The 115,343-nt window shown below is 52.4% G+C and carries 106 protein-coding genes, 2 tRNA genes and 1 other RNA gene (2 of these 109 cut by a window edge); 40 read left to right on the top strand and 69 right to left on the bottom strand.

Annotated features, from left to right (window positions below; translation table 11 throughout):
• Nucleotides 1-348, bottom strand: the 5' end (the start) of a protein-coding gene (locus QWY20_RS00785) for a LysR family transcriptional regulator (RefSeq protein WP_330127133.1). It extends 546 nt beyond the left edge of the window; 348 of the gene's 894 nt are visible here — the first part of the coding sequence; its start codon is at nucleotides 346-348; its stop codon lies off the left edge, out of view.
• A gap of 97 nt (nucleotides 349-445) precedes the next feature.
• Between QWY20_RS00785 and QWY20_RS00780 the strand changes: the two genes are divergently transcribed.
• On the top strand, nucleotides 446-763 hold the full coding sequence (locus QWY20_RS00780) for a DMT family transporter (protein ID WP_330088155.1): 318 nt from the start codon (nucleotides 446-448) through the stop codon (nucleotides 761-763).
• 120 nt (nucleotides 764-883) lie between these two features.
• On the opposite strand, the gene QWY20_RS00775 is transcribed toward QWY20_RS00780, so the two are convergent.
• Nucleotides 884-1,165, bottom strand: coding sequence for a hypothetical protein (locus tag QWY20_RS00775; RefSeq protein ID WP_330127132.1), 282 nt, complete (start codon nucleotides 1,163-1,165; stop codon nucleotides 884-886).
• 404 nt (nucleotides 1,166-1,569) lie between these two features.
• Between QWY20_RS00775 and QWY20_RS00770 the strand changes: the two genes are divergently transcribed.
• Nucleotides 1,570-2,448: an ABC transporter substrate-binding protein gene (locus tag QWY20_RS00770; protein ID WP_330127131.1), complete on the top strand. Its 879-nt coding sequence runs from the start codon at nucleotides 1,570-1,572 to the stop codon at nucleotides 2,446-2,448.
• Between the two features lie 10 nt (nucleotides 2,449-2,458).
• Here the strand turns inward: QWY20_RS00770 and QWY20_RS00765 are convergent, their stop codons facing one another.
• From QWY20_RS00765 to QWY20_RS00735, 7 genes are all read right to left on the bottom strand, one after another.
• On the bottom strand, nucleotides 2,459-3,211 hold the full coding sequence (locus QWY20_RS00765; protein ID WP_330127130.1) for a DUF3307 domain-containing protein: 753 nt from the start codon (nucleotides 3,209-3,211) through the stop codon (nucleotides 2,459-2,461).
• Nucleotides 3,208-3,870: a hypothetical protein gene (locus QWY20_RS00760; RefSeq protein WP_330127129.1), complete on the bottom strand. Its 663-nt coding sequence runs from the start codon at nucleotides 3,868-3,870 to the stop codon at nucleotides 3,208-3,210. Before QWY20_RS00760 ends, QWY20_RS00765 begins: the two co-directional genes overlap by 4 nt.
• 135 nt (nucleotides 3,871-4,005) lie before the next feature.
• Nucleotides 4,006-5,328: a DEAD/DEAH box helicase gene (locus QWY20_RS00755; protein WP_330127128.1), complete on the bottom strand. Its 1,323-nt coding sequence runs from the start codon at nucleotides 5,326-5,328 to the stop codon at nucleotides 4,006-4,008.
• Between the two features lie 43 nt (nucleotides 5,329-5,371).
• Entirely contained in the window at nucleotides 5,372-5,701 is a 330-nt protein-coding gene (locus QWY20_RS00750; RefSeq protein WP_330127127.1) for a DUF6172 family protein, read from the bottom strand.
• Nucleotides 5,702-5,905: 204 nt separating this feature from the next.
• Nucleotides 5,906-8,950, bottom strand: a complete 3,045-nt coding sequence (locus QWY20_RS00745) for an efflux RND transporter permease subunit (RefSeq protein ID WP_330127126.1) — start codon at nucleotides 8,948-8,950, stop codon at nucleotides 5,906-5,908.
• A 13-nt stretch (nucleotides 8,951-8,963) separates the two neighbouring features.
• Complete coding sequence (locus QWY20_RS00740; RefSeq protein WP_330127125.1) at nucleotides 8,964-10,028, bottom strand: efflux RND transporter periplasmic adaptor subunit; 1,065 nt, start codon at nucleotides 10,026-10,028, stop codon at nucleotides 8,964-8,966.
• Nucleotides 10,025-10,570 (bottom strand): TetR/AcrR family transcriptional regulator, encoded by a 546-nt coding sequence (locus QWY20_RS00735; protein ID WP_330127124.1) that lies wholly within the window; start codon nucleotides 10,568-10,570, stop codon nucleotides 10,025-10,027. The genes QWY20_RS00740 and QWY20_RS00735 overlap by 4 nt, the downstream gene beginning before the upstream one ends.
• Nucleotides 10,571-10,813: 243 nt before the next feature.
• Between QWY20_RS00735 and QWY20_RS00730 the strand changes: the two genes are divergently transcribed.
• Together QWY20_RS00730 and QWY20_RS00725 are read left to right on the top strand one after the other, a co-directional pair.
• On the top strand, nucleotides 10,814-11,551 hold the full coding sequence (locus QWY20_RS00730) for a substrate-binding periplasmic protein (RefSeq protein WP_330127123.1): 738 nt from the start codon (nucleotides 10,814-10,816) through the stop codon (nucleotides 11,549-11,551).
• Between the two features lie 166 nt (nucleotides 11,552-11,717).
• The gene (locus tag QWY20_RS00725; protein WP_330127122.1) at nucleotides 11,718-13,052 is read left to right on the top strand and encodes a serine hydrolase domain-containing protein; all 1,335 of its coding nucleotides are present in this window, start codon (nucleotides 11,718-11,720) and stop codon (nucleotides 13,050-13,052) included.
• Nucleotides 13,053-13,112: 60 nt separating this feature from the next.
• On the opposite strand, the gene QWY20_RS00720 is transcribed toward QWY20_RS00725, so the two are convergent.
• The 5 genes from QWY20_RS00720 to QWY20_RS00700 form a co-directional block, all read right to left on the bottom strand.
• Nucleotides 13,113-13,640: a cytochrome b gene (locus tag QWY20_RS00720; RefSeq protein WP_305945657.1), complete on the bottom strand. Its 528-nt coding sequence runs from the start codon at nucleotides 13,638-13,640 to the stop codon at nucleotides 13,113-13,115.
• Nucleotides 13,633-14,628, bottom strand: coding sequence for a catalase family peroxidase (locus tag QWY20_RS00715; protein WP_330127121.1), 996 nt, complete (start codon nucleotides 14,626-14,628; stop codon nucleotides 13,633-13,635). Before QWY20_RS00715 ends, QWY20_RS00720 begins: the two co-directional genes overlap by 8 nt.
• A gap of 303 nt (nucleotides 14,629-14,931) precedes the next feature.
• Nucleotides 14,932-15,291, bottom strand: a complete 360-nt coding sequence (locus QWY20_RS00710; protein ID WP_330127120.1) for a hypothetical protein — start codon at nucleotides 15,289-15,291, stop codon at nucleotides 14,932-14,934.
• A gap of 161 nt (nucleotides 15,292-15,452) precedes the next feature.
• Nucleotides 15,453-16,616, bottom strand: coding sequence for an MFS transporter (locus QWY20_RS00705; RefSeq protein WP_330127329.1), 1,164 nt, complete (start codon nucleotides 16,614-16,616; stop codon nucleotides 15,453-15,455).
• A 239-nt stretch (nucleotides 16,617-16,855) separates the two neighbouring features.
• Nucleotides 16,856-17,494 (bottom strand): NAD(P)-dependent oxidoreductase, encoded by a 639-nt coding sequence (locus tag QWY20_RS00700; protein WP_330127119.1) that lies wholly within the window; start codon nucleotides 17,492-17,494, stop codon nucleotides 16,856-16,858.
• Nucleotides 17,495-17,614: 120 nt separating this feature from the next.
• On the opposite strand from QWY20_RS00700, the gene QWY20_RS00695 reads away from it, so the two are divergent.
• The 4 genes from QWY20_RS00695 (at nucleotide 17,615) to QWY20_RS00680 (ending at nucleotide 21,188) form a co-directional block, all read left to right on the top strand.
• Nucleotides 17,615-18,526 (top strand): LysR family transcriptional regulator, encoded by a 912-nt coding sequence (locus QWY20_RS00695; RefSeq protein ID WP_330127118.1) that lies wholly within the window; start codon nucleotides 17,615-17,617, stop codon nucleotides 18,524-18,526.
• A 101-nt stretch (nucleotides 18,527-18,627) separates the two neighbouring features.
• Nucleotides 18,628-19,794, top strand: coding sequence for a MerR family transcriptional regulator (locus tag QWY20_RS00690; RefSeq protein ID WP_330127117.1), 1,167 nt, complete (start codon nucleotides 18,628-18,630; stop codon nucleotides 19,792-19,794).
• A gap of 319 nt (nucleotides 19,795-20,113) precedes the next feature.
• Nucleotides 20,114-21,001 (top strand): SDH family Clp fold serine proteinase, encoded by an 888-nt coding sequence (locus QWY20_RS00685; protein WP_330127116.1) that lies wholly within the window; start codon nucleotides 20,114-20,116, stop codon nucleotides 20,999-21,001.
• A gap of 13 nt (nucleotides 21,002-21,014) precedes the next feature.
• A complete protein-coding gene (locus QWY20_RS00680; RefSeq protein WP_330127115.1) occupies nucleotides 21,015-21,188 on the top strand; it encodes a hypothetical protein in 174 nt (57 codons plus the stop codon).
• Between the two features lie 131 nt (nucleotides 21,189-21,319).
• Here the strand turns inward: QWY20_RS00680 and QWY20_RS00675 are convergent, their stop codons facing one another.
• From QWY20_RS00675 to QWY20_RS00660, 4 genes are all read right to left on the bottom strand, one after another.
• Nucleotides 21,320-23,515, bottom strand: coding sequence for a DEAD/DEAH box helicase (locus QWY20_RS00675; RefSeq protein WP_330127114.1), 2,196 nt, complete (start codon nucleotides 23,513-23,515; stop codon nucleotides 21,320-21,322).
• Nucleotides 23,512-24,819, bottom strand: coding sequence for an ATP-binding protein (locus QWY20_RS00670; RefSeq protein WP_330127113.1), 1,308 nt, complete (start codon nucleotides 24,817-24,819; stop codon nucleotides 23,512-23,514). Before QWY20_RS00670 ends, QWY20_RS00675 begins: the two co-directional genes overlap by 4 nt.
• A 3-nt stretch (nucleotides 24,820-24,822) precedes the next feature.
• Nucleotides 24,823-27,108 carry a tellurite resistance TerB family protein gene (locus QWY20_RS00665; RefSeq protein WP_330127112.1) on the bottom strand — a complete coding sequence of 762 codons (2,286 nt, stop codon included), beginning with the start codon at nucleotides 27,106-27,108 and terminating at the stop codon, nucleotides 24,823-24,825.
• A 286-nt stretch (nucleotides 27,109-27,394) separates the two neighbouring features.
• The gene (locus QWY20_RS00660) at nucleotides 27,395-28,210 is read right to left on the bottom strand and encodes a class I SAM-dependent methyltransferase (protein WP_330127111.1); all 816 of its coding nucleotides are present in this window, start codon (nucleotides 28,208-28,210) and stop codon (nucleotides 27,395-27,397) included.
• 185 nt (nucleotides 28,211-28,395) lie between these two features.
• Here QWY20_RS00660 and QWY20_RS00655 point away from each other — a divergent pair, with 185 nt between their 5' ends.
• A complete protein-coding gene (locus QWY20_RS00655) occupies nucleotides 28,396-28,965 on the top strand; it encodes a gamma-glutamylcyclotransferase (RefSeq protein WP_330127110.1) in 570 nt (189 codons plus the stop codon).
• 40 nt (nucleotides 28,966-29,005) lie between these two features.
• On the opposite strand, the gene QWY20_RS00650 is transcribed toward QWY20_RS00655, so the two are convergent.
• The 3 genes from QWY20_RS00650 to QWY20_RS00640 form a co-directional block, all read right to left on the bottom strand.
• Nucleotides 29,006-29,455 (bottom strand): hypothetical protein, encoded by a 450-nt coding sequence (locus QWY20_RS00650; RefSeq protein ID WP_330127109.1) that lies wholly within the window; start codon nucleotides 29,453-29,455, stop codon nucleotides 29,006-29,008.
• 2 nt (nucleotides 29,456-29,457) lie between these two features.
• Nucleotides 29,458-29,886: a hypothetical protein gene (locus QWY20_RS00645; protein WP_330127108.1), complete on the bottom strand. Its 429-nt coding sequence runs from the start codon at nucleotides 29,884-29,886 to the stop codon at nucleotides 29,458-29,460.
• A gap of 476 nt (nucleotides 29,887-30,362) precedes the next feature.
• Nucleotides 30,363-31,418 carry a peptidase M42 gene (locus QWY20_RS00640; protein WP_330127107.1) on the bottom strand — a complete coding sequence of 352 codons (1,056 nt, stop codon included), beginning with the start codon at nucleotides 31,416-31,418 and terminating at the stop codon, nucleotides 30,363-30,365.
• 313 nt (nucleotides 31,419-31,731) lie between these two features.
• On the opposite strand from QWY20_RS00640, the gene QWY20_RS00635 reads away from it, so the two are divergent.
• Nucleotides 31,732-32,253 carry a hypothetical protein gene (locus QWY20_RS00635; protein ID WP_330127106.1) on the top strand — a complete coding sequence of 174 codons (522 nt, stop codon included), beginning with the start codon at nucleotides 31,732-31,734 and terminating at the stop codon, nucleotides 32,251-32,253.
• Nucleotides 32,254-32,487: 234 nt separating this feature from the next.
• Here the strand turns inward: QWY20_RS00635 and QWY20_RS00630 are convergent, their stop codons facing one another.
• The 9 genes from QWY20_RS00630 to QWY20_RS00590 all read right to left on the bottom strand — a co-directional run bounded on the left by QWY20_RS00630 (nucleotide 32,488) and on the right by QWY20_RS00590 (nucleotide 42,827).
• Nucleotides 32,488-32,961, bottom strand: a complete 474-nt coding sequence (locus tag QWY20_RS00630) for a T6SS effector amidase Tae4 family protein (protein WP_330127105.1) — start codon at nucleotides 32,959-32,961, stop codon at nucleotides 32,488-32,490.
• A 13-nt stretch (nucleotides 32,962-32,974) separates the two neighbouring features.
• Entirely contained in the window at nucleotides 32,975-33,376 is a 402-nt protein-coding gene (locus QWY20_RS00625) for a Rap1a/Tai family immunity protein (protein WP_330127104.1), read from the bottom strand.
• Nucleotides 33,377-33,617: 241 nt separating this feature from the next.
• A complete protein-coding gene (gene gcvP / locus QWY20_RS00620) occupies nucleotides 33,618-36,512 on the bottom strand; it encodes an aminomethyl-transferring glycine dehydrogenase (protein WP_330127103.1) in 2,895 nt (964 codons plus the stop codon).
• A gap of 87 nt (nucleotides 36,513-36,599) precedes the next feature.
• Nucleotides 36,600-36,989 (bottom strand): glycine cleavage system protein GcvH, encoded by a 390-nt coding sequence (gcvH, locus tag QWY20_RS00615; protein WP_330127101.1) that lies wholly within the window; start codon nucleotides 36,987-36,989, stop codon nucleotides 36,600-36,602.
• 123 nt (nucleotides 36,990-37,112) lie between these two features.
• A complete protein-coding gene (gene gcvT / locus QWY20_RS00610) occupies nucleotides 37,113-38,207 on the bottom strand; it encodes a glycine cleavage system aminomethyltransferase GcvT (RefSeq protein ID WP_330127100.1) in 1,095 nt (364 codons plus the stop codon).
• 166 nt (nucleotides 38,208-38,373) lie between these two features.
• Nucleotides 38,374-39,603: an FAD-dependent monooxygenase gene (locus QWY20_RS00605; RefSeq protein ID WP_330127099.1), complete on the bottom strand. Its 1,230-nt coding sequence runs from the start codon at nucleotides 39,601-39,603 to the stop codon at nucleotides 38,374-38,376.
• Nucleotides 39,590-40,879: a 2-octaprenyl-6-methoxyphenyl hydroxylase gene (gene ubiH, locus QWY20_RS00600; RefSeq protein WP_330127098.1), complete on the bottom strand. Its 1,290-nt coding sequence runs from the start codon at nucleotides 40,877-40,879 to the stop codon at nucleotides 39,590-39,592. Before ubiH ends, QWY20_RS00605 begins: the two co-directional genes overlap by 14 nt.
• The gene (pepP, locus tag QWY20_RS00595) at nucleotides 40,863-42,224 is read right to left on the bottom strand and encodes a Xaa-Pro aminopeptidase (protein WP_330127097.1); all 1,362 of its coding nucleotides are present in this window, start codon (nucleotides 42,222-42,224) and stop codon (nucleotides 40,863-40,865) included. Before pepP ends, ubiH begins: the two co-directional genes overlap by 17 nt.
• 21 nt (nucleotides 42,225-42,245) lie before the next feature.
• A complete protein-coding gene (locus tag QWY20_RS00590; protein WP_330127096.1) occupies nucleotides 42,246-42,827 on the bottom strand; it encodes a UPF0149 family protein in 582 nt (193 codons plus the stop codon).
• Between the two features lie 160 nt (nucleotides 42,828-42,987).
• Here QWY20_RS00590 and ssrS point away from each other — a divergent pair.
• The 4 genes from ssrS (at nucleotide 42,988) to serA (ending at nucleotide 45,832) form a co-directional block, all read left to right on the top strand.
• Nucleotides 42,988-43,170, top strand: a non-coding RNA gene (ssrS, locus tag QWY20_RS00585) — 6S RNA.
• 38 nt (nucleotides 43,171-43,208) lie between these two features.
• Nucleotides 43,209-43,796, top strand: a complete 588-nt coding sequence (locus QWY20_RS00580) for a 5-formyltetrahydrofolate cyclo-ligase (protein ID WP_330127095.1) — start codon at nucleotides 43,209-43,211, stop codon at nucleotides 43,794-43,796.
• Between the two features lie 87 nt (nucleotides 43,797-43,883).
• Complete coding sequence (rpiA, locus tag QWY20_RS00575) at nucleotides 43,884-44,543, top strand: ribose-5-phosphate isomerase RpiA (RefSeq protein WP_330127094.1); 660 nt, start codon at nucleotides 43,884-43,886, stop codon at nucleotides 44,541-44,543.
• A gap of 62 nt (nucleotides 44,544-44,605) precedes the next feature.
• A complete protein-coding gene (serA, locus tag QWY20_RS00570; RefSeq protein ID WP_330127093.1) occupies nucleotides 44,606-45,832 on the top strand; it encodes a phosphoglycerate dehydrogenase in 1,227 nt (408 codons plus the stop codon).
• Between the two features lie 71 nt (nucleotides 45,833-45,903).
• On the opposite strand, the gene QWY20_RS00565 is transcribed toward serA, so the two are convergent.
• On the bottom strand, nucleotides 45,904-46,692 hold the full coding sequence (locus QWY20_RS00565; protein ID WP_330127092.1) for a DUF481 domain-containing protein: 789 nt from the start codon (nucleotides 46,690-46,692) through the stop codon (nucleotides 45,904-45,906).
• A gap of 164 nt (nucleotides 46,693-46,856) precedes the next feature.
• Entirely contained in the window at nucleotides 46,857-48,263 is a 1,407-nt protein-coding gene (gene gltX / locus QWY20_RS00560; protein ID WP_330127091.1) for a glutamate--tRNA ligase, read from the bottom strand.
• Nucleotides 48,264-48,463: 200 nt separating this feature from the next.
• Here gltX and QWY20_RS00555 point away from each other — a divergent pair.
• The 3 genes from QWY20_RS00555 to QWY20_RS00545 all read left to right on the top strand — a co-directional run bounded on the left by QWY20_RS00555 (nucleotide 48,464) and on the right by QWY20_RS00545 (nucleotide 50,581).
• Nucleotides 48,464-48,539: transfer RNA gene (locus QWY20_RS00555), tRNA-Val, on the top strand.
• A 30-nt stretch (nucleotides 48,540-48,569) separates the two neighbouring features.
• A tRNA-Val gene (locus QWY20_RS00550) sits at nucleotides 48,570-48,645 on the top strand.
• A 289-nt stretch (nucleotides 48,646-48,934) separates the two neighbouring features.
• Entirely contained in the window at nucleotides 48,935-50,581 is a 1,647-nt protein-coding gene (locus QWY20_RS00545) for a response regulator (protein ID WP_330127090.1), read from the top strand.
• Here QWY20_RS00545 and QWY20_RS00540 read toward each other — a convergent pair.
• From QWY20_RS00540 to QWY20_RS00495, 10 genes are all read right to left on the bottom strand, one after another.
• Nucleotides 50,578-52,443, bottom strand: a complete 1,866-nt coding sequence (locus QWY20_RS00540) for a putative bifunctional diguanylate cyclase/phosphodiesterase (RefSeq protein WP_330127089.1) — start codon at nucleotides 52,441-52,443, stop codon at nucleotides 50,578-50,580. The genes QWY20_RS00545 and QWY20_RS00540 overlap by 4 nt on opposite strands.
• A gap of 75 nt (nucleotides 52,444-52,518) precedes the next feature.
• Entirely contained in the window at nucleotides 52,519-52,998 is a 480-nt protein-coding gene (locus QWY20_RS00535) for a DUF2919 family protein (protein WP_330127088.1), read from the bottom strand.
• Nucleotides 52,998-53,330, bottom strand: coding sequence for a DUF3392 domain-containing protein (locus tag QWY20_RS00530; RefSeq protein WP_330127087.1), 333 nt, complete (start codon nucleotides 53,328-53,330; stop codon nucleotides 52,998-53,000). Before QWY20_RS00530 ends, QWY20_RS00535 begins: the two co-directional genes overlap by 1 nt.
• Nucleotides 53,330-55,363 (bottom strand): NAD-dependent DNA ligase LigA, encoded by a 2,034-nt coding sequence (gene ligA / locus QWY20_RS00525; protein ID WP_330127086.1) that lies wholly within the window; start codon nucleotides 55,361-55,363, stop codon nucleotides 53,330-53,332. Before ligA ends, QWY20_RS00530 begins: the two co-directional genes overlap by 1 nt.
• A 60-nt stretch (nucleotides 55,364-55,423) precedes the next feature.
• The gene (gene zipA / locus QWY20_RS00520) at nucleotides 55,424-56,314 is read right to left on the bottom strand and encodes a cell division protein ZipA (protein ID WP_330127085.1); all 891 of its coding nucleotides are present in this window, start codon (nucleotides 56,312-56,314) and stop codon (nucleotides 55,424-55,426) included.
• Nucleotides 56,315-56,332: 18 nt separating this feature from the next.
• The gene (gene smc, locus QWY20_RS00515; RefSeq protein WP_330127084.1) at nucleotides 56,333-59,752 is read right to left on the bottom strand and encodes a chromosome segregation protein SMC; all 3,420 of its coding nucleotides are present in this window, start codon (nucleotides 59,750-59,752) and stop codon (nucleotides 56,333-56,335) included.
• A gap of 6 nt (nucleotides 59,753-59,758) precedes the next feature.
• On the bottom strand, nucleotides 59,759-60,262 hold the full coding sequence (locus QWY20_RS00510; protein ID WP_330127083.1) for a YcgN family cysteine cluster protein: 504 nt from the start codon (nucleotides 60,260-60,262) through the stop codon (nucleotides 59,759-59,761).
• On the bottom strand, nucleotides 60,259-60,924 hold the full coding sequence (locus QWY20_RS00505; RefSeq protein WP_330127082.1) for a fumarylacetoacetate hydrolase family protein: 666 nt from the start codon (nucleotides 60,922-60,924) through the stop codon (nucleotides 60,259-60,261). Before QWY20_RS00505 ends, QWY20_RS00510 begins: the two co-directional genes overlap by 4 nt.
• Nucleotides 60,925-60,945: 21 nt before the next feature.
• Nucleotides 60,946-61,920 carry a lytic murein transglycosylase gene (locus QWY20_RS00500; protein WP_330127328.1) on the bottom strand — a complete coding sequence of 325 codons (975 nt, stop codon included), beginning with the start codon at nucleotides 61,918-61,920 and terminating at the stop codon, nucleotides 60,946-60,948.
• 50 nt (nucleotides 61,921-61,970) lie between these two features.
• Complete coding sequence (locus tag QWY20_RS00495; protein ID WP_330127081.1) at nucleotides 61,971-62,249, bottom strand: YcgL domain-containing protein; 279 nt, start codon at nucleotides 62,247-62,249, stop codon at nucleotides 61,971-61,973.
• 243 nt (nucleotides 62,250-62,492) lie between these two features.
• On the opposite strand from QWY20_RS00495, the gene minC reads away from it, so the two are divergent.
• Genes minC through minE form a run of 3 tightly spaced genes read left to right on the top strand, consistent with a single transcriptional unit; the run spans nucleotide 62,493 to nucleotide 64,292 of the window.
• Nucleotides 62,493-63,185 (top strand): septum site-determining protein MinC, encoded by a 693-nt coding sequence (gene minC / locus QWY20_RS00490; protein ID WP_330127080.1) that lies wholly within the window; start codon nucleotides 62,493-62,495, stop codon nucleotides 63,183-63,185.
• A 32-nt stretch (nucleotides 63,186-63,217) separates the two neighbouring features.
• A complete protein-coding gene (gene minD, locus QWY20_RS00485) occupies nucleotides 63,218-64,027 on the top strand; it encodes a septum site-determining protein MinD (protein WP_330127079.1) in 810 nt (269 codons plus the stop codon).
• A gap of 4 nt (nucleotides 64,028-64,031) precedes the next feature.
• Nucleotides 64,032-64,292: a cell division topological specificity factor MinE gene (gene minE / locus QWY20_RS00480; protein ID WP_091344188.1), complete on the top strand. Its 261-nt coding sequence runs from the start codon at nucleotides 64,032-64,034 to the stop codon at nucleotides 64,290-64,292.
• 76 nt (nucleotides 64,293-64,368) lie between these two features.
• Here minE and QWY20_RS00475 read toward each other — a convergent pair whose 3' ends face one another.
• The 5 genes from QWY20_RS00475 to QWY20_RS00455 all read right to left on the bottom strand — a co-directional run bounded on the left by QWY20_RS00475 (nucleotide 64,369) and on the right by QWY20_RS00455 (nucleotide 70,599).
• The gene (locus QWY20_RS00475) at nucleotides 64,369-65,754 is read right to left on the bottom strand and encodes a DUF4397 domain-containing protein (protein ID WP_330127078.1); all 1,386 of its coding nucleotides are present in this window, start codon (nucleotides 65,752-65,754) and stop codon (nucleotides 64,369-64,371) included.
• 145 nt (nucleotides 65,755-65,899) lie between these two features.
• The gene (rnd, locus tag QWY20_RS00470; RefSeq protein ID WP_330127327.1) at nucleotides 65,900-67,024 is read right to left on the bottom strand and encodes a ribonuclease D; all 1,125 of its coding nucleotides are present in this window, start codon (nucleotides 67,022-67,024) and stop codon (nucleotides 65,900-65,902) included.
• Nucleotides 67,025-67,042: 18 nt separating this feature from the next.
• Nucleotides 67,043-68,701 carry a long-chain-fatty-acid--CoA ligase FadD gene (gene fadD / locus QWY20_RS00465; protein WP_330127077.1) on the bottom strand — a complete coding sequence of 553 codons (1,659 nt, stop codon included), beginning with the start codon at nucleotides 68,699-68,701 and terminating at the stop codon, nucleotides 67,043-67,045.
• 161 nt (nucleotides 68,702-68,862) lie between these two features.
• The gene (locus QWY20_RS00460; RefSeq protein ID WP_330127076.1) at nucleotides 68,863-69,687 is read right to left on the bottom strand and encodes an alpha/beta fold hydrolase; all 825 of its coding nucleotides are present in this window, start codon (nucleotides 69,685-69,687) and stop codon (nucleotides 68,863-68,865) included.
• A 57-nt stretch (nucleotides 69,688-69,744) separates the two neighbouring features.
• On the bottom strand, nucleotides 69,745-70,599 hold the full coding sequence (locus QWY20_RS00455; protein WP_330127075.1) for a class I SAM-dependent methyltransferase: 855 nt from the start codon (nucleotides 70,597-70,599) through the stop codon (nucleotides 69,745-69,747).
• 190 nt (nucleotides 70,600-70,789) lie between these two features.
• Between QWY20_RS00455 and QWY20_RS00450 the strand changes: the two genes are divergently transcribed.
• Nucleotides 70,790-72,121 carry an alkaline phosphatase gene (locus tag QWY20_RS00450; protein WP_330127074.1) on the top strand — a complete coding sequence of 444 codons (1,332 nt, stop codon included), beginning with the start codon at nucleotides 70,790-70,792 and terminating at the stop codon, nucleotides 72,119-72,121.
• A gap of 20 nt (nucleotides 72,122-72,141) precedes the next feature.
• On the opposite strand, the gene QWY20_RS00445 is transcribed toward QWY20_RS00450, so the two are convergent.
• The 11 genes from QWY20_RS00445 to QWY20_RS00395 form a co-directional block, all read right to left on the bottom strand.
• On the bottom strand, nucleotides 72,142-72,642 hold the full coding sequence (locus QWY20_RS00445) for a chalcone isomerase family protein (RefSeq protein WP_330127073.1): 501 nt from the start codon (nucleotides 72,640-72,642) through the stop codon (nucleotides 72,142-72,144).
• Complete coding sequence (locus QWY20_RS00440) at nucleotides 72,623-73,114, bottom strand: DUF2878 family protein (protein ID WP_330127072.1); 492 nt, start codon at nucleotides 73,112-73,114, stop codon at nucleotides 72,623-72,625. Before QWY20_RS00440 ends, QWY20_RS00445 begins: the two co-directional genes overlap by 20 nt.
• Nucleotides 73,111-73,848: an SDR family NAD(P)-dependent oxidoreductase gene (locus QWY20_RS00435; RefSeq protein WP_330127071.1), complete on the bottom strand. Its 738-nt coding sequence runs from the start codon at nucleotides 73,846-73,848 to the stop codon at nucleotides 73,111-73,113. Before QWY20_RS00435 ends, QWY20_RS00440 begins: the two co-directional genes overlap by 4 nt.
• Nucleotides 73,849-73,924: 76 nt before the next feature.
• Entirely contained in the window at nucleotides 73,925-74,221 is a 297-nt protein-coding gene (locus tag QWY20_RS00430) for a hypothetical protein (protein WP_330127070.1), read from the bottom strand.
• Between the two features lie 80 nt (nucleotides 74,222-74,301).
• Nucleotides 74,302-74,985 carry a tRNA (adenosine(37)-N6)-threonylcarbamoyltransferase complex dimerization subunit type 1 TsaB gene (gene tsaB, locus QWY20_RS00425; protein WP_330127068.1) on the bottom strand — a complete coding sequence of 228 codons (684 nt, stop codon included), beginning with the start codon at nucleotides 74,983-74,985 and terminating at the stop codon, nucleotides 74,302-74,304.
• A gap of 75 nt (nucleotides 74,986-75,060) precedes the next feature.
• A complete protein-coding gene (locus QWY20_RS00420) occupies nucleotides 75,061-76,530 on the bottom strand; it encodes an OmpP1/FadL family transporter (RefSeq protein WP_330127067.1) in 1,470 nt (489 codons plus the stop codon).
• An 87-nt stretch (nucleotides 76,531-76,617) separates the two neighbouring features.
• Nucleotides 76,618-78,564: an ATP-dependent DNA helicase gene (locus QWY20_RS00415; protein WP_330127066.1), complete on the bottom strand. Its 1,947-nt coding sequence runs from the start codon at nucleotides 78,562-78,564 to the stop codon at nucleotides 76,618-76,620.
• Between the two features lie 55 nt (nucleotides 78,565-78,619).
• Nucleotides 78,620-78,862, bottom strand: coding sequence for a hypothetical protein (locus tag QWY20_RS00410; RefSeq protein ID WP_330127065.1), 243 nt, complete (start codon nucleotides 78,860-78,862; stop codon nucleotides 78,620-78,622).
• A gap of 145 nt (nucleotides 78,863-79,007) precedes the next feature.
• Nucleotides 79,008-80,216 carry a M24 family metallopeptidase gene (locus tag QWY20_RS00405; RefSeq protein ID WP_330127064.1) on the bottom strand — a complete coding sequence of 403 codons (1,209 nt, stop codon included), beginning with the start codon at nucleotides 80,214-80,216 and terminating at the stop codon, nucleotides 79,008-79,010.
• A gap of 50 nt (nucleotides 80,217-80,266) precedes the next feature.
• Complete coding sequence (locus QWY20_RS00400) at nucleotides 80,267-80,920, bottom strand: GntR family transcriptional regulator (RefSeq protein WP_330127063.1); 654 nt, start codon at nucleotides 80,918-80,920, stop codon at nucleotides 80,267-80,269.
• 57 nt (nucleotides 80,921-80,977) lie between these two features.
• Nucleotides 80,978-83,284: a DPP IV N-terminal domain-containing protein gene (locus tag QWY20_RS00395; RefSeq protein ID WP_330127062.1), complete on the bottom strand. Its 2,307-nt coding sequence runs from the start codon at nucleotides 83,282-83,284 to the stop codon at nucleotides 80,978-80,980.
• A gap of 458 nt (nucleotides 83,285-83,742) precedes the next feature.
• Here QWY20_RS00395 and hisG point away from each other — a divergent pair, with 458 nt between their 5' ends.
• From hisG to QWY20_RS00350, 9 genes are all read left to right on the top strand, one after another.
• Entirely contained in the window at nucleotides 83,743-84,651 is a 909-nt protein-coding gene (hisG, locus tag QWY20_RS00390) for an ATP phosphoribosyltransferase (protein WP_305945696.1), read from the top strand.
• Nucleotides 84,652-84,654: 3 nt separating this feature from the next.
• Entirely contained in the window at nucleotides 84,655-86,034 is a 1,380-nt protein-coding gene (hisD, locus tag QWY20_RS00385; RefSeq protein ID WP_330127061.1) for a histidinol dehydrogenase, read from the top strand.
• The gene (hisC, locus tag QWY20_RS00380; protein ID WP_330127060.1) at nucleotides 86,024-87,124 is read left to right on the top strand and encodes a histidinol-phosphate transaminase; all 1,101 of its coding nucleotides are present in this window, start codon (nucleotides 86,024-86,026) and stop codon (nucleotides 87,122-87,124) included. Before hisD ends, hisC begins: the two co-directional genes overlap by 11 nt.
• The gene (gene hisB, locus QWY20_RS00375; RefSeq protein ID WP_330127059.1) at nucleotides 87,121-88,191 is read left to right on the top strand and encodes a bifunctional histidinol-phosphatase/imidazoleglycerol-phosphate dehydratase HisB; all 1,071 of its coding nucleotides are present in this window, start codon (nucleotides 87,121-87,123) and stop codon (nucleotides 88,189-88,191) included. Before hisC ends, hisB begins: the two co-directional genes overlap by 4 nt.
• Nucleotides 88,191-88,787: an imidazole glycerol phosphate synthase subunit HisH gene (hisH, locus tag QWY20_RS00370; protein WP_330127058.1), complete on the top strand. Its 597-nt coding sequence runs from the start codon at nucleotides 88,191-88,193 to the stop codon at nucleotides 88,785-88,787. Before hisB ends, hisH begins: the two co-directional genes overlap by 1 nt.
• Nucleotides 88,784-89,521, top strand: a complete 738-nt coding sequence (hisA, locus tag QWY20_RS00365; RefSeq protein WP_330127057.1) for a 1-(5-phosphoribosyl)-5-[(5-phosphoribosylamino)methylideneamino]imidazole-4-carboxamide isomerase — start codon at nucleotides 88,784-88,786, stop codon at nucleotides 89,519-89,521. The genes hisH and hisA overlap by 4 nt, the downstream gene beginning before the upstream one ends.
• Nucleotides 89,503-90,276, top strand: a complete 774-nt coding sequence (gene hisF, locus QWY20_RS00360) for an imidazole glycerol phosphate synthase subunit HisF (RefSeq protein ID WP_330088076.1) — start codon at nucleotides 89,503-89,505, stop codon at nucleotides 90,274-90,276. The genes hisA and hisF overlap by 19 nt, the downstream gene beginning before the upstream one ends.
• 318 nt (nucleotides 90,277-90,594) lie before the next feature.
• Nucleotides 90,595-91,209, top strand: a complete 615-nt coding sequence (gene hisIE, locus QWY20_RS00355) for a bifunctional phosphoribosyl-AMP cyclohydrolase/phosphoribosyl-ATP diphosphatase HisIE (protein ID WP_330127056.1) — start codon at nucleotides 90,595-90,597, stop codon at nucleotides 91,207-91,209.
• Between the two features lie 118 nt (nucleotides 91,210-91,327).
• Complete coding sequence (locus tag QWY20_RS00350) at nucleotides 91,328-93,031, top strand: PocR ligand-binding domain-containing protein (protein ID WP_330127055.1); 1,704 nt, start codon at nucleotides 91,328-91,330, stop codon at nucleotides 93,029-93,031.
• A 19-nt stretch (nucleotides 93,032-93,050) separates the two neighbouring features.
• Here the strand turns inward: QWY20_RS00350 and QWY20_RS00345 are convergent, their stop codons facing one another.
• From QWY20_RS00345 to QWY20_RS00325, 5 genes are all read right to left on the bottom strand, one after another.
• On the bottom strand, nucleotides 93,051-93,476 hold the full coding sequence (locus tag QWY20_RS00345) for a CBS domain-containing protein (RefSeq protein WP_330127054.1): 426 nt from the start codon (nucleotides 93,474-93,476) through the stop codon (nucleotides 93,051-93,053).
• Between the two features lie 67 nt (nucleotides 93,477-93,543).
• Nucleotides 93,544-94,410 carry a DMT family transporter gene (locus QWY20_RS00340; protein ID WP_330127053.1) on the bottom strand — a complete coding sequence of 289 codons (867 nt, stop codon included), beginning with the start codon at nucleotides 94,408-94,410 and terminating at the stop codon, nucleotides 93,544-93,546.
• An 85-nt stretch (nucleotides 94,411-94,495) separates the two neighbouring features.
• Nucleotides 94,496-94,939 carry a CBS domain-containing protein gene (locus QWY20_RS00335; RefSeq protein WP_330127052.1) on the bottom strand — a complete coding sequence of 148 codons (444 nt, stop codon included), beginning with the start codon at nucleotides 94,937-94,939 and terminating at the stop codon, nucleotides 94,496-94,498.
• A 27-nt stretch (nucleotides 94,940-94,966) separates the two neighbouring features.
• A complete protein-coding gene (locus tag QWY20_RS00330) occupies nucleotides 94,967-96,091 on the bottom strand; it encodes a PilT/PilU family type 4a pilus ATPase (protein ID WP_330127051.1) in 1,125 nt (374 codons plus the stop codon).
• Between the two features lie 9 nt (nucleotides 96,092-96,100).
• Nucleotides 96,101-97,153, bottom strand: a complete 1,053-nt coding sequence (locus QWY20_RS00325; protein WP_330127050.1) for a type IV pilus twitching motility protein PilT — start codon at nucleotides 97,151-97,153, stop codon at nucleotides 96,101-96,103.
• Between the two features lie 29 nt (nucleotides 97,154-97,182).
• Here QWY20_RS00325 and QWY20_RS00320 point away from each other — a divergent pair, with 29 nt between their 5' ends.
• From QWY20_RS00320 to QWY20_RS00285, 8 genes are all read left to right on the top strand, one after another.
• Nucleotides 97,183-97,881: a YggS family pyridoxal phosphate-dependent enzyme gene (locus tag QWY20_RS00320; protein WP_330127049.1), complete on the top strand. Its 699-nt coding sequence runs from the start codon at nucleotides 97,183-97,185 to the stop codon at nucleotides 97,879-97,881.
• Nucleotides 97,874-98,689: a pyrroline-5-carboxylate reductase gene (proC, locus tag QWY20_RS00315; RefSeq protein WP_330127048.1), complete on the top strand. Its 816-nt coding sequence runs from the start codon at nucleotides 97,874-97,876 to the stop codon at nucleotides 98,687-98,689. Before QWY20_RS00320 ends, proC begins: the two co-directional genes overlap by 8 nt.
• Nucleotides 98,690-98,719: 30 nt before the next feature.
• Entirely contained in the window at nucleotides 98,720-99,262 is a 543-nt protein-coding gene (locus tag QWY20_RS00310; protein ID WP_330127047.1) for a YggT family protein, read from the top strand.
• Between the two features lie 98 nt (nucleotides 99,263-99,360).
• On the top strand, nucleotides 99,361-99,777 hold the full coding sequence (locus tag QWY20_RS00305) for a DUF4426 domain-containing protein (RefSeq protein WP_330127046.1): 417 nt from the start codon (nucleotides 99,361-99,363) through the stop codon (nucleotides 99,775-99,777).
• Between the two features lie 6 nt (nucleotides 99,778-99,783).
• Nucleotides 99,784-100,392: an RdgB/HAM1 family non-canonical purine NTP pyrophosphatase gene (rdgB, locus tag QWY20_RS00300; RefSeq protein WP_330127045.1), complete on the top strand. Its 609-nt coding sequence runs from the start codon at nucleotides 99,784-99,786 to the stop codon at nucleotides 100,390-100,392.
• Between the two features lie 2 nt (nucleotides 100,393-100,394).
• The gene (gene hemW / locus QWY20_RS00295; protein ID WP_330127326.1) at nucleotides 100,395-101,531 is read left to right on the top strand and encodes a radical SAM family heme chaperone HemW; all 1,137 of its coding nucleotides are present in this window, start codon (nucleotides 100,395-100,397) and stop codon (nucleotides 101,529-101,531) included.
• Nucleotides 101,532-101,540: 9 nt separating this feature from the next.
• Nucleotides 101,541-103,391 (top strand): DUF885 domain-containing protein, encoded by a 1,851-nt coding sequence (locus tag QWY20_RS00290; RefSeq protein ID WP_330127044.1) that lies wholly within the window; start codon nucleotides 101,541-101,543, stop codon nucleotides 103,389-103,391.
• Nucleotides 103,392-103,557: 166 nt separating this feature from the next.
• A complete protein-coding gene (locus QWY20_RS00285) occupies nucleotides 103,558-105,510 on the top strand; it encodes an SUMF1/EgtB/PvdO family nonheme iron enzyme (protein ID WP_330127043.1) in 1,953 nt (650 codons plus the stop codon).
• 27 nt (nucleotides 105,511-105,537) lie between these two features.
• On the opposite strand, the gene QWY20_RS00280 is transcribed toward QWY20_RS00285, so the two are convergent.
• The 6 genes from QWY20_RS00280 to QWY20_RS00255 form a co-directional block, all read right to left on the bottom strand.
• Nucleotides 105,538-106,299, bottom strand: coding sequence for a DUF2884 family protein (locus QWY20_RS00280; RefSeq protein WP_330127042.1), 762 nt, complete (start codon nucleotides 106,297-106,299; stop codon nucleotides 105,538-105,540).
• Between the two features lie 83 nt (nucleotides 106,300-106,382).
• The gene (locus QWY20_RS00275; RefSeq protein ID WP_330127041.1) at nucleotides 106,383-106,895 is read right to left on the bottom strand and encodes an Lcl C-terminal domain-containing protein; all 513 of its coding nucleotides are present in this window, start codon (nucleotides 106,893-106,895) and stop codon (nucleotides 106,383-106,385) included.
• A 9-nt stretch (nucleotides 106,896-106,904) separates the two neighbouring features.
• Nucleotides 106,905-108,554 (bottom strand): Lcl C-terminal domain-containing protein, encoded by a 1,650-nt coding sequence (locus QWY20_RS00270; protein WP_330127040.1) that lies wholly within the window; start codon nucleotides 108,552-108,554, stop codon nucleotides 106,905-106,907.
• A 148-nt stretch (nucleotides 108,555-108,702) separates the two neighbouring features.
• Nucleotides 108,703-110,337 carry a DUF342 domain-containing protein gene (locus QWY20_RS00265; RefSeq protein WP_330127039.1) on the bottom strand — a complete coding sequence of 545 codons (1,635 nt, stop codon included), beginning with the start codon at nucleotides 110,335-110,337 and terminating at the stop codon, nucleotides 108,703-108,705.
• Between the two features lie 139 nt (nucleotides 110,338-110,476).
• Nucleotides 110,477-110,812: a hypothetical protein gene (locus tag QWY20_RS00260; RefSeq protein ID WP_330127038.1), complete on the bottom strand. Its 336-nt coding sequence runs from the start codon at nucleotides 110,810-110,812 to the stop codon at nucleotides 110,477-110,479.
• Nucleotides 110,813-110,880: 68 nt separating this feature from the next.
• A complete protein-coding gene (locus QWY20_RS00255; RefSeq protein ID WP_330127037.1) occupies nucleotides 110,881-111,567 on the bottom strand; it encodes a DUF2982 domain-containing protein in 687 nt (228 codons plus the stop codon).
• 194 nt (nucleotides 111,568-111,761) lie between these two features.
• Between QWY20_RS00255 and QWY20_RS00250 the strand changes: the two genes are divergently transcribed.
• Both QWY20_RS00250 and QWY20_RS00245 read left to right on the top strand, forming a co-directional pair.
• On the top strand, nucleotides 111,762-112,814 hold the full coding sequence (locus QWY20_RS00250; protein ID WP_330127036.1) for an efflux RND transporter periplasmic adaptor subunit: 1,053 nt from the start codon (nucleotides 111,762-111,764) through the stop codon (nucleotides 112,812-112,814).
• Nucleotides 112,815-112,817: 3 nt separating this feature from the next.
• On the top strand, nucleotides 112,818-115,343 hold the 5' portion of the coding sequence (locus tag QWY20_RS00245; RefSeq protein WP_330127035.1) for an efflux RND transporter permease subunit. Its footprint extends 579 nt past the window's final position; only the first 2,526 of its 3,105 coding nucleotides appear in the window; the start codon lies at nucleotides 112,818-112,820; its stop codon lies off the right edge, out of view.

The following is a 115,343-nucleotide window of genomic DNA, read 5'->3' as shown; positions in this document are numbered from 1 at the left end:
CTCCTCCAGTTGTTTAAGCAGTGTAAACACCTGCGGCAACAACAAGCCATCATCCAACGCTATGGTAAAGCGGGTTTCTTGCTCTTTATCGATGGCCTGGGCGGTTTTTTCCAGCTCATCGGCCTGTTGCAGCAAGGCCCGCGCCTGACGCAGCAAACGCTCTCCGGCGGGGGTTAAACGTGGATTACGCGATGAGCGATCGAACAGCTCCAGGTTTAAATCAAGCTCCAGCGTGTTAATGCCATGACTGACTGCCGACTGTACTTTGCCGGTTTTACGGGCGCAGGCCGAAAACGACCCTTCCTCTGCCGCAATCACAAACATTCTGATCTGTTCAAGACTTAACATATGAAATTATTCGATGGTATCTAACTTTGATAAATCTAATTAGCAGATATTATAGCCGCTCTGTCAAGGGCAATAGCGCAAACAAGATGAGGACATCATGAGTTGGATTTTTTTACTGTTGGCTGGTTTTACCGAAATTGGCTGGCCGGTGGGCTTAAAAATAGCACAAAGTGGCCAGCATAAATTAACCGGCATCGCGATTGCAGTCGGCTTTATGGTGGTAAGCGGTACTCTGCTGTTTCTGGCACAGCGTACCATACCGCTTGGTACTGCCTACGCCGTCTGGACCGGCATGGGAGCAGCCGGCACCTTTTTGGTCGGGGTGTATTTCTTCGGCGATCCCACCTCGCTACTGCGTTACCTTGGGGTCATGATGATTATCAGTGGTGTAGTGGTGCTGAAGCTGGCCAGTTGAGCCAAGCGATCACAGCATAGAATGCCGGCTGGCGGGTCGGAACGTGAAACAAGATGCCGAGCCACACAGGCGGGCCCGGCAGCTTGTAACCCTTCTGCAGGGCTGTTTGAGCTGCAACAACTAACGGATCAATCTGGCCAGGCACTGGCCAAAAGCTTCGGTCTCGGCCGAGCGGTCTTGCTCAGTGCCATCAGAGATGGACATTTCACCCGACAGTTGTGGCGAACCGCTGGTTGTATCCACAATGCCCATCACCTCAAAGGTGTAGACCTGGCCTTGCGGCAACAAGCTGGCACACTGTTCAATGGTATTCATGGCTGGCTGCTGTGAAGCACCAGCAAGGTTGATAACAGCAACAACAACTCCGGCAACAATTATGGTTAACGCAATCAAAGTACGCATACATTCTCCTGTTTAATATGGCCTAATGCCCGATAGCGAGTCGACTGCTTCAGGAAGCTGAACACTCCACCACACACTACCCAGGATGTTTCTTTCCATCACCTTCGCTGCAAGCAAATTAGCCAGCTGCTACAAAAAAATCAATAATTTTTATCAGACTGTGAAGAAAGTAGCTTCCGCCTATGCGTTTACAAAGCTTCGCCGCAGCCCCCTATCATTTAGCCATCAACCCAAAGCCTGGGCGGCCGTCCCTGAAGCAGGTTCGCGTGAATAGGCATGCTAGGGTATAATTGCTGTTCTGTTGATAAGCCTTAGCCAGTGATGGTGTTGATGGCTGATGATGATTTTGTAACACAATAACGGCTTTCGAGCGCTGGGGGTTAGCAATGCCAGGAGCGATACCCATGCAGTATTTTTTAATCTCAGTGTGTGTGCTGCTCAGCCTTGTTCTGCCGGGCAAGGCAGCAGAGCGTGCGCCCGAACACGTAAGCTCACTGCATTGGGTGATTAACACCGCACCACCCTTTCATATCTTGGATGGGCCTTTTGCTGGCCAGGGCATTTGTGATGTGCTTATCAATGTCATCGATGCGCATTTAGCTGAGCTTGATAGTGAACGTCTGGTATTGCCACAATCGCGTATTCGTCAACAATTTCAACGCAAAGAAAATCAATGTTTCCCCTGCATGATTTTCCGCCCCTTACCGGGGGAAACCATTCAAAGCGAGCCCACGCACTTTTATTATCCGCACGGCATTATCACGACGTCAGCAAAAGCTGAGATGATCAAAGAGCGCCACGGCAATCCGGTTCGCCTGGCCAGTTTAATCAACGACCGAAGTTTTCGACTTGGCTATCCTGATGGGCGCCATTACCCTGCAGTTCAGCATATTTTAGACAGAGCGGAGCAAGGTGGCATCACCCTCCTTGCCCACACCGGTGAGAATGCCCCGCTGGCCATTCTGTCCATGATAAAAATGGGACGGATTGACTACACCCTTGAGTATCAAATTCTGCACAATTTTGAACTAGCCCAACAGGGTACTACTGATTTGGTGTTTTTGCCGGTTGCAGAAACCCAAGGCCAGCATGTGCTGGGCGCTGTCGGCTGCACCAATACGGAATGGGGCCAAGCGGCGATACAGCAAATAAATCGGGTACTGCCACAGGTGCGCCAGCATCCGGACTTTTTGCAGGTGTTAGAGGTTTGGTTTAATGATGAACCGGAGTCCGCCCCATACTTTGAGTTATTGCGTTCCCGTGTTTGGCAAACCACAGACTAAACCAGCAGTATCAACTCGCCAACAACTGCACCACCCCAATCCCCAGCAGCAAAGTTAGCCCCAGGCTAAGCAAAGAGCCGAGCAGGATGTATTCGGTTAAGGCCCGATCATTGGCATTGCGTAAATCGCTAAAGCGCAGCACCGATTTGGCGGCGATCACAAAACCAACCCCGCCGTATTGCCCGACTAAAATCAGTGTCAGCACCAGCACCCGTTCCATCATGCCAATCCAATGACCAGCTGTTGGCAAGCCTGAGCCGGCACCGGTCGCAGGTGTCGCAATTTGATTCAAGATAAAACCAATCACCACCGATGCCGGCTTTAATACCAGCAAATACGCCAGCACCAGCAGCAACACCTTAGGGCTAAGCATGCCAGGTAGCAAAGCCAGCAACTGTGTGATGCTGGTATCGGTTAACACCAGCCAAATCAGGCCTATCACCAGCAGGTGCAGCAGCTGATCCAGCAAAAAGTACCGAAACCCCTGCAGATAGGATTTGGCTAAATCAATCAAACAATGGCTAACCGCAATCAGCAGCGCCGAGCTTAGCAGCAGCCAGCCGCTTAGTGCCGACCAACTGAGCCAATGCCACAGCATAAGTACCGACAGGGTTAACCCAAAGTGCAACAAGCTGTGGTAATAAAGTGCAGCAGCACGCCAGTGCTGACTGGCCCGGGCCTGCACCCAGGCGGTGGGCTGAAAGAAGAAATCGGCCAGCACATGGGCTAGCAGCAGACTCAGCAATAAGCTCAGATCCGTCATAATGCCATACTCCGGCAAATATGCTGCTCACAATAAGCCAGAAATGCCTGCAGCAATTGATAATCAAAATGGCTGTTATTCAGCAGCTTGGTGACATTAGCTCTGGAGGTCCCCAGCTTTTGGGCCAAGGCCTCATGCGCCAACCCTGGATTAATCAGATGCAACAACACGGCTTCCGCCTGGCGGGCAGTCAGCTTGGCCAGCATGGCGTCGGCCAGCTGCACCGGTACGGCTAAAATGTTCTCCAGCTCGCTTTGCTGACAACGAAGTTGCAAACGCTGGGAGCCACTCAGACTATCCAGGCCGGTGCCCGATAAAGTAAAAGCCGGGCCAGTGGCACTTTTAATGTCCTGCCGTAAGTTGGTCACTGCACCGATGCCAATGCTGATTTTGCAATCCTGCCCCAGACTGAGCAGCGTTAAGCGAATACACACCGCCAATCGCACCCCATACTGAGGTTTCGCCAGCAACAGCTGGAAGGCATCGCCGCGATAAAAGCTGTAGCTGAGCGCCCAATCTTCGGCTTTCGAAGCAAACAACTGTTCTAGTTGATACAGCACGCTATCGTACCGATCGGCCTTGATGGTGCGGGATTGAACTAAATCGCCGGTTAAAACGGCATAGTTAGTTGCATAGTTTCTGGCATCGTGTGCGGACATAACTGAGCTGCATAAGTAGACTTAGCCTAAAGTGTAACCGAAAAAAGTTACAAGTAAAGAATGAAACCAAATTCAGTTACATTTGGAATTGAAACCAAAAAAAGTTACACAAAAGGCTTTCATCATTCTCGCTCTCTACTTACTGCGGCCAGCTTTAGCTTTTGCCCTGGCGTTAGCTTGTGATGAAACAGCGCCTTTCGGCTTAGCCTTGGCTTTCGAACCAGCCTTGCCTGAGCGCTCCAGGTCAATGGTGGTTTCAGATGCTTTATTGGCACGCCCGGTCAGTACTTTGCGCGAAATGCTTTTTAACAGCGAGTCGCGGGTGCTGACTTCAAAACCTGGTTTCACCATGCGCTGAATGGTAGTGCCCATTAATTTTTGAATGCGCTCCAGGCTTTGCTCTTCTTCACGGCTAACAAAGGAAATGGCATGACCCTTGGCCCCTGCCCGACCTGTACGACCGATGCGGTGCACGTAATCTTCCGGCAAATACGGCAGATGAAAGTTGACCACATAATCCAGCCCCTGAATATCCAGGCCCCGGGCAGCGACTTCGGTGGCAATCAACACCTGCAATTTGGCCGATTTAAAATCCGCCAGGGCGCGCCGCCGTGCACCCTGGCTTTTGTCGCCATGACACACCGCCGCTTCAATGCGGCGCTGCTGCAGCCCGGCTAATAAACGGTCGGCCTGTTCTTTGGTGCTGGTAAACACCAATACCTGAAACCAGTTCTGCTCGGCCAGCAGTTGTTCGAATAGCTCGATTTTGCGGCTTTCTTCCACCGGATAGACCACATGGTGGACTGTATCCGCCGCACTGTTGGTTTTAGTGACCCGGATTTGCTGGTGATTCTTCAGAATGTTATGCGACAACTCATTGACCGCCGGCGAGGTGGTGGCAGAAAACAACAAGGTTTGCCGGTTGCGGGCGGTCATTTGCAGTAGCTTCAACACATCGGTGCTAAAGCCCATATCCAGCATGCGGTCGGCTTCATCCAGCACCACAAATTCCACCTCGCTTAACATCACGTTACCAAGCGCCATATGCTCCAGCAAACGACCGGGGGTACTAATCACCATATCGGCGCCTGCCGCCAGCTTACTGGCCTGGCCGCCCATTTTGACGCCGCCGAACAGCGCGGTCACGCTCAGTGGCACAAACTGCGCGTAAGCCGTGATGGCCGTACCGATTTGTTCGGCCAACTCGCGGGTCGGCGTTAAAATAAGAGCCCTTGGACGGCGCGGCTGAGTAGCCTTTGGAGCATCCAGCATACGCTGCAGCAATGGGATGGCAAAAGCAGCCGTTTTACCGGTACCGGTTTGCGCCGTCACTTGCAAATCCTTGCCGCGACGGGCTGGCACGATGGCTTGCGCCTGCACCGGCGTCATCTCACTGTAACCGCATTCGGTCAAAGCACGTTGTAAATCTGCCGCTAAATCTAAAGATGAAAATTGCATAGGAGTTCCTCTGTAGAATAGCTACAGTTTAAAAAAGAAAAAATTAATCGCTGGCGCCATCCACATCTCTACCGGCATCGTCCTGACGTTCGCGCGGCTGGTGCTGGCAGGCTCTGGCCAGAATTTCCAGATAAAAGCCAGGCAAGTCCTGCGCCACCGCAGCATCGATGTGTTGGTTGATGTCTGACGTGAAAATTTTAGCGGCAACGTCTTCGGTGGCGCCAAAACGGCAATCAAAGGTCCAGTAGTCCATGCCGGCTGGCAGCGCCTTGCGCCGCTCCCGCTGCAGGTACTTTCTAATTTCATGCTTAATGGCATCGACCCAACGTGCTGGTTTGAGCCTGGGGTGCGTTAACGCAAATGTCTTTTTCATACCAATCCTACCCATGTGCACGGCTCAGAAAAGCTGACCGCGCTTAGAAAACGCGCATTCTACATGGAAGCGTAGAAGATAACCGCCACTATCTGCAATTTTTGACAAAACGATTGCCAACGAATAAGGGATCATGGCGTACCACCCGGGTCTGAAAAACCTTGGCCAGGCCCCGGCACGCTGCCAGGGCCTGAACGATTCGGCTTACGCCTTAGCAACACTGCGCAGATTAAACACCACCGCATAGAGTACAGGCACAGCCACCAGCGTCAGCACCGTGGCAAAAGCCAGGCCCCCCATAATGGTCACCGCCATGCTGTTAAAAAACGCATCCCACAGCAGTGGTAGCATGCCCAAAATGGTGGTGAGAGCAGCCAGGATCACCGGGCGGATCCGGCTGATGCTGGCCTGGACAATGGCTTCCATTTTGTCTGGCAGTTGCTGCAGTTGCAGATCGATTTCATCCACCAGCACAATGGCATTTTTCATCAGCATGCCCGACAAACTTAAAAAGCCCAGCAAGGACGTAAAACCAAAAGGCAGGCCGGACAACAGCAGTGCCGCCGTCACCCCGCAAATCGCCATCGGCACAATCAGCCAAATCACCAGTGGCTGCTTGAACGAGCCAAACAACAAAATGCTAATCACCAGCATCACCAAAAAGCTCAGCGGCAACTGATTGGCCAGCGATTGCTGGGCTTCGGCCGAGTCTTCGTATTCACCGCCCAAGGTTAACCGGTAGCCGGTCGGCAGCGGTACTTGCTCGAGCTGATTTTTGATCTGCCGTAGCGCCTGATCGGCGGTGACACCAAGCACCGGCTCGGCTTCCACCGTCAGGGTGCGAACCCGGTCGCGGCGGTGAATGCGGGCTTCTTCGCTGCGGGTATGCAGGCCATCAATCACCTGGGTAATGGGAATGTAACTGTTATCGACCGAACTCCAGATCATCCGATCCTGCAGGTTATCGACACTCAGCCGCTCATGCGCCGGTGGCCTCACCACAATCGGAATTTGCCGATCGGCTTCACGGTAGACCCCGCTTTGCACCCCGGTCGTGGCCAGCTCCAGCGTTTGCGCTAAATCAGTGCGATTCACCCCAGCCACCCTGGCCCGCTCTTCATTGAAATCCGGTACAATCACCAGCTCACGCTGCCGCCAGTTTTGCCGGATATCGGTAATCACGCCACTGGCCCGCATGATGCCTTCCACCTGTTGGGCATAGCGGCGCAGTTCGGCTTCATCGGCACCGGATAGCCGCACCTGCAGCTTGGCACCGGCGCCGGGACCAAACATCAGTTGCTGCAAATAGATGGTGCCTTGCGGCAACTCAGGCGGCATCTGCTCGCGCAGCCGCTGCATCAAGGGTGGAATTTCATCACGATGCCCGGTGCGTACAATCAGCTGGCCATAGGCAGGGTTGGGCAGCTCGGGCGCATAGGTCAACATAAAACGACTGGCACCACCACCGACAAAACTGCTGACGGACCTGACCTCCGGTTGCTGCAGTAAAAAATCTTCCAGGTGGCCAATATCCCGCGATGTGGCCTGGATATCCGAGCCCTGTGGCAGGTAATAATTGACGTAGAAAATCGGCGTGTTCGAGGCCGGGAAAAACACCTGCTGCACCTTGCCAAAGCCAAGTACGCTAATCAGGGTGAGTAGCACCAGTCCGCCCAGCGTCAGCCAGCGATGACGCAGTGCCCGCTGCAGCAAAGCAGCGTAGTGGCGATAAAAGCGGCCGGCATAAGGATCGGCCGAAACCCCGCTGGCCGGCTTAAACAGGTAATGCCCAAACAGCGGCGTCACGGTGACGGCCAACACCCAGCTCAGCAGCAACGAAATGCCAATCACCGCAAACAGCGAGAACAGAAACTCACCGGTGGCATCTGGCGACAAGCCAATCCCGGCAAAGGCCATAATGCCAATGACGGTAGCGCCCAGCAACGGGATTTGCGTGCGGCCGGCCGCTTCCCGGGCAGCCTGGCGCGAGCTCAGGCCACGCTGCCTATTGATCAGCATGGTTTCAGCCACCACAATGGCATTATCAACCAGCATGCCCATGGCGATGATCAGCGCCCCCAGCGAAATCCGCTCCATCTCAATGTGCCAGAGCCGCATAAAAAATACCGTACCAAGCACCGTCAGCAGCAAGGTAGCTCCCACCACCAGCCCAACCCGCCAGCCCATGGCCAGGCAGAGCACACCAATCACGATCAACACCGACAGCGCCAGATTGACGATAAAATCGTTGATGGCTTTTTCCACCACCAGATGCTGCTGGTAAATCGGCTGCAGCGTGACCCCAAGCGGGATTTGCGCCTGCAACTGCTCAAGATGCTGATCAACGGCTTTACCCACATCGACAATATTGGCATCGCTTAAGCCTGCCACCGCCAGGGTAAAAGCCGGTTTGCCGTTAAAACGAATGAGTTCGCTCGGTGTTTCCACCGCATCGCGCCGCACCTCGGCCACATCGTAGATACTGAGCTGCTCGGTCGAGCCCGGGTTGCCAATACGGACGTTTTCAATGGCCGCCACAGAATCAAGCCCAGGCTTGCTGACCAGCCGCACCCGCTTATCGCCAACCAGCACCGAGCCAGCGGAGGCCACCGCATTTTCCGATTGCAGCGTATCGACAATCACCCCTGGCGGTAACCCCAGCCCCAGCAGGCGCTCGTGCGGGATTTCAACGTAGATGGCTTCTTCCGGCTCGCCGGCGGTCTGCACTTTGGCGACCCCTGGTACCGTTAGCATTTCGCGCCGTAAAAAGCTCGCCAGCTCGCGGATCTCCCGATCGCTGAAGCCTTCAGCGGTTACCGCATAGAACATACCAAACACATCACCAAAATCATCATTCACCATCGGAGTCAGCACACCGCTGGGTAGCTCAGGTCTAATATCATTGACTTTGCGCCTGAGTTCATCCCAGATCTGCGGCATCTGGCTGCCATCGTATTTGTCCTGGATTTCGACCCTGATTTCCGACATGCCTGGCATGGACTTCGAGCTAATGCGCTTTAACTGCGACAGCTGCTGAATGGCCGACTCCATTTTTTCCGTCACTTCGCGCTCGACTTCCTCGGCGGTCGCCCCCGGGTACGGCGTCATCACAATGGCTTCTTTTAAGGTAAAGGCCGGATCTTCCAACCGGCCGATGGTGTTAAGCGCCCATAGGCCGCCCAGAAAACACAGCAACACCAACAACCAGGTGTTGATTTGCTTGTCAATGGCGTAACTGGCAATGTTCATCCGTTATCCCCGCTCAGTACGCCTGAAAGGGGCGCACCCGTTGCCCCTGCTGCAAATGCACGTGACCGGCCGATACCAGTTGATCGCCATACTGCACGCCACTTAAAATATCGACCTGCTGGCCATGGATTTGGCCAAGCTCAACCTGAACCCGCTCTACTGTCTGGCTGTCCTCAAGGTAACGCCAGACATAAAACTGTTCCGGCGTGCCGGTATCAATCGCCGACAAAGGCACCGATAAGCTGCTTTGCTGCAAGCTACGCTCGGTCACCACATTCACTGTCATCCCCGGCAACAAATTCACCCCGGCCACCGGTTGCAACGCGAAGGAAACCCGATAAGTCTGGGTGATGGCATCGGCCTCAGTAGCATGCTCGCGGTACTGCAGCACCACCCCGTCATCCAAACCTGGCAGGCGCACCGAAACCCGGTAATCGGCGCTGTCGTTCACCAGGCGCATCAGCTGCTCCGGCACATTGATATGCACCCGTAGCTCACTGATGTTCTGCACCCGCAGCACCGGCGTGCCTGCCGCCACCGTGGAATAGCGCTCAATCAACCGGCGGGTGATCAGCGCATCAAAGGGCGCTTCCAGCCGGGCGTGCTCGACATTGCGCCGGGCATTATCCAGCGCTACTTTGGCCAGATCGTAACTGGTTTGCAGCTGCTCAAAATCGGACGGCGTTAAAATGCCCTGCTCGCGCAGCGGCCTGGCTCTTTCCAGATCGCGCTGCGCCTGCTCCAGCTGTACCCTGGCTTGTTGCAACGCCAACTGGTAATCGGCAGGATCCAAAGCCGCCAACAGCTCACCGGCCGGCACCACCTGGCCTTGCTGCACCGCCAACTCCGTCACCCGGCCACCGACCTGAAATGCCAGATCAACGGTGCTGACCGCATCGACCCGGCCGACAAAACTGCGGCTGCTGTGCTGAGCATCGCCATTGACGGTCACCAGCCTTACCGTCACCGGCGTTTGCTGATCTGTATCATCCGGAGCTTTTGAGCAGCCTGTCAGCCCAAGCGAAAGCACTAGCAACAAGGTCAAAGTACCTGTTGTTTTGACGAAATAAGCTTTCATGGCATCAGCTCCTTAGCGCGGCGCTGCATGTACTGCAGCAACTGCTCTTTTTGCTGGGCAGTAAAGGGAGAAATGGACAACATGTCCTGAAACCAGAGCGCATCGCAGGCCAGCATCAGCAACACCGCTTCCGGGTTATCGCCGCTTTCGGTGTTGATATCCTGCAGCAGGAACTGACAGGCTTGCTGCACCGGGTTCAGCAAACCGGGCTGCTCGGCCGCTGCTGCCAGAATGGCCATGGCAGTATTGCCCTGCACCTGCTCGGTTAAACGGGCATGCGCCTTGATCATGGCGGTCAGTGCATTGTCACCCTGCGCCAGCAGTTGCTGCCGGCCGGCTTCGGTATCATCCACCAACTGTTGCACCATGGCGGTGATCAGCGCTTCTTTGCTGGGGAAATGGTACAGCAGACCGCCTTTGCTAAAGCCACTGACCTTGGCCACTTCATCCAGCGTAACCTTGCCCGCACCCTTTTCGGCCGCCACGCAGAGCGCCGCTTCAATGATCTGTGCTTTGGTTACCTTGGCTCGTTTGTTCATCATCCGCCCTCAAAAACCGTCTGGTTGGTACAGTAAAGCGAATAATAAACCGTCTGGTTGGTACAGTAAAGTTGTTTGCTCGATCAAAACCACTTGGTCATTGCTAGAGTCTGCATTACTATGAAACCATCACACTGCCCAGGCAGTTCAGAGCGTTATCATCAGGGTTGTAATTGGATGTACCGACTCATAGTGCCGTTGTTATTGTGTTTAAACAGTCCACCTGTTGCAGCAGAGTCTGCATCATTGCCTGTATTGCAGCTGCTTACAGAGCACAGCCCGCCGGGTGAATACCTGGATGAGGACGGACAGCTGGCTGGTGTGACCTATGAGCTGCTTAAAAACCTGGCGACAGAGCTTGATGAACCGGTGCAGTTTGAGTTAATGCCCTGGGCCCGAGCCTATACCATAGCCACCTCTCAGCCCCTGACCGCTTTGTTCGAAACCACCCGCACCCCAGCCCGTGAACCCTTATTCCAATGGGTTGGCCCGCTAAAAATTCATCGCATCGCGCTTTATGCCAGAAAAGATCGCTTTAATCTGGCAGTGCCCCCAGCCTATTGGCCGAAGCACTATATCGCCTGCGAGTACATTCAATCGGTGTACCTCGATAAGCTTAACGAGCTGGGATTTAATGAAGAGCGTAATTTATTCAAAACAGTGCAGCATGGCGACTGCTTCAATTTGTTGGCCCGAGGCCGGGTCGATATTATTTTACTCAGTGAAACGTCAGCAGCGCTCAGAACGCAAGAAGTAGCAGAGCTGGGTATTGAGCTGGTGCCGTTAAACGGCTTTATCGAAACCCGCCAGTACCTGGCGTTTAGTCGTGATGTGCCTGTTGAGCGTGTTGCGCGCTGGCAGCAGGCGCTGCTGCAAAGTTATCGGGATGGCCGCATGCGGGCTTTGTATCAATCGGTCTATCCGGAAGAAATGATTACCGCGCTGGAGCAGGAAGCAACAAAGCCGCACGAAGTAGCTAAGTGATCTGCCTCTGGAAAGCACAACGCGTTAGCCAGGAGCCTTTGGCTTTTCAACGTTTAGCTTTGAAATAATTCAAATCTGCTTCCTTGGTGACGGGGGTTTAAAGCCACTGGAGCAACAAGCTATTCACTGTTAAGCTGAATTAAGCCACATAACAAGGAGCAGTGCTATGGGTTTAGCCAGTCCGCAACGGATAGTCGCATTCCTTCTCACCGTTTTAATGGCGGCGGGTGTTTTGTCCGCTACAGCGACAGCTTCACTGAAAGAGCCATTAAATGCCGAACAATCCGATCCACGAACGCTCGGTTGGATGCAGGGTTTTCCACCGCCGGTGGAGAAACGGATCACTCAGCCCGATAGCAACTTCTTTAGTTTCCCAAAGTTACGCTGGAGCGTGTGTCACATGCGTGAGTTACTGCCTACTGCAGCCATTCCGCGCGCCATCGACCACTATGCCCCACTGCCAGAAGCACTCATTGCGTCGATTGACCAATTGCAGTTCACTCCTACAGGGACCAGCACACCCATCAGTTGGCAAGAGAGCCTGGCGGCCAATTATACCGATGGACTTTTGGTGCTCCACCGCGGCAAGGTGGTGTACGAAAGCTATCGGGGCTGTTTGGGCCCACAACAACATCATGCCGCGATGTCGATGACCAAATCCATCACCGGTTTATTGGCGGAAATGCTGATTGCACAGGGGCAGCTTGATGAGAGCGTTCTGGTCGGTCAGCTGATACCTGCACTTCAGGGTTCGGCCTTTGCCAACGCGACGGTGAGGCAGGTGATGGATATGACCACAGCGCTTCAGTACAGTGAAGATTATGCCGATCCAAATGCGGATATCTGGCAATACAGTGCTGCGGCTAACCCGCTGCCTAAGCCTGCCGATTATCAGGGGCCAGTGGGTTACTTTGAGTATCTGATGACCGTCCGGGCCGCGGGAGAGCATGGCAAGGTGTTTGGCTATAAAACCGTCAACAGTGATGTATTGGGCTGGGTACTCTCCACCGTAACCGGTAAACCCTATCACCAGTTGGTGTCTGAGCTAGTGTGGCAGCCATTGGGGATGCAACAGGATGCCTATGTGACTGTAGATGGACTCGGCACTCCATTTGCCGGTGGCGGTATCAGTGCCACCCTGCGGGATTTGGGCCGTTTGGGGCAAGCACTGCTGGATGCAACACTAGGTAAACCCGGTATCATAGCGCCAGAGCTGGCTCGCAGCATTCAGGCCGGTGGTGATCAAGCGGCCTTTGTGGCCGGTTTTAGCAGTTTAACCGGTGGCAGTTACCGCAGTATGTGGTGGGTATTTCATAATCCGCATCAGGCTTTTGCTGCCAGGGGTGTGCATGGGCAGACCATTTATATCGACCCGACCGCTGAAATGGTGATTGTGCGTTTAGCCTCGCATCCGGTTGCCAGCAACAGCGCCAATGATGCAACTTCATTACCTGCTTACCAGGCACTGGCAGAGTTTCTATTGCAGCAAAATCCAGACTGACTCTTTTCCTAAAAAGGTCACTGCACCAAGCGATGCCGTGACCTTTTCGCACGCTATGAGTTATTTTCGTACCATACTGCGAAACACTCCATCCCGCTTAATCAAGCCGTGATAGAGCGCGGCACAACTATGCACCACGATCAGCAGCACCAACAGCAGTGCTGCCCAGCCGTGAATTTCGCGGAACAAGCCGTACAGGGCTAAATCGGTATCAAGCAAGGCTGGCAGCGGCAGCCCAAACAAGCTCAGTGGCCGGCCGGCCGCGTTTTGCATTAAATAGCCGGATAGCGGCATCACAAAGAGCAACAGATAAAAGCCAAGTTGCGTGAGCTTCGCTGCCAGTTGCTGCATGTTCGGCACACTAGCAGGTAATGTTGGCGTATCTGAGCGCAGACGAATGATAAGGCGCACCACAATCGCCAGCAAGGCAATCAACCCCATGGCTTTGTGCCAGGCCAGCAGTTGCTGCTGCCAGGGCCCCAGTGACTTGACCATGGTTAAACCGGCAAATAGCAGGCTAAGCACTAACGCTGCCATCAGCCAATGCATCACCCGCATGGCAAGGGGATAAGTCTGCGGCTTATTCATTGGCACCTCCGGCAACCTGCTGCATCAAGACTTCGCGGGCCCGGCGCCGATGCGATTCGGCATAGGCGGCTGCGCGGGCGCGTAGAATCGGGTCTGCCGATGGTGCAAAGCCAGCGGGCAGCACCAGGGGATCGAAATTAAGCGCATTGCAGGCGCCCTCTTGCTGCAAACTGGCTTGCTCAATCACGATAGTACCGGCACTGAGCTGTGGGTTGCTTTCCGGCCAGGGAATAGTGGCATCGGCCGGATCATCCTTGGCAGTTGCCAGGGTAAACTGCAAGTCAAAGCGCACTGGCCCTTGCTGCAGCCGACTGAAAAACTCCTGCTGCAATGCATCTGCTGCCTCTTCGTCCGCAATAACGCCAGCATCATCCGTCAGTGGCAAGGCCGCCCAGCGCACTGCTTGCTGTTTGCCTTGCCGGTCAACCAGATAAAAAGCATTAATGCTATGGTAGCGCTCAGTGGCATAACTTTGGGTTGGCCGATAGTGGCTACGCCATTGTAAAAAATGCGCGGTTTCCGGGTGATCAGCAAAAAACTGCGGCACGGTATTGCTTTGAATGGCCAACAGCTGTTGATAAAACTTTTCCGGCGTTGCTACCGCCATCACCGGCGGTGTATTCATCGCCGTGCGCCATTGATGCACGGTATCAGGCAAAATGGTTAAAGCCAGGCTGCGCACTGGTGCGCGTAAATCAGGTGCCGTTGGGTTACTCCCGGCAATTGAAATGCGGCCAATAAAGGGGTAGCTGCCAGGTTGCAATGCTTTGGCACTGGAGTAAGCAGCCAACTCCCCGGAGGCCTGAAACTCGCCACTGATGCAAAACCCCTTGGCATGAGCGCGCCTGAAACCCGCCTGAATTGAGTCGCCTTGTTGTAAATTGACAAAATCCTGGGCACTGACCGGTGCCCGGCCACTCACAGTAACTGCATACAAAGCAGCCACTACTACGGCTCCCGCCGCAGCAGCAAACAAAACATAGCGCATAAGCATGACTTCTTTTGGTTAGACATTCGGATGGTGCTAAAGCCAATAGACCAATACGCTCTGATGGGAAAAGCGATCAGCGAGTGGCGCACTAATTTTGGCAGCCATTGCCAGATCCCTGCCGGCTGATCGGCGGTTTCTCAGGTTTTTTGCAGCAGAACCAAGTTACATCACAATCAGGAGAGCAGTTTTACGAAGTTCGGTAATGGCATGATGCTAACATTCATTTGTATTCTCATCCCCAGCGCAATCGCACGAAGCTAACCGCACTGCAGAGCTACAACTTCTGCATGTCGGAGGTGATTAAGTATGACGTGACACATAACTGATAAACTTGTTTTTGAATAACCACCATAGTACGCAGGTAACCACTGCAGCAACTAAAACAGTCTGCACAGCTTCCCAATGGTTACTGGACCAAATGGAGAAAAAAATAGCAGGGATAACCACCAAAAAAGCCCCTAACCAGTCATTACTCCTGCGCCACAAAAATGGCAGGATAAGAGCAGCATAAAAGCCGAACGGCACCCCCAGCATAAGCACCAAGTAGCTTGGGCTTTCAAAAAAACAAATCCCAAGAAAAATGGCACTGTAAATCACCAACAACCATGGTGCATAGCCAATGGTTTGAAGAAATACTTGCTTATTTACTGACTGCTTCATGTTACTACCTTAACTGAACAAAAAAGCCACTTACCGCATAGCAAGCAACTCCACCAATGGAATAGGGTAAGCCAAAAAGTTTCATCCGGATCCCAAGGCCAGAGCTTACCAGCCTGAGGCACAGCACAGTATATTTTATCTGCTGTTAGTTTTCCTGATAACTATGCCCTGCTACGGCGCATATCCGGCAGCCAGAATGCCAGTATGCCCAGCAGCGGAAACCAGGCACAGAGCTTGAAAATAAAGCCTATGCTGGTGACATCTGCCAGCATGCCAAGCACTGCCGCGGCAATGCCACTGATGCCAAACATCAAACCGTAAAACAGCCCGGAAATCATCCCTACCCTGGCCGGCATCAGTTCCTGAGCAAACACAATAATGGCCGAAAAAGCCGACGACATGACCAGACCAATCAGCACCGTTAATAGCGCCGCGCCGAATAAACTGCTGTAAGGCAGCATTAACGCCAGCGGTGCCGCGCCCAAAATCGATACCCAGATCACCCACTTGCGGCCAAACCGGTCCCCGATAGGGCCGCCAGCCAGCGTACCCACGGCGATGGCGGCCAAAAACAAAAATAAAAACAGCTGCGAGTCGGCCACCGATACTTCAAACTTTTCTATCAGGTAAAAGGTATAGAAATTACTCAGGCAGGTCATATAGACGTACTTAGAGAAAATCAGCAGCGCCAATACTCCCAATGCCTGGCGGGTTTGGCGGGCGCTTAAGCCATTGCCCTGTTTCGCGGCACTGCCAAGCCGTTGTCTGGCATTGGATTGCACCACCCAGCGGCTGACCCGCGTCAGCAGCATAATGCCAACAATGGCAAACAGGCAAAACCAGCCGATGCTGCCCTGGCCGCGCGGGATAATGATCATCGCAGCCAGCAAAGGCCCAAGCGCTGAGCCGGCATTGCCGCCCACCTGAAACATCGCCTGCGCCAAACCATAGCGCCCGCCGGAGGCCATCCGTGCAACCCGGGAGGCTTCGGGGTGAAAGGTTGAGGAGCCCAGCCCTATCATCGCCGATGCCAACAGCAGCATATCATAACGCTGGGCCAGACTAAGCAGCGCCAGCCCCAGCAGAGTAAACACCATACCAAGTGGCAGCAAAGCGGGCTTGGGGTGTTTGTCGGTGTAAAAACCCACAGCAGGTTGCAGCACAGAAGCGGTTAGCTGAAAAATCAGCGTGATCAGGCCAATCTGGGTAAAGCTGAGCGCATAATCCTGTTTTAGCATCGGATAAATGGCTGGCAATACCGCCTGGATCAGATCGTTGAGCAAGTGCACCACACTCACTGCACCAACCACCGGCACTACCATCATCGCAGGCGTAGAAATTGGCGAAGGTGTTGCTATCGGCGAGGGCGGCAAATCCACGGTTTTATCAAGGCTAGTCACAACAAAACGACCTGATGAGGAAAAACCAGCATTATATACTCAATCTCTGAGTCTATGGCGCTTGTTTTACCTCCTTTCGACTTACAACAGCCAGCCGTTGCTTGCTGTTATTTATGTCGCCATTCTGCACCCGAGAGGGTGGTTAATTTTTATCTGGCCCAATTCTAATAGGCCACACAAAAACGTTGGTTGCTATGCTGTGGCTGCTCCGCTTCGTTTAGCATCGCCACCGCATAATCGCCATTAGAAATGCGGCTGTTACCCTGACTGTCGGTCAGTAAAGCATCCAATCCCAGGCGGAAGCTTCCGGTTTTTTCGCCCGGGAAAATATCGGCTGCCGGCGATAAAAAGCTCCAGCTCAGGGTGCTCTGGCTACGTAATTGCTGCAATACCTCTGCCGCACCTTCGGCGGTAGCGCGGTATTCTGCCGGGAAATCCGGGCTATCCAGCAAACGGCTGCCATCGGGCAGGGTTAAGGTAGCCGCACCACCGACCACCAGCAAACGGCCTACTTTGGCAGTGCTTGCTGCGGTAAATACGGACTGAAATGCCTTTACATAATAGCCTTTTACATCCTGCTGGGCATGGCCGCTAAAGGCGCTGATCACCACATCTTTGCCACGCAATAACGCCGTTAAGGCTGCGGTGTCGTTTATATCCAGCCCGACCACTGTTAACCCCGCTTTGGGTTCAAGCCGCTCGGGTCGGCTTACCACTGCGATAACCTGATGGCCGCGGCTTAATGCCTCTGCCGTAATGGCCGAGCCGATAAAGCCTGATGCGCCTAAAATGACTAATTCCATACTGTGCTCCTAACGTTACTTTGTGATTCACCTTCAGTGTGCCGCTAGTATGCCCACTCGATTAACGCAGAAAAATAACCTAATATTAAAATCACTGTTTGGTTAATTAAAACAATAAGCATGGAACACGCCGATTTAAATAGCCTGCAACTGGTGCAGCAGCTTCACCTGGCCGGCAGCTTTACCGCGGCAGCCGAGCAGCTTGGCTGCAGCAAAACCACGATCAGCCTGCAGTTAAAAGCGCTGGAGCAACAATTAGGGGTGGCGTTGTTTCGGCGCACGACGCGCCAACTTAGCCTGACCCAGGCTGGCGAGCAGCTGCTGCACGACTGCCTGCCCCTGCTCGATGAGCTACAACAGGCCTTGCAACAGTTGCAAAGCAGCGACAAGGTGTTGCAAGGCAGGCTGGTGCTCAGTGCGCCGGAAGATTACAACAACCGCATTCTGGCACCGGCAGTGGTCGCGTTTATGGCGCAGCACCCGGCGTTGGAGGTAGAGTTTCGCAGCAGCGATCAGGTGAAAGATCTGATTAAAGAAGGGATAGATTTAACCATTCGCGCCGGCTGGTTAAAAGACTCCAGCCAGCAGGCCAGAAAACTCGGCAGTTTTGAGCAGTGGTTACTGGCTGCCCCGGCCTATCTGGCTCAAACCGGCATACCGCAGCACCCGGCCGAATTGGCTGATTTGCGCTTTATTGCCTTTACGCCATTACAGCAGCCCCAGCAGTGGCGCTTTAGCCAAACCGATCCAAAGAGCGGTGCGACGGTGCAGCACAGTCAGTATTTGCAGGCGCCCTTTAAAACCAGCTCGACCCAAACGGTCACCGCATTGATGCTGGCCGGAGCCGGCATCGGCATACTCCCCGACTACAGCGCCCGTGAGCTGGTCCAAAGCGGCCAATTAGTCCGGCTGCTGCCCCACTGGCGCTTAGCGCAAGGCGGTATCTATGCGGTCTATCCACCGGGCAGGTTCCGCCCGGCCCGGGTCACCGCTTTTGTCGACTTTTTGCAGCAGTATCAGCAGTTGGCTTAGTGGAACCAGGCTAACTGATGCACTTTTAAACACAGATCATCGCTTGACCCGTCTATAACTTTATAGTTTATGCTGCAATTTCTTTGGTAAAGGAACCGGCGATGTATCGAATATCTGAACTGGCCAAACTGGCCGGGCTATCGCGTACCGCTTTGTTGTATTACGAAAAGCAGGGATTGCTGCGCGCGCAACGCCAAAGCAATGGCTATCGGCTCTATAGCGAGCAAGACAGGCAGCGACTGTATTTGCTGCAACAACTGCAGGCGGGTGGCTTATCGCTAAGCGAGAGCAAAGCCTGCCTCGATGCCAAGTTAAACCAGGATTTGCTGCAGGCCCGCCTGCAGAAACTGGATCACGAAATAGCACAAAAGCAGCAGGCGCGGCATTTGCTGGCCAGCTTGTTAGGGCACTCAACGCTGCGGGCCTGGCATCAGGCCATTGACCAGGCAGCGCCGGATGCTCATTTTTCCTGGCTAAAACAGCAGGGTTTCACTGAAAAAGAAGCCCTGCGCTTAAAATGGTTATCACACGATATGAACGAACACGAACAGTATATGGCGGACTTTATGGCCGTCTATCAGGGCTTAAAGTATTGGGCGCCGGGCAGCGCAGAAGATACCTTGCGGGCACTGGCACTGCTGACACCGCCACCGGCCACCCTGCTGGAAATTGGCTGCGGCAAAGGCATCGCCACCACCCTGCTGGCTGAGCATACCACTGCAAGCATCACCGCAATCGACAACGAACCTACGGCTCTGGAGGCTTTGCAGCAGCAACTGCAAGTGCTGGGGTTCACCAAGCGGGTGACGACACTTTGTTCCAGCATGACAGAGCTGCCTTTTGCAAAACAAAGCTTTGATGCGATTTGGTCGGAAGGCTCTGCCTACATCATGGGGCTGGTGCAGGCGCTGCGCTATTGGAAGACATTTTTAAAACCTGGTGGTTACCTGGTGCTAAGCGAGCTGGTTTGGCTGACGGATACGCCAAGCCCGGAAGCGCGTGATTTCTGGCAGCAAGGCTACCCGGATATGCAAAACATCGCCACCTGCATCAAACGAATACAGGAGGCAGGATATCAACTGGTGGATCAGTTCTCACTCAGCGACCAGGCCTGGCAGAATTACTACCAGCCGCTGCAAGAGCGCATCAATGCCATGAAACCGCAGCTGCCAAATTCAAGGGCTCTGCTGGATAGCCAGCAAGAAATCAACATCTACCGCCAGTACGGCGCTGAGTTTGCTTATCAGATGTTTGTGCTGCGGGGTTAGTGCTTTGATAACCTGTCGGATCGACCAATCCTACTGCAATGGGATTAACAGGTATTCAAGCGTGAATGCTGCTGTACATCCTAATCTAGTAGGATGAATAGATTGAAAATAAACCGCCACCCTACGCAAAAAATTTTAAGCCAAAAAGCAGTCTAACCTCGATTCCAGTGTGGGGACCTACGGGCCTAAAGCACAGCAAAGAGGTTAATATTTATCTGACCCTAGTTCCATAAATCATTGTTTATATTTTGTGGCTCTGGTATTTTTAATTAATGATGTAATAGTTAGCAATCTTAAAGCCAAGCGCTAGGGTTACTTAATGAGTATAGTTAATGGCTCTGTTGAACAGTTCCTATTAGATCGTCTGGGTTACATTCAAGACCAACATTTCCCAGACTCTGACGTTATTACGTACTACGGACCTATTGAGTATTGGTCTAAAAACCTATTCCGTCAGCAGCTAGAAGCTTTCTCCCAAAGTGATAGTGGAAACAAAAAGAACTTATTAATCATACTTAATACAGGTGGCGGTTCTGCAGAAGTGGTAGAAAAAATGGTTGAGATGACCCGCCATTTCTATACTAACGTAGATTTCCTGGTTCCAGATTTAGCGATGTCTGCAGGGACTATTTGGTGCATGTCTGGAAACCGAATTTTGATGGATTACTCATCTTCGTTGGGTCCTATAGATCCTCAAGTGCAAAACAACGAGGGTAAATGGGTACCGGCACTTGGATACTTAGACAAATGCAATGAGCTTATCTCTCGTAGTGGCAACGGACAAATATTAAGTAATGCAGAACTTGTCATGCTTAACACGCTAGACCTTGCTTCATTGCGTGCGTACGAGCAGGCGCGAGATTTGTCCATTTCTTTGCTGAAGAAGTGGCTAGTAGAGTTTAAATTTCGCGATTGGAATAACCACCGAAGTTGTCCTCATAAAAGAGGTCAAGTCGTTACCGCCGATGAGAAAAGTCAACGAGCTGAAGAAATTGCGCAGATGCTTAGCGACAATAACAGGTGGCATAGTCATGGTAGAATGATTGGTATCAAAACGCTGCAAAATGACTTAAAATTAGAAATAGACGACTTCACTGGCAACACAACCTTACGCAATGACGTAAATATGCTACACGACTTTTGCAACGATTATATGTATAAAATGAACAGAATTGTATTGGTTGGTTCTAAACACAGGCTATGTTAATCAGGAGAACGCTATGAGCGAGTTAGCCAAGCAAATTGAAACTGTTGTCGAGGCGCAAAAGCAAAATAACCAAGCGCTGAGTAAACAACTAGAGTTTCTAAAGCAAGCACAGCGTGCAGGAGTTGTTAAGAAGCCCGAATATAATTTGGCGAGTAAAGTTTATTTGCAGCGTGCTGCGACATTATAAAATTACTGAATCTGCTTTAATTTAGAAGGGTGCTACGGCATCCTTTTTTATATCCAATACTCAGTAAAAAGTACCTGTGAAAACCCGCATGCAATTTGGTATGCGACTAATTGAAGAAGCGTAAACACCAGTCACGAAAAATGGGATCCTAACCAAGATTTGGCTCCTCTTAAACTGAATGCCCGAGCTCCATATCCAATAGCCAGAAGCTCATCAGGTAAAAATTCATCAAATTTATCCACTCGCTTCTCGGGGACAGACTGAGCCAACTCAGTAGCGTCAGGGAGCTCTGACTTTGCCGAATTACACAGCGCCTCCACGACGTCAGCTGCAGACGCTTTGATCACCTCAATGACTCCTGCAAAGTTACCGACTTCGAAGCCATGCATAGAGAGAAGTGCAGCAATAGTATTGACCGTTTTGTCACCCTTCCATGTCAGAATGGCTGTATTGGCACCATCTTGAATAATTGCATTCTCTCGTAAACCAGCATCGTTGAAAAAATGGGCGCCTTCTTGAAACAAAGCCCTTGCTTCTTTGTTCGCGAAATCGATTTTTTGTCCCTCGTAATGGATTCGATAATCACCCTTACAGAAAATGTTGAACATCTCTTGACGGACAATGTCATGAACTGACATCCCACTACCACCGAATCTTGGTGGTCTCCCGCCTTTGGCGTGTTCAACGTAGATGGTCTTTTTATCCGTGTCGATATCTTTTACCAGCCATCTTTTTCCTCCAAAAACAATGTGCTGGCCAACCAACACCAGTGAATCTATAGGAAGTGTACCGAGGGCTTTGCTTCCACTTACAATTCTATACTCCTCCGGCGTTTTAAATACCGCGTAAAAGGAGTAATGTCCTGTTATTCTCTCTCCTTGAACGCCCAGCACCAGCTCTCCACTCCCCAGTTGCGTGATGAGCTCTGTAGCTCCCATGTGCTTCAGCAAGGCTTTATAACTGTCTAAAGTAATATGGCGGAACGGACCCTCCCGGCAGAGCAGATTAAACAATTGAGCAGCTCTTATGCTTCCCCATTGCGCGATAACAGCTAAGATCTGATGTAATAGCGTTGAGAAGTGGTAAAGGCTTGTGTCGGCCGGCTCGAACCACTTATCGCTTATGAGCAACCTGATCATAGCCATAGACTGAATGAGCTCTAAGCGAAGCTTATCGGCGATATTTGAGTTCTTTTGGATCTCATTCTCAGCAATTAACATGCGCAACACTGATGGACCACCTCGGCGTCCTGAGCGCCCCAATCGCTGCCGGAGACTTGAAACTGAATGCGGTGCCGTCACCTGAACGACGGAATTCACTTTTCCAATATCAATACCGAGCTCAAGCGTCATGGTGCAAATCGCTGTCGTGGGGTACTGCTCTTGCTGCAGCCGCTTTTCGAGACTTTCTCTGAGATCTTTTGATAACGAGCCATGATGTGGAAAAAACTCATTCGGCACCAAATTCTGTTCACACATATCGCTCAATGTTGCGGCAATACCCTCTGTCCGAGCTCTACTGTTGGCAAAAACTAAATGATTGCCACCCCGGCAAAATTTGTACAGATCTTCGCAAATTTGATATTCAGCATCGGCCGGATTTTCCTCGGTGATCTGCCCAGGGTTTACATACCCTCTAACTTGAACCTGGATCGATGCGGAGGAAACAGAGTCTCTTACGATCTTGCAGGGTAACGACTGATTTGGACGCAGCGAAAAAGGGACCTTTTCAATATCCCCTAACGTTGCGCTGAGCGCCACTCTGGGGATCGGCACTTTTAAGCGCCCAAGCAGATGCTCCAGGCGATGCAATAACGACAATAAGTGGTTCCCGCGCTCTGAGCCTAAAAACGCATGAAACTCATCGATAACAATGTATTTTAAAGACGAAAAGGCAGACTTAACCCATCCCGCATCACGAATGAGAAGTGACTCAAGTGACTCCGGGGTAATTAATACGATCCCTGCCGGTGACGCGCGCAGCTTCCTCTTTTTACTCTGAGGACTGTCTCCATGCCAAGGAGTCACCGGTATATCGAGCAAATCAGACAAGCTTTCCAAGCGCCTGTCCTGATCGTTAATCAGCGCTTTCAATGGGCTAATATATAGGATCCCCACTCCATTTGAGTGGTCTGCAATGGCACTGATTGCCGGCAAGAAAAAAGCCTCTGTTTTTCCCGCTGCAGTGGAAGCGCTGATGAGAACATCCGTATTTGCTGACAGGATAGGCTCAATGGCTAAACACTGAATTTCCCGAAGGCTGTTCCAGCCTTGTTGGAATATCCAGCGTTGAACCCGGAAATCGAGCTTTTCATGTGCGTTTATCATAGCTTGAAGTCAGCCAGCTCTTCTTCACTGTCTTCGACATCAAGTTCAACGTCGGATGGCTTATCCTCCTCAATAGCCACGGAGGAAATCAAACCATTCCATGCAATCGAAGGGTTTTGGTCAATCACGGCGAGCATATCTAAAAAAGCCTTGATGGTATTTCTCGGCGTTCGGAAATACGCATCGCCGATCGTTTGGCTGCAGTGCTTTAAAAATGCCTTAAGCGACTCGTCTGGAACTAGGTATTTGCTCTCATCACCTTCTGCGTATACGTGTCTTAGGTTTTTTAACAGGATATACAGCTCTTCCGGAGTTAAACTCGCCAAATGCAGTGCTGGTGAAGTGTAGTCGATCATCCCAGCCTGCTTCGCAAACGTGTTTCCGGCAAGTCTGGATTGCAGCGCTTCATAGCTATAAAGGCCCTTTCTCGGATCAAGCAGGAACTCTGGTGTTCCGCCAAGTAAAAAGCCCAGATGCACGGCTGTTCCCTGTAAGCAGTCATTCAAAATGCGTAAGATCTGCTCATAGTTTGATGTACGAGCCGTGGTGTTGTTGAGCTTATAAAGGTTCACCATCTCATCCAGATTGACGAGCAATCCCGCATACCCTGCTTGGCGGACAAACAAACTCATTAATTTGAGAGAGTCATAAAACGATGCGTCAGAAATGATGGTTCTGACACCAAGGTCATTACGCGCATCGGTCTTGGTGGAATATTCGGCGCGCAGCCATTTAACGGCGTTAGCCTTTAGGGTGTCGTTATCTGTTTCATGACCGGTCCAATAGGCTTCAACAACTTTAGCAAAGTCATAGCCACCCACAAGTTCAGAGAGAGAAGCCAGTTTCTCATGAATAACAGCATTAATACTTTTACCGCTGTCACTTGCTTCCATCCTGGCTTCAGTGATGAACTTTTCCACAACGCTGGTTAGCGCATTGCCATCCTGTTTATTGCGCGTAGACATGTTTCTCATCAGCTCTGAATACAGGTTTCTTGCCTGGCCAGCAGAAGCGTGGATCCGTCTGTCAGGTGAGAGATCAGCATTCACAGTAACTAGCTTTCGCTCCAAGGCAATAGCTCTGACAACACTTAAAAAGAACGTTTTACCTGAGCCGTACTCACCGATAATCAACCTGAAAGCCGAACCTCCGTCAGAGATACGTTCAATATCTTGGATCATGGCCTTAAGTTCATTAACCCGACCAACCTGAATATGTTGGATCCCTACCTTGGGTGTTACGCCAGATTTTAGCGACTGGATAATGGCATCGCGCTCTTTTGCCCGGATTTTCTTAACCGTCATCAATTACCCCTTTAATTCTTCAACAATATCCATGTCGACGTAAATGTCGCCATTATCATCTAAAACCGGCGCATCGACTTTCTCATATGCCCAATCATTAATTTTCTCAATGGCGCCATCGACCATAAGCCCCAACTTTCCACAAAGCTCATGCAGGTCATGCCGAGGCCACATTGCTTTTTCTATTAAGGCATCAAATAAGGCCCGGTGTGCACTGTCCAAACCATCTTGATGATCGACAACTGGTGTCGTTTTTATTGGTTCTGGTTCGTCCTCAGCCGCAAAGATGTTCTCCAACATCGATTTTGCGTCACTGGTGTCACTTTCGTGCATCGCTAGGATTTCGTCGTCCAATACAAACTCTTCACTATGAGTCGGGCTGCCAGTTGATTGTCTCGAGGCGGATTTTCTTATCGTTGATAAATTATGGATATCACTTGCTACCAGGGACTTATCCAACCCGAGGGCAGAGTAAATCTTCTCTATCTGTTTAATCTCGGCTGTATCGACACTACCATCGGCCAATGCAATTGAAATGATGAATTTCTTGAGAAACTCGATTTGATGAGAGGTTAACGTCTCTATTCTGGCACTGAGTCCAGTGGTGTTGGCCGGCGTGTTTAAACGCCAGGTTAAATACGCGGATAACGAATTTTTCTCGGTTGGAGACAGCTTATCATCATGCTCAATCAACCTGCGTAATACCAATTCCTCATCATTCGCGATGGTATTATCTGCAGTTGCGACCATCGCTCCAAGTCGGAGAGCAAGCATCAACTGATGAAACGCCGGGCTTGGTTCAAAAAACTCACCATGCCCCGGAGCAAACAGAACGATGCTGCCATCAGCTTTAAATTTTGTCAGATGGAAACGTTGATCAGGTGCGATACCAAATCCGGCTTTGGTTGCCAGGTTGGTCAGAAGATCCAACTCCTTTTTGTTGATGGTCTTGGGTAATGGCATTCCTGTATGAGCCCAAAATTCTTGGACCGTAGTTAGGCCTTTATTGTTCGCAATAAGCTGTTCAGCCCATTGCTTAAATGTTTCAATAACTGGCGTGTTGGCCTCATTAACCAACTCTTTTGGCAAAAGCATTAATGCAGCGATATCTTCACGGGAGGCGTCAGCCTTACCCAAATAACGGCTATAGCTGTTTAACTCCTCAGTGCATTTCTCCGCAATAGGGATCAATTTATTTATCGGTGCCTTTAAAACGCTCGGATCCGGCAAATCATCCAGCTCTAAATTTACTGCACTGATGCCGCTACTCGCTGAGCGGTACATCAGTGATAACTTGGTTTTGTTGGGTTTAACCAGAAAGCCACTCTTAAATTTATCATTAAACCGGATCCTGAAAAGCTGTCTAAATTCGCTTTCACAGCGCCTGGCCGGGGTTTTAAGTGTATACATCAAAGTGTTTTTCAACCAATCCAATGCCAGGTCCGCATCTACCGGTTTTCCATTTGCAATCACCGTAGCCAGCTTAACTTTAAAAAACAGGCCAGAGTGTGTTTCAGGAATAGTATCAACCTTAGGCCCAACCAATGTCGGCCTGAAAAGTGCCATTAACTCCATGAAGTTTTCTGAGTAGTTTGCGAAAGAGCGACTTTCCTTGAATACGTGATTGAGGCGAAAGACTTCATCAAATATTGCAACAAACTCCTCATCTGAAACGGCTTTAGTTGTTCTATTTTCAATGATCCGTCTTTCAAGTCCATAGAAATAGATGAAGACATAACCAATTGGAGTGGATGGATCTGCGCGGTCAGATGCTAAGAAATCGAGGTAAGCGCCCCTGCAAGCCTTAGACAAAGTGGCATAACTTGGCCAGTAACCTAATGAATCATCGGTATCTAGCTCGGAACCCAGTTTTGAGGTTGCAGCTGACGATGCTCTAGTTTCATCAATTAATGACGGCTCAATCCCATAACTGGATAGCGAGTCGAGCACACCACCGAAATAGTAAAAGCCCTTAGGAATATGTCTCCCATTGATTGTAAGTTGCTCAGTTTCCGTGACCCAGCGCCCTTTCTGTTTGTTTGAAGATTTTTCGGGTTCTCTGCCAAAACTGGTTCGGATAGTGAATGTTGCAAAAGTATCATCATCGTCGTTATCGTCTGTATTCTGCTCTGACGCCACAAATGCGCTCGACCGGTTTGAGTAACCTGACTGGCTCTTATACCTAGTTGTCACTTTGTTAGAGGTTTCATTAGGGGAGTTAGTTTTAGGTTTCGCTGATACAATTTTATACAGGATGTATACGATTACTGCACCAATCAAGAATTCCATTTGCTGGTCCTTATAGTGGCCGAAAGCATTAGGTATAAGCTCAATGCGAGACTGTTTTCCCTAAGAATACATCTTTAGCATCTTTTGCTTTTCTACCAGATTTCGCCCTAAGTAGCAAAATAATACACAGCCAATCAAGGATATCGACATATATTAGTTGAAGCTGTCCTAACACAAGGTTGAATGCGTGCCCATTAATATAATCGTGGCAAACTGCTACAACCTCTTGATTTTATAAACTCTAGGGTCAGCTAAAATTAACGGGGCCCAAATCTTTCTCCCTCGCTCAAACCACAGGCTTTCTAAACCGCAACACCATCTGATTCGCCTCACCAATAGCCAGGTATTTCTCTCTATCGGTGTCCCCACCCGCTAAAGCCGGGGGCAGTGACCAGATCCCATCCGGATGATCGGCGGTATCTTTGGGGTTGTGCAGCAAATCGCTGCTGGCCTCGAAATGAAAACCAGCTTCTGCCGCCAGCTCCAGCCATAACTGTTTGGGCACATAGCCAGAGCCTTGCCAATCGGTTTCCAGCTTATCTTCTGGCAACAGCGGTGCCACCACCCCCAGAACCCCACCCGGCTTTAGTGCCTGGTAAAAACTGGCCAGGCCATGGCGCAGCGACTGCTCGCCTTCAAAGATATAAAACTGATTGCGGATAGACAGCACAACATCGGCGCTTTCAGGCGGCGCTATCGTTATATCGGCGATGGGCGCAAACTCAGTAAGGGTGACATTTTGATACACCGGATGGCTGGCCAGTTTCTTGCTGTAGTCCGTGCGAACGCTTTGCATGTAGTTGGGGTTTAACAAGGTAAAAGCATCAGAGAAATGCGCAGCGTACAGCTTGCCCTGCTCGGCCAGCAAGGGCGCCAGCACCTCGGTATACCAGCCAGCACCCGGCCATATTTCCACCACGGTGCTTTGCGGTGTCACACCAAAAAAGCGCAGGGTTTGTTCGGGTTTACGGGCATCGTCCCGCACTTTATTGGCTTCGCTGCGCACTTCGTGCTGCAGCGCCTGGCTGATATCGGCCGAGGCAATAAAGCTGGCCTGGCTGGCCAGCAACAACAGGCTTAAACGAGCAAACTTAGTGAGCATACCCAGTCCTTGTTCGGTGCATCCATTGAGGTGCATCCATAGAAAAGTATCGATCTAAGGTAACCCTGTTCGCTTGTGTTTAAAAGTGTTTTTAGCCAGCCATACAACTACCTGATCACGACCGGCGATAAAATTGTTACTATGTCAGGCACCAGCCATGATTTTGTCTGCCAGAGTGGAGCTTTATGTCGCACAACACCATAGCCCTGAACAAACAGCTACAGCCATTGGATCACCTTGATTCCGTCTGGTTGTTTGGTTATGGCTCGCTGATTTACAAGGCGGATTTTCCTTTCCTGCAGTGCAAACCCGCCTGCATTTATGGCTGGCAACGCCGTTTCTGGCAGGGCTCGCATGATCATCGTGGCACGCCACAGGCGCCGGGCCGGGTACTCACCCTGATCGAGGCTCCAGGCGCCCGCTGCGCTGGCATGGCCTATGAAGTAACACCCGATACCTTTGAGCACCTTGATCACCGTGAAAAAAACGGCTACCTGCGGGTATTTACTGAGTTGCATTGGCTGGACGAGCCAGGGCAAACGCAAGGCCTGGTGTACTTAGCCAGTGCCGATAATGAGGCTTATCTTGGCCCGGACACAGACGCCGCTATCGCCGCGCATATCGCCAGCAGCGCAGGCCCAAGTGGCCCCAACAGCGACTACCTGTTGCAACTGGCACAAGCACTGAGGGAAATGGACGAGCAGGACGAGCATGTATTTGCCATTGAGCAGCAGCTGTTAAAGCTGCTTAAATAGCTGCCCCCTCCTGTTCCGGGGGCTTAGCGTAAAGCCGGGTTCAGACTGGATCCAGACTATATGCATCGGGGCATGTCGCCACATCTGGAAAATCACTTTCATTCTCCAGAAAAACAACATGGATTTGTGCAATGAACCAAGCATCATCCAGTTGAATATACGCAAGACTAAATGTCAGCGGTTCCTTGCCTTCATCATAGCCATTAATGGACAAACAACCATGCTGACCAATCACGAGCTCCCGATGGTTGACTTTTTCAGCCATGAGTTGGTGAAATAACAGCTGACTGGTAGCCCCAGGGTTGTTTTTATAATCTTCCCCTAATAATGAAGGGCTGAAATAGCTACCTGCTATCGTTAGCACATTGTCTTTATCAACTAATGCGGTGTACTTCGCATAGGTTTGAAACAACGGCATTTGGCTATCATCTGCTGTCGCGCAACCAGAAATAGTCAGTGCGAACATCAAGCTCAATAGAATAGTCTTCACGGTTAATGCCCCATGATTCTTTGCAGCTCCATCTCATAAGCTTGATTTCTGCCTTTGAGTGCGCGTGCAGCCCGGCACAGTAATCCAGAGCAGGAGGTAATTAGCTGCTCTAAATCAAACTCACCGTTCACAGACAACCTCATGTATTCCAGGTCAAATGTTGCTCTGTAGCCTACTTTCATTTCGTCTCTGTTGGTAAAGGAGATACTGACCCGCTTAACTTTAGCTCCCACGCTATCAAGTACCGGTGAACCACTGAAAGTTAAAACACCAGCTGAGCCAGATAACGTTGCATGCCCATTTTGATCTATGGAAAGCTGGGCATTACCACTTTCAGCTATAATTTTGGCTGTCATTCCTTTATCTCTTGAGTAGGCTAACTCTAACAGCTTTGCAATGGTTACCTGTGCTTCAGTTCGGCTAAAAGCCATGCCAACCTCCTTATTCAGTTGAGAATATGCTCGTGTTCCCGGTCACTATCAGGCTAATGACTAATCAAGAGCCACAATTAGTTATTCTAAAAATCCGTTCCTCTACTTGCACAATCCGGATCAATACAGGCCAATAAATTAACATAAATAATACCCAAAATTACTCTTCCAGTAAACATAGATGGAATTTAATTATTATTAGGATTGATAGTGTAAGAGCAAGCTCAACATCCCTTTTAAGCTGTTAGCGGCGAAATATCCCTGTTGATTCGCTCACCACGTTCCTGTCAGCTCGCTTCAGATCATAGATGGCCTGCAAGTTAAGCCAGTTTTAGTGCATCCCCACCAAAATAGCGGGCCAGCCACAGTGCTTGCGCCAGAGCATTCGCACTCATATGAAGTGGCCACAGATAATCCACAATCTTAAGAGCTGCCCCCTTGGCTTTGCACTGGATTCTTTCGATAGGGTCAGAAATTCACGAAGCCAGGCCAGCCAGACGCTTAAGCAGGATCAGAAATCCCTCGCAGGATGTCAGTGACGCGGTTTCTTCCATGGTATGGTAGCCGGTCGTGGGGATCTGCAGTGTGGTACCGGTGACTGCGCCCGCTGAGGCGGCGATAATCCTGCCCATTTCGGTACTGCCAAGAGACTGAGCAGATTGCCCGGGGGCTAACAACGCATTTTTCTGCTCAATGTATTCATCCTTGAAGCTGTAACTAACCCCTGCTGCCTGGCACAAAGCGGCCAGTGTATCGGTCAGTTGCGCATCGAAACTGGCGTTGGCGTCTTTGTGTCGCAATACCAGTTGCTGGCGATCTGCCTCCTTTCTGTCCGGGTAGGGGCTGGTATCCACCACGACCAGCCGGTTGGTGGTGTTCCCAAAGCGCCGGAACCATTCCAGCAGATAGCGCCAGCTCTTCCCTGCCTCTTCCTGTGCCGTAAAAAAGGCGGTGCCCTGAAAACCTAAACTGAACAAATGCACCAAATAGGCCGCAGTGAGCACGTTATCCAGCTGACCACTGATGCTGTCAGCACCAATTCTGAGTTTGTCGGCGAAAGCCACCGGCGTACCGGCGACCAAATGGGACATTCCCTCAAGGGTGAAAATCAGGTTGTTACGCCGCTCACAGACATAACTTGAGGCAATTTTACCGCTACCGCGGTAGGCACCGGACCAGGGCTCATACGCCATCACTGGCGTAGTATCAAACCGATCCACAATTTTATTGATCAACTGCTCGGATACGGAGTTTCCCAGCAAATCGGAGCGGTTTCCTGCTACAAAAGCAGCATACTGAAATTCATCGGGACCCGTGCAGATAAGCCCGTGCCGATCAATATGCGCAGAAAACATGGTGCTGAAGGGGGCATTGCCCTGTGCGACCAGTAAGCCTTCATACCAGGTAACCTTTGCGCCGCGCTCCTCCAGTTCCCGTTGCAGCACCCTGAAAAAACTATGTTCTGCGCCCACCACACTGGGTTCGCGGATCAGTATTTTCAGCAAATCGAGCAGTTCATTTAACTCAGTCATGGTGGTATCCGGACAGAAAATTATGGTGCTATATTCAGGCCAATCGTCGCTCCATGCAAAGAAAATCTGCTTTATGGGGATTTTTTGTTCTGGCCCTAATAATTTTATCTGGCCCCATTAATTTTGCTTACAATAACTTTGCGGTAGATCTGTGCCAGAACCAGGTACTTCCTATTCTTAAAAAAGTAAAAACCATTGTGTAATTGAAGATTTGAAAAACAGTGTAAAGATAACTACGCTAAGTTCACGAAGGTGAATGGAGTCGTGTTTATACACAGATCAACCTGCCAAATAAGCGTTGAAAGGGATGCATATGGATCGCATTAAGCATATTCATAATATTACGAAACGGTTGATCTTAATGACTGCCGCAACGCTTATCATTCTCGGCGTTATTTTTGGTCTAAGCTACTTTTTCGAGTTTAGGCTTATGATGACATGGTCTGGTCTTTTGTGTGGAGTCATCGGGGGGTTCGTAAGTATACAACAAAGACTTCGGAAAGTTTCAGACCAAGAGTTAGAGCTATTAGCCGCATCATGGTTTCAGATATTATTAGTCCCAATATTTGGTGGTGTATTTGCATTAGTCCTTTATGTCATATTGTTATCTGGGATCATTTCGGGCCAACTCTTTCCTGAATTCCACTTCCCACGGCCACCTGACACAGGTACTGATAGTGCTTACATTTTCGCAGTGCTTACCGAGACTTACCCAAATTCTGGTGAGGATCTCGCTAAGTTTCTATTTTGGTCATTTGTTGCAGGATTTTCTGAGAGATTTGTGCCTCAGATTATTAGCAAAGCGACCTCTTTAGCCTCGGAAAAAAAAGAATAAAGTGAGTAATAATACATCGGTTTATTTCTATAGGCTTAGTAGTTAAGTCTAACTCTGGCACTAGCAGCGAAACCGTGTAAATATGAACTTCAACTTCAGTTTTACACAAAAGACAGCGCCTGGTTGATATCAGCCGTGGCAATAAAACTGGCCTGGCTTACCAGTAACAACAGGCTTAAACGAGCGCACTTAGTGAGCATAACCAGTCCTTGTTCACAAAGCTATTCGCTGCAACTAGCTCAACGCCCAAAAGCGGACTTCATCAGCGGTAAAATAACAGCTCCGACTGCATGTAAGGTAATCATTCGATCGATGCAACAAATCAATATGCCCGCCTGAATAACTTGGAATACGCATAAATGAAATTATGCCTTTTTTACCATAGAGTGATTGAGGGCCGGCTAAGTTAGTACTGTCAAAAGGAAATACTTCCGGTTGCCCCAATTGCCTGACTAACCAATCAGATAACCGGTTTTGTCCCGGCTCAACCCAACGCCCTTTCAGATCGCCTTGCTTAATCTGCACACGCCCTGTAACGTTCATTCCTGCTTCTAACAATGCTAAGCTCATTCTGACAGCACAGGTATTTGCCCACTCAGGTCGACCAATGAGATCATCCCAACCAAGCAACCGATAAAGCTCAGCCGTGTTAAAAGCATTGTATTTTTCATAAGCATCAGCAATAGCTTGATAGGTAATAATTGACATTAAGTATCCCTACTTATAACGACGAACATGGAAATAAAATACGAAGTTTTTTAGCCACTAACACGGCTGCATTATCACGACTGGCAACTTTCTGCTGTTCATAATCTTGCTGCAGCTCAGCCAAAAGCAGTTGATTCACTTCATGCGGTGGCAACCCTGACTTAGCAACACACCAATCATGGCTTTCTTTACTATCAATCACGCCGGCAAGGTACATATTCAGCTGATCTTGCGCAATCCCAGCTTTCGCTCGCTCTGAGAAAGATGGTGGTAATGGGGTCAGCGGTTGACCATTGGCAAGCGCCAGCAAACGATCAAAGGGTACCCTGGCATTGTCTTCTGAAGTTCCAGCCACGGTACAACTCGCCACTGTGATCAACAACAAGGGAATGGCCGTGACTAATTTGAGCTGCATAAACGGTGGCCTATGTTTGAGGTAACCAGTAGACCAGTACAGTACACGAAAAAGGGGGGTAAATAAACCTTGTTTTTACATTTTTAGTGCAATGCAACAGATAATTCAAATTTGGTAAATTCGACTGACTTTATCGAGGTTAATTGCTGGGCCCGGTGAATGAGATCACTGATACAGATTCCATTAAAAACCCCAGCACAGAGGCTGGGGTTTACTTTATGGCTTTACTGACTAGCCGGAATTAACGATAAGCCTCCGGACTTGGACAAGCGCACACCAGGTTGCGATCGCCGTAGACATCGTCGATACGGGTTACGGTTGGCCAGAACTTGTTCTCGGCGACAAAAGCGGCCGGGAAGGCGGCGACCTGGCGGTCGTAGGCGCGGTTCCAGTCGTTGCTGAACACATCCTGCATGCTGTGCGGGGCAAAGTGCAGCGGGTTGTTGTCCAGTGCCCATTCACCGGATTCTACCTTGGCAATTTCAGCACGAATGGTGGTCATGGCTTCGATGAACTTATCCAGCTCGGCTTTGCTTTCCGACTCGGTGGGTTCAATCATCAAAGTACCGGCGACCGGGAAGCTCATGGTCGGTGAGTGGTAACCAAAGTCCATCAGACGCTTGGCGATGTCCATCTCGGTGACGCCACTGGCTTCTTTCAGTGGACGAATATCAATGATGCACTCGTGCGCCACCCGGCCGTTGCTGCCGCGGTACAGTACCGGGAAGTGCGGATCCAGCTTCTTCGCCATGTAGTTGGCGCTCAGGATAGCGATTTCAGTGGCCTGCTTTAAGCCCTCGCTGCCCATCATGGCAATGTACATCCAGCTGATAGGCAAAATACCAGCGCTGCCGTAAGGCGCGGCCGAAACCGCACCGTTTTGCTCGCCGGTGCCTGGGATTTTCACCACCGGGTGATTCGGTAAAAACGGTGCCAGATGGCTTTTCACACCAATCGGGCCCATGCCAGGGCCGCCGCCGCCGTGCGGGATGCAGAAGGTTTTGTGCAGGTTCAAATGCGACACGTCCGAACCGATAAAGCCTGGTGAGGTTAACCCCACCTGAGCGTTCATATTGGCACCGTCCATATAGACCTGGCCACCGTGCGCGTGCACGATCTCGCACAGTTCACGGATGCTGGCTTCAAAAACGCCATGCGTCGACGGGTAGGTCACCATAATGGCCGCCAGCCGATCCGATACTTCCTCGGCCTTGGCTTTTAAATCGGCCATATCGATGTTGCCGGACTTGTCGCAATCGACCAGCACCACTTCAAAGTTGGCCATGGCCGCTGTCGCCGGATTAGTGCCATGGGCAGAGACCGGGATCAGACAGACATTGCGGTGGCCTTCGCCACGGCTTTCGTGGTACTTGCGAATGGCAATCATGCCAGCGTATTCGCCCTGGGCACCGGAGTTCGGCTGCATCGAGATGTTGTCGTAACCTGTGATATTGACCAGCCAGTCGCCAAGCTCGGTGATCATCTGGCCATAGCCTTGTGCCTGATCGAGTGGGCAGAACGGGTGCAGCGCGCCAAATTCCGGCCAGGTGACCGGGATCATCTCGGCAGTGGCGTTCAGCTTCATGGTGCAGGAGCCCAGAGAAATCATCGAATGGTTCAATGCCAGATCTTTGTTTTCCAGCTTTTTGATGTAACGCAGCATCTCAGTTTCTGAGTGGTACTGGTTAAACACCGGGTGCTGCAAAATTGCATCGTGACGCAGCAGACTGGCAGGAATTGAGCTAGAACCCTGTTGCACCAGCTCAGCATCCAATGCCGCCACATCCAGACCATGGTTGTCGCCCAGCACAATAGCAAAGAGTTCAGCGATATCGGCCGCTGTGGTCAGCTCGTGGAAGCTGACTGACAGGCTATCGCTCAGATCAGTGCGCAGGTTCACTTCTTTGGCCAGCGCGCGGGCAATAACGGCAGCGCGATCGGCTACTTTAAAGCTGATGGTATCGAACCAGTGGTTGTGCAGCAGCTCGACGCCTTTGGCTTTTAAACCAGCAGCAAAAATATCGGCAGAGCGGTGAATGCGCTCGGCAATGGTCTTCAGGCCTTCCGGGCCATGGTAGACGGCGTAGAACGATGCCATATTGGCCAGCAGCACCTGAGCGGTACAGATGTTGGAGTTGGCTTTCTCGCGGCGAATATGCTGCTCGCGGGTTTGCATCGCCATGCGCAGGGCGTTGTTATCAAGACGGTCTTTCGATACACCGATAATACGGCCTGGCATCGAGCGCTTGTAAGCATCGCGGGTGGCAAAGAAAGCGGCGTGTGGGCCGCCGTAGCCCATCGGCACCCCAAAACGCTGCGCCGAGCCCAGCACCACATCGGCGCCCAGCTGGCCAGGGGATTTCATCAGCACCAGCGCCATAATGTCAGTAGCAACCGCCACGATGGCCTTATTGGCCTGCAAATCGGCAATCAGAGCGCTGTCGTCACGCACTTCACCGCTGCTGCTTGGGTATTGCAGCAAGGCACCGAACACATCGTGCTTGGCAGCGTCGCTGGCCGGGCCGGTGACGATATCAAAGCCAAACATCTCGGCACGGGTTTTCACCACGTCCAAGGTTTGTGGGTGCACGTCATTGGCAATAAAGTAGCTGTTGGATTTTTTGTTTTTCGACACCCGCTTGGCCAGCGCCATGGCTTCGGCAGCGGCAGTGGCTTCATCCAGCAAGGAGGCACTGGCCAGCTCCAGGCCGGTTAAATCCAGCGTCAGATGCTGGAAGTTCAGCAGGGCTTCTAAACGGCCCTGGGCGATTTCCGGCTGATACGGCGTGTAGGCGGTGTACCAGCCCGGGTTTTCCAGCACATTGCGCAGGATCACGTTCGGCGTCAGCGTTGGGTGATAGCCCATGCCAATGTAGGATTTGAAAATTTTGTTCTTGGCAGCAACGGACTTCAGGTAAGCAAGGGCTTCGGCCTCGCTGCGGCTGTCACCAATCGCCAGTGGTTGTGGCAAACGGATATCGGCCGGAATGGTTTGCGCAATCAGCTCTTCCACCGAGCCGACATTCAGCTCGGCCAGCATAGCGGCAGTTTCATTGGCATCCGGGCCAATATGACGTTGAATGAATTCCTGGTGATTCGCAAGTTGCGACAGCGTTTTAGCAGCAGGGTTGCTCATGCTTGATGTGTCCTATAAATACAAAAATGTACAGCCTATAAAGGTAAGCCCCGAATAATACGGGGCTTACGCAGCAACAGATTGGTGTTACTCTTCGTCGATCACGTTCTGGTAGCCTTCGGCGTCCAGCAGTTCATCCAGCTCGGCCAGATCAGAGGCTTTGATTTTGAACATCCAACCATCGTGGTACGGGCTGGCGTTCACTTGCTCCGGCGCATCGGCCAGCGACTCGTTCACTTCGACCACTTCGCCAGACAGTGGCGCATAAATATCTGAAGCCGCTTTGACCGACTCGGCAACTGCACAGTCATCGCCCTGAGAAACGGTATCACCGACTTCCGGCAGCTCCACAAACACCATATCACCCAGCAGTTCCTGTGCATGCTCAGAAATGCCAACGCTGAAGATGCCGTCGCCTTCGTGACGCACCCACTCATGGGAAGAAGCGTACTTTAATTCTGTAGGGATAGAGCTCATGTTTAATTCCTTACCTGACGTTGTTCTTTTAGTCGTTTGTCCGCGTGCACAGACGGTTTCAGTTTATTGTGATACAGCAGGCAGTGGCTTGTACAGCTTTTGTACAAACAACCACCTGTTAGTTTAGATAAGTTTTTTGCCCATGCGAACAAAAGCCGGTTTTATCACCTTGACAGGCACCAGCTTGCCACGGATATCCACTTCGGCGCTGTCGCCCACACTGGCAGGAACCCGCGCCATCGCGATGCTAAAGCCCAGAGTCGGTGAAAAAGTACCGGACGTAATGATGCCTTCCCCGCCCTCAACCACCACGCGCTGACCATGGCGCAGCACGCCTTTTTGTTCCATCACCAGGCCAACCAGCTTGTCGGTGCCGGCGGCTTTTTGTTGCTCGAGCGCAGCACGGCCAATAAAGTTGCGATCGGCTGGCTCCCAAGCAATGGTCCAGCCCATGTTAGCAGCCAGTGGCGAGACCGTTTCGTCCATATCCTGGCCATACAAATTCATACCGGCTTCGAGGCGCAACGTATCACGGGCACCCAGGCCAGCCGGTTTTACCCCAGCCTCCAGCAGTTGCTGCCAGAAATCGGCGGCTTTGGCTTCCGGCATGGCAATTTCGTAACCGTCTTCACCGGTGTAACCGGTGGTGGCGATAAACAAATCACCGCTTTGCACACCAAAGAACGGCTTCATGCCTGCCACGGCTGCCTGTTGATCGGCATCCAGTAAAGTAGCTACTTTGGCCTTGGCATTGGGGCCCTGCACAGCAATCAGCGCCAGCTCCGGCCGCTCGGTAACCGTCACCTCAAACGCAGGTGCATGCTGGTTCAGCCAGGCCAAATCTTTTTCACGGGTGGCGGAGTTCACCACAATACGGAAGTAATCTTCTTGCAGGAAGTAGACAATCAGGTCGTCAATTACACCACCGGCTTCGTTCAGCATGGCGGTGTACAGGGCTTTGCCAGGCACCGTCAGCTTGGCCACATCGTTGGCCAGCAAAAAGCGCAGGAAATCACGGGTACGGGCACCGGTTAAATCGACGATGGTCATGTGCGATACATCGAACATACCGGCATCCTGGCGCACTGCATGATGCTCTTCAATCTGAGAGCCGTAGTTGATTGGCATGTGCCAACCGAAAAAATCCACCATCTTGGCACCGGCTTCCAGGTGCTTGGCGTGTAATACGGTGTGTTGTGATGCAGCTTGTTGTGACATTCGATGCTCCCAGTGCTTTGTCGCGCAGCGGCGGTATTCAGGCGGCAAAGCAATCACTTATGCAGCCAGACCGACTAAGAATGCACCGATTATAACGGATGCAGCCGGGTGCCAACAGCCCCTTTTCAATTAGATTTTATAATGCAATGATTCAAACGGCCCGGCGCTACTCAACCACACCACTGGCCCGCCTTGCATCAGGCCGGACGCATTTGGGCAGATCGCCTTGATTACCAAGGGCCAGCGCCATCATGCGTTGTTTCAGACCGCCTTGTTGATCCAGTAAGGTCATACCGACAGAGCGCAGTAATTTCGGCAGCAGGGCGCCACCGCTAAAGCCTCGTTTAAAGGCTTCCATCGCCAGGATCAGGCTCTGCGCCTCGGATTTTCGCCAGCGCTGGTAACGGGCCAGCATGCGTGGGCAATCGAATTCAAGCTGCTGCTCCAGCTGCTCTGAGATTAGTTCTGCTAATGCAGCAACATCCATCAGACCCAGGTTCATGCCCTGACCGGCCAGCGGATGAATGCTGTGCGCTGCATCGGCCACCAGCAGCACCCTGCCCTGCACCCACTGATTGGCGTAGCGCATCCGCAGCGGGATCAACTGCCGGGTGCTGGCAAGCTGCAGCGGCCCCAGCACCGATTGACTGGCAGCAGTGACTGCCCTGGCAAAGTCATCGGCAGACAATGCCTGCAGTGCCTGGGCCCGCTCGGGCGGTACACTCCAGACAATGGATACCTGTCGGCTGTCTGGCAGCGGCAATAATGCCAGTGGGCCATCCGGCCAGAAGACCTGACGGGCTGTGGCCTGATGCGGCTCGGTGCTGGTTAAGGTCGCCACCAGCGCATGGTGCTGATAATCCCAGTGCGTCAGCGGCAACTGCAGCGATTCACGGACAAAGGAGTTGGCACCATCGGCCGCCACCAGCAACCGGCTTAGCAGCAGTTCACCACTATCGAGCTGCAATGCTACATTCTGCTCGCCCTGGCTGATGCGCTGAATACTGCTGTTGAAATGACACTGCACATTCGGTGCTTGCTTAACACGCTGATACAGCTGCTGGCGAATGTGTTCGTTGTCGCAGATCCAGCCAAGGGCTGGTAATTGCTGCTCTTCGGCGGAAAAACCAATCCGGCCAAAGCTATCGGCTTGCCAGACTTCCATTTGCTGGTAAGCGGCCAGCTGTTCGCTGAGCCCCGGCCAGATCCCCAGCTGGGCAAACAGGCGCTGCGATGCCAGATTCAGCGCACTGACCCGCTGAAACTCAGCAGCGGCAGGTTCCGGAGCCGGGCCTTTTTCTACCAGCTGGATGGATAGCTTCAGCGGAGCCAGCAACAACGCCAGGGTAAGGCCGGCACTGCCAGCACCAACGATGGTGATATCACAATGCTGCATCGTTTGAGTACTCCTTCAGCTGCGCCTGCATCCGCTGCATGGCGCTGTAGCCCATGGCCTGACGGGCCAGTGGTTGTTGTAAGTCATCACACAGCAACATCCCCAGCAAGCCCAGGTTACGGCCCAGTGCCACCAGCCGGGAGCGGTTGGAAAACAGCCGCACCAGCCCATCGGTCAGGGTCATCACCTGCTGCATATCGGCCTCGCGCACCAGCTGGTACTGCCGCAGCATGGCGTAATCGCCCATAGCTGTAGGCGTTTGTTGCGCCATTTGCACCAGCTGCACCAAAGCCGCGATATCGCGCAGTGCCAGATTAAAGCCCTGACCGGCGATGGGATGCAGGCTGTGCAGACTGTTGCCAAGCAGCGCGATGCGATGACGCACCGGGCTGTCGCTGCGCCGTAGTGTTAACGGATAGCAGGCACGGGCACCGCTTTTAGTAAAAACACCGGCCCGGTAGCCAAAAGCCTGCTGGGCGGCGGCGGTAAATTCATCATCGCTCAGCTGCATCAGGCTGATAGCCTGAGCCGGACTGGTGGTCCAGACCAGTGAGTAGCGCTTATCAGGCAGTGGCAGCAGCGCTATCGGGCCATCGGCGGTAAAACGCTCATAGGCGCGCCCCTGATGCGGCTCGGCCAGCGCCAGGTTGGCAATGACTGCAGTTTGCTCGTAGTGCTCGCTGCTAAGTGCAAAGCCGGCCAGTTGCCGGGTGGGCGACAGACCGCCTTCGCACACCACCAAAAGCCTGGCAGACAGCGCTTTGCCACTGGCCAGTTGCAGCTCTACCTGCTCTTTGTGTTGGTGCAAGGATGCTATCTGTTCCGGCTGCAGCATCAGAAGTTGCTGCTTGGGCACAGTGCGCAAGCGCTGCTGCAGCAACTGGCCAAGATGCTCGACTTCGAGCACAGCCCCAAACTCGGTTAACCCAAACTGGTCGGCTTGCAGGTAGCATTTGCCGAAATGGCCTCGATCCGATACATGAATATGGCGAATGGCACAGGCTTTGGTTCCAAGCTCCGGCCAGAGTTGCCAGGCCTGTAATTGCTGCACACTGGCGGCAGCCAGCGCAATGCTGCGACTATCAAAACTGACCGAACGCTCCACCGCCGCTTGCTGCTCAATCACCGCAATGCGAAGCGTCGGCCGGGCCTGCAGCAAGGCCCAGGCCAGCGTCAGCCCCGCCATACCGCCACCAGCGATGGCGATATCGACTTTCGAACCGATATCCTGCGACACAGCTGCCTCAGGCTCTGCTGCTTTAGTCAAACTGGCCATACTGCTTTCCTGCGTCTGCTGTATCCATGGCCATTAAGGCTTCAATCTCAGCAATGGTTTTAGGCACCGCAGCAGTCAGATTGCGATGGCCTTCTGCGGTAACCAGCACATCGTCTTCAATGCGAATACCAATGCCCCACCATTTGGGATCGGTATCACTGCCTTTGGGAATGTACAGACCGGGCTCGACCGTCAGCACCATACCGGGCTCAAAGGGGCGGTTTTTCGCGCCAGGCTCTGGCACGGCGCCTTTCGGCTGGTAGGAGCCAACATCGTGCACATCCAGCCCCAGCCAATGGCCCAGACTGTGGATCATCCAGGGCTTGGCCGCTTCGGCTTCGATGAGCGCATCCAGCTCGCCCTGGAGGATCCCAAGCCGATGCAAACCTTCAGTCAGCACCCGGTAACAGGCTTGGGTGGCGACCGCGAAACTGCTGCCGGGTTTGATTTCGGCCAGCGCCGCCAACTGGGCATCCAGCACCAGTTGATAGAGTGCGGCCTGCTCCTGGCTAAAACGGCCATTCACCGGAAAGGTGCGGGTAATGTCGGTGGCATAGCCGCTCAACTCACAGCCGGCGTCTATCAGCACCAAATCGCCAGCGCGAAGCTCGGCGTTATTTTCGGTGTAATGCAAAATGCAGGCATTCTCGCCCCCGCCGACTATAGCGTTGTAGGCCGGGTGCCGGGCACCCTGCATCGCGCAGTGGTACTGAATGCAGGCTTCTAGCTGGTACTCCTGCATGCCGGGCTGACACAGCTGCATGGCGGCCTTGTGCGCGGCTGCGCTGATGCTGGCGGCCTGCTGCATCAGGCTGATTTCGTATTCATCTTTAAACAGCCGCAGCTCATTCAATAGCGGCCGTAGATTGCATTGCTGCTGAGGCGCCAGCTCGCTTTGGCGTGGCGTAGTGCGGATCTGCTGTTGGCAGGCGTTCAGCAAGTGTATCAGTGCTTCATCGTCGCCAAAACAAAACCATAGCTGCTGTTTGCCTTTCATCGCAGCTAGTAACTGCGCTTGCTGTTCGCTGATGGAGGCTGCTGCTATGCCAAATTGCAGCTCTGCTTGCTCGGGGCCAAAGCGCCGGCCCTGCCAGACTTCTTTTTCTACATCTTTATCGCGGCACAGCAGCAGCTCGCTGCACTTCCCGGCTGCATCTTTGGTTAAAATCAGTAGCGCATCAGGCTCCGGGAAACCGGTCAGATACCAAAAGTCACTGTTGCTGCGAAAGGGGTACTCGGTATCGTGGCTACGAGTCTGTTCGTGACCGGCGGCAATCACCGCGACCGAGGAGGCAGGTAACTCAGCCAGCAATCGCTGGCGACGCTCAGCCTGGGGCCTATTCATGGTTTTTCCTTTGTACGGGGATCAGTGCAACGTCTTTTTCGGCGCCGCACCTTGCTGGTACTTCAGGCCGACTTCGTGAAAGCAATTTAGCGCCAGAATACGAATATGCTCCAGCACCAGGTAGTAGGACTCTTCGTTTTCCTGCTCGGAAAAATCGCTGCTGCTGTGCACATCGAGCCGGGTGATTTCGGTCAGTTGGTCGATGGCTTCGCGGATATCCTCCGGCACCAGCGATAAATCGGTTTGCAGCACGGCAAAGCCCACCAAAAACGCCTGACACCACTCTACCACCGCTTCCAGCCGCTCGATCAGGCTGTCATCATCGCTTGGCAACAATAAGGCAAAGGCGTAATCGCTATGCTGCAATTGCTCGGCTGTTTTTTCTATCAGCTCGACGATCTGCTTTTGCACCGCGACCGGTACCGCCTGGCTGTCGTTGAGGAAATCGTACAACACCGGCAAAATTTGCTTTTGCTCGGCCTGCACCCCGGCCGATAGCAAACCGCTGACCAAACCATGCAGTTCGGCCGGAGAGGCCATCAGTTGCGATTCTTCCATCCGAGCGAGCCACTGCTCGTACGGCATAACATAAGGGGTTGGCATTTTAGGATCACCTGAAAGCATGCATGGCCTTATCCTACCACTTGAGGCAGGTGCAGGCCAAGAACCGGCAGCCGAGAAAACCAGTTCAGTTCGGACGAACTGCGCAGTATTTCGACGGGCAGCCCTTTCGTAGCTACCGCAGCCAGTGCTATACTGACGATGTTCTCTGAGCTGTTGGTGATTGGATCGACGTCCCTGAGCCGATATTCAGATTGCCTAGGGATTCACCTTGTCGCTTTTGTGCAGGCCCGGCCCGTACCGGGAAGCCTACGGTGGCATCAGACTCCCGCCTTGAACCCAGGGTTCAAGGGCTACCATCCGACACGGCAGCTTCGGAGAACATAACCCCAACTAACCTTCACAACCTCAGGGAAGCTACGGGTGTTAAGCCGCCACGAACTGCGCCAACTGATCCGCCAACGCCGGAAACAACTTAGCCCCACGCAACAACAGCAAGCCGCTCATCAGCTGGCTGAACGCTTTCGTACCCTGGCCTTTTTACCTGACTGTCAGCATATCGCACTCTATTTAAGCAACGATGGTGAACTGGATACCTGGCCACTGATCCATGCCTTGTGGCAGCTTGGTAAACAGCTGTACCTGCCGCTGCTGCATCCTGTGACCCCCTGTCATCTTATTTTTCAGCACTTTCAGGCCAATACACCGATGCGCGCCAACCGTTTTGGCATTCCAGAGCCCGACTGGAGCTGTCCGGATGTCCGCCCGGTAATTCAGCTGGATCTGATTTGCACCCCGCTGGTGGCCTTTGATGCCCTGGGTAACCGCCTGGGCATGGGCGGTGGTTTTTACGACCGCACTCTGGCGCACTACCCGGCCCGCAGCAGCGATGGCACGCCACGGTTGATCGGTCTGGCACACCACTGTCAGCAAGTCGAAGCCGTGCCGATTGAACCCTGGGACGTGCCCTTACCAGCCATTTGCACCCCGGCGCAAATTTTTCTGTCATAATGCGGCTGGAACTGCTGTTGTCTGACGCTGAGTTGGTTATAATGGCAACTTATTTTATCCATCTGTACGGCTAATCAAGGTTTTCTTATGCTCACCCAAGATGACATGAAACGCAAAGCAGCCTGGGCGGCGCTTGAATTTATTCCTCGCCATACCGTGGTGGGTGTTGGGACCGGCTCGACCGTCAATCACTTTATTGATGCTTTAGCGACCATCAAAGATGAGATCGAAGGAGCCGTTTCCAGCTCCGAACAATCCACGACAAAGCTAAAAGCCTTGGGGATCCCGGTATTGGATCTGAACGCCATCGAGAAGTTTTCGGTGTATGTGGACGGTGCCGATGAAATCAATCCGGATAAACACATGATCAAAGGTGGCGGTGCTGCACTGACCCGTGAAAAAATTGTGGCGGCAGTGGCTGAAACCTTTATCTGCATTGTCGATGAAAGCAAGCAGGTGCCTGTCCTTGGCCGCTTCCCGCTGCCAGTGGAGGTAATCCCAATGGCCAGCAGTTATGTCGCGCGGGAACTGAATAAGCTGGGCGGCCGTGCTGTGTTGCGTGCAGGTGTTACCACCGACAATGGCAATGTCATTCTGGATGTGTTCGACCTGGAAATTCATCACCCGATCCAGCTGGAAGCCCAAATTAACAACATCGTTGGGGTCGTCACCAATGGCATTTTTGCCATTCGGGCTGCCGATAAAGTTCTGGTAGGCACCCCTGAGGGTACCAAGCTGATTAAATAACAAACAAAATAATAAAAACCACTGGTCTGCGTCCACAGTCACTTTGCAACAAGAGATCAATCATGGAAAAATTTTCGCTGGCGAAAGACAAAATTAAGATTTTACTGCTGGAAGGCTTGCACCAAAGCGCCGTGCAGAGCTTTAAAAATCAGGGCTACAGCAACATCGAATACCTGAAAACGTCGTTGCCTGAAGACGAGCTGATTGAAAAAATCCGCGATGCCCATTTTGTCGGCATTCGTTCCCGTACCCAGCTCACTGAAAACGTATTGGCGGCAGCGGAGAAGCTGACGGCCATTGGCTGTTTTTGCATTGGCACCAATCAGGTGGATTTAACCGCTGCACTGGAGCGTGGTATTCCGGTCTTTAATGCGCCTTTCTCCAATACCCGTTCGGTCGCCGAGCTGGTGCTGGGTGAAATCATTATGCTGTTGCGTGGCATCCCTGCCCGCAATGCCGCCGCCCACCGTGGTGAATGGGATAAAACCGCCAGCAACTCCTATGAAGCCCGCGGCAAAACTCTGGGTATTATTGGTTATGGCCACATTGGTACCCAGCTGAGCATTATGGCCGAGCATCTGGGCATGCGGGTGCAGTTTTACGATATTGAAGACAAGCTGGTGCTGGGTAATGCCACTCAGGTGGATTTCTCTACTCTGCTAAGAACCTCGGATGTGATCAGCTTGCATGTGCCGGAAACACCACAAACCAAAAACATGATTGGCGAAGCCGAACTGGATTTGATGAAGCAAGGCGCCATTCTGATCAATGCCTCACGCGGTACTGTGGTCGATATCCCAGCGCTGGCACAGGCCCTCGAGAGTAAGAAGCTAAACGGTGCCGCCATCGATGTGTTCCCGGTCGAACCAAAAAGCAACAACGAAGAGTTCATCTCACCACTGCGTGCTTTTGACAATGTGCTGCTGACCCCGCACATTGGCGGTTCAACCCAGGAAGCGCAGGAAAACATCGGCTATGAAGTGGCTGGTAAACTGGTAAAGTACAGCGACAATGGCTCTACCCTGTCGGCGGTCAACTTCCCGGAAGTGTCACTGCCAGAGCATACCGGCCGCCATCGTTTGCTGCATATTCACAAGAACCAGCCAGGCATGCTGACCAAGATCAACGAAAGTTTTGCCCGCCATCAAATCAACATTGCTGGCCAGTACCTACAAACCAGCGCCGATATCGGGTATGTGGTGATTGATATTGACTCGGCCGATTACGAGCTGGCTCTGGCTGAACTGAAAGCCATTCCAGGAACCCTGCGGGCGCGAGTGCTGCACTAAGTCGCTTTCCTGACAGAGCTTCCAACAAAAAACCGGCATGTTAGCCGGTTTTTTGTTGGAAGCTTGGGGGTTCAGAAAGAATACACCACGGAAGCAGAGGTTTCGGTATCGGTTTTAAACCGCCCCGGATCTGGCTTGGAATCGTATTTGACGATAAAATTAAACCGCATCGACAGTCGGCCATTCAACTGAGCTGTCAGGCTGCTTCGGCTAAGTACGCTGGAGCTTTCACCATCCAGCGAGAGAATGGTTTCCAGCGCCTGACGAAAACGGGTGCCCTGATACACTTTGTACTCTAAGTTTGCTGCCGCAAACCATATCAGCCCCCCTTCACTGTCGCCATTTTGCCGACGCTGATACCCCACACCAGGGCCGGTTTCCAGGTCCAGATAGCTGGGGCTTTGATCAAACACCCGGTTGGCGTAACCGAGTGCGACAGAAGCTTGCTCACGAAAGGCACCAAAGCGATCATTTAAATAAGCTGCCCGGCCAAAACCACTTTGATTGCTGGCCGCAAATTTGTAGTTGCTCTGACCGGTTAAACCAATGCGCTGACCGGAGGTAACTCGGTTGTAGCCATCGTCATCGGCATTTCGAACCTTGCTGGTGCGGGTTAAGCCCTGCACCTGGTAACGGTTACGAAAGTAAGGGATTTCGTGCACCAGCTCGCTGTTTAATCGCACCGAAGTAGCCTTGGTATTGCCGCTGCTGTACAACAAACCCAGTTCAACATCACCACCAAGCTTGGGTTGCAGCATCGCTTGTTCAGCTTGTGTCAGATCCGTGGCTGCATAGGCCATATTGAAATAGGCACAACAAACACAGGCCGCTACTAAGGCAACATTTCGCACTGCTATCACTTAAAATCCTTGCATCGTAAAATGATGGTATTGTAAAGCTTCTAAGACAGTACGCCAACACCAGGGTTCACTGATTTGGCAACAAACCGATGAACGCCCATTTTTTTTGGCTAAAAGGTGATAGGCCGGCAAGAAAAGTACCTACCGGCCTGGATGCATCAGGCTTACTCTGCACGCTCAGCAATAAATGCCAGCGCCATAGCCAGGCGCGCTAACGTCCGCTCGCGGCCCACTAAGGCCAGGGTTACATCCAGCGATGGTGAATTACCGCCACCACTGACCGCCACCCGCAATGGCATACCAACTTTCCCCATCCCAAGTCCCAGCTCTTCTGCTGTGCTATGGATCGCCTGATGAATGGCTTCGCTGGTCCAATCGGTTAAGGCTGTCAGCTTTTGCTGCACCAATTGCAGCGCTTCTGCCGCAACCGGCCGTAGATGCTTTTTGGCTGCGGTTTCTTCAAAAGCACTGAAGTCTTCGTAGAAATAGCGGCTGACCTGGACCAGCTCTTTTAAGGTTTTCACCCGTTCGGCCTGCACTTTAATCACTTCGGTAATGGCCGGGCCTGTGCTGGTATCCAGTTGTTGATCTCGCAGATGCCAGGCCAACTCTTCTGCTACCCGCTCTGCAGGCAAGGTTTTGATGTAATGCTGGTTTAGCCAAATCAGTTTTTCGGTGTTAAACGCGGATGGCGCCCGATTGCAGTTTTTCAGATCAAACAACTCTACCAGCTCGGCTTTGCTGAATATTTCCTGATCGCCATGCGACCAGCCCAGGCGTACCAGGTAATTCAGTAATGCCTCTGGCAAGAAACCATTGTCACGGTATTGCATCACACCCACAGCGCCATGGCGCTTGGACAGACGTTTGCCATCGTCGCCCAGGATCATTGGCACATGGGCATAATGCGGGATATTTGCGCCAAGTGCCGCCAGAATATTCATCTGCCGCGGGGTATTGTTGACATGATCATCGCCACGAATCACATGGGTGATTCCCATTTTCCAGTCATCCACCACCACGGTCAGGTTGTAGGTCGGTGAGCCGTCGGTGCGGGCAATGATCAAATCATCCAGCTCTTTATTGGCGATTTCAATACGACCTTTGATCAAATCATCAATGACTACAGTGCCATCCTGCGGGTTTTTGAAGCGGATCACGTAGGGTTTATCGGTCGGATGATCGGTACGGTCACGCCACATGCCGTTGTAGCGTGGTTTTTCACCGGCTGCCATCTGTGCTTCGCGCATTTGATCCAGCTCTTCAATGCTGCAAAAACATTTATAGGCTTTGCCGGCATCCAGCAACTGCTGGATCACCTCTTTGTACAAATCGAAACGCTTGGTCTGGTAGTAAGGACCATCGTCCCAATCCAGCCCCAACCAATCCATGCCTTGCAAAATTGCATCAACCGATGCCTGGGTTGAACGTTCCAGATCGGTATCTTCAATGCGCAATATAAACTTGCCACCCATTTTTTTGCTGTATAACCAGCTGTACAACGCAGTTCGGGCACCACCAACGTGCAAATAACCGGTAGGGCTTGGAGCAAAACGGGTAACAATCGACATAAGGCATTCCTGTAGGCAACATCAAATGGCGTTATTGTAGCAAGTTTTGCTGTCAACAGCGCAGCCATTTTACCGCTCGCCAGCAGTCAATTGTGCTTTATGACAGCAAAGTGACGCTTTTTACAGCAACTGCTTCGTAATTCAAAATTTCCTGTTGACACTCAATCACCGAACTCTATAATGAGCGCCATTGATGCAGCGGATGATTAGCTCAGCTGGGAGAGCACCGCCCTTACAAGGCGGGGGTCACTGGTTCGAACCCAGTATCATCCACCATCATCAATTGTTCGATTATTTTCTCAGAGTGGATGATTAGCTCAGCTGGGAGAGCACCGCCCTTACAAGGCGGGGGTCACTGGTTCGAACCCAGTATCATCCACCACTTTCAATTGCTTCCATTATTCCCACACTCAATCATTAGCAAAGCCGAGAGAGCACCACCCGCTCCCTGTGACAATACGGTTGCCTCTGGTTCGAACCCAGTATCATCCACCATCTTCTTTTATTCGCTTATTCTCACACTCAATCATTTACTAAGCTGAAAGAGCACCACCCGCTCCTGCTCCTTTTTAATTTCCTGTAAGCTCTGCTTTTTTTGCTTCAATACTTTGCTGTTCTCTTGCTATAGTTGCTTTATGCCTTGCACTTCCTGGCCGGATGTTAACAACTCAATGGTAGAGCACATTTCACAAGACGTTCAGATCCTGATCATCGATGAACAATCGCTGGCGCAAAGCTATCTGAAGTTTGCCTTGGAAAAACTGGGCTATCAGCAAATTAATGTGGCCGATCGGGCGCAGGATGCCATTCAGTTATGTAAAACTCGCCAGTACGACTTGATTATTTGTGCCCATAACCTGCAAAAAGGCAAAGATGGGTTCCAGCTGTACGAAGAGCTGAAAGCCCGAGGCCTGCAAAAATTAAGTACCGGTTTTATTTTCATCAGTGCCGATACCGATCCCTCCCTGGTCTACAGCGTGATTGAACTGCAACCGGATGAGTTTCTGGCCAAACCCTTTGTGATTGGCGATTTGGAAGTGCGGATTGAGCGAGTCCTGAAGCGCAAGCAACGACTCAAACCCATTTATCAGTTGCTGGATAATGGCCAACCTGACCGCGCGCTTGACGTCGTGAATACGGAGCTGGCCAAATCGGCCAACAGTGCTTTTTATCCATTGCTGCTGAAGCTGAAAGGCGATTTGCTGTTGCAACTGAAGCAACATGATGCCGCTGAGCAATTTTTTAACGCCATGCTGGATATTCAGCCATTTCCATGGGCCCGGATCGGGTTAGCGCGTACGCTGCTGCTGCTGCATAAAGATGCGCAGGCTCTCACGCTGTTGCAGCAACTCAGTCGCCGGCCGGAAACCAAACTGGAGGCACTGGATTGCATGGCAGAGCTGGAGTTTCGTCAGCAACAGTATGATGTCGCTCAGCAGCACCTGGAACAAGCTACCAACCTGGCTCCGCGCAATTTGTTGCGCCAGCAAAAACTGCTGCAACTATCACGGATCAACCACGACTACGAAACCCAGTATCATGCGGCCAAAAGCATGGTGAAGTTTTCCCGCCACTCGATGCATGAGCAACCCGATCTTTACCTGAATATGGCCAGAGCGGGCATCGACTTTGCGCTCACGCTGGAGCAGGATGATGAACAAAGCCTGCGCCTGAGCCGGCAAATAAACCAGTGTTTAAGCTCCATCCGCCAACAATTCGCTGATAACCGCAAAGACTTCCAACAAGAGGTGATTCAGGCCCGGCTTTTTTATTTAAAGGATAATAAAGACAAGGCCCAACAATTATTGAAAGATTTGCAACAACAAGTGCCGGATGACGACTCCATTGAAGATGCATTGGACCGGGCCAAAGCACTGCATGAGGTTGGGTTAAGTGACGCTGCCAACAAACTGTTTCGCCACATCAGTCTGCGTTGTCAGCAGGAAGGTGCAGATCCGGTATTCAGTACCTATCTGCAGCAGGAGCAACAAGAGCGCGCCAGCATGCCTTATGGTGCCCGCGAACTCAACAACAATGCTGTGCATCTGTATCAGCACGGCAATTGGCAGGAAGCCTTTAAAGCCTTTGAGCTTGCGCTTAGAGTGATGCCCAAAAGTGCCGCTATTGCGCTGAACTTACTGCAAACCATTTTATCCGCGCCCAGGCGTCCAAGTATCAATCACAGTCAACAGGAAACCCTGATCCTGCGCTGTCTGGATATAATTGAGCGGGGCAAGCTGAATCCTGAACAATTCAAACGCTATCAAAAACTAAAAGAGAAACACCCGGATCGCTTTGGCACGCCGGCTTCAGACTAGTCCTTTCGTGGTGGCAGGCTCTGCGGTTCCAACCCAACAATCGCTTCAGGGCTGAGTGGCTTACTAAACAAAAAACCCTGAAATAACTCACAGCCAAGCGCTTTAAGCTGCGTCAGCTCAGCCTGGGTTTCGACCCCTTCGGCCACCACTTCCAGCTCCAGGCTGGCCGCCAGCGCCAGAATGGCTCTGGTAATGGCTTTGTTGTGTGGGTTGGTATCGAGATTGCGGACAAACTGCTGATCGATTTTCAACTGACTAAGCGGAAACCGGTGCAAATAACTGAGCGATGAATAACCGGTGCCAAAATCATCCAGTGAAAAAGTGACGCCCAGGGTTTGCAGCTTTCCCATTTTTGCGCGAATCGTTTCGACATCATCAATCAGCATGCCTTCGGTGAGTTCCAGCTTTAACCGCTCTGGGTTGACACCAGTTTCCAACATGCACTGCATCACTTTTTCAACGAAGTTATCCTGAGCAAATTGCAAGGCACTGATATTGACCGAGCAACTCAGCTGGCGCATATGTTGGTCGTTTTGCCATTGCACCAGTTGAGTACACGCTTGCTTCAAAACCCAATCACCGATAGGAATAATCAGGCCGCTCTGTTCAGCAAAAGGGATAAAAACACCCGGTGAAATAAACCCTTGCACCGGGTGTTGCCAACGAATTAAGGCTTCTACCCCACACAGCTTCTGCTCTTTAACAATGGGCTGATACAGCAGATGAAATTGCTGCTGTCGGATGGCCTGATGCAGATCCTGCGCCAATTGAGATCGCTGTTTGGCCAGCGTTTGCATTCTGCTGTCAAAAAACTCCACGCTATTGCGACCGGCAGCTTTGGCGCGGTACATTGCCATTTCAACCTGCTTTAATAGCTCATCCACACTGGACTGTTCACCATGAAACAGGCTTATACCGATACTGACCGAGGCCTGATAGCGGTGCTCATTCAGTGGAATTGGGCAATTGATACTGCTGAGGATCTGATCCGCTAGTTTACGTGCATGCATCGCGGCATCCTGACTGGTGGTGCCAAGATCGCTGACAACTACCGCAAACTCATCACCACCGGTTCGCGCCATCACATCGCTATCCCGCAGGTTGTGACGAATAATCTGCGCCACCAGCTGCAGGTATTGATCGCCCAGCTGATGACCATGGCTTTCGTTCAAACTTTTAAAATGATCCAAATCAACCAGCAGTAAGGCTCCAAAGCGGCCCGAGCGTGCTGAATTAGCCAACGACTGCTGGATCAGCTCGAGCAATAACCTCCGGTTTGGCAAGGAGGTTAGCTCATCGTAAAATGCCAGTCGCTCAGCCTTGGTTTCCATTTGTTGCCGCATGATGCCACCGGCAATATTGCCCGCTATCAGTTCCAGAGCAGCAATGGTTTCATCCGGCCAGTTACTTTGACTACGCACAATATCTAGCCCAATCATCCCCAATAGTTGGCCGGCACTGAGCAATGGCAACATGATCACGGAACGAATATGTTGCGCTTCCAACAACAAGCGTTCTGCACTGTGCTCCGGCATTCGATGCACATCGCTGATAGCAATGGTTTCACCTTGTTGTAATGGCTTCATCCAGCTGGCAAAAACCTGAGTATCCAACTGTTGCAGCAATGCTTTTTGACTGGAAACGCCCGCCGCACACCATTCATGGGTATTTTTTGCTAACCGATAGTCCGGATCAAAAGCGAAGAGATAACTGCGGTCGGCAGCGAAAAAGTCGCCTATGGCTGCCAGCGCTTGCTCAATGGCTTGATCCATCCGCGCAGTGCTGGCACCGGTTAGGGAAGCAGAAAGGCTGGCGACCAATTGAAACAATGCTTTGTTGGAAGGGTTCGCTGCAGATCTCACCTGTACACCAGAGATATGACCAGAATACTTCAGTTTAGCTGTTGCTAACTCAGGATGCAAAAACAGCGGCAGCGCCTATTTTTTGGCCGGTGCTGGCTCTGGCCACTCGTTGAAAATAACCGGTACCCGCCGGCTGCGCAGTAACCAGAGGCCGCCAATCACCAATAAGGAAGGGGCCAGCAGCAACCAGGGTTGCTCCACTGCGACGTAAGGCGGTAAAGCACGGATGGTCAGAGTCAAATCCGGGATCAGGCTAGCCAGCAGCAACCATTTGCCAAAACGCCAGATACGAAACCAACCGCTATGGCCCTTGGGGCGGCGCTGCGTTAACGCGACACAAAGCAACAGGGTCGGCAGAGCCAGTAAACAGGCCAACCAAAATTGCTGCTGATCCGGATAAAAGAAAGCCAGCATTTCACCTTTTTGCTCCGGGATGGTCAGCGCCAGGATCCAGCTCAGAATGGGCCGCAGCAGCAACAGCAACAGCAGATACAACCGCAGCGGCAGAGCCACCAGCCCATCTTCATCCAGCGGCCACAGCAAGGGCGGCTTCATCAGGCCTGCCGCCTGCGCTGGGCTAAGATGCCAAGCAGGGTAAAGATGCCCAAAGTCACCCAGGGCAGCCAAAGATTGTTTAAGCTGGCTAATTGCCTGGCGACCACCGGGGTTACGAAGAGCGTAAAAGCGCCATAGCCAAAAGCGCACACCAGCACAAAAATCAGCGTGCGCCAAAAAAAGTGCAACCCCGCCACCTGGCGACGAATAAAGCGGTTGATGTCATCGCCAAACACCACCAGACTGGTCGCGACCATCGCCAGGGCAATATCCCGCACGTAGGGCCGGAACAAGGCGCCCCATTGCAACAACAGTTCATGCAGCCAATCCATCAATCGACCCCGTATTCAGTAAATAAAGCCTGCATTCGCGCTTCATCCCAGATCGCTACATCCAGTTCAGCGGCTTTGGTCAGCTTGGAGCCGGCATTCTCCCCGGCAATGACGGCATAGGTTTTTTTCGAAACCGAGCCTGAGACCTTGGCTCCCAAACGTTGCAAGCGTGCTTTGGCGTCATCCCGCCCCATGCTGCTGAGGGTACCGGTCAGCACCACCGTTTGCCCGGCCAGCGGCTGCTCACTGGCCGCTTGCAATTCAATAGCAGGCCAGTGCATGCCAACCGCCAGTAGCGCTTCAATTACTTGTTGGTTGTGCGGTTCCTGGAAAAATGCGGCCAGATGCTGCGCTACCACAGCCCCGACATCCGGTACTTCCTGCAGCGCAGTTTCATCAGCCTGCATGATAGCGTTGAGATCACCAAAGTGCTGCGCCAGATTTAACGCCGTAGCCTCGCCGACTTCACGGATGCCCAGCGCATAAATAAAGCGAGGTAAAGTGGTACTTTTAGCGGCCTCAATCGCCTGCAGCAACTTAGTGGCCGATTTTTCGGCCATCCGCTCCAGACCAAGCAGTGCCGGTAAATCCAGCCGAAAAATATCAGCCGGGGTTTGCACCAGTTGCTGATCAACCAATTGTTCTATCAACTTGTCGCCCAGGCCATCAATATCCAGCGCTTTACGGGCAACAAAGTGTTTCAGCGCTTCTTTACGCTGAGCTGCGCAGTAGAGGCCGCCGGTACAACGCGCCACGGCTTCGCCTTCTACCCGCTCGATGCGGGACTGACAGACCGGGCACTCGGTTGGGAACACAATCGGCTGGCTGTCGGCTGGCCGACGTTCCGGCAACACCGCAACAATTTGTGGGATCACATCCCCCGCCCGGCGCACCGTCACCGTATCGCCAATCTGCACATTCAGCCGATTGATCTCATCCTGATTGTGCAAGGTCGCATTGCTAACCGTCACCCCACCCACCAGCACCGGGGCAAGGCGAGCTACCGGCGTAATAGCACCGGTACGGCCCACCTGAAACTCCACATCCAGCAAGGTGGTGAGCTGTTCCTGGGCAGGAAATTTAAAGGCAATGGCCCAACGTGGCGCCCGGGCAACAAAGCCAAGTGCCCTCTGCTGCGCCAGGCTGTCGACTTTCACCACCACCCCATCAATTTCATAAGGCAGGCTGGCCCGACGCTCTGCAATATGCTGGTAATAAGCCAGCACGGCGTCGGCTCCCTGCACGGCGCTAATTTCCGGACACACCGGAAAGCCCCAGTCTTTTAACTGTTGCAGCCGCTGATAGTGGCTGCTGCTATCAAGCTTGGCCGTGCTGTCTTGCACCTCGCCTACACCGTAAGCATAAAACATCAGTGGCCGGCTGGCGGTAATCGCAGGATCCAACTGCCTCAAGCTACCGGCCGCGGCATTGCGTGGATTGGCAAACACCTTGTCACCACGCAACCGGGCAGCCTCGTTCATGCGCTCAAACCCTGCCAGGGGCATAAAGACTTCCCCCCGTACTTCCAGTACTTCAGGCCAGCCCTTGCCTCGCAGCTTAAGCGGCAACGCCCGGATGGTACGAACATTGTTGGTAATGTCCTCGCCGGTGCTGCCATCGCCCCGGGTGGCGGCCTGCACCAGCATGCCTTGCTCATAACGAATACTGACGGCCAGGCCATCCAGTTTCGGCTCGCAGCAAAAATGAAAGTCGCCGCTGAAATCCAACCGGTCCGCCATGCGTTTACAGAACGCCAGAAAGTCATCCTCACCAAACGCATTATCCAGTGACAACATCGGCACCTGATGCTGCACCTGGGCAAACTGCCCCAGTGGCTTTTCGCCTACCCGCTGGGTGGGCGAGTCTGGTTGTATCCACTCTGGGCATTGTTGCTCCCAGGCTTGCAGCTGGCGAAACAGCCGATCGTACTCGGCATCCGGTACGCTCGGCTGATCCAGCACATAGTATTCATAACTGTATTGGTTCAACTGCTGCTGCAGTTGCTCGACATCGGACTGCGTCGGGGTGGTCATGGCAGGGTGCTCACTTAAAAACAAACCAACAGCAGGCAGCCTGACGCTGCCTGCCAGGTATCAACGGGCGCCGCGGATCAGTTGCTGGCGCTGAAACTCGCGGATTTTTTCTACATAATGCCGCACGGTTTGTACCGTCAGTACACTGCGCTGGCCATCCAGCACCTGACCGCCAAACTCTTCGGCAATTTTCTTGGCAGCATTGTTCATCAAATTGAAGTTTTGCAGCGGTTCACCAGGGCCTGGCAAGGTCATAAACAGGCTGATCCCACGGGTGGTAATTTTATCCATCTGCTCAATATCAAAGGTACCCGGATTAAACATATTGGCCAGACTAAACAGCACCTCGCCTGAGCCAGCACTGTCCTGATGACGGTGGAAAATATCCATCTCGCCAAATTTAAAGCCCAGGGTAAGCAGCAATGGCAACAAATCCTGCCCCTTAATTTCCCGCCCTTCCGGCAGTAATACATAGAGGATCAGGACTTCAGAAGGAGCCGCTCCTGCCTGGTTGGTCTCGTCGTCTGCAGACGCCACACGTTGCTCATGCTGCGCGGCAGCACCGCTGTCTGTGCCTGATGCTGCTGGCGTGCGTTCTTCATCTGCATCCAGCGCACTGAAATTCAGCTGCGGGTCCGTGGGCTCATCAAAGTTGAATTGGTTCTGCACTTCGGCTGGCTCTGAATCCGGCTCAGCAGGCCCACTGAATGAGCGATCCTGCTCGGGCTGACTAGCACCTTTACGGATCACCCGTACTTTGCCCACCCCAAATTCATCGAAGCCATCGCTACCGGCACTGCCGGCAGCTGAATCGCTGCTGTCATCCTTGCCAGGATAATACCGGTGTTTCTGAGCGGCATTTTTTCGCACCGTCCAGAGGCCATGGAGCAACAAAGCACCAATGGCTAAGGCTATCAAAATAAAAAGCGCTAAACGTAATTCACTCGCCATTCCCGGATCCTTTTGATTCTAAGAGGCTTCAGCCATTTTTACTGCATCATCAACATCGACTGCGACCACCCTGGACACACCAGGTTCCTGCATGGTCACGCCCATCAGTTGAGCTGCCATCTCCATGGCTATTTTGTTATGACTAATATAGATAAATTGTACCGTTTCCGACATTTCCCGTACAAGATTGCAGAAACGTCCGACATTGGCATCATCCAAAGGTGCATCGACTTCATCCAACATACAAAAAGGTGCTGGATTCAGTTGGAAAATCGAAAACACCAATGATAATGCGGTTAGCGCCTTTTCACCACCCGACAGCAAATGAATGGTGCTGTTTTTTTTTCCTGGTGGCCGGGCCATGATGCTAACGCCGGTTTCCAGCAAGTCATCGTCGGTCAATTCCAGGTAAGCACTGCCACCGCCAAATACCTTTGGAAACAGCTCGCGTAGCCCACGGTCGACCCGCTCGAAGGTGTCTTTAAAGCGCTGGCGGGTTTCCCGGTCTATTTTACGGATCGCTGTTTCCAGCGTTTCCAGTGCATCGGTTAAATCCTGGTGCTGACTGTCCAGGTAACTTTTCCGCTCGGCTTGCTGCTGGTATTCATCAATCGCCGCCAGGTTAATGGCACCCAGCCGGCTGATGGCATCGCTGGTTTTATCCAACTCCGTTTGCAGTTTTTGCTCATCCGCATCCGTCGCTAACTGCTCCAGCACTTGTTTTAACTGGACCTTCTGCTCTTGCAGAAGTTCCAGCATATTGTTGGCCCGAATGCGATGCCCTTCCGCATCCAGCTTCAGCGACTCGAGCTGCTGACGCTTCTGATTCACCAGCTGCAAGATACTGTGCTGGCCTTGCTCCAGCTCGCGCATTTTTTGTTCACACTCTGACAGCTGATTTTGCAGCTGCTGCAATTGTGTCTCTGCGCTTTCCCGCTGCAGCAGGGCCTCTTGCAACGACTCATGCAACACCAAGTCGGGTTCATCGTCCTCATCATGCTGCAACAGCTGTTGCTCACGCTCCTGCAGCTGCTGTTGCTGCTGCCGGCTGCGCACCAGGTTTTGCTGCAGCAGCTGCAACTGATGCTGTCCACTGGTCCGTTGTACCGTCAACTGCTGCAACTGTTGCTGCTGCTGTTCCAGCCTGGACCGCTGCTGCCGTAGTTGCTGCTGCAGTTCTTGCCGCTGTTGTGCCAGGCTGGACTCCTGGCTTTGATGCTGCAGCAGCAGCTCATCCTGCTGCAGCAACTGCTCTGTCAACGTCTCTTGCTGCAGCAGCGTCTCTTCACCCTGCGATGCCAGTTGCGCCAGCTCTTGCTCCAGCTGCTGGCTGTGCTGCTGCCATTGCTGCATTTGCTGCTGCCGCAACAGCCATTGGGTACGAGCTTCCTGCTCCAGTTGCTCGCTTTGCTGCAGTGCCTGCTTGTTGCTGGCAACCTGTTGCTGCTGTTGGCTCAGTAGCGTGCTGGCAGCTTCAAGCTCGGCGAATACGGTTTGCTCTTGCTGGGCTAAATCACTTTGCTCACTGCGTAGCTGCTGCAGTCGCTCGGCCCGCGCCAGATAACTGTCTTGCTCGTCCAGTCCGGCCAGCAAACACCAGTTAGGCCCATACCAATGGCCACTGGCTGTCATCAGGGTGTACCCTGTCGCTAAACTCTGCAGTTGTTGCTGGGCACTGGCATCTGTGTCCACCAACAGAATGCGATAAAAATAATCCGGGATGGCTACGCCCTGTACTTTATCTGCCAGGCAAGGGCCTGCTGGCTTTGTTGGCGCGGTGACTGGCTGGGTTAGCAACAGTGTCTGGCTTAACGTATCTGGCCAGTGCGGGCTTATACTGGCATGCTGTAAGGCGCCAAGTGCCAGACTGACGGCTTCCGCCCAACCTGGCTCCACCTGCAACTGACTGATCAATTGCTGCTGATTGGCTTGTTGCTGTGCCTGTTGCAGCTTACTTTGCTCCTGGCTGAGCTGCTGCAACTGCAGTTGCAGCCGGTCTTGCTGGCGCTGCCACTGCTGCAGATCCTGCTGTGTGTTAGACAATTGCAACTCGCTTTGCTGCAACACGATGCGCATCTGTTCTGTGCTAGCCTTGGCCTGGTGCCAGCTTTGTTCACACTCACTGCCGGCATCGACGGCAAGCTGTTGCTGTAACTCAGCAAGCTGCTGTTGCAAGCGTATCTCACGCTGTTGCTGCTGGCTTTGTTGTTGTTGGATATTGCTGAGCTGCAACTGCCATTGCTGCTGCTGGCGCTCAAGCTGAAACTGCTGTTGCTGCCAGCTTTGCCAATCCTGCTCCACCTGTTCCTGAGTTTGTTCCAGGCTTTCGAGTTGTTGTTGCAACAAGGTCACTTGTTCTTCACAAAGAGCCTGCTCGGGCAGGATTTCTTCCAACAAAGCCTGCTGCTCTTCCAGTTGCTGCTGCTCCAAGGTCAGATGGGCTTTGGCGTCCTGCAGTTGCTGCTGCACTTTATCCAGCTCTGAACTGCGCTGCTGTCGCTGCTGACGCTGATGCAGCAGTTGCTGCTCGATACGGCTGATTTCAGCACCAAGCCGGTAAAAGCTTTCCTGCTCAATGGTCTGCTGCTGACGCAGGTCCTGCTGCTGCTCTTTCAGCTCAATCAGCACCCGCTGATCGCCCATCTGCGCCGCCTGAAACTTTTCCAGCTCGGTTTCCTCGGCGGCCAGTTGCTGTTCCAGTTGGGTTTGTAACTGGTGAAATTTGAGCCAGCGTAACGCGGTCACCTCCGCTTTTAGAGCGCGCTCACGGGCTTTTAGCTCTTTGTAACGCTCTGCAGCACTGGCCTGGCGTTTCAGTTTGTCGAGGTTTTTGCCGAGCTCTTCCCGCACATCGGATAAACGATCCAGATTATCCCGGGTATGCCGGATACGATTTTCGGTTTCACGCCGTCGCTCTTTGTACTTGGAAATACCGGCTGCTTCTTCGATAAACACCCGCAGTTCCTGCGGCTTGGACTCAATCAAGCGGGAAATCATGCCCTGCTCGATAATGGCATAGCTACGTGGCCCAAGGCCGGTCCCTAAAAAGATATCGGTGATATCACGGCGGCGGCACTTGCTGCCATTGAGGAAATAGCTGGATTGCGCATCTCGGGTCACTAAGCGCTTGATCGCTATCTCACTGCGATCCGCCATCGAGCCCTGTACCCGGCCCTGAGTATTTTCAAACACCAGTTCAACCGAGGCCTGTGACACGGGTTTGCGCTGTGACGAGCCATTAAAAATAACATCGGTCATAGCATCACCGCGCAGATTTTTGGCCGAGCTTTCCCCCAGCACCCAGCGCACCGCGTCAATCACATTGGATTTACCGCAGCCATTGGGGCCAACCACAGCCGTCATTTGCTGCGGGAAAGGCACAGAAGTTGCGTCAACGAAGGACTTAAACCCCGCCAGCCGGATCTGCTTTAAGCGCATTTACCCTCAATCAAGGTCGTTCAGTGGCCAGCGCACAATGAAATCTTCAAAGTCATGCAAATTGACCTGAGCTTCCGAAATGGTTTTGTTGCGCACCGACATTTGTTTTTTATGCATCAGGCTTTTTTTACCATTGTTCAGCAGTGGATGCCAGCTTGGTAAGCCTCTGCCTTCATGCAAGCGTCGATAACTGCAGGAAGGCGGCATAAAAAAGATGTCTTTCAGGTTGTCTTTGGTCAATTGAATGCAGTCAGGTACCAGAGCGGTCCGGTTTTGATATTCGGTGCATTCGCATTTGTGCGAATTTAAATAACGACAGGCAATATTGGTATAATGCACCTGCTCGCCTTCTTGCAACTGATCGGTCGGCAAAAAATCCAGCTCAGGGCCTTCATCATCGATAAACTTATTCAGGCAACATTTGGCGCAGCCATCGCAGACGGCTTCCCACTCCTGCGGCGTCATCTCGGCCAGAGATTTCTGTTCCCAAAAACGTTCGGTCACACTCATGCTGCCACCACTTCAGTGTGCAGGCTCAACAAGTCGGCCAGCTGCAAGACCAGGCGGTCTCCTGGCTGTAAAGGCCCCACCCCTGCAGGCGTACCGGTCAGCACAATATCGCCCGGTTGCAGGGTAAACCACTGCGACATTTCACTGATCATCTGATGAATACCACGGATCATCGTGGCCGTGGTGCCGGATTGGCGCAGCTCGTCATTGACTAGCAAACTAAAATCCAGCTGCTGCGGGTGCTTCACCTGTGCTTGCGGTACAAAAGGACCAACCGGGCAAGCGCCATCAAAGCCTTTGGCAATCTCCCACGGGCGTCCCAGCCGTTTCAGCTCAGTTTGAATATCACGCAGCGTCAAGTCCAGCGCCAGGCTGTACCCCCAAATGGCTGGCGCCACCTGCTCAACCGATGCCTTTTGCAACGGTGCCTTGATCAATACGGCCAGTTCGGTTTCATTATGCACAGCACCATGATGAAGTGGGATCGCGACCGGCTGGGTTAAATCGGCAAGGGCCGTAGCTGGCTTGATAAAAAATAAAGCTTCGGCAGCGACCTGACTTTTCATTTCGGCAATATGATCCTGGTAATTCTGACCAATGCACACGACTTTGCCAACGGGCAGGTCAATCCGATCACCACAGAGGTTACGATGCTGATACATAACTCACTCGCTTCACAGGGCTTACTCGCCCGCTGCAATTAAATCGGCCAGATAGCCAACACTGGTGACAAAGTAATAGGAACGATTCCAGTGCATCAGGGTCTTGTAATTATCATAGGCCAAATACGCCCGGCCACCTTCATTATCCGGTAAAATCAAAGCCGCTTTGATCTCACGCTCGGGTAAATCACGGCCATCCAACCGCCGTACCCCCAGCGCCTGCCACTCAGCCAGTGTGCGCTCAGTACGTGCCCACTCACGCAGCCAGGCGGCGCGATTAGGCGTACCACGAGGAATGGCATAATCCATGGAGAAATTCTCTGGCAGCTTCACTTCCCGGCCCCAGGTTTGGCTGTTATCCCAACCCAGTCTTTTCAGATAGTTAGCTATGGAAGCAAACACATCCATCTGATTGCCCCAAATATCTTTGCGGCCATCGCCATCAAAATCCTGCGCATAGGATAAAAACGAGCTGGGCATAAACTGGCTTTGCCCCATGGCACCAGCCCAGGAGCCTTTCATCTCGTCCAATTCGATGTGGCCTGCAGCCAGAATATCCATGGCATGGAAGAACTCGCTACGGAAAAAAGCCTCACGCCGCCCTTCATAGGCCAAGGTTGCCAGCGAAGAAGGCACTGAGTGGTTGCCCATAAAGCGACCGAAGCTACTTTCCAGGCCCCACAGAGCAACAATAAAGCGCCCTTGCACACCATAGCGGGCTTCCACTTCTTTTAATTGCTCCTGATAGCGCTGGTAGCGTTCACGCGCCATCCGGATCCGGGTTTCACTCACCCGTTTGGGAAGATAAGTATCCAGTGTTTCCACCCGCTCCGGTTGATTGCGATCAGCCGTGACCACCCGCTCGTGGAATTGCAGACTGGAAAAAACCTGCTCGATCAAATCGGCATCGTAGCCACGCTCAACCGCTTCTTGCCGCAAGCCTTCGGCGTACTCGGTGAAACTTGGTTTCGCCAACAGCGGAAAAGCCAGCAACATACTAAGAGCGGTGGCCTTGATCCAACAACTTATGCGCATAATACTCCCGTTTATGATTTTGTTGTGATGAATGCTTTGTGCTCTGCCAGCAAATCTTCCGCCGGCGGAGGCAACTGCAGGTAGTAGCCTTTATCACGAAGCTCTGCCTTCAGTTTATTCAGATCGGTCAAAGCCAAAGAAGTTCGTTTTTCAAGGTTAATTAGTGTCACCAACTCGGGCTTACCAAAAGTGGCCAGCAAGGCTTCAGGCACTTTTTCAAAATCATCCCGACGCTCAATATACAGATAGGTTTGGTCTTTTTTCAGACTTTTATAAACGGCACACAGCATGGCGTAAAATCACTTTATCAAACTTGCCTAACACTGCAGTAAACTATACCATGAAGCCATTGGCTTGTACCGCGCTTCCCGCCCTGATGCAGAGTTAACAGGATGAAATTCACCCAACCGGGTCGCCCTATTCCGTTCTCTGTGATAAAGCGGCTAAGCCTGGATAAAACAGAATACCATTACAAATACAACAACAGCTGAATGTGCGCTGCATTCAACCAATTGAGATGATCATACCAAACTATGTCTGAACCATTCTTTGAGCTGAAAGGCAGCCTGTTTACGCTGTCGGTCATTCATAGCAACGACCTGAGTGTCGCCGGCCTGCAATCCGCTTTGCAACAGAAACTCGACCAGGCGCCGGGCTTTTTTCATCAGGCTGCTATGGTGATTCAACTTACACCAGAACATCAATCACTTGATTTTAATGCATTAAAACAGCTATTTCAGCAACTGAAGCTGGTTTTGGTCGGTGTGACCGGGGCAACTGCGGAGCAAAAACAGCAGGCTCAGGCGGCAGGCCTGGCGGTATTGCGTTTGGGCCAGGACAGCAAACCTGTCGCTACCCCATCAAGCCCGGTGGATGACGCCCGTGTCGAGCAGGTACCCATGCAGAGCAAGCTGGTGGAGCAAACCATCCGCTCTGGCCAACAGATTTACGCCAAAGGCGCAGATTTGATTGTCCGGGGTTCGGTTGGTGCTGGTGCAGAAGTGATCGCCGATGGCAACATCCACATTTATGGCACCTTACGTGGTAAAGCCATCGCCGGTGCCAGTGGCGATACCAGCAAACGAATTTTTTGTCACCACCTGCAGGCCGAATTAGTCTCGATAGCCGGGCATTACTGGTTAAGCGACAGCCTGCAAGGTGAGTATTGGAATAAAGCAGCCTGCATCCGGATGCAGGACAACAGTATCGCTATTAGCGAGCTGTAACATCAACCGAATAACTAGAAGGAATTGCAACCATGGCAAAAATTATCGTGGTGACCTCAGGCAAGGGTGGTGTGGGTAAAACCACCTCCAGCGCTGCTATTGGCACAGGCTTGGCGTTAAGCGGTCATAAAACTGTGATCGTGGATTTTGATATCGGCTTGCGCAACCTGGATCTGATCATGGGTTGTGAACGCCGGGTGGTTTACGACTTTGTCAATGTCATCAATGGTGAAGCCAACCTGAAACAAACCCTGATCAAAGACAAGCGGGTCGAGAACCTGTTTATTCTGCCGGCATCACAAACCCGCGATAAAGATGCGCTGACCAAAGAGGGCGTGGAAAAAGTACTGAACGAGCTGGCGAAAGATTTTGAGTTCATTATCTGTGACTCGCCAGCCGGCATTGAAGCCGGTGCCATGATGGCGCTGTATTTTGCCGATGAAGCTGTGGTGGTTACCAACCCGGAAGTCTCTTCCGTGCGCGACTCGGATCGCATTTTAGGCATGCTCAGCAGTAAATCACGCCGGGCAGAACGTGGTGAAGATGCGATCAAAGAACATTTACTCCTCACCCGCTACAATCCGGAGCGGGTCGCTAAAGGCGAAATGCTGAGCGTGGAGGATGTACAGGAAATTCTGGCGATTCCACTGATTGGTGTCATCCCGGAGTCGCAGGCGGTGCTGAATGCATCCAACTCTGGCCAACCGGTCACTTTGGATCAAGACAGCGATGCTGGTCAGGCCTATCTGGATACGGTGAGCCGGTTGCTTGGCAATAACGTCGATTTCCGCTTTTTAACGGTGGAGAAAAAAGGATTACTGAAACGGATTTTTGGAGGTTAGCCGCATGTCATTACTGGATTATTTTCGCTCCACCAAGAAGAAAACCGCCAGTACCGCCAAAGAGCGGCTGCAAATCATTGTGGCCCATGAGCGCAATCGCCGCTCTGGCCCCGATTATCTGCCCCAGCTTGAACGCGATATCCTGGAGGTGATTCGCAAATACGTTGATATCCCGGCGGATCAGATCTCTGTCTCTTTAGAGCAGCGCTCCGATGAACTTTCGGTGCTTGAACTCAATGTCAGTTTCCCGGATGAAAAGCGTTAGTTCTCAAAACCCAGCATAAAAAAGGCCCACTTTTCAGTGGGCCAAGCTGCACATCAGTCAGGATGCAAGCACAGAATTAATCTTCCTGGACAAAATCGTCCATCAGAATCAAACCAAAATCAGCAGTTAAACCTTCACCATCACGAGCTATCGCGGTGTAAATGGTATTGGCTTCCAGATCCAGAGTCACCGGGCCAATGGCTGCATCTTTACTACCAGTTGCAGTGACAGTGACCACATAAGAACCCGCTGCCAGTGAAACATAACCGGTCTCAGCCAGGAAAGGTACATCACTGAACGCTGGCTCTGCCTCACTGATATCATTGGTTGCCGTGACATAAATATCTACGTTGGGTGCCAGGAAAGAGCCGTGAATAATGCGTACTTTGGCTTCGGTGGCTACCCGGCGCGGCATATCCATTAATACCAGAGGAGAAATGTCACCTTCGCCAAGAGAGCCCAGGGCATGCACGCTGTAGAAGACACCAGCAGCCAAATCCAGATCTGCCTCCAGCGCAACAATACTGTTGTCGGCGTTGGCAACCACTTTGACGTTGTATTCATCCGGATCAACATTGACGTAACCAGTGAAATCCGGGAAGGATAGGTTTTCTACCAAGCGGATCGTGTCATTTACCAACACATCGACCGCCGGGGCATCGGAGACACCATGGATTACCCGTACTGCAGATTTGCTGTTAGCATCCAGTACATCAAAGAAGCTGCCGTTCGGGGCAACCGCTAATAACGATACCGGTGAGTCACCAGCAAAGCGATTATTGATGGCAGCCACAACCAAATCAGTGCCAGCGGCTAAATCCAGCGAGCCACTGTCAAATACCACAGTATCTTCACCAGGCAGTGTAATGCGCACCCGGTAATTACCAGCAGGAACATCGACTGCACCGGTAAATTCAGCGAAGTCCAGTGTCGCTAGCGGTGCAGTTAAATCATCATCGGGAGCGGTGACATGGATGTCCACTGCCGGAGCGGCAGCTGCGGCATGCACCACCTGCAAACGAATGTTGCCATCTGCTATGTCTTCAATGTCTGAGGTTACTACCACAGGCATGATGCTATCGGCGACCACAGAGCCTACAGCAAATACTTTGTAGTTGGTGGCTTCTTCAAAGGCCAGATCAACCGGGCCGATGACGGTCAGTGTTTCGTCACCGGGTAACAGCGCGTCGACAGCAACACTGTAGGTAGCCGGTGGAAGCTCCAGCCGCTCAGAGCTTTCAGCGTAGTCAAGGTCAGCAACGGCGACATCACCATTGGCCAAAATGTTCACTGCTGGTGCATCAGAAACCGCATGAATCACCCGCAACGAAGCGTCAACAACCGGCGGTGGCGGTGGTGGTGGTGGGTTAACCGGCAGTTCAATACGGTCCGAGCTGCTGTTGCATGCTGCAAGTGAAGTCACTATGGCTGCCGAAACAGCAAGACGCTTTATTCCTTTCATGTGAATACCCTTATTGATTGATGGTTGCTCAAACTTTACGCCACCATTCCAAGAGACGATCACATGAAAATTATTTGAAAAAATAACTGTTTAACGTGCAAAAAAAAGGCTGATCCAGATCAGCCTTGGTACGTATAAAGCCAGTTTAGCTATCACTCAGGTGCTCAGGTCTGGGGAGCAACGGTTCTAGCAGTGCCCGGCGCCAGCCACGCAGAACCTCAGGCACAGGTAATCCTTGCCGCTCTGTATCCGACACCCGCCAACACCAATTTAAATATTCGGTTTGTTGCCGTTTGGTCGCAAGCAATTCGGTAGGTAGCTGATGTTTGCCAGCTGCAAGCTGCACACTATCCCGAATTTGCGCGGTTACCTCACGGTAACCGGCAAACTGCTCCCGATGATAAGCCGGCTGTGGCCACGCTGCCGGATCACTGTCCAACGCTTGCTTAACCAAACGCAGCACCGCCTGACCATGTCGCTTGAGCTCGCGCTCCGGCAATCCTGGAATGGCCTGCAAAGCAGCAAAACTTGCAGGGGCCTTGCGGGCAATATCAAACAACTGGGCGTCTTTAAAAATCAGCCCCAACGCCAAATCTTTGCTTCTGGCATAGTCCAGCCGCCATACCACCAGTTGCTGCAACACGGCCAAAGCACGAGGCGGCAACTGCCAACTGTTCTTTATATCAATAAAACGCAATTGATCGGGCCACTGCATGCTGCGCCGAAGCTGCAGTTGCTCTGCCTCTTGCAGCAACAATTGATACTGCTCAGCACTCAACTGCTGCTGCAGCTGTTGATACACCGGCAACAAGTAAAGCACATCGTTGGCAGCATAAGTAAGCTGAGCATCACGAAGCGGCCGTGCCAGCCAGTTGGTGCGGGACTCACCTTTGTCGAGCTGGGTACCTGTGACCTGCTCGACCAGTGCAGCAAAGCCTACGCTGCTTCCCTGCCCCAACAATAACGCAGCCATTTGGGTGTCGATTAAAGGGGCAATGCGCTCAATACCTATGGTCTGAAAAGCATCCAAATCCTCCATGCAGGCATGCATGACTTTGGTTACTTTGGTATTGGCTAACAGGTTTTGCAGCGGCTGCCAGTCGCTGATGGCCAGCGGATCCACCAGCACCAACTCCTCGCCATCGTACAATTGGATCAAGCCAAGTTTTGGTTGCAAGGTACTCTGGCGGATAAACTCTGTATCGAGCAGCAATAAGGGTTTGGTTGCAGCCTGCAGGCAAAATTGCTGCAGGCTGTCATTATCTTGCAGTAGTGGCTTTAACAGAACTTAAGACTCCCGCAGTTCACGGCGTAAGATTTTACCGACATTGGTTTTAGGCAGTTCATCCCGGAACTCAACGTGCTTAGGTACCTTGTACCCCGTTAAGTTTTGTTTGCAATGGGCAATGAGCTCCTCGGCGGTCAATGATGGATCTTTCTTTACCACAAAGAGTTTCACCACTTCACCTGCCGCATCGTTTGGAACGCCAACCGCGGCCACTTCCAATACCTTGTCGTTCATCGCAGCAACTTCTTCAATTTCATTCGGGAACACATTAAAACCTGACACCAGGATCATGTCTTTCTTGCGATCCACGATGTAGAAAAAACCATCCTCGTCCATGCGCGCGACATCGCCAGTGTACAACCAACCATCTTTGATGGTTTTGTCGGTTTCTTCAGGACGGTGATAATAGCCTTTCATCACTTGCGGGCCCTGCACAATCATTTCGCCCGGCTCACCGGCTGGAACATCCTTGCCGTCTTCATCAACAATGCGGATCAAGGTTGAAGGCGCTGGCAAGCCGATACTCCCGGTAAAGCCTTCCACATCGTAAGGGGTCAAGGTGACCAGAGGACAGCACTCGGTCAGACCGTAGCCTTCGAGCAAGCGGGTTTTGGTCAGTTTTTGCCAGCGCTCAGCCACCGGACGCTGTACCGCCATACCGCCCCCCAGCGAAATTTTCAGCTGACTGAAATCAATGTCGGTAAAACCAGGCGTATTCATCAGGCCGTTAAACAGGGTATTGACCCCGGTTAAAGCAGTGAATGGGAAAGCTTTGAGCTCTTTGATAAAGGTCGGCATATCCCGTGGGTTGGTAATGAGTAAGTTGGTGCCACCATACTTCATAAAAACCAGGAAGTTCGCGGTCAATGCAAAGATATGATACAGCGGCAGTGCGGTGACTACCCGCTCTTTCCCTTCTTCCAACACCGGATCCAGGCAAGCAGAAGCCTGCTCCAGGTTGGCTACCATATTACGGTGCGTCAGCATAGCGCCTTTGGATACACCTGTGGTACCTCCGGTGTACTGCAAGAAAGCCAAGTCGCTGCCATCGACATCCGGCAACTGATATTTGAGGTGCTGACCTTTTTCCAGCACTTCTTTAAATGGAATGACTTTGGGCAGTTGATAAGCTGGCACCAGCTTTTTGACATGCTTCACCACCAGGTTGACGATGGTACCTTTCAGTGTGCCCAGCATATCGCCCATTTTAGTCAGGATCACGTGCTCAACTTTGACCTTTTTCTGCACCGCTGCCAGGGTGTGAGCAAAGTTTTCAACAATGACAATGGCTTTGGCTTTGGAGTCATTCAGCTGATGCTCAAGCTCCCGGGGGGTATACAGTGGATTCACATTGACCACAGTGCATCCAGCACGGAGAATACCGGCGATTACCACTGGGTTCTGCAGCAAGTTGGGCATCATCACGGCTACCGCATCGCCTTTGCCTAAATTCAGCTCTTTTTGCAGGTAGGCTGCAAAAGCCTTGCTCAGCTTATCAAATTCACGGTAGGTGATGCTTTTGCCCATGTTGACAAAAGCAGTATGGTCCGGAAACTTATTGATGCTCTGCTCAATGATGTCCAGTAAGGAATGATAATGATCGGCATTGATTTCTGCAGGTACGCCGGCTGGGTAACGTTTTAACCAAACTTGCTCCACCGTCCTCTCCTTAAAAATTCTTGTCTTAATAGTGTTTTATTCTGTTTTATTATGGCTTGGCCTTACTGTCAATGCAGCTATGCCTTTTCAGAGTTTTTACTCTAGCTCATTATCTTCCCACAAAAGTGGTCAGGCCACAATTGGCTTGCTGTCATCTTACCTCAGGATGCGGCAGATAAAAATCGCTGAATGCTGGCCGCGACCAGCGGCGCTTGCGTCATGTGGCAATGATGTCCACCCGTTACGCTATCCACACTCAGCTGTTGGTAATGGTGCCGCCAAGCTTCGGCTTGTTCGTTAAACATACCATCTTGTGCCAGAACTGCCAGTACCGGACATGCAACGGCAGCAATTAAATGCTCTGCCTGCCTTGGGCTTAACCGATACACCGACTGCTGGCGTAAACGCATATCCGCCCGCCAGCGAACCCCTCCGGCTTGCTGCACAGTCCCTCGCCCGGCCAGCAACAAAGCTTCTGTCAGTGAGAAGTCACTTTGTTTTTGCCGGGCTTCGGCTGCAGCTTGCAGGCTTGGGTAGCAAGGGGCTCGCCCTGAGTTTGGTTTCAGGCGCGAATCAATCCCCTGGCGCAGTTGGCTGGCAACGGTTGATTCTTCTGCGACCACAAACCCCAGAGTATCGATCAATACCAACCGCTTCACCAATTCCGGGAAACTCGCTGCCAGGGCGGTTGCTACCATGCCCCCCATCGAGTGCCCGATGATGGTAAGATTTTGCCACTGTTGCTGACGACACAGGGCAACAACATCCTGCACCCAGTCAAAAAAATAATAAGCCGCATCCGGGCTGCGGTGTGATGAATGGCCATGGCCCGGGAACTCCAGCGCCAACAGTGGTAACTCAGGCAAGTGACTTGCCAATGGGATAAAACTAGCCGCATTATCCAACCAGCCATGCAAGCAAAGTATTGGCTGTGCCGGTTGTGTTTCACTGCAGCTAAACGCCGCCAGCTCAAGATTATCTAACAAGAATTTATGGTTGTATTGCATAGGAAGAAGGCGCAGCATACTCTGGCTTGATAAATTTTAGGGCTTGATAAATTTTAGCGTCATGCGGTCACTCTCACCAATCGCTAAAAAGCGCGCACGGTCTTCTGAGCCCATTGCCAGGGTGGGTGGTAAACTGTAAACCCCACGCGAATGATCGCGGCTATCCAACGGATTGGCATTGATTTCACTGCGATCAAGTAACTCAAAGCCTGCGGCCTCAGCAACCATAATAATGTAAGCTTCACCCAGATAGCCTTCTGCGGCAAAGCTGGTGATATCTGAAACCCGGCTGGCTCTGTGTTCGACCATCCCAAGAATTCCCCCCGGTTTTAGTACCCGGAAGAACTCCTGCATGCTTTGCAGCAACAAGCCGTGTTGGTCCCAGAGATGGGCATTACGAAAACTCAGTACCCGATCGTATTGATTTTCTTTACCAAGATGCAGTAATTCAGGCGGGTCAAATGCCAGCTGCTTTACGGCACCAAAATGTTCCGGCTGCTGTTCTATGCGCTCAGAGAGCTGACGACTGATGCGCGCCCAAAAGCGCTGTCGGTCATCATCCATATCCAGTTGCAGCTGACGGTGATGAGCAATGGTCAGTTGGCCCTGCTCCTTTAGATAGGGTGCCAAAATTTCGGTATACCAGCCACGGGCGGGCCAAATCTCCAGTACCTGATGCTGTGGCTCAATCGCAAAAAACAGCAAAGTCTCGACCGGATTGCGATAGCGATTGCGGGCCTTGTGTTCCTCTGAACGCAATGGATGCTCAGCATAATAATGCAGCTGATCGGAGAAAGATAATTGCTCAAGTGCTGTCTCCGCTTTTAGCGGCAACAGCACAGTGATACAACAAAGCAGACACGCCTGAATTATTCTTGTTGTTAGCGCCATACAAACCTCGTTGACTTGCAGGAGAAGTTACAAACTTTTACAAATCATCTGAGTACAGCATGCCACGAAAGTTCAAACTGTCCAGCATTTCTGTCACTTACCCTAAGAAATACCCTTTTTAACCGAGCTTTTTGTCTTCATTAGCACAATTAGGTACACTTTAGCCAATGCTGTTAAAAGAAGACTGACTATGACCATCCGAACTCTGCTAGCCTGCTCCGCCCTGTTACTGAGCGCCTGCAGCCAAACACCCGCTCCCGCACCGGAGCCGGCTGAAACCTCAGCGCCTCGTAATATTATTTTTATGATTGGCGATGGCATGGGGGCCAACTATCTGACGGCCTATCGCTATTTTTTGGCCGAAGGCAAACAACAACAGATCAAACCAACCATTTACGATGAGCTCTGGACCGGCATCTCCAGCACCTGGCCGGACGATCAAACTCTGGTCACCGACTCGGCGGCCAGCGCCACGGCCCTGGCAACAGGAATAAAAACGTTCAACGGGGCTATCTCAGTCGACCAGCAACATCTGCCGATTGGCACCTTAATGCAACAAGCAAAACGCCAGGGGAAAGCCAATGGCATCGTCGCCAGCTCGCAGGTCAACCATGCCACCCCGGCCGCTTTCTTAGCGCACAATAAAAGCCGGCGTAATATGGATGCCATTGCCGATCAGTTCTTTGATATTCGTATTGAGGGCCAATTGGTGCCGGATGTGATGCTTGGTGGCGGTTTGACACACTTTATCCGCGATGATCGCAATCTGGTGGCTGAGTTTCAGGCCGAAGGCTACCAGTACGCCGACAGCTGGCAGCAGTTGGCACAGCTGTCGCAAGCACCCGCTTTGGCATTACTGGCTGATGGTGGTCTACCTTCGGTGTTAAACCAGGAGATGGAAGCACCATTGCAGGTGATGACCGAAAAAGCACTGGAGCTATTATCCAACCATCCACAAGGTTTTGTGCTGATGGTCGAAGGTAGCCAAATCGACTGGTGTGGCCATGCCAATGACATTGCCTGTGCTATGGCCGAAATGCACGATTTTGCCCGCGCTATTCAATCGGCCAAGGCCTTTGTTGATGCTAATCCAGACACACTGCTGATTATCACCGCCGATCATGAAACCGGCGGCCTCGCGCTGGCTGCCGATGGCATTTACGAATGGCGTGCCGATTTAATTTATGGTGTACAATACACGGTCCGGGAAATTACCCAACGTATGATGGCCTTGGAGCCGGCAGAGCTGGCCGATCAATGGCGCCACTGGACCGGACTGACGCTGGATGACAACCAGCTAGCGGATGTATTGGCCGTTCATCAGCAGCAACCCGAATTGTATGCCCTGCTCAATGGCTACATCAACCAGGCCACCCGCACCGGCTGGACAACCTCAGGCCACACCGCAGCCGATGTACCAGTGATGGCCTATGGTGCCGGCGCAGAGCAATTTACTGGCTTTATGGACAACATTGATATTGCCAAGCGCATCATGGGCTTTATTCAGCAATCGGCCAATTAGGGCCTGTTGACCTTGAACAGTTAACGCGCCGCCAGCAACTGGCGGCGCAGCGTTGGTGCACTGGTATCCGGGTGCAACCAGATATCAAAAAACAAGGGGCCAAACTCAGTATCTGTCACACGACCTATCGCTTCGCCGTTTAAGAAAAAATCCACCGTCATATCCGGCTGTAGCAAAGCGGCCAAACGATCGCCCCGTCCAACATCCTGCCAGATAGTTTTCAGCTGATTGGCCCAGTCTTGCTGCTGTGCCTCGCTGCTTTGTCCCAGATGCTGCCACTGATCCACGGTCGCATCAATAAACTGGTCGCGGCTGATGCTGCGTTTGTAGGTCAGCTCCAGCAGCACCGGTGCATTGCTTTGATAGTCATCGAAACTGCCATCACTGGTTTTAAGACGGGCATCGTACAGTTGCCAGAACAGATAGCGAAAACTGCCCTCGCCAACCAGTTGCAAATCCGGCATGGCAGCTACGGGCCAAAGCCATAGCAATAAAACAATATTAAGCCATCTTTTGTGCATGCAATCGCTCCTTATTTAACGAACCATAATAAGCGGCCAGTCCCGCCCAGATCAGCACCAGGCAGGTCCAGGACAGCCACCCCAAAGGCATCAGCAACTGACCGCCACTTAACACAGCTCCACCCAGGTAAGATAACGGGCCACCCACAGCGCCGAGAATAGGCGCCAGCCAAAGTGGTTTGAGCAAGGCTGCAAAGACTTCCACCACCGCCAGCGCAAACAAACACCAGAGTAATAAGAACCAGGCGGGCAACCAGATGGTGCTGGTAAACTGCAACACCCCGGTGAACACCAAAACACTGTCGATAGCTATCCCCAAGAGCGCCAGTTGCAACACCAGGATCTGCCTGGGTTTCGGCAAACGCCACCAGGCCCACAGCAGATAGATGGCCACCGGCAGCATCGCCAGATGTTGAAAATACACCAGTGCCAACCAGCCAAGTTCAAAGCCAATCACGGCGCGCCAGTTCATGGTTTCATTCCCCCGGCTACCCTGATCCGCAGCGGGTAAGGCAGTAGCCGCAGCAGATTCAGCGACCAGACCAGGCGTTTAGGAAAACGGATGCGAGGCTTGCCCTTACTCAGCCCTTGCAGCATCCGCTGGCTGGCATCCTCGACACTGAGTAAAAACGGCATGGCAAAGTCATTTTTCTGCGTTAGCGGTGTATCGACAAAACCGGGTTCTATCAGAGTGACCTCCACCCCTTTATCGGCCCAATCCACCCGCAAACTGTCGGCAAAGTAACTGACAGCAGCCTTGCTGGCCCCATAGGCTTCGGCCCGGGTAAAGGGAAAGTAGTGCGCCAGGCTGCTGACCAGTGCCAGCCGCCCTTGCTTCGACTGCTGCAACAAGGGCAGCAAGGCGGCGCTTAACCGGACAATGGCAAAGAAATTAATGGCGAAGGTTTGCTCAAAGTCTGGCAGCTGCAAATCCCCTGCATCGACATAAATGCAGGTCCCGGCATTTAAAACCGCCAAATCAAGCGGCTGGTCGGATTCGGCGATGCCCTGACAAAGCGCGGCCACATCTTCAGCCCGGGTTAGATCGGCCACCACAGGCCGGATGCCATTATGTTGAGCGGCCAGGGCTTCCAGCGCACCGGTGGAGCGGGCGACGGCCAACACCTGCCAGCCGGACCGGGCGTAATCTAAGGCAAGCTGGCGGCCAATGCCGGAGCTGGCGCCGGTAATTAAACAACAGGGCATGATCAATCCAGTCGAAGACAATATGGTATTCTACGATGGGGATAAGCAGGAAGATCAGCTGGATTCACACGGAAAGTTAAGCGTACAGGTCAATGCCCAGCATGGATTGCAGTTCAGTGCGTTGCTGCTGGTTGGCAATGTCCTGGTAGAGTGCTGTCTTTTGCGATGCCTGGGCTCCTGCTGGCATGGCATTTTGCCGGCTGCGGTTTTGCTCCAGTGCATCCAGTGCTTTTTCAGAGCGGCGGATGCCCTGCCCTTGTGGCAACTCCGAGTTAACAGCTGGCTGTTGCGGCCGGGCAGGACGTGGCGTGGTATCCCGAAAGATCCCGGCAACGCCTGTGGCAGCAAGATTATTTTCCAGACTAAAACTCAAGGCAGTAGCTCAGCAAAAAATAAATGATTGGCTGAAGTATAACCAGTGTCGGCGGCAGTGCCAAGTAGCCAGAAAGAGCACTAACGCCCTGGCAGCTTTTGCCAGCTGACAGTATCCCGCACATAGCTCGGCTCTGCCTGCTCGGCCGCAACAAAGTGACCGGCATCCCTCGCCTGCCGGGCCAGCGGCAGCATATCCTGTGCCGATGGGTACAAAATATCGCTGCTTTTTGCCACTTGCCATTGCTGCAGCACTTGAGCATAAGTCTGCCAGCCGGTGCCCACCGCGGTATAACTCCCAGCAGCGTCAAGCGGGGCTAGTTGATCCGGTTTAACCGCTTGCTCCTGGCCTTGCAGCTGCATCAGGCCATTGGCATCCAACTGATAGTGGCCAAAATAGATTTCGGCCATACGGGCATCAATGGCTGCCAGCACCTGGCTGGCCTGCAATTGCCGGTAAGCGGCCTGCGCCATGGCTGCCAGGGTCGAGACACCATAGACTGGTAAGTCGGCACCAAAAGCCAGCCCTTGCGCCACCCCAACGCCAATCCGTACACCGGTAAAGCTGCCCGGCCCTTTGCCAAACACCAGGCCATCGAGCTGGGCTAAGCTTAAACCGCTATCGGCCAGTAGTTGCTGTACCATTGGTAGCACCCGCTTGCTGTGCTGCTGCGGGCAGACTTCATCCAGCGTCAGCAGCTCATTGCCATTTAGCAGAGCAACAGAGCACGCTTCGGTTGAGGTATCCAGGGCCAGTAATTTCACGCCATACTCCAAGGGTCACAGCTAAAAAGACAGCGGATTTTACCTTGGCTGGCAGCAAAACACCATGCAAGCACCTTAGAAGCTATGATTGAACTGCATGCCAATTAACAGCGCCTTGTTGCGGTAGTTGGCCTGAAAACGGCTTTGGTACAGCGGCTGGTCCTGCACATTGTACTCAAACTCATCGACCGAAACGCCAGGCATCCACATGCGACCAATAGCGACATCCAGGCTGCTTTTGGCAGAAAAACGCCAGTTGGCGCCAAGGGTTAGCCAGGTGCGGTCGTCGGTTGGGATCCGCGCTGTTTTGCGCTCGGGCCGGATCGGATTCTGATCAAAGGCCAGGCCGGTTTTTAGCAGCACCTTCGGCTGTGCCTGAAAGCTCAGCCCGACTGCAGCGGACCAGCTGTTTTGCCATTTTTGTGGAATATAACCAATATAGCCTGGCGCATTGAGGTTTTGTGGCAACTCTGTGCTCAGCGATATACTGGGGCTTTGGTCGTTACTGATGATATCAATGCTCTGAAAGCGGCTCCATTCGGTCCAGGCCAGGCTAAACTGCAGCGATAACGGTTCAGTCAGCTGTTGATCCAGGCTAAAAGCAACACTGGCTGGCGTGTTTAAATCCAGTTGGCTGGCCTCAGTCAGCTGTGACATGGCGGCCAGTTTGCCGGTACTTAAATCAATGGCCGGTAGCTGCGGGGCGATCACCAGATAACCGGGATGCCCTTGCACATTGGCACCTGTGATCGGAGTATTGCTGATCACCGAATCACCGGTCAGGGTAAAACGAATGGCTGATTGGTACATCAGAGCCAATCGGGTGCCCTGCCAGGGCTCACCGTGCAGGCCTAAGCTAAAGCCAGGCGCCAGATCGTCTCCTTTTACCTCATAGTGACTGTGGCAATACGCATCGTTGTATACCGGCGCGCCAAAAAGCGCATTGGTTGCGGCCTCCCCCAGCTCACACAGGCCACTGTGATCTTTGTATTTGGATAAAACGCCGCTCACCCGGTTCAGCGAAACGCCGGCGCCTACCGACCAGTTAGTGGTCAATTGGTAACCCAGCGAAACTTGAGCGCTCACCACCTGTACTCCGGTTTCAGTGGCAAAATAACGGCCGACAAAATCATCGTCGTACTCGGCACCGATGCCAAAAGGCACATAAAGACCAAGCCCATAGCTCAGCCGCTCGTTAAGATGGTTGCTGTAAAACACAAATGGGATCACAGAGCGCAGCTTGTTGTTGCCATCACTGCGCCCGGCCACCGGCTGGCCATTGGCACTGAAAGCTTGCGCATCCGAGTAACGGCTGCTGGCACCGACCAAGCTGATGCCACCGGCAAAGTGAGCGCCTTGTAACCGGGTTAAGGCCGCCGGGTTGGAATACACCAGGCTGGCATCGGTGACTTGGGCACCGCGCCCGGCATAGGCTGTGCCCATGCTGCTGACCGATTGCTCATAGAGTTTGTAACCTTCGGCCTGCAGCGAACCGCACAGCAGCGCACTGACCACAGCCAGGGTAAGCGGGGATCTTTTCAACATAGATACAGCCTTGTCGACAACAAAAGGCTGGCAGTATAAAGAGGTCAGACCTTAGAGTACAGGCTCTAGATCAGAGAAAATAGCCCGTTAGTCGTCTTTGCTGGCGCTGGCTTTGTCGGCAATAAACTGCAAGGTCCGTGTCAGATCGCGGCTTCGCTGCATCGGCGGCAGGCTTTTTAAAAACACCTCACCGTAAGGTCGGGTCACCAGCCGGTTGTCGCAAATCACCAGCACTCCGCGATCGGTGACGTCGCGGATCAAACGCCCTACGCCCTGCTTTAAGCTGATCACCGCCTGCGGCAGTTGCACGGCAGCAAAGGGATCCACCCCTTGCTTACTGCTGGCTTCCATCCGGGCCTGCAACAAAGGATCGTCCGGGCTGGCAAAGGGCAGTTTGTCGATAATCACTAAGCTCAGCGCATCGCCACGCACATCCACCCCTTCCCAAAAGCTGCTGGTGCCAAGCAAGACGGCATCGTCCAACTGCACAAACTTATCCAGCAGCACTCGCTTGCTGGTTTGGCCCTGCACCAGCACCGGCTGGCGAATCTGCTCTGGCAGTACCTCGGCCATCCACTTCAGCATGCGGTGACTGGTAAAGAGCATAAAGCAGCGGCCCTGATTGGCCTCGATCAGCGGTATGGCGGTGTTCAATAAGGCTTGCTGCATCGCCTGATGCTGATGCGGCTCCGGCAAATAGCGCGGCACACACAGCAGTGCCTGCTGCTGGTAATCAAAGGGACTGTCCAGCAGCAGAGTATCAGCCTGCTCTAGCCCCATTTGCTGCTGATAATGGGCAAAACCGCCATCGACCGAAAGTGTCGCCGAGGTAAAAACCCAGCTTTTTTGGCCAGCAAACACCACCTCACGAAATTTTTCCGCAATGCTCAGCGGCGTCAGGTGCAAGGTCAGATGCATCCGGCTGGTGTCATACCAAAGACTGACATCCGGCTTGCTGGTGTCGTTCAATTTTTGCAAACGGTTGCGGTTTTGTGCCAGCCGTTCAAAGCAATGATCAACGGCTTCGCTGCGTCCCAGGCTTTCCTTCAGTACCTGATACAGCAACTCCATACTCTCGGTTAAACGCTGCATCATGCTTTGCATCTGTGGTTGCTGGCTGCGTTCACGCCAATTGCCCCGTTCGGGCTCTACCGGGAACTGCAAGCGCCAGTCTTTGACCTGCTGCGCGACCTTGTCGGTGATTTTGCGCAGCTGAGGATGATCGCGCAGTTCGGTTTTGCAGGCCAGATCCAGATCGCGGCACAGCTCCAGCAGCTGCCGGCTGGAGACATGCTCGCCAAAGTAATCGCAGGCCAAATCCGGCAATTGATGCGCTTCATCGAATACAAACACATCCATTTGCGGTAGCAGCTCACCAAAGCCGGTGTCTTTAATCGCCAAATCGGCAAAAAACAAATGGTGATTGACCACCACCAGATCGGCGGCCTGGGCTTTTTTGCGGGCTTTCAGTAAATGGCAGTCTTCGTACACCGGGCAGTCTTTGCCCAGGCAGTTGTCGGTGGTGCTGGTGACATAGGGCAATGCTTTGGAGTCTTCGGCAATGTAGGTCAGCTCACCGATATCGCCGGTTTGGGTTTCCGCTGCCCACTTGTTGATTAAACTTAAATCCTGCAGCAGCTGCGGCTCGGCCACCGGCACATGGGCCACATGCTGCTCCAGCCGGTACAGGCACAGATAATTGGCGCGGCCTTTTAACAAGGCCAACTGCAAAGGGCTGGCCAAAGCGGCGGTCATGCTGGGTAAATCGCGGTGAAACAGTTGTTCCTGCAGATTTTTGGTACCGGTCGAGATCAGCACTTTCTGGCCGGATAACAGCGCCGGCACCAGATAGGCGAAGGTTTTGCCGGTACCGGTACCCGCTTCAGCCAGCAGCACGCTCTGCTTTTCAATGGCATGTGCGATGCGATCGGCCAGTTGCAACTGGGCATCGCGGGCGCGAAAGCCTGGGATCTGCCGGGCCAAAGGCCCTGCCGGACGAAATGCTGCTGCCACCTCTGCGCGAATGGATGCCATGCCTGCCTTAACCAAGGTAACGATAATTTTGTGGCGCTATGGTAGCAGAAAAGGCTTAGATATAGATATCGACATGGCCGTCCTCGTCGACGGTTTGTTGCTCTTCCGGTGTGGTTTCCGGCGCTTCGGGCAGGCTGCGGGCCTGGCGTTTGTTGCCGCCATAGCGCTCATCACGCTGATCACGTTCCTTTTTCAGTGGAGTTAACCGGGCTTCTTTAAACACAGGCGGGACTACCCTGGGCTCCTGCTCGACAGGCGTACCCGGGGTGCGCTGCAAAAATGGAATAATGACATCCATTGCCCGCCTCCGTTGATAAAATCGTTACAAGCTTAGCTTGTTATCGGCAACAAAGCACAAAGCTTAAGCAACAACCTAAGCAACAGCCCTCAATCGACTGTTGCTTAAGTTAAGACAGGACAACCAAGCCATTGGTTCCGGAGGCTCAAACACCAAACGGATTGTCGATGCTGTGCGCCGGCTCGGTAAACCAGACCGGGCCATGTTCGGCCATGTAGAAATGATCTTCCAGCCGCACACCAAACTCACCAGGCAGCACCAGCATGGGTTCATTGCTAAAGCACATACCGGTTGCCAGTGACGTGCTGTTGCCTTCAACCAGGTAGGGCCATTCATGAATATCCAGCCCAATGCCATGACCGGTGCGATGCGGCAAGCCTGGCAACTGATAATCGGGCCCATAGCCCTGCTGTTGCAAGTAGGCTCTGGCAGCCCGGTCGACCTGCTGGCAAGCCGTACCTGGTGTGGCTGCGGCAAAAGCGGCCAGTTGGGCATTTTTTTCATGCTGCCAGACCGCACGCTGTTTGGCCGTGGCTTCCCCAAAGACATAGCTGCGGGTAATGTCCGACAGATAGCCGTGCAAACGGCAACCGGTGTCAATCAGTACCATATCCCCCACTTCCAGCGTTTTCGGATGAGCCACGCCATGCGGGTAAGCCGTATCACTGCCAAACAGCACAATGCAAAAATACGAGCCCGATGCCCCTACTTTGCGGTGGGCCTGATCGATAAAACGCTCGACCTCTGCGGTGCTGATACCGGGATAGAGCATGCTGGCGGTGGCCTGATGCACCGCCAGCGTCATATCCATCGCCCGCTGCATCAGCGCAAGCTCGGCAGTGGATTTTTGCATCCGACAGCCAGCAGTGACCACTTTGGCATTGCTCAGCTGAAAGCTGGCCGCCACCTGTTGGATACCATCCGCAATAAAAAACTGCGCACTTTCATCAATCGCCAGCCGGGCCTGCTCGCCGGCCAAAGCCATGATGGCATCGGCACAGAGCTGGTATGGATTTTCGTGCTCCTGCCAGCTTAGGATCTCGCCTTCAAGCTGCATCCTGGGCTGAATGCTGCCAATCTCAAAATGCGGCAGTACATAGAGCAAACGGCCATCACGCAGCAGCAAGGCGGCCACCAGCCGCTCACTGGCATACCAGTCGATCCCAGTAAAATAACGCAGGTTGGTGCCGGCGTTTAGCAACACCGCATCCAGCTGATGCTGCTGCATCAGGCTCAGGGCGTTATCCAGCCGTTGTTGGTACTCTTTCACTTCGATAGGTGCTAGCGAGGCAGCCATATCATGTAAAGTATTCAAAGCTTCTTCTATACTTGTTCCACCGATGCCGTTTGCCATAGTGACTCCTGTTCTTTTCCTTAAAGCGGTAAGGAAAATACCACTCCATGTTATTGCTGCTTAACCAGCTCAATAATTTCACTGGCTGCTCCTAAAATGTGCTGGCGCAGCCAAATGCAAGCTTGCTCAACATTCTTTTGCCTGCATAGCGTTAACAATGTTAAGTGCTCTGGATCTGATTTAGTGACGCCACCAGCCAGCAGTAAATGTAACCTGATGTACCGATCTGTGTTCTTGTTGAGGTTCTGGACAATTTCAAACATCATTGGCCGCTCTGCTGCCAGGTACAAACTTAAATGAAAACGCTTATTCAGCTCACTCCAACTACCAGAAGTATCGACCATCTGATAGGCTAGAGTCATTTGCCGTAAAATATGCTCACTTTCGGCCAATTGTGCTTCAGTCAACTTTGGTATTGCCAATCGCAATAACTCAGTTTCCAGCAAAGCCCGTAGCTCAAACAACTCCATGACCTGCGTTGTTGAAAGCTCGGTTACTGTAGCCCCCTTGTGAGGCTCAAAAACAACCAAACCTTCAGCTTCGAGTTGAAGTAATGCCTCCCGGATTGGAATACGGCTTACATTTAAATCTTCTGCCAGTGCGGCCTGTCTAAGCGGTTCTCCAGCCTTAATTTTTCCGCTTAAAATTCGGTTGCGAATTTCTTCCAATACAACCTGGGTACGGGTTTTGAACTCTAAGGACATATCACCCTCATCTGCTACGAAATAGATATACCTGTTAGCGAAGTGACTGCTTCAACATTACTGTACCCGGTTCCAATCCGGCGTGGCAGAACCTTGCAGGTGCCGGATAAAGAAATCAAACTGACGACGCTGTACATAACGGATCGGGCCTGTTGATCGCCCAACAGAATGCTCGCCGCCCGGAACGATGAGCAAATCAAAGTCTTTATCGGCCCGGATCAGTGCATCCACCAATTGCATGGTCGAGGCCGGATCTACATTGCTGTCCTGCTCGCCGTTGATAATCAGCAGCTGCCCTTGCAGCAAATGCGCCTGCTCCACCACCGATGAAGCGGCATACTGGGGACCCACCGGATAGCCTAACCATTGCTCATTCCAGCTGATTTTATCCATCCGGTTATCGTAACAACCGGCATAGGCCACACCGACCCGGTAAAAATCCGGATGAAACAGCAAAGCAGCGACCGTGCTCTGACCGCCAGCCGAAGCGCCGTAAATGCCAATGCCACCCCCGATGCTGTACCAGGGAAAGCTATCTGCTGCCGCCTGATGCCATAAGATGCGATCGGGAAAGCCTGAGTCCACTAAATCTTGCCAGGCCACATCGTGGAAAGCCTTGGAGCGGTTGGCGGTGCCCATGCCATCGATTTGCACCACAATAAAACCCAGATCGGCCAGTGCCTGCATGCCAATCACTTTATCGCCACCGGCATGAAAGCCAAAGGGCCAGAAGCTCTTGGGCACAAAGCTGTCGTGCGGGCCGGCGTAGATATTTTCAATCACCGGGTAGCTTTTTTCCGGATCAAAATTTTGCGGTTTGACGATCAAGCCCCAGATATCAGTGACCCCATCCCGACCTTTAGCAACAAACGGCTGTGGCGGCCGAAAGCCGGCTGCGGTCAACCGGCTGATATCGGCCTGAGCCAGGGTGCGGACCAAAGCCCCATCACTGCTTTGGCGCAGCTCTGCCACATAGGGCAAATCCACCCGCGAGTAGCGCACAATGTAGTGTTTGTGATCCGGAGAAAGTACGACGTCATGATGGGCATTGCGCTCTGTCAGGGCTGTCAGATTGCCGCCAGCCAAATCAACCCGAAACAGCTGCTCGTAGTAGGGATCCTGCTCTGGATAATAGCCACTGGCGGTAAACCAGATCTGGCCAGCGTTTTCATCAACCGCCAGCACCTGACGCACCCGCCAGTTGCCACTGGTCAGTTGCTGTAGCTGCTTGCCACTCCTGTCCGTACGGTACAAATGTGCCCAGCCATCGCGTTCCGATAGCCAGACCACGCCCTGCTCGCCGTGCTGCAAGGGCTGATGAAAGGCTGCCCATAAATTAACAAAGGTGGGGCTGTCTTCCGTGACCAAAGCAGTTGCTTTCTCGGTTGCAGCGTCGACGCGGATAATCCGCATCCGCTGATGACCGCGCTCGGTGTAGCGAAAGGTAAAGGCACTGCTATCCTGCTGCCATGCCAGCTGATCAATCCGGTAGGGGTTGGCAAAGAGTGCATTTTCAATCGGCGTTACGGTTTTTGCTTGCAGCTTTACCAGCACCGGCTGATCAACATCCACGGCATCACCGGGCTTTGGGTACAGCTGCTGAATCACTTTAGGCTCCAGTTGATCCTCGGGTGCCGCCAATACCCGGGTGACATAGCGGGCTGTACCAGGCTGCACCCTGACCAGCAGCAGCGCCGAACTGTCCGGTGCCCAGCTGATGGAGTCGACATCGTAAAAGTGATCGGCATGGCCATCGTCAGTGCTTAGCAGCAGCTGACCAGCACTATCCAGCACCTGCAGGTTGTGGTGGTGGATGATAGCTTGATAGCGGCCATCCGGGGAGAGCACCGGCATGGTGCTGGCGGGCACTTGCAGATCCCGCACCACGCCAAAGGCTTTGGGGCGCTGTTTTGAATCCAGCTGGCTGCAGACGGGCTGGCTTAACTCACAGCGCCACTGGGCATCCAGTGCATAAAATTGAATGGCGCTTTCATCGCTGCTGTATCGAAAACTGCCAAAAGGCAACTGCAACGCCGACACCTCAGTGGCACTGGCAGCAGCCAGGCCAGCAGCGATCTGCTGGTGATCAAACGCCAGTTCAGTATGCCCATGTTTAAGTGACTGGCGGAAAAACTGAAAGCCTCCTTCCACGCTCAGTTGGTAGTAAAATGCCTGTCCATCGGCGGTCCAGGCTGGCGCCTGCATTAGATCTCGGGTTAATGGCAGCCACTGCTGCCGTAAGTCCAGTGCCTGCTCGATACTGGCTCGATCCGGTGCCGCTTGAGCAGGCAGCACCATACAAAACAGAGCTGTGCTTAACACACGAATGAGCATCTTGGTGCTTTGCAAGTGAGTAGCTTTCATTTTCGTTGGTATCTCATAAAGTGTTTTAGCTCACCAGACAATAAAGAATATTGTATACAAAATCAACCCCGCCAGCCGTGAGAATCCCAATGACTATACAACATGACCAAAATTTAACCGCACCTAATGGGTTTTAGCGCTGATAAAGCATGAATTTTTTATGACCAGAAAACCAAACGGAATCAGTTAATTCGTATAATCAATAGCTTAACATGAATAAGGGCCTTCTTTGGATTTTAAAAACAACTTGTCAGCATCCACGCAATACGATAAGTTGTATAACATTAAAGCCAGACAACAAAGAGCAAGCGATGAGCATGAATCTCATTCACCACCACCATCATCATTACTAAGCCATCCGGCTTTGTCGGAGGGCTGATGTTTGGTTCCTCCGGTGGCAGCTTGCAAAAACCCCGGGAGAGCCCGGGGTTTTTTCTTATTGATTTCGGAGTACCAGCATGACGTTTAACCAAAATTCCAACCGCCTGCGCATTGCGATGCAAAAATCCGGTCGCCTGTCGCAGGAATCTCAGGCACTGCTTGGCAGCTGCGGCCTGAAAATTAATTTACGTGAGCAGCGCTTGATTGCGCATGTTGAAAACATGGCCATTGATATCCTGCGGGTTCGTGACGACGACATCCCTGGCCTGGTGATGGATGGTGTCTGCGATCTGGGCATTGTCGGCGAAAACGTGCTGGAAGAAGAGTCCTTGCAGCGCCAGCTGGATAACGAGCCCTGTGATTATGCGGTGCTAAGCCGGCTCAATTTCGGCGGCTGCCGCTTATCCATCGCCGTGCAGCAAGAGTCGGCCTACGATGGCCCGGCCAGCCTGAACGGCAAAACCATTGCCACCACCTACCCGCGGCTACTCAATCGTTACCTGAAGCAGCAAGGAGTGCAGGCTAGGATCGTTACCTTAAAAGGGTCGGTCGAAGTAGCGCCCCGGGCCGGCCTGGCCGATGCCATCTGTGATCTGGTTTCAACAGGCGCAACCCTGGAAGCCAACGGCTTGAAAGAAGTGGAAGTCATTTACCGCAGCAAGGCGGTGCTGATTCAGCGTAAAGATCTGGCCGACGCCGCCCAGTTAAAGCTGATCAACACCCTGATGCCACGCATCAATGCGGTGATGCAGGCCAACGAAAGCAAGTACATCATGCTGCATGCGCCCAAAGCCAAACTGAGCGACATCATTGCGCTGCTGCCAGGTGCGGAAAACCCCACCCTGCTGCCACTGGCTGGCAACGACGATCAGATGGCGGTGCATGTGGTCAGCAGTGAAACCCTGTTCTGGGAAACCATGGAGCAATTAAAATCCTTAGGCGCCAGCTCCATTTTGGTGCTGCCGATAGAGAAGATGATGGAGTAAGGCATGACGCAGTGTCTGAACTGGCAGCAGCTAAGTGCTGCCGAACAAACCGCCGCTCTGGCCAGGCCCAGCCTTCCGGACTCGGCGGGGCTTACCACTACGGTGGCAGGCATTATTGCCGAGGTACGCCGCGATGGCGATGCGGCGCTCAAACGTCTGAGCACCCAGTTTGATGGCCTGGCCGACAATGCCTTATTGCTGTCCCAAGCACAGCGAGCAGCCTTAATAGCAGAGCTTAAGCCCGAGCGCAAAGCCGCGATTGAGCTGGCTTATGGCAATATCCGCCGTTTTCATGCCGCCCAACAGCCCAGCGATATTCAGGTGGAAACCACGCCTGGTGTCTTCTGTGAATTGCGCCAGCGGCCAATTGGCTCGGTAGGCTTGTACATTCCGGGTGGCAGTGCTCCGTTGCCATCCACCGTGCTGATGCTGGGTGTGCCAGCCCAACTGGCCGGCTGCCCACGCACCGTGCTGGTGACGCCTCCGGGCCGGCCCTCGGCTTCGGACATCGCCCCGGAAATTGTCTATGCCGCTGACCTTTGTGGTATTCAGCAAATCTTTACCATTGGCGGCGCCCAGGCCATTGCCGCCCTGGCCTATGGCACAGCAAGCATCCCCAAGGTCGATAAAATCTTTGGCCCAGGCAACCGCTATGTCACCGAAGCCAAGCAGCAAGTCAGTCAGGATGCACAAGGCGCCATGATTGATATGCCGGCCGGGCCTTCCGAAGTACTGGTACTGGCCGATGACAGCGCCAATCCGGCCTTTGTTGCCGCCGACTTGCTGTCGCAGGCCGAACACGGGCCGGACTCGCAGGTCTTGCTGGTCAGCCCCAGTCAGCCGCTGATCGACAAAGTTCTGCAGCAAGTGGAGCAGCAGCTAAAAATCCTACCGCGGGCCGATATTGCCCGCCAGGCGCTCAGCCACAGCCGGGCGATTTGCACCGCCGACTTAGCGACAGCGGTAGCCGTCACCAATGCCTATGCGCCGGAGCATTTAATTGTGCAAACGTACGACGACGATGCCCTGGTGCCGCAATTTACCAGCGCTGCCAGCATCTTTGTCGGTCCCTGGACACCGGAGTCTGCCGGGGACTACGCCAGTGGCACCAACCATGTGCTGCCAACCTATGGTTACAGCCGAACCGCTTCCAGTTTGTCGCTGACCGACTTTTACCGCCGCTTTACCGTGCAAAAGCTGACGGCAGCGGGCATGAAAGCAATAGGCCCGGCGATTGTGACCCTGGCTGAAGCCGAGCAACTGGCCGCTCATGCGCTGGCGGTCTCTCTTCGTTTGCAACAACTGGGTTTACAACAGCTCGATTTGCCAGAGCCTAGCTTGCAGCAGGGCTTAGCACAAGGGGAGTCTTTGAATGAGCGTTAATATTTCGAAACTGGCACGCGCCTCCGTGCAGGCCATTGTGCCCTACGCCTCGGCCAGACGCAGCATGAGCGGTGGCGCCATCTGGCTCAATGCCAATGAGAATGCACTGGCGAGCGAGTACCAGCTCAGCGGGCAGTTTAACCGCTACCCATCCTGCCAACCGGCTGCGCTGATTGAAGGCTATGCCCGCTACGCCGGTGTTCGCCCTGAGCAGGTGTTGGTCAGTCGCGGCGCCGATGAAGGCATTGAGCTGCTGATCCGCAGTTTTTGTGAGCCGGGCAAAGATCGCATTGCCATCTGCCCACCGACCTATGGCATGTACGCCATCAGCGCCGAGAGCAATCAGGTCGCCTCCGTGATCGTGCCGCTGCAACCGGATGCCAGCCTGGATGTCGAAGCCCTGACACAGGTCGCAGCCAAGCTGGTGTTTATTTGCAGCCCGAATAACCCGACCGGCGACCTGATTAGCCGCCAGCAAATTGTCAGCGTGCTGGAGCACTTTGCCAGCAGCGCTTTGGTGGTGGTGGATGAAGCCTACATCGAATTTGCCATGCAAGCGTCAGTGGTCGATTTACTGGCGCAGTACCCGAACCTGGTGATCCTGCGCACCCTATCCAAAGCCTTTGCGCTGGCCGGCCTGCGATGTGGCTTTACCCTGGCTGCGCCCGAGGTGATCAACGCCTTAAAGCAAATGATCGCGCCCTACCCCATTGCCGAGCCGGTGGCGCAAATTGCGGTGCAGGCTTTGTTAGAGCAGGGCATTGCCCGCATGCAGCAAAGCGTCGCCATCATCAATCAGTTGCGCACTGAATTCAGTGCCTTTGCCAGCACACTGCCAGGTGTATCTCGGGTCTGGCCAAGCCAGGCTAACTTTGTGCTGCTGCAGGTCCCGGATGCCGCTGCTTGCGTCAGCGCACTGCAACAGCAGGGAATTTTGATCCGCAACCAATCGGCACAGCTTGGCTTGTCGGAAGTGGTGCGGGTGTCGATTGGCAGCCCGGATGAGATGCAAGCGCTGCAACAAGCGATGCAGGACTATTTTAGCAACACGGGTGCGCGCACCCCCAATTCACAGGAAGCAACGGCATGAGTGGCCAACCGATCCTTTTTATTGACCGTGACGGCACCATGGTGGAAGAGCCCGCCATCGATAAACAGTTAGACAGCCTGGAAAAGCTGGTGTACGAACCCGGCCTGGTGCCGGCCTTGCTGAAATTGCAGGCCGCCGGTTACCGGCTGGTGATGGTGACCAATCAGGACGGCCTGGGGACCGACAGCTTCCCGCGCCCGACCTTTGATGCGCCGCACGACAAGATGATGCAGCTGCTGACCTCGCAGGGCATTCAGTTTGACGATGTGTTGATTTGCCCGCACTTTGAGCAAGACAACTGCAGTTGTCGCAAACCCAAATTGGGTTTAGTCAAAGACTATCTGCAGCAAGGCAAAATCGATTTTACCAACTCCTATGTGATTGGCGATCGTCAGACCGATGTGCAGCTGGCAGAAAACATGGGGCTGCCGTCATTCCAATACCAGCGTGACAGCCTGGGTTGGGCCGAAATCACCCGGCGTATTTTAAGCCGGGGCCGAAGCGCCGAAGTGGTTCGTACCACCCGCGAAACCGATATCCGGGTGGCGGTGGACCTGGATCAGCCCGGCAACAATAAGTTTGATACCGGCATTGGCTTTTTCGATCACATGCTGGAGCAAATTGCCACCCACGGCAACTTCTCGTTGCAGGTCACGGTAAAAGGCGATCTGCACATCGACGATCACCACAGCGTGGAAGATACGGCGCTGGCACTGGGTCAGGCACTGAAAAAAGCCCTTGGCAATAAGCGTGGCATCAACCGTTTTGGCTTTGTGCTGCCGATGGACGAGTGCCGCGCCGAATGTGTGATGGATTTATCCGGTCGCCCTTTGTTTAAATTCAACGCCGAGCTGGGCGATGGCCTGGTCGGTGGCCTGAACCTGGAAATGGTGCCGCACTTTTTCCGCTCCCTCAGCGATGCCATGCTGATGACGCTGCATTTGAGCATCACCGAGGGCAACAAACACCATCAGGTGGAAGGCTTGTTTAAAGCCTTTGGCCGGGCCCTGCGTCAGGCCATTGCCGTCAGTGGCGAGGCCCTGCCAAGCTCCAAAGGGGTGCTGTAATGAGCGGTTTGGTTATTGTGGATACCGGCTGCGCCAACATCAGCTCGGTGTATTTTGCTTTCAGGCGCCTGGGAGCAGACGCCACCATCAGCAAAGATCCACGCGCCATCAAAGCCGCCAGCCGCATTGTGCTGCCGGGTGTTGGCAGTGCCCGTCAGGCCATGCAGAATCTGCAGCAGCGTGAACTGATTGAGTGCCTGCAAGCAGTACAGCAACCGCTGCTGGGAATTTGCCTTGGCATGCAGCTGCTGACCGCCCACAGCATGGAGGGCGATGTGCCCTGCCTGAATTTGATCCCGGGTGAAGTGCTGCCGCTGCAGGCCAATGGCCTGCGCCTGCCGCATATGGGCTGGAACACCTTACACAGCATCAGCGAGCACCCACTGATGGCTGGTTTTGATCCCCAGGATTACGTCTATTTTGTGCACAGCTTTGGGGTGGCTCCCAACCGTTATAGCCTAGCGCTGTGCGATTACGGCAACGATTTTTCAGCAGTGATTGGCAAAGGCAATGTGGCCGGTGCCCAGTTTCACCCGGAGCGCTCCGGCAAAACCGGCGCCCGTTTACTGCAAAACTTTCTGGAGTGGCAACCATGATTATTCCTGCCATTGATTTAATCGACGGCCAAATAGTCCGGCTCTATCAGGGCTCGTACGACCAAACCACCGAGTACAGTTTCAGCCCGCTGGCGCTGCGCGATCAATACGCTGCTGCCGGCTCACCCATTTTGCATGTGGTGGATTTATCCGGCGCCAAAGATGCCAGCAAGCGCCAGCTGACCTTGCTGACCGAGCTGATGACCAAGGCCCCACTTAAGATCCAGGTCGGCGGTGGTGTGCGCTCGGAGCAGGATGTGCAGGAGCTTTTAGCAGCTGGCGCCAGCCGGGTAGTGATTGGCAGCCTGGCCATTCGCCAGCCCGAACTGGTGCAAAGCTGGCTCAGAACCTATGGCGGTGAACGCATTGTGCTGGCCTTGGATGTGGCCATTAACGCTGAAGGCGAGAAAACCCTGCCCAGCCATGGCTGGATTGAAGCTTCCAATGTGACCTTAGAGCAGGTACTGGATGGCTTTATTGCCGCCGGCGCCAAACATGTGCTTTGCACCGATATCAGCAAAGATGGCACCTTAAGCGGCTCCAATGTCGCTTTGTATCAGGAGCTGACCAAGGCTTACCCACAGATTGCCTGGCAGGCGTCCGGCGGCATTGGCTGCCTGGATGATATCCGGGCCCTGCGTGGCTCCGGCGTGGCCGGTGTGATCCTGGGCCGCTCCTTACTGGAAGGCAAGTTTACCCTGGAGGAGGCCATAGCATGCTGGCAAAACGGATAATACCCTGTCTGGATGTGCGGGATGGTAAAGTCGTCAAAGGGGTGCAATTTCGCAACCACGAAATTGTCGGCGATATCGTGCCGCTGGCCGAGCGCTACGCCAAAGCCGGTGCCGATGAACTGGTGTTTTACGACATCACCGCTTCGAGTGATGGCCGGGTGGTCGATAAAAGCTGGGTGCAACGCATCGCTGAAGTGATTGATATTCCGTTTTGCGTTGCTGGTGGCATCAAAAGTGTTGAGGATGCCGGCCGTATTCTGGAAATGGGTGCCGATAAGATTTCGGTCAATAGCCCTGCCCTGCTGCGGCCAGAGCTGGTGCGCGAGCTGCACGACACCTTTGGTCAGCAGTGCGTGGTGGTGGGCATCGACAGCTTCTTTGATGTCGCCAGTGGTCAGTATCAGGTGTACCAATTTACCGGTGACGAAAGCCGTACCCAAAAGACCCGCTGGCTGACCCGCGACTGGGTGCAAGAGGTGCAGCAACTGGGTGCCGGTGAAATTGTGCTGAACTGCATGAATCAGGATGGGGTACGGAAAGGCTATGATATTGCCCAGCTCTCGGCCATTCGCGCTTTATGCCAGGTGCCTTTGATTGCCAGTGGTGGCGCCGGGGCAATTGAGCACTTTGCCGAAGTGTTCCAGCAAGCCGATGTCGATGGTGCTCTGGCAGCCAGTGTGTTTCACAAAGCGGTGATTGAGATTGCCGATTTAAAGGCGCAGCTGATTGCCGCTGGGGTATCGATTCGGCCCTAGGGTATACAGCAATACCAGGGATGACCGGATGGTGTTTTTCCGGGAACCTGAGACGCCCGGACGGCGTCTCAAGAGCGCCCAGGGATGGGTTTACAGCGTTTCCCGAAAAAATCACCATTGGTCAGCCCGGTTAGAATGCATCGGTGTTGGCAACAAGAGCAGACTGCACACGGAGACGCCGTAAATACATCCCTGTAGGCTCTGCTTTGGCATCCATGCCAAAGAAGCTCCGCTTAGCAGCCCGCTCCTGTTGCTTGCAAAGTTTGGTGTGTAACCAATGAAACCATAAACTAAATGAAACAAACTTGAGAAACGACCATGAATAAAGACACCATCAGCCAACTCAAATGGCCCGACACCGGCCTGCTGCCAGCCATTGTTCAGCACGCCATCTCCGGCAAAGTGCTGATGCAGGGCTATATGAATCAGCAAGCGCTCAGCCACACCCTGAGTAGCGAAAAAGTTACTTTCTTTAGCCGCAGCAAACAACGGCTCTGGACCAAGGGCGAAAGCTCAGGCCACACCCTGGACTTGGTTGCCATTAGCAACGACTGCGATGCTGACAGCATCCTGGTGCTGGCGATGCCCAAGGGCCCGACCTGCCATGTTGGCACCGAAACCTGCTGGCACGACAACCAAAGCAACAGCCCGGCGCTGAGCTTTTTGTACGATTTAGAGCAGGTGATTCAAAGCCGCAAAGAGGCCGACCCAGCCAGCAGCTACACCGCCAGCCTCTTTGCCAAAGGGGTAAAACGCATTGCTCAGAAGGTCGGTGAAGAAGGCGTCGAATCCGCGCTGGCGGCCATGGCTGGCGATAAAGAAGAGCTGGCCAATGAAGCGGCCGACTTAGTGTTTCATCTGCTGGTATTGTTGCAGAGTCAACAACTGGAGCTGAATGATGTGCTGAAGGTACTGCAAAAGCGGCACAAATAGAGCTGCAAGTATAAGCGATACAGTGGCAAGCAAGTGATACAGCTGTAGGCTCTCAGCTCTGAAATGGTTGCTGAATGCTGTGGCTCAGATAGTTTGTCTGAGCTAAAATAGATTAGATATGACTAAAAAACAGCCACACCTGCATCGTGAGGCAAATCTCATTCAGATGCTGGACCCACTCTCCAGCGATTGGAATAAGGCATTGCCTGCGCCAGATCAATCGGCTACTCCTGAACTGGTGGCCGCAGCAGACTTTTCGCAATTAAATACCTTGTTCGAGAATTTTCTGGAAGTGATGGGGATCCCCATTGCTTTACTGGATTTACAGGGCAAAGTACTTGCCTCGTCACGCTGGCAACGCGCCTGCATGCAGTTTCATCGCCAAGCCCCTTCTACCTTAAGTCGCTGCCTGGAAAGTGATAAAGACTTGGCCCTGCAGCTTGAACAAGGCAAGAACTACTCAACCTATCGTTGCCGGAATGGTCTGATTGACTGTGCCACGCCCATCCTGTTGGAAGGGCTGCATATTGCCAATCTTTTTATTGGCCAGTTTTTCACCTCAGAACCCGATCTGGACTTTTTTACCCAGCAAGCTGAGCAAGCTGGCTTTAACAAGCAGGACTACCTTTCGGCGATTCGGGAAGTGCCGATTGTCGATGAAGCCAAGCTACCTGCCATGCTCAATATGCTCTCCACTCTGGCCCTGCAAATTAGCCAGCTTAGTCTACTGAATAGTCGCTATCAGCACAGTCTGATGCACACGGAAAAGCTGGTAGCACAGCGTACACTTGAGCTGACCATGCAAAATGAAATTCTTGGCCAGATCAGCGAGGGTGCGAAGCTGTCTTCGGTGTTGCATCATTTAGTGTTGCAAGTCGAACAATTGCACCCAGGTACCATCTGCTCCATCCTATTGCTGGACGCAGATGGTCAAACTCTACGTCATGGCGCAGCACCCTCCTTACCCGATGCTTACAATCAAGCCATTGATGGTGTGCAGTTAGGATTGGGGGTAGGTTCTTGCGGGACCGCAGCTTTTAGCGGTGACACAGTCATTGTCAGCGATATTCAAAGCCATCCCTACTGGCAACCTTTTCTGGCATTGGCACAGCTCGCTGGAGTAAAGGCTTGTTGGTCCGAGCCGGTGAAAAATGCTGAAGGAAAAGTATTGGGTACCTTTGCAATTTATCATCGGGAGCCTGCAGAGCCATCGGAAGAGTTGCTCGATAAAATTAAAACCTACAGCAAACTAGCTGAGCTTGCTATCAGCCGTAGTTTGAACAGTCAGCAAATACGGCGACTGGCATTTTACGACAGCCTGACTGGCCTTGCCAATCGAAGGCTACTGGAGGAGCACTTACTGCAAGCCATTGCAGCCAGTCAGCGCAGTCAAAAGTTTGCCGGCCTGATGTTTATTGATTTGGATAACTTTAAACCAGTCAATGATCTCTTTGGTCATAAGGTCGGTGACTCCTTGCTGGTGGAGGTCGCCAGTCGATTGCAACAAAGCATACGCAGTGCCGACACTGTGGCACGTTTTGGCGGGGATGAGTTTGTGGTATTGATTCGGGAAATTGATGCAGACGAATCTAAAGCCCGGACCCAACTGGAACTTCTGGCCAACAAAATTCAACAGCGACTGCAGCACCCCTACCCACTGCCTAAAGCCAGAATGCATCAATGCAGCAGCAGTATTGGTCTGGTTCTTTTTAAAGGCGAAACCAGCAGTGATGAGCTGCTGCGCCAGGCCGACTCAGCAATGTATGCAGCCAAGAAAGAGCAGCGTCAGACCAGTTGGTTCAATCAGAAGCCTGAGCATTAACTCCTGTAACGAAAGCGGTTCAGGCCTCCAGCAATTGTCCCGCCAGACGAACAAAATCCGATGAGGTCAAGATCCCCAGCAATTGATCGTTATCATCCACTACTGGCAAACAACCATGCTTATTTTTTAAAAAATAACTGATGACCTCCGCAAGTGATTGCTGTGGTTTTACGGTTGCAAAATCGGTATCCATCAGCTCACCAATAATTTGCTGCTTTTCTTTGCGCTCCAGCGCACTGGTGCCGTACTTGGCGAGCAAACCCATCACAGTCGCAATCATTTTTTTCTGCGTCAACACGCCAACCAGCTTATCTTGTTCATCCAATACCGGTATGTGGCGGATATTTTTTGTCCGCATCAAATCATGCGCATCTTTTAGTGTCTGTTCGCGCCGAACAAAGAGCGGGTTTGAGGTCATTAATTCGGCCACACTTTTTGCTGTCATGGGGATGCCTCCAGGTCCAAATGTTAAGCAAGCATAGCCAATTATGGCCAATAATTCCCGATACAGATCAAACTTTTGACTTTGCTTTGGTCAAACTGCTGCCAAGCGATGCAGTAATCACCATCGCAATGGCCAGCCATTGCCAAATACTGAGAAACTCTGCCAGCAACAACAAGCCTGCCATGGCAGCCACAGCCGGTTCTACGCTCATCAATACACTAAAGTTCTTCGAGGGCAAGCGTTTCAATGCCACCATTTCCAGGGAATATGGCAAAGCACTGGACATCACCGCCACCATCAAGGCTAATGGCAGGATCTGCCATTGAAATAAATCGGCACCGGCACTAACCACCCCAATGGGGAAAAGATAAAGTGCCGCTATGGTCATGCCCAGCGCCACAGTGGCACCACCCGGCGCCAGATTACCTGCTTTTTGACCAAACAAAATATAACCAGCCCAGCAACCGCCGGCGGCCAATGCCAACATCACTCCAACCGGGTCCAGCGCATCAGCACCGCGCATATCCGGCATTAACAAAAGGACTCCAGCCAGCGCAAAGGCCACCCAGAGCACATCCAGTTTGCGCCGTGAGGATAACAAGGCAACCGCCAGAGGACCGGTAAACTCCAGTGCAACGCCTACCCCCAGTGGGATCCGTTCTATTGCCATGTAAAACAGGATATTCATGCCTCCAAGGCAACCACCATAAATAATCAGTGCTCGCCATTGGCGTCCTTGTGGCCAGTGCCGCCAGGGTCTGAACACCAGCCATAAAATCAGGGCGGAAAAACCAACCCGCAGAGCCGTGGTCCCTTCTGGGCCGATGACCGGAAAAAGTTGTTTGGCGATTGAAGCACCGGACTGAATACAAACCATAGCCAGTAAAACGCTAAAGACGGCCAGTATCAGCGACTTCAAATGGGTGTCAGGCATAAAGCGGGAGTCTCAGAAAATGAACGATGACGTCGTCAGTATATCGGAAACAAATGAAAAGTCAGCGTGGTGCCGGGATCTTTCCTTATTTAACGCGGTCTGGCTGTTGCCCTGCAGCCTTTGGCTGTAAGGCAAAACGAAGCACATCCTTCCAGGACACTATACCAAGCAAACGCTGCTCGGCATCGACTACCGGCAAGCAGCCAATGTTGTACTGCAATAGCAGATTGGCAGCCTCTTTGATGCTGGTTTTATCGCTGACTGTGAATACCGGCGACGTCATGACATGGCGCACTTTACGGCTGCGGATGTAATTCTCAACACTGGTTTCAAAAGCCGAGTCCATCACAGGACTTAGGGCGCGGAAATAATCTTTGACCGAAATAATGCCCTGCAACCGGCCCGAACTATCCACCACCGGCAGGTGCTGAAACTTGGCGGCCGAGAACACCTCACGCAGCGAGGATAAACTGGCATCCTCACTGGTGGTTAATACCTTGCGGCTCATAATCGCACCAATCCGGCTCATACGCCTCCTAAGCTTACAACCGGATGTTTAAGCATCCGGTTTCTCAAAGCCTTCGATCGTCACTCCGGATAACAAACCAGAGCCACGGGTATCATTGCTACGCAGTTTAATCATCAAACGCAGATCATTCGGTGAGTCAGCATGATGCAGTGCATCGGCGTAGCTGATTTGGCCACGCTCATACAAGTCATACAGCGCCTGATCAAAGGTTTGCATGCCCAACTCGCGCGATTTGGCCATCAGCGCTTTGATTTCCCCGACCTGGCCACGGGAAATTAAGTCCGCCACCAGTGGCGAGTTCAGCAAGACTTCAATCGCGGCCACCCGGCCGGTTCCATCCGCTGTGGGCACCAGCTGCTGCGCCACAATGGCGCGCAAATTTAGCGATAAATCAAACAACAACTTCTGGTGCATTTCTTTGGGTACCAAATGCATGATGCGATCAATGGCCTGGTTGGCATTGTTGGCGTGCAACGTAGCCACACACAAGTGGCCGGTTTCAGCAAACGACAGTGCATACTCCATGGTCTGCATATCCCGCACCTCACCGATCAGGATCACATCCGGCGCCTGGCGCAGCGAGCTTTTTAGTGCCGCAGAAAACGACTCGGTATCAATCCCCACTTCACGCTGAGTGATCAAACTCTTATGGTGCTCGTGCACAAACTCAATCGGATCTTCTATGGTCAGAATATGACCTTTGGCATTGCGGTTGCGGTAGCCAAGCAAGGCCGCCAGAGAAGTCGACTTACCAGTACCGGTACCACCAACAAAAAGCACCAGCCCGCGTTTGGACATGATGATTTCTTTTAAAATCGGTGGCAGACCCAGATCATCGGCATTGGGAATATCGGTCACAATACGCCGCACCACCATGCCAGCCTGATCCCGCTGCCAGAAAGCCGATACCCGGAAGCGTCCCGCTTGATTGGCGATGGCAAAGTTACACTCTTTACTGGTGACAAACTCCTGTTTCTGTTTTTCATTCATCGCAGAAACAACTAACTGAAACGAGTCGTCTTCAGTCAGCGGTTGCTCCGCAATGGGCACCAGTTCACCATTGACTTTGGCGGCCACCGGCATGCCTGCGGTGACAAACATATCCGAGGCGCCTTTATCCACCATGACTTGCAAAAATTCGGTCAGTTGCATATGGCCCCCTTACATCCGCCCCATGGTACTGAAGGTGTTTTTGTCCTGCGCTTTGCCCTGAGCGTCTTTTTGCGACACTATGCCACGATTCACCAAATTGACCAGACACTGATCCATGGTCTGCATGCCATGCGAGGCACCAGTCTGGATCACCGAATACATTTGGGCAATTTTATCTTCCCGGATCAGGTTACGAATGGCGGGTACCCCTATCATAATTTCATGGGCTGCTACCCGGCCGCCGCCTATTTTCTTTAACAGCGTCTGTGAAATAACGGCCCGCAACGATTCTGAGAGCATCGAACGCACCATGTCTTTTTCCTCACCCGGAAACACATCGATAATACGATCGATGGTTTTCGGTGCTGAGGTGGTGTGCAAGGTGCCAAATACCAGGTGACCAGTTTCTGCCGCGGTCATTGCCAGGCGGATGGTTTCCAGATCCCGAAGCTCACCGACCAGGATGACGTCGGGATCTTCCCGCAGCGCCGAGCGCAGGGCATTGCTAAAACTATGGGTATCGCGATGAACTTCCCGCTGGTTAATCAGCGACAGCTTGTTCTGGTGCACAAATTCTATCGGATCCTCAATAGTTAGAATGTGATCATGCCGGGTGGTATTAATGTAATCGATCATGGCCGCAAGCGTAGTACTTTTACCCGAGCCAGTAGGTCCGGTTACCAGCACCAGGCCGCGCGGGTTCTCCGAAATCGTTTTAAAAATATCCGGCGCAGCCAAATCATCCAGCGTCAGCACATCGCTTGGGATGGTACGGAATACGGCCGCAGCACCACGGTTTTGCACAAAAGCATTGACCCGGAAGCGGGCCAGATTTGGCACTTCAAAAGAAAAGTCCGTTTCCAGGTTTTCTTCGTATTCTTTTCGTTGCTTATCGGTCATAATTTCATACACAAGGGCATGAACTTCTTTATGATTTAAGGCAGGAATATTGAGTTTTCGGACATCGCCATCCACTCGGATCAGTGGTGGCACCCCGGCAGACAGGTGTAAATCCGATGCTTTGTGTTGCACACTAAATGCCAGTAACTCAGTAATATCCATGACAATTCTCACTTAGTACGATTGAATGTATGAATACCATAGCAGAACGCTTGGAAAGCGCCTACCAACAAATTGCACAGCAATGCACTAAGCTTGGTTCAAACCCGGCAGATGTGCAATTAATTGCTGTGAGTAAAACCAAACCTGATACCGACATTTTGTCCGCTTATCAGGCCGGACAACGCCATTTTGGTGAAAATTACCCACAAGAGCTGGCAGACAAGGCTGTTGCGCTATCACAGCTGAAGGAGATTTGTTGGCATTTTATTGGTCCTTTGCAATCGAATAAAACCCGGCTGGTGGCAGAACATGCATCCTGGTGCCACAGCCTGGACCGGCTTAAAATTGCCAGTCGGCTATCTTCTCAGCGACCTGAGCAGCTACCACCTTTGAAGGTGATGCTGCAAGTCAATATCAGTGGTGAAACCAGCAAAGCAGGCATCAATCCGGACCAGGTGTTAGCACTGGCAACAGAAGTAACTGCCCTGCCCGGTCTTGAACTCAAAGGTCTGATGGCCATCCCTGCCCCGGATGAACAAGAGCCGGTAGAGCCAGCTTTTGCCCGCATGCAGCAATTAAGTAAGATGCTTAGATCTCACTTTCCTCTGGCGAGTGAACTGTCAATGGGAATGAGTGACGACTGGCCATTGGCTCTAAAATATGGCGCAACTATGATACGATTAGGCACCGCAATTTTTGGCGTAAGGAATTATGAAAGACATGAATGACAACATGGTGGCCTTTATTGGTGCCGGCAATATGGCACGCTGCGTCATTGCAGCCATGGTCAAATCAGGCTATCCAGCCAGCAATATTATCGCCAGCAATCGCACCGAGCCGAAATTACTGGCTTTAGCCGCTGATTATGGTATTCAGACCACGCTGGATAATCTGACCGCAGTGCGAAAAGCCGATGTCATTGTGCTGGCGGTAAAACCGCAAATGATGGGTGATGTCTGCAAGCAATTGATTGAGCAGGTACCAGAAATTCAAGAAAAACTCTTTGTCACCGTGGCTGCCGGCTTGCCGGTTAGTCGCTATGAAAGCTGGCTGGGCGAAGTACGTCTGGTGCGAAGCATGCCCAATACGCCATCCCTGGTCGGCCTTGGTGTGACCGGTCTTTTCCCAAGCCGCTGTTCCAATTACGAAAAAGCTTTTGTCGATGCCATGTTCAAAGGCACCGGCATGACGGTTTGGCTGGATAACGAAGCTGAGATTGATCATGTCATTGCAGTCACCGGCAGCTCGCCGGCTTATTTTTTCTATTTTATGCAAGCGATGCAACAAGAAGCCGAAGCTTTGGGTTTTGCTCCTGAGCAAGCAAAAAAAATGGTGGCACAAACAGCGCTTGGGGCCGCAACAATGGCGCTTGAGAGCGAGCACAGCTTTGCCGAGTTACGTGCTCAGGTAACTTCCAAAGGCGGCACCACCCATGAGGCGGTTACCAGCTTTGCCAATGCCGGTCTGGAGCCAATGGTCAGTCAAGCCATGCAGGCCGCTATTCGGCGAGCTCGTGAGATGGCGCAAACACTGTAACGAATACCATAAAAAACTTTTGGGGACGCTATGAATAACGCGCTGTTTTTTCTAATCAATACCGGCTTTAATCTCTACCTGATGGTGGTGGTGCTAAGACTTTGGTTGCAGTTGGCTCGGGCGGATTTTTACAATCCATTCAGTCAGTTTATTGTCAAAGCAACCAATCCTTTGGTGTTGCCTTTACGTAAAGTAATCCCCAGTCTGGGACAACTGGATACTGCTACCCTGGTGCTGGCATGGCTGGTGGCTGTGGTCAAAATGCTGGTGCTGCAGCAATTGTTGTTAGGTGGTATTGCCCCCAGCCAGGCGCTGGTTGCCGGTGTGTTGATTCTACTGAAAGAAAGCCTTAGCCTGATATTCTGGATTTTGGTGATCCGTGCCATCCTAAGCTGGTTCAGTCAGGGCCGTAATCCCATTGAACAGGTCATGCACCAACTCACTGAGCCTTTGCTTCGACCTATCCGCCGGGTGATCCCACCCATGGGAGGCCTGGATTTATCGGTGCTGGTTGCTTTAATTGCGCTGCAGTTTGTACAAATCCTGCTAGCCGATGTGTTACGGGGCTTCTAAAGCCTTTCCCGCTGTGCTGTCTCAACGGTTTACCCTGCGACAGCACAGTCGGTTTCAGCTATACTTTATCCCCCCTGCCTTACGTGAACGAGGTGTGTATGAGAATCTGGCTGGCCTGTCTTTTTTTGCTGTTCAGTGGCTTCGTTGTCGCCGAGCAAAAGCAAACTTTAGGTCCCTGGGATGTCCACTATCTGGCTTTTAATGCCACTTTTTTAACCCCTGAAGTAGCCCGTAGTTATGGTATCGAGCGCAGCCGGTTTACCGGTATTGTAAATCTGTCTGTCCTGAGCAGCGATGATCAGACGGCCCAACAGGTGAATGTCACCGGCACAGCCCGTAACCTGCTCGGGCAACAACGTACCCTGCGTTTTCAGCAGGTACGGGACGGCGCTGCCATCTATTACTTCGCTCCGCTGACCATTCGCAACGAAGAGTTATGGCGCTTTGATATCCAGCTGCAACAGGGCAATGAGCAGCAGCGTTTGCGCTTTGAACACACTTACTACATTGATTGAGACCTCATGAAACAACTGGTTTTAGCCACTGGCAATCAGGGCAAAGTGAAGGAGTTGGCAGCCATGCTGGCTCCTTATGCCTGCACCGTAACACCCCAAAGTGAATTTAAGCTGGCTGATGCCGATGAAACTGGCCTGAGTTTTGTCGAAAATGCCATTATCAAAGCCCGGCATGCCGCCCTTCATACCGGCTTACCGGCCATTGCCGATGACTCCGGCCTGGCAGTCGATGCCTTAAATGGCGCGCCTGGCATCTACTCCGCCCGCTTTGCCGGCGAAGGGGCCAGCGATGCTGATAATGTCAATAAACTGCTGCAAGCACTCAGTCAAGTACCGGTGCAACATCGTCAGGCACAGTTTCACTGTGTGCTGGTGTTTATGCGCCATGCCGAAGATCCAACGCCTTTAATCAGTCATGGTCGCTGGCAAGGAGTCATCCATCATCAACCCCAGGGGCTGGGAGGTTTCGGCTATGACCCGGTGTTTTACCTGCCTGAGCTCAGCTGCACTGCTGCCGAGCTTAGCAAAGCGCAAAAACAGCAACGCAGTCATCGTGGCCAAGCACTTCGCCAACTGCTAAGCCAATTGCAACAACAGGGGTATCTGGTCTCTTGAGCCTGCAACTACCGCCCTTATCGCTGTATATTCATATACCTTGGTGCATCCAAAAATGTCCTTACTGCGACTTTAACTCCCATGCCGTCAAGCAGGGGATCCCGGAGCAAGAATATATCAGCCATTTGTTGGATGATTTAATGCAGGATCTATCCTGGGTGCAGCACCGCACGATTCAAAGTATTTTTATCGGCGGCGGCACCCCCAGTGTGTTTACCGCCGCCGGCATAGCACGACTTCTGGCCGGTGTCCGTAGCTGCGTGCAACTGGCCGATGGTTGCGAAGTGACCATGGAAGCCAACCCCGGCACTTTTGAAGCTGAGCGCTTTGCCGGTTATGTGGCAGCTGGAGTGACCCGATTCTCGATTGGTGTGCAAAGCTTTCAGCAAACACAGCTAACTGCACTTGGCCGGATCCATAGCAGCACTGAGGCCATCCAGGCAGCGCAGCTGGCAGCCAAACTCCCCCTGCATAGTTTTAACCTGGATTTAATGCATGGCCTGCCCGGTCAAACAGTCGCAGCTGCCATAGCCGATTTGCAACAAGCCATCGCTTTAGAGCCACCCCACTTATCCTGGTATCAGTTAACCATTGAGCCAAATACCGCCTTTGCTTCCAGGCCACCGGTCTTACCTGAAGATGAGTTACTGTGGGAAATCCAGGAGCAAGGTCACCAATTGTTGCTGGCTAACGGCTACCAGCAATACGAAACTTCAGCTTATGCCAAACCTGATCATCCATGCCAGCACAACCTGAATTACTGGCGTTTTGGGGATTACCTCGGGATCGGCTGCGGAGCCCATGGCAAAATCACCTTGCCAGAGAAACAGGCTGTACTGCGCACAACCAAGATCAAACACCCCAAAGGCTATATGGATCTGAGCCGCCCTTATCTCGATGAGCAGCGACTGGTTGGGGCCGATGAGTTACCGTTCGAGTTTTTTATGAACCGGTTTCGCTTACTGGAACCCTGCCCCATCGACGACTTTACCGCACGCACTGGCCTGCCGGTCGAAAGTGTCTCGGCAGCCTTGCACCAAGCCTCTAAGCTGGCACTGATTAAGCAAGATATGAAACACTGGCAGGTGACCAGCAAAGGCGCCCGTTACCTGAATGACTTGCTGAGCCTATTTATTTAAGGAGCTACCATGTCCACTCCATTTCGCCTGACCAGTCTGGCGCTTGCCATCAGCTTAAGCTTACTTACCGCTTGCGAGCCAGCCAAGCAAAGCAGTTATTCGCCAAGTACTGCAAACAGCAGCCAGCAAAGTAGTCAATTCACCGAGTCAGAACGCGCCAATGCTATTTTTGAGCAGATATTTGATGAAGAGTTGGCGACTAATCCACTGCGTCAAACCCAGTTGGGCTTGAAAACCAACAACGATCGCTGGCAAGATTTATCCGAGCAGCGCCGTTTGGCAGATCTGGAGCTAACACGTCAACATCAGGTGCTGCTTGGCAACATCGACAGCTCGGCGCTCGATGAACAAACATTGCTCAGCTATCAACTGATGACACAACGATTGCAGCAACAACTGGAGAATGACCGTTGGCATCTGTACAGCTACCCGGTCAATCAGATGCGAGGCGTCCATACCACGGTACCGGTTACCTTGTTAAACCAGCACCGAATAGACAATGAGCAAGATGCTAAAGCATACATCAGCCGGCTGAACGCAGTCCCATTGCTCTTTACTCAATTGATTGAGCAGTTGGAACAACGTGCTGAGCAAGGCATCATCATCCCCCGTTTTGTTTTTCCCTATGTACTGAACGACAGCAAAAATGTGATCAGTGGAGCTCCGTTTGATGATGGCGACGACAATCTGATCTGGGCCGACTTTCAGCGTAAAGTGACTGCATTGCCATTATCAGCAGAAGAACAGCAATTGCTGCTGAATGAAGCCGAGCTTGCCTTGATCACCAGTGTAAAGCCTGCCTACCAACAACTGATTGCTTATTTAGAGCAACTGGAACAGCGTGCCGGAGACGACGATGGGGTCTGGCGCCTGCCGGATGGCCAGGCTTTTTATCAACACGCTTTAAACCGCATGACGACCACCAAACTGTCAGCGGAACAAATCCACCAAATCGGCCTGGATGATGTCGCACGGATCCATCAAGAGATGCGCCATATCATGCAGCAGGTAGAATTCGATGGCTCGCTGGCAGAGTTCTTTGAGTTTATGCGCAGCGATCCACAATTTTACTTCCCGGATACCGATGAAGGACGCCAGGCCTACCTGCAGCAAGCAACCGATGTGATCGATCATATGCGGACCCGACTGGATGAGCTTTTCCTGACCTTGCCAAAGGCGGACATGGAAGTGCGGGCAGTAGAACCCTTTCGTGAACAATCCGCCGGTAAAGCGTTTTACCAACGGCCATCGATGGATGGCAGCCGGCCAGGCATTTACTACGCCAACTTATACCGCATGAGTGATATGCCGATCTATCAACTGGAAGCTCTGGCCTACCATGAAGGCTTGCCTGGCCATCACATGCAACTGGCCATTCAGCAGGAGCTGGAAGGGATCCCGCGTTTTCGCCGCTTTGGTGGTTATACCGCCTACACCGAAGGGTGGGGGCTTTATACCGAATTACTACCCAAAGAGATCGGTCTTTACCAAGATCCCTATTCCGACTTTGGCCGATTGGCGATGGAACTGTGGCGATCTGCCCGTCTGGTGGTGGATACCGGCATTCACCATAAAGGCTGGAGCCGTGAACAAGCTATTGCTTACCTGGTAGAAAACACCCCAAACCCTGCCGGTGATGCACAAAAAGCCATCGAGCGTTACATCGTGATGCCGGCACAAGCCACAGCCTACAAAATTGGAATGATCCGTTTGCTCGAGTTACGGGAAAAGGCCATAACACAGCTCGGTGAGCACTTCGATATCCGCGAATTTCATGATGTGGTACTACGAAGTGGCGCAGTTCCCCTGGATGTACTGGAGCAGCTGATTGATGCCTACATCGCTGAAAAACAGCAATAACCCAAGAAAACTCTGACTAAGGCGGCTAACCCCGCCTTTTTTATCAATAATCGCTTGGCCTGAGCCTCAATTCCGTTTATAACATACCTGAAGCCTAAGGCATGGAATGTAATCGCAAATTTCTTAAAAAAAGGGACAAAAGTATTACATTAGGGTCAAGATCATAATGAAAATAACAGAAAATCGAGTACCTTTAAGCACAGGATCCCCAGTCCAGGATTACAGTATTGTTAAAGCACTGCGGCACAATGATATCAGCATTACATACCGCGCTTTAAGTGCAACCAGCAATCGTCTGGTCACATTGAATGAGTTTTTCCCCACAGCGCTGGCCAGCAGGCGCAGCAGTTTCAGTGAGATCAGTGTCAGTGATGTGTCAAAAACAGATGCCTTGCAGGAAAGCATCGAACGTTTTTCTGAGGTGATTCAACAACTGACCGATTGCAACCACCCGGCTTTAAACCGGACTTTGGCTTGTCTGCAACATGGTGGCACTTTCCTCAGTGTGCATGAGCGAATTGACAGCCCAACCTTGCAGGAACAGATTCAGCAAGAAGCATTTCAACCTCTGCCAGAAGCAGATATCCGCGCCTTGCTGCTGCCATTGCTGGATGGGTTACAGCACTTGCACAGCAAAGGTATCGTGCATCTGGGGATTCAACCTGAAAACATTCTGCTGCGCGAGTGGTCGGCACCGGTACTCAGCCATTTCTGCCAGTCACAGCTGGTTGGCAGCAGCAATACTCTGGCAGCCATGCTAGCGCTTGAGTCTGTCTCGCCATATCTTGCGCCAGAACTGCTATCAAAGAAAACTCAGTTGACCGCAGCCAGTGACTTTTATGGGCTGGGCATGACCTTGTATCGTCTGATGACGGGGATTGAGCTGCCTTATGCACAGGATCGGCTCAATGCAACACTGGATCACGAACCCGATCCATTGCCTCCCCTTCGGGAGCAAACCAAAGGCTACAGCCAGGGCCTGTACAATTTGGTGGAGTCTTGTGTCCGCCTACGTCAAAAAGATCGGCCACAAAGTGTGGCTGAAGTACTAGCCCGGCTGGATGATACCAGCCTGCAACCGGTGGTGGCTGATTTAAAACCTGCCCCACAACCCAAGGCACCGCAAGAAAAGCCAGCAGTAAAACAAGCTCCCCCCCGTTCAGAACAAACGCCAGGCGTGTCCAAGCCCATTCAGGCTGTCCCGGTGTCATCGCCTGAGGATGACACTAAGCCAGCTGGCTTTTCACGCCAATTGCAACTGGGCGCAGCTGGCATTGGCGCTCTGTTGTTGATGGGTGTTACCTATGCCATCAGCAAGCCTTCCGCATCGGATCGTCAACTACTGACCGAACACCATAGTATGGAGCGCCTGGCTCAGATTGAGTCACAGCGACTGGAGGCAACCCGTTCAATGTACCAGTTAGTGACTATCCCGGCAGGCAGCTTCAGCATGGGTTGTACCCAGGTAAACTGCCCCGAAGCAGAGTTGCCGGTGAGAACCATCGAGGTGCCAGAGTTTCAGATGATGGCCCATCAGGTGACCTTTGCCATGTGGGATGCTTGTGTCGAACAAGGTGGATGCAAACACCGCCCCAGAGATGAAGGCTGGGGGCGTGGCAACAGACCCGTGATTAATGTCAGTTTTAATGAAATTACCATGGAGTTTATTCCCTGGCTGAATCAGGCTGCCCGTCAGCAATTTCGCTTGCCCTCGGAAGTAGAATGGGAATATGCCGCCAAGGCCCACAACCAGGATCCTTACCAGTTTGGCCAGCAGATCACTTGCGAGCAAGCACGCTTCGGACGGCGCAGTGGTGGTGAGTGCAGTACTCAGCTCGATGGGACCACTGCCGTGATGTCCTTTGCGCCCAACAACTTTGGTTTGTTCGATATGCACGGCAATGTGTGGGAATGGACCATGGATTGCTGGAATCCAAATTACCAACAAGCAGCTCGTTCGGTAGCCCCTGTATTATCTGGTAATTGTGTCCGACGCGTGCAAAGAGGTGGCACTTGGCTGTCGAGCCCAACCGAGCTGACAGCCACCTACCGCACCAGCCATGATGCCACCATCCGCCATCGCAATAATGGCTTTCGCCTGGTGCAAAGTACCAACTAAAAAAAATACTCAGGCCCGGCAACGGGCCTAGTTCTTTTGCACCACCAGATCGTAGGCAAGCAGTTGCGGCAGTCTCTGCTGCAATTGCGACTCAATTTCGTTCAGCTCCTTCAGCCGCTGACAAAACAAAGCCGTTTTCTCTTCCAACAAGCTGGCTTTTTCGTCCAGTCCTGAGTTAATACGGTCCACTAAATGACCGACAGCATCCCACTGCTGTGGATCGGTTTGCTCAAAGTTAGCATCGGTATGCTGCAAGGTATCGCGTAGTGCTTCCCATACAGCCCCAAAGGAGTGGCGCGCCAGATTATTGAGTTGTGGCTTCAATTCGCCATTTAAGAAATGCTCCAGCTCGTTCAGGCTTTGTGGCGCCAGATAAAAGTGATCGCCACTGCGGACAAAACGCGACATCAACTGAAAGGTCGTTTCCCGGATCAAATCATTCCATTCGGCTTGCTGCGATCGGCTGCCTACACCAGACAACATCCGCTCCATGGAAGATAAGCCTAACTCAACACCATCCACTGCTATGCTGACAATTTCTGGCACAAACTTACGCAGCCCCTGACTGTACTCCGTCACCAAGGCGGTGTCTTCCTCGCTTAAATCCTGCCATTCGCCCTGAATAAACAACTGAGCATCATGATTGATCTGCATCAGAGTCCGATCATTACTCATAATGCGGATTTGCTCCGGGGAAATCAGCAAACCATAGCCAAAGCCCATATTGCAGTCGCGGGCCTGAACTGACCAGACACTAAACAACAGGCTGAAAATTATCAGACGTTTCACAACATAATCCTGCCTACCCCACTGTTGGTAGATGGTAGCTTATTCCAACTCTTTACTCAGCACAATCAAACGCAGCCAACCATCTACTCATCGGAAAGCCGGACAAAGCGCACATAAAGTTGCTGCTCTTTGCCTTTGCGGTTGTTTTTACCACTGTACATGGCAATGGCCCAGGCTTCAGCTGGCATAGCCTGCACTGTGGTGCTGGTCCAGATAGTTTCACTGTTGGCATTTGGAAACACGGACAACCGGATAGCAGGATCAACGCACTGGCGTTCAATCATACTCATCGCTTCTTTTACATCTGGCACGCGCCAGGCAAGAGCAGTGTCAGACATGCTGATGCTTTGCTGCAGAGCTTCCTGCCAGGTCAACCGGATAGCCGAACCATCACAGCGCTGCTCAGCGTGGTTCCAGCTTTGTCCATACAAGCAACGCTGCCAGATCAATCCCCTGCTTTGTTGCAGCACCTGTCCTCCAGGCAAAGCAGTAAAATCATCATTTAGGGTGGAAGCGGAAATGTCAGCAAAACAGGCCTGGCTAGCCTGCACAAGGCCAGCAGTGAGCAGCACACTTAGCAATAGGATAAAGTGCATAGGATCTCCTTAAGGACTGCGTACCAGGCGAACATAAGCACGACTGTCAGCACGTTTGGGCAAGGAGTTATCATTGCCATCACCCATACTAATCACCCAGACGGCATGGGCACCACCGCCCTCAGCACTGCTCTGACGGGTCCAGTAATAGCGATGTCCCAACACAGCTGAATCCGGTTCATGCTGAAACAGTGCTGGGTCAAGCACTTCCGCTTCGCCAAAATCAACCAGGCTGTTTAACTCTGTAACAGTGGGCAGACGCCAATTGGCCCCGCCACAGTAGAGGCTGGTATTCACCGCAGCGACATAGGTTGCAGTGCCGCAATCGCTATTGCTGGGGCAACCATCCTGGGCGGCTGCAGCCTGACCGGCATTACCGCCATTGCCATCGGCACTGCTGGTCCAACTGTAATAGTTACTGGCTGAGCGCAGCGACGCCGAAGCCAGGCTTGCAGCAACCGGCTCTTTTAACTCCCAAATAAGGCCAGTGACATTATCACGTAGGCACACAAATTCCGTAGCATCACGCGGTAACTCATCACCAAAGGCATCCAGCTTACTAAAATCGAATCCTGCCCGGCCAACACCTATCTTATTCAAAAATGGCGCTATGGCATCACGGCCAAAGTCAGCATCCTGCCGTGGATAGGCCTGATTGTTACAAGGGATCGCCGCCAGTTGATCGTAACACTGTCTTTGGCCTGTATCTGGCTGGTAATGCAGCGCCGAGGGATGCACCATTAACCTTAATGGGGCTGTTGCACTGGCGCCACTGCTGTCTTGCACCTGCAATTGAAAAACTAACCCAGGCTTAAGCCGGCTATCCGGTACGATAAAGTCCGTACGACAATCGGTTGCATCGGTCAGCACAACGGTATTACCAGCAATTTGTGTCCAAAGGCAGCTAACGGCACTTCGCAATGAAGCTGAATCGCTGCCATCCAACCAGTGTCGCTTAAATTCAATTACCCTTTGCTCCGGCCCCGGATCAGCAAAGATACCAGCCGCGTTGCCTTGTACTCTCACCTGAATTTCAGCTTGATCGCTTAAGCCAGCATCATTTTGCACCGTGAGTTCAAACAAAAAAAGACTATCCGCAGCCAGTAAAGGTGCTTTTAGCTGCAATTGTGGCCCAGACAGGTTCTGGCCGTCCAGCCAATTGATATCGCCTGCAAGTTGTTGCCAGAAAAAGGAAAGGCTTTGCCCTTCTGGATCAAAGGATTCACTGCCATCCAGCAGGACTAGTTGACCAGTCAAGGCTGTCTGCTCTGAGGTGAGGGAACTTTGAATGAATGCCACTGGCTGTGACACCCTTGGAATCACTTCCACCTGCAGCCGGTCTGTCAACAGGCGACCATCAGGCAATCTGTAACGCACTTCAAAAACCAAGCGTGCCTGGCTGATTTGCTCCGGCAGTGTCAATGAAATGCTTGCCCCTGCGTGCGGGAAGTCAGCTAAAGCAGGACCACTGAGTTGATGCCAGCTGAACTCACCGCCGGCAGGATCGCCGCGGGCTGCAAGGGTTAATACTGCTCCTGCATGTAGTTTCTGATCCGGCCCGGCATTGACACTGGCAAGGCCATCGGCTTCAGAGCCTTTATCACCACAAGCCATCAACAGCAGCAAACTAATCAGTAGTAGCCATCGGGTGTTTGTCATAGTTTTTCTGTCACTTCGTTACCAACGGCCGATGCGTTCAAGATGGGTAGCCGCTCTTCTGACAGAAAATATAGCAAGCTTCAGGCCAATTGGCTGCAGGCTATAGCAAAGCTCTGATAAAGTAGGAGCTCCATGGCATAGCAAGGAGTTACAGCGGCTCGATTTCTGGCTTTACACCCACCATATGAATTTTGGACGGACCATACTCACGCCTGCTACGAATGATTTCTTTATCAAACTGCACTTCTACCGCGGAGAAAAGCTCATTACGGGCAACTACCTCTGCTTTATTTAACAGCTCTTTGCGTTGCTCTTCCAACAAGCGAATATCGGCAATTAACTCAGTAGCCGTGCGTCGATAATCTTCAAACTCTGTCGATAGCTCCATCAGTCTGGCTTCAATGGCAGGACTTCCATCAAGCTTTTTAAACTGCTCAATTTTTTCCTTTACAGCCGCCATATCGGTTTTAAGGCCAGCAACACTGGCACGCAGTACTTCTTGTTTTTCAACGATAGGATCTATCAAACGATTTAGACGGATCACGACAGAACTGATGGACAAAGCCCCCAAGCTACCAGCATACACCCCTTGATCCAGATAGAAGGTACCACCGATAATTTTACCGGTGGGCTTTTCCTCCGGCCCGGCGAAGACACTGTGAGCCTCTACCGCACTGTGCACCAGTTGCTTGTTGACATACAAATTACCGCCACAGTTAAAGCGGGCATATTGTGCCATATTGCACTGCACATCGCCTTTGGCGGTCACGACAGTGCTGTAATCACTTTCGGCGCCAGGATTGGAGATTTGATGACCAATGACAGCCCCTTGAATGGTGACATCGCCACCGGCTTCAAGCAAAGTTCCCTCCATGATTCCCTTGACAAAAATATTGCCGCCGGCAATCACTTTCATGCCTTCACGTACATCACCGCTTATAACCACTGAGCCTTTAAAAATAATGTGGCCGGTGCTGTTATCCACCTCCTTGACACTAAAGACTTCATCCACCGTCGCACCAGCTTCAATCACGCGAGGCAAGCCATCACGGGTGGCTTTTAATACATCTGGATCCTCGGCTGACAAGCCAACACCTTCACCTAAATTCCACTCGACAGTTAGCCCCGGCATGGCAGGCATTGGCTCACCGGTGACGGTCATCCCTTCTTTCCCCGGAGTAGGTGGATGACGTCGCATCAAAGGCTCACCCGGAGCTATCGAAGGGATCACGCCAAAATCCCGTAAGTCTGCTTTTTTTTCGTCCGGGTTAATTACCGGACGGTTACGGCGACTTTCCATCGAAGGGATCAAGGGCTCGAATCGTGAGTTTTCACCCTGGCTCACCGCGCGTCCCAAAGCAATGGTGTGTTTTAGCTTTGCTCCAGGCTCAGCTTTGCTGGCCTGGCTGACCAAATGAATAATGTTATTTTTGATAAAACCGAACACAATGCCTTCTTTCTGGGCGGCCTTCACCAGGGCATTGGCAGAGATTGGGTCGCCGCCAAAAGCGGCGGTGATATGAGCGCTGGCCGACATTTTGTCTTCGGCAATACTGAAACTAAGTTCTGCTGGAATCTTTTCAGCCACCAGATAACTGAGCTCTTTACTGCCTGGTGCTTGTAGCTTTTCTTTGACTTTCTGTTGTTCTTGCTCATAGTGCGCCAGCAGGTTTTTAATTTGCTCTGGCACTGGCTTGCAGCGACCAAATCCAGCAGCTTGCATGGCTTGTTGCAAGACTTCTTTACTCAATGGCTGATCACTGACGGAGACAACAGCGTGCACTTGTTGTTCTTTTTCTTTAAAGCTTATAGATTGGACGCTCACCGGATAGGACACCACTTATTGCTGTGTAGTCCTAATGAAACAAAAATTCAGCGGAAAGGCAAGCCCTGTACCTCTTTTGGCCAGGGCAAATCAGCAATCAGATGTAATTATCCTGATGAACGCGAATAAATAGCTCGGTATTGGCTTTGCTGTAATCAATTTTGTATTCTTTGTTGTTCAGCGCCTGAACAAATAATAAGGTCTTACACTCACCAAACACTTCGGTACTGGAGATATCAACCAGCTCCATATAACGCTCTTTGGCTTCAGAACGACTGGCTGGCACTGCTTCCTTAAAAGGCTTTACCCCATGCCGGGTCACAATCAGCGGTGGGTCTTCATCGTCATTAATGATCACCAAATCCACTTTCTTTTGCTTGTGAATAATGGTGTTGCGCCCACTTACCAAAAATGCCTTTTCGTAATTATTCATGCATAGCCACCTGACTTAACAGTACTAATTTCATTCCATTATGATACAGCCACTCTGAACTGTCTAGCTTAAGAATCGGCGTTCAACTGCTGCAGTCGCATCAGATTGACCTCTTTACAAAACTGCTCCGCAGGGACATCAATGCAGTTGACAGGTATAAACAATTCGAAGCCAGCAAACTGTCCGAGCTTCTGCATCCGATTGGCAAACATTGCCAGCACCCCATCGTATTGCTTTTGTGGGGTCGAAAAGCGATCCTTTTCAGCCAGCCACTCCGTTGCACATTGCCCCTGCGGGCATTTCTCTTTTAAAACCGCAAACCAAAGTGCTCGCTGCTCCATCATCAATTTAATGGCCAAGCGCAGAGGCAAATGCTGTAAAAAAGCATGCATATCGGTCACTTTAAAGGCGATGTAGTTGACCTCGTGCTCCAAATCAGGTTGTGGGCTGCAATGAGAGAATGCCTGCCAGGGAAGCAGCCAACTGCCCCTTTTATGATGATAACGCACGCCGCTGTCATCACAGACAATCCCATGCAGTGGCTCAGCCAATTTCGCCCAGCCTGTATAGATGCCGATGGAGGCTGCAATAAAGCAAATAGCCAACATTGGATTGGCTTGCTCCACAAAGAGCCAGGAATAAAGCACCAACAGCACAAAAATGGCGCCACTAACCAGCATGGTTTTAGCACCACCTTCATTACCACTGGCCTTGTAAGCTTTAACTGTAGCCGCTGTCTCTGCCTGTTGCGACATTATACTTCTTCCTTACTTTGCGTCTGCCAACAACTATACTGTATTTGCTGGGGGCATGCTATTTCGCGTTAAACAGTCAGAAAATGGGTTTTATACGACCAATACCGCATGCACTGCGACAACATGAAATCCAACGAGCACTAATTTACATACAATAGCCATGCACTCGTTTTTATTTCAGCACTGGAGTTATTGTGGCCAAAAAACATTCCGCTATCGTCCTTTTCTTGCTGGCAGCTTTGCTGCTGTTTGCGGGGTACTTATTTTATCAAACACAGCAAGAGCCTAACGGACAGCGCCCGCCGGCCCGTGCAGTTGCTGTTAAAACCACTGAGGCAGCAATACAACCATTAGCCAGACAAGTGAATGCTTTGGGAACTGGGCTTGCCAATAACTCGGTGCAACTGATCGCATCCAGCAGCGAGTACCTGACTTATCTGAATGTCATAGAAGGCCAGAGTGTGCAACGCGGCGATGTGATCGCCCGTTTAAATGACGTTGAACAACGCGCCCGTGTTGCAGAGCTGCAAGCACAATTAACCGAACAACAGCGCCAGCTGGAACGTTTAAAAAACCTGGCCGCTACCCAAGCCACAGCTCAGTCCATGCTGGATGAGCAACAAACCCGCGTCAATACCACTCTGGCGCAACTGGAAAGTGCTGAGTCACGCTTACGGCAAATGACCATCCGGGCACCTTTTGATGGTGTACTGGGTTTACGCTCGGTCAGTCAGGGGGCTTACATCAACAGCGGTAGTGTCATTACCACCCTAGACGATATTTCAGTGCTTCGGGTCGAGTTCAATGTACCGGAGCGTTTTATTGCTGAGCTGGCAGTTGGGATGCCGGTAACGATTGGCAATGTCGCTTACCGGAATGTGGATTTTCATGGTGAAATAAAAGCCATTGACCCAAGGATTGATCCGGTGACCCGATCAGTCCGGGTGCACGGGGTGGTGGATAATCAGGACTTACGCTTGCGTCCGGGTATGCTGTTGAATGTTCGGGTGACACTCACCAATCAGGATGTGCTGATGGTGCCTGAGAATGCCTTGGTGCCACTGCAAAACCGGCAATATGTTTACAAGGTTGGGACGGACAACAAGGTGACACAACTTCAGGTCCAGATTGGTGAACGTATTCCGGGCTGGGTTGAAATTGTTGATGGTTTGTCAGAAGGCGATGAAATCATCATCGAGGGCGTACAGAAAGTACGTACTGGCGTTACTATTAGTCGGGTGGAGTAACCTATGCTGCTATCAGACTTATCGGTGAAACGCCCGGTTTTTGCTACTGTTGTTAACCTGCTGCTTCTCACTTTTGGCATTGTCTGTTTTACCATGCTGCCGCTGCGTGAGTACCCAAGCATCGATCGCCCTGTCGTCAGTATCAGCACCGTCTATCCGGGCGCGTCGGCAGAGATTGTCGAGTCGCGTATTACCCAGCTGCTGGAAGATCGAATCAGCGGTGTTGAGGGCATCAAGAGCATCAACTCAACCAGCCGGAATGGCCGCTCGAATATTACCATCGAGTTCAACATCAGCCGGGACATCGATGCGGCTTCCAACGATGTACGGGAGCGCGTCTCAAGGGCTCTGAACAACCTGCCTGATCAAGCATTCCCACCAGAAGTATTTAAAGCAAGTGACGATGATGATGTAGTGGTCTGGTTTGTGCTGAATAGTACGAACATGACTTCGCTGGAGCTGACCGACTACGCCGATCGCCATATTGTAGAGCGCTTCTCGGTAGTGGATGGGGTGGCTAACTTGCGTCTCGGTGGTGCTAGGCGTTATGCCATGCGCATCTGGCTGGATCAGGAGGCCATGGCATCGCGCCAGGTGACCATTCAGGATATTGAGAATGTACTGCGTAGCGAAAACGTTGAGCTACCGGCTGGTAACATCAAGTCCCTTGACCGTGACTTCACCGTGCGCGTGGCCCGCACTTTTTTAACTCAGCAGGATTTTAGAAACCTGGTGATTAAACGCGGTGCTAATAACCAGTTAGTTCGACTGGGCGAAGTCGCTCATGTGGTGCTGTCCTCTGAAGATGAAGAAAGTGAGTTCCGCAGTGATGGCCGCAATGTACTTGGCATAGGTATTGTGAAGCAATCTACCGCCAATACACTGGAAGTAGTGCGTAATGCCCGAGCTGAAATGGAGCGGATCAAGCAAAACCTGCCGCCTGGCACCACCATAGAACCCGGTTACGACTCCTCGCTATTTATTTCCGAGTCCATCAAAGAGGTCTACCGTACCCTGGCTATCGCCATGAGCATGGTGGTGTTGGTGATTTATCTTTTCCTGGGCAATGTTCGCGCCACCTTTATTCCTGCCATCACGGTACCAGTTGCGCTAATCTCGGCCGTGACAGTGCTTTATGCATTGGGTTTTTCTATCAACCTGCTGACCTTGCTGGCCATGGTACTGGCCATTGGCTTGGTGGTGGATGACTCCATCGTGGTGCTGGAGAATATATACCGCCGGATTGAACAGGGCGAGCCACCTTTGCTGGCTGCCTACCGTGGTGCCCGCGAAGTCGGTTTTGCCGTGATTGCGACCACCCTGGTACTGATTTCAGTATTTGTGCCTCTGGTCTTTATGGAAGGACAGATTGGTCGTTTATTTACTGAGTTTGCTCTGGCAGTCGCCGCTGCGGTCGCGTTTTCAAGCATTGTGGCTTTGACCCTGTCACCTATGCTGTGCAGCAAAATTCTGAGTCACCGCAAACGTGAGAGTAAACTGGGCAACTGGCTGCATATTGGCTTCCAGAAACTGGAGTCAGGTTACACCAACCAGCTTAAAGTCGTGACCAAAAGTCGTTGGCCGGTCATAGCCCTGGTAGCCATCTGTATGCTATCCAGTTTCATGCTGCTGCGTTTACTACCATCGGAGTTAGCTCCTGCTGAAGACAGAGGTACTTTTTTTGTCAGCATGAATGGTGCCGAAGGGGCCAGTTACGCCAGCAACAGTCGTAATATGAGCCTGGTTGAGGATGTGCTGCTGCCGTATTACGAACGGGGAGAGTTCAACCGCTTGCTGATCCGAGTGCCTGGATGGGGGAATAACGGCGGTATCGCTATTGTCGGCTCCGAGAACTGGCATAATGATCACCGCCGTACTGAAGAATTAATGAACGAAGTGCGGATGAAACTGAATGAACTGCCGGATATCCGTGCCTTTACCTTTATGCGTAGTGGCCTGGGTGGAGGCGGTGGCGGTGGCCGACCTATCCAGTTTGTGCTGCAGGGCAATACCTATGAAGATTTGGCTCGCTGGCGCGACATCGTGCTGGAAAAAGCAGCCGAGAACCCGAACTTGCTGATGCTGGATCACGATTACCGCGAAACCGTCCCACAAGTGTTGGTAGATATTGATGTAGAGCGGGCAGCGGATCTTGGTGTCTCCATTGGGGCCATTGGCCGCTCACTGGAAGCCATGTTGGGCGGACGCCGGGTCACCACCTTTCTGGATCGGGGCCGGGAATACGATGTACTGCTGGAAGGTTGGGATGACGACTTCCGCTCACCATCGACTATCAGCAATGTCTACATTCGCTCCGGAACATCCAATCAGTTGATCCCATTGGACAACCTGGTGACTTTGCGCGAAGAGGCGACTGCATCCAGTTTAAATCGCTACAACCGGATGCGTGCTATTACCATCAGTGGCAATATGGCGCCTGGCTACAGCCTGGGCGAAGCCCTCGCCTACCTGGAAAATATTGTGCGTACTGAAATTGATGATTATGTTGGCATCGATTACAAAGGGGAG

This window comes from Alkalimonas cellulosilytica, assembly GCF_036325985.1.
GTDB lineage: Bacteria > Pseudomonadota > Gammaproteobacteria > Enterobacterales > Alteromonadaceae > Alkalimonas > Alkalimonas cellulosilytica.
This window is presented reverse-complemented; position numbering and strand designations above follow the sequence as displayed.

Excerpts from the sequence above, each read along its gene's own strand:
- rpiA (WP_330127094.1), top strand. The coding sequence starts at position 43,884 with ATGCTCACCCAAGATGACATGAAACGCAAAGCAGCCTGGGCGGCGCTT.
- QWY20_RS00440 (WP_330127072.1), bottom strand. The coding sequence starts at position 73,114 with ATGAACTGGCGCGCCGTGATTGGCTTTGAACTTGGCTGGTTGGCACTG.
- hisA (WP_330127057.1), top strand. The coding sequence starts at position 88,784 with ATGATTATTCCTGCCATTGATTTAATCGACGGCCAAATAGTCCGGCTC.
- QWY20_RS00685 (WP_330127116.1), top strand. The coding sequence starts at position 20,114 with ATGAGTATAGTTAATGGCTCTGTTGAACAGTTCCTATTAGATCGTCTG.
- QWY20_RS00695 (WP_330127118.1), top strand. The coding sequence starts at position 17,615 with ATGGAACACGCCGATTTAAATAGCCTGCAACTGGTGCAGCAGCTTCAC.
- QWY20_RS00310 (WP_330127047.1), top strand. The coding sequence starts at position 98,720 with ATGAATAACGCGCTGTTTTTTCTAATCAATACCGGCTTTAATCTCTAC.
- QWY20_RS00255 (WP_330127037.1), bottom strand. The coding sequence starts at position 111,567 with ATGTCGCAACAGGCAGAGACAGCGGCTACAGTTAAAGCTTACAAGGCC.
- QWY20_RS00665 (WP_330127112.1), bottom strand. The coding sequence starts at position 27,108 with ATGGAATTCTTGATTGGTGCAGTAATCGTATACATCCTGTATAAAATT.
- QWY20_RS00715 (WP_330127121.1), bottom strand. The coding sequence starts at position 14,628 with ATGCGCTATGTTTTGTTTGCTGCTGCGGCGGGAGCCGTAGTAGTGGCT.
- QWY20_RS00330 (WP_330127051.1), bottom strand. The coding sequence starts at position 96,091 with ATGCAACTGACCGAATTTTTGCAAGTCATGGTGGATAAAGGCGCCTCG.
- QWY20_RS00700 (WP_330127119.1), bottom strand. The coding sequence starts at position 17,494 with ATGGAATTAGTCATTTTAGGCGCATCAGGCTTTATCGGCTCGGCCATT.
- QWY20_RS00720 (WP_305945657.1), bottom strand. The coding sequence starts at position 13,640 with ATGAATAAGCCGCAGACTTATCCCCTTGCCATGCGGGTGATGCATTGG.
- QWY20_RS00450 (WP_330127074.1), top strand. The coding sequence starts at position 70,790 with ATGACCATCCGAACTCTGCTAGCCTGCTCCGCCCTGTTACTGAGCGCC.
- QWY20_RS00675 (WP_330127114.1), bottom strand. The coding sequence starts at position 23,515 with ATGATAAACGCACATGAAAAGCTCGATTTCCGGGTTCAACGCTGGATA.
- QWY20_RS00475 (WP_330127078.1), bottom strand. The coding sequence starts at position 65,754 with ATGAAAGGAATAAAGCGTCTTGCTGTTTCGGCAGCCATAGTGACTTCA.
- QWY20_RS00340 (WP_330127053.1), bottom strand. The coding sequence starts at position 94,410 with ATGCCTGACACCCATTTGAAGTCGCTGATACTGGCCGTCTTTAGCGTT.
- QWY20_RS00505 (WP_330127082.1), bottom strand. The coding sequence starts at position 60,924 with ATGTATCAGCATCGTAACCTCTGTGGTGATCGGATTGACCTGCCCGTT.
- hisC (WP_330127060.1), top strand. The coding sequence starts at position 86,024 with ATGAGCGTTAATATTTCGAAACTGGCACGCGCCTCCGTGCAGGCCATT.
- rdgB (WP_330127045.1), top strand. The coding sequence starts at position 99,784 with ATGAAACAACTGGTTTTAGCCACTGGCAATCAGGGCAAAGTGAAGGAG.
- QWY20_RS00510 (WP_330127083.1), bottom strand. The coding sequence starts at position 60,262 with ATGAGTGTGACCGAACGTTTTTGGGAACAGAAATCTCTGGCCGAGATG.
- hisB (WP_330127059.1), top strand. The coding sequence starts at position 87,121 with ATGAGTGGCCAACCGATCCTTTTTATTGACCGTGACGGCACCATGGTG.
- QWY20_RS00350 (WP_330127055.1), top strand. The coding sequence starts at position 91,328 with ATGACTAAAAAACAGCCACACCTGCATCGTGAGGCAAATCTCATTCAG.
- QWY20_RS00770 (WP_330127131.1), top strand. The coding sequence starts at position 1,570 with ATGCAGTATTTTTTAATCTCAGTGTGTGTGCTGCTCAGCCTTGTTCTG.
- gcvT (WP_330127100.1), bottom strand. The coding sequence starts at position 38,207 with ATGTCACAACAAGCTGCATCACAACACACCGTATTACACGCCAAGCAC.
- QWY20_RS00305 (WP_330127046.1), top strand. The coding sequence starts at position 99,361 with ATGAGAATCTGGCTGGCCTGTCTTTTTTTGCTGTTCAGTGGCTTCGTT.
- ubiH (WP_330127098.1), bottom strand. The coding sequence starts at position 40,879 with ATGGCCAGTTTGACTAAAGCAGCAGAGCCTGAGGCAGCTGTGTCGCAG.
- hisH (WP_330127058.1), top strand. The coding sequence starts at position 88,191 with ATGAGCGGTTTGGTTATTGTGGATACCGGCTGCGCCAACATCAGCTCG.
- QWY20_RS00605 (WP_330127099.1), bottom strand. The coding sequence starts at position 39,603 with ATGCAGCATTGTGATATCACCATCGTTGGTGCTGGCAGTGCCGGCCTT.
- QWY20_RS00320 (WP_330127049.1), top strand. The coding sequence starts at position 97,183 with ATGAATACCATAGCAGAACGCTTGGAAAGCGCCTACCAACAAATTGCA.
- QWY20_RS00775 (WP_330127132.1), bottom strand. The coding sequence starts at position 1,165 with ATGCGTACTTTGATTGCGTTAACCATAATTGTTGCCGGAGTTGTTGTT.
- QWY20_RS00655 (WP_330127110.1), top strand. The coding sequence starts at position 28,396 with ATGTCGCACAACACCATAGCCCTGAACAAACAGCTACAGCCATTGGAT.
- QWY20_RS00640 (WP_330127107.1), bottom strand. The coding sequence starts at position 31,418 with ATGACTGAGTTAAATGAACTGCTCGATTTGCTGAAAATACTGATCCGC.
- QWY20_RS00765 (WP_330127130.1), bottom strand. The coding sequence starts at position 3,211 with ATGACGGATCTGAGCTTATTGCTGAGTCTGCTGCTAGCCCATGTGCTG.
- QWY20_RS00725 (WP_330127122.1), top strand. The coding sequence starts at position 11,718 with ATGGGTTTAGCCAGTCCGCAACGGATAGTCGCATTCCTTCTCACCGTT.
- QWY20_RS00335 (WP_330127052.1), bottom strand. The coding sequence starts at position 94,939 with ATGAGCCGGATTGGTGCGATTATGAGCCGCAAGGTATTAACCACCAGT.
- QWY20_RS00290 (WP_330127044.1), top strand. The coding sequence starts at position 101,541 with ATGTCCACTCCATTTCGCCTGACCAGTCTGGCGCTTGCCATCAGCTTA.
- QWY20_RS00270 (WP_330127040.1), bottom strand. The coding sequence starts at position 108,554 with ATGACAAACACCCGATGGCTACTACTGATTAGTTTGCTGCTGTTGATG.
- QWY20_RS00690 (WP_330127117.1), top strand. The coding sequence starts at position 18,628 with ATGTATCGAATATCTGAACTGGCCAAACTGGCCGGGCTATCGCGTACC.
- minC (WP_330127080.1), top strand. The coding sequence starts at position 62,493 with ATGTCTGAACCATTCTTTGAGCTGAAAGGCAGCCTGTTTACGCTGTCG.
- QWY20_RS00445 (WP_330127073.1), bottom strand. The coding sequence starts at position 72,642 with ATGCACAAAAGATGGCTTAATATTGTTTTATTGCTATGGCTTTGGCCC.
- smc (WP_330127084.1), bottom strand. The coding sequence starts at position 59,752 with ATGCGCTTAAAGCAGATCCGGCTGGCGGGGTTTAAGTCCTTCGTTGAC.
- QWY20_RS00420 (WP_330127067.1), bottom strand. The coding sequence starts at position 76,530 with ATGTTGAAAAGATCCCCGCTTACCCTGGCTGTGGTCAGTGCGCTGCTG.
- gltX (WP_330127091.1), bottom strand. The coding sequence starts at position 48,263 with ATGTCGATTGTTACCCGTTTTGCTCCAAGCCCTACCGGTTATTTGCAC.
- proC (WP_330127048.1), top strand. The coding sequence starts at position 97,874 with ATGAATGACAACATGGTGGCCTTTATTGGTGCCGGCAATATGGCACGC.
- QWY20_RS00285 (WP_330127043.1), top strand. The coding sequence starts at position 103,558 with ATGAAAATAACAGAAAATCGAGTACCTTTAAGCACAGGATCCCCAGTC.
- QWY20_RS00400 (WP_330127063.1), bottom strand. The coding sequence starts at position 80,920 with ATGTCCTTAGAGTTCAAAACCCGTACCCAGGTTGTATTGGAAGAAATT.
- QWY20_RS00755 (WP_330127128.1), bottom strand. The coding sequence starts at position 5,328 with ATGCAATTTTCATCTTTAGATTTAGCGGCAGATTTACAACGTGCTTTG.
- ligA (WP_330127086.1), bottom strand. The coding sequence starts at position 55,363 with ATGACCACCCCGACGCAGTCCGATGTCGAGCAACTGCAGCAGCAGTTG.
- QWY20_RS00645 (WP_330127108.1), bottom strand. The coding sequence starts at position 29,886 with ATGGCTTTTAGCCGAACTGAAGCACAGGTAACCATTGCAAAGCTGTTA.
- QWY20_RS00395 (WP_330127062.1), bottom strand. The coding sequence starts at position 83,284 with ATGAAAGCTACTCACTTGCAAAGCACCAAGATGCTCATTCGTGTGTTA.
- QWY20_RS00670 (WP_330127113.1), bottom strand. The coding sequence starts at position 24,819 with ATGACGGTTAAGAAAATCCGGGCAAAAGAGCGCGATGCCATTATCCAG.
- QWY20_RS00405 (WP_330127064.1), bottom strand. The coding sequence starts at position 80,216 with ATGGCAAACGGCATCGGTGGAACAAGTATAGAAGAAGCTTTGAATACT.
- QWY20_RS00530 (WP_330127087.1), bottom strand. The coding sequence starts at position 53,330 with ATGGATTGGCTGCATGAACTGTTGTTGCAATGGGGCGCCTTGTTCCGG.
- minE (WP_091344188.1), top strand. The coding sequence starts at position 64,032 with ATGTCATTACTGGATTATTTTCGCTCCACCAAGAAGAAAACCGCCAGT.
- QWY20_RS00760 (WP_330127129.1), bottom strand. The coding sequence starts at position 3,870 with ATGTCCGCACACGATGCCAGAAACTATGCAACTAACTATGCCGTTTTA.
- QWY20_RS00635 (WP_330127106.1), top strand. The coding sequence starts at position 31,732 with ATGGATCGCATTAAGCATATTCATAATATTACGAAACGGTTGATCTTA.
- QWY20_RS00410 (WP_330127065.1), bottom strand. The coding sequence starts at position 78,862 with ATGGATGTCATTATTCCATTTTTGCAGCGCACCCCGGGTACGCCTGTC.
- hisF (WP_330088076.1), top strand. The coding sequence starts at position 89,503 with ATGCTGGCAAAACGGATAATACCCTGTCTGGATGTGCGGGATGGTAAA.
- QWY20_RS00630 (WP_330127105.1), bottom strand. The coding sequence starts at position 32,961 with ATGTCAATTATTACCTATCAAGCTATTGCTGATGCTTATGAAAAATAC.
- serA (WP_330127093.1), top strand. The coding sequence starts at position 44,606 with ATGGAAAAATTTTCGCTGGCGAAAGACAAAATTAAGATTTTACTGCTG.
- QWY20_RS00500 (WP_330127328.1), bottom strand. The coding sequence starts at position 61,920 with ATGTTGCTGGCTTTTCCGCTGTTGGCGAAACCAAGTTTCACCGAGTAC.
- QWY20_RS00745 (WP_330127126.1), bottom strand. The coding sequence starts at position 8,950 with ATGAACATTGCCAGTTACGCCATTGACAAGCAAATCAACACCTGGTTG.
- hisG (WP_305945696.1), top strand. The coding sequence starts at position 83,743 with ATGACGTTTAACCAAAATTCCAACCGCCTGCGCATTGCGATGCAAAAA.
- QWY20_RS00325 (WP_330127050.1), bottom strand. The coding sequence starts at position 97,153 with ATGGATATTACTGAGTTACTGGCATTTAGTGTGCAACACAAAGCATCG.
- QWY20_RS00780 (WP_330088155.1), top strand. The coding sequence starts at position 446 with ATGAGTTGGATTTTTTTACTGTTGGCTGGTTTTACCGAAATTGGCTGG.
- QWY20_RS00660 (WP_330127111.1), bottom strand. The coding sequence starts at position 28,210 with ATGCTCACTAAGTTTGCTCGTTTAAGCCTGTTGTTGCTGGCCAGCCAG.
- QWY20_RS00625 (WP_330127104.1), bottom strand. The coding sequence starts at position 33,376 with ATGCAGCTCAAATTAGTCACGGCCATTCCCTTGTTGTTGATCACAGTG.
- QWY20_RS00735 (WP_330127124.1), bottom strand. The coding sequence starts at position 10,570 with ATGATGAACAAACGAGCCAAGGTAACCAAAGCACAGATCATTGAAGCG.
- QWY20_RS00545 (WP_330127090.1), top strand. The coding sequence starts at position 48,935 with ATGGTAGAGCACATTTCACAAGACGTTCAGATCCTGATCATCGATGAA.
- QWY20_RS00705 (WP_330127329.1), bottom strand. The coding sequence starts at position 16,616 with ATGATGGTAGTGCCGGTGGTTGGTGCAGTGAGTGTGGTGCACTTGCTC.
- QWY20_RS00345 (WP_330127054.1), bottom strand. The coding sequence starts at position 93,476 with ATGACAGCAAAAAGTGTGGCCGAATTAATGACCTCAAACCCGCTCTTT.
- hisIE (WP_330127056.1), top strand. The coding sequence starts at position 90,595 with ATGAATAAAGACACCATCAGCCAACTCAAATGGCCCGACACCGGCCTG.
- minD (WP_330127079.1), top strand. The coding sequence starts at position 63,218 with ATGGCAAAAATTATCGTGGTGACCTCAGGCAAGGGTGGTGTGGGTAAA.
- gcvP (WP_330127103.1), bottom strand. The coding sequence starts at position 36,512 with ATGAGCAACCCTGCTGCTAAAACGCTGTCGCAACTTGCGAATCACCAG.
- zipA (WP_330127085.1), bottom strand. The coding sequence starts at position 56,314 with ATGGCGAGTGAATTACGTTTAGCGCTTTTTATTTTGATAGCCTTAGCC.
- QWY20_RS00740 (WP_330127125.1), bottom strand. The coding sequence starts at position 10,028 with ATGAAAGCTTATTTCGTCAAAACAACAGGTACTTTGACCTTGTTGCTA.
- QWY20_RS00495 (WP_330127081.1), bottom strand. The coding sequence starts at position 62,249 with ATGCTGTGTGCCGTTTATAAAAGTCTGAAAAAAGACCAAACCTATCTG.
- QWY20_RS00415 (WP_330127066.1), bottom strand. The coding sequence starts at position 78,564 with ATGGCATCCATTCGCGCAGAGGTGGCAGCAGCATTTCGTCCGGCAGGG.
- QWY20_RS00260 (WP_330127038.1), bottom strand. The coding sequence starts at position 110,812 with ATGAATAATTACGAAAAGGCATTTTTGGTAAGTGGGCGCAACACCATT.
- QWY20_RS00455 (WP_330127075.1), bottom strand. The coding sequence starts at position 70,599 with ATGGCGCTAACAACAAGAATAATTCAGGCGTGTCTGCTTTGTTGTATC.
- pepP (WP_330127097.1), bottom strand. The coding sequence starts at position 42,224 with ATGAATAGGCCCCAGGCTGAGCGTCGCCAGCGATTGCTGGCTGAGTTA.
- QWY20_RS00590 (WP_330127096.1), bottom strand. The coding sequence starts at position 42,827 with ATGCCAACCCCTTATGTTATGCCGTACGAGCAGTGGCTCGCTCGGATG.
- QWY20_RS00680 (WP_330127115.1), top strand. The coding sequence starts at position 21,015 with ATGAGCGAGTTAGCCAAGCAAATTGAAACTGTTGTCGAGGCGCAAAAG.
- QWY20_RS00750 (WP_330127127.1), bottom strand. The coding sequence starts at position 5,701 with ATGAAAAAGACATTTGCGTTAACGCACCCCAGGCTCAAACCAGCACGT.
- gcvH (WP_330127101.1), bottom strand. The coding sequence starts at position 36,989 with ATGAGCTCTATCCCTACAGAATTAAAGTACGCTTCTTCCCATGAGTGG.
- QWY20_RS00535 (WP_330127088.1), bottom strand. The coding sequence starts at position 52,998 with ATGAAGCCGCCCTTGCTGTGGCCGCTGGATGAAGATGGGCTGGTGGCT.
- QWY20_RS00275 (WP_330127041.1), bottom strand. The coding sequence starts at position 106,895 with ATGCACTTTATCCTATTGCTAAGTGTGCTGCTCACTGCTGGCCTTGTG.
- hisD (WP_330127061.1), top strand. The coding sequence starts at position 84,655 with ATGACGCAGTGTCTGAACTGGCAGCAGCTAAGTGCTGCCGAACAAACC.
- QWY20_RS00435 (WP_330127071.1), bottom strand. The coding sequence starts at position 73,848 with ATGCCCTGTTGTTTAATTACCGGCGCCAGCTCCGGCATTGGCCGCCAG.
- QWY20_RS00710 (WP_330127120.1), bottom strand. The coding sequence starts at position 15,291 with ATGAAGCAGTCAGTAAATAAGCAAGTATTTCTTCAAACCATTGGCTAT.